This is a genomic window from Micromonospora sp. WMMD882 (genome assembly GCF_027497255.1).
GTDB lineage: Bacteria > Actinomycetota > Actinomycetes > Mycobacteriales > Micromonosporaceae > Micromonospora.
Window position 1 is genome coordinate 1,844,901 of the sequence record NZ_CP114903.1, and the last position, 112,856, is coordinate 1,957,756.

Genomic DNA, 112,856 nt, shown 5'->3' on the forward strand with positions numbered 1-112,856 from the left:
GCGGCGACCGCCCGCCGCCACCGGCGCAGCCGGGTCTCGGCGGTGGCGAGCAGCTCGTCGGTCCACGACCGGTCGCTGCGGTAGTGGCCGTCGAGCAGGGCCAGGCGTACCGCCATCGAGTCGACCCGGTCGGCCCGCAGCCGGGACACGAAGACCAGGTTCCCCCGGGACTTCGACATCTTCTCCCCGTCCAGGCCGATCATGCCGGCGTGCACGTAGTGCGAGGCGAACGGGGTCTCGCCGGTGAGGCGTTCGGCGTGCGCGGCGCTGCACTCGTGGTGCGGGAAGATCAGGTCGTTTCCGCCGCCCTGCACGTCGACCCGGGGGCCGAGCAGGTTCAGCGCGATCACCGCGCACTCGATGTGCCAGCCGGGGCGGCCCGCGCCCAGGTCGCCGCCCGGCCAGGACGGCTCGTCGGGCCGGGCCCCCCGCCACAGCAGCGGGTCGAGCGGGTCACGTTTGCCGGCCCGCTGCGGGTCACCGCCACGCTCCGGGAAGATCTCCAGCATCTCCGCGCGGGACAGGTTGGACTCGTACCCGAAGCGGGGCGCGGCGGAGACGTCGAAGTAGACGTCGCCGGTGCCGTCGTCCAGCCGGTACGCCGCGCCGTCCTTGAGCAGCTCCTGCACCCGTTCGGCGATGTCCGGGATGGACTCGATCGCGCCCACGTAGTGCGCCGGCGGGATGATCCGCAGCGCCTCCATGTCCTCCCGGAACAGGGCGGTCTCCCGCATCGCCAGGACCTTCCAGTCCTCGCCGTCGCGCTCGGCCCGTTCCAGCAGCGGATCGTCGATGTCGGTGACGTTCTGCACGTACTCGACCGACCGGCCGGTGTCCCGCCACATCCGCTGCACCAGGTCGAACGTGATCATGGTGGCGGCGTGCCCGAGGTGTGTCGCGTCGTACGGGGTGATCCCGCAGACGTACATGGTGGCGCTGCCCTCGGGCTCGCTGCGGCGCGCCGCCTGCCGCGCCGAGTCGAACAACGTCAGTGGCTCGCCCCGGCCGGGCAGCCGGGGCACCTCGTGGCCCGTCCATGACTCCATGCCCGCCAGCCTAACCAGCGGCGGTCGGGCGGCGTGGCGCGGTCGGCCCGCGCTCAGATGGGCGGCCAGGGCACCGCCGGCCAGTCCTGCGGCGGCGGCGGGAACCGGCCGTTGTCGCGCAGCGCCGCGACCCGGGCCGCCAGCCGACGGATCTCGGCGAGGGTCAGGTGTTCGGCCAGCTCCTCGCCGAGCGCGCCGTCGGCCTGCCCGGCGAGCAGGTCGAGCATCTGCACGGCGTCCGTCGGGAGCGGTCGACCCGACCAGCCCCACAGCACGGTACGGAGTTTGTCCTCCACGTGGAAGGTGACGCCGTGGTCCACGCCGTAGATCCGGTCGTCCGGGCCGACGAGAACGTGCCCGCCCTTACGGTCGGCGTTGTTGAGCACCGCGTCCAGCACCGCCAGCCGGGCCAGCCTCGGGTCGTCGGCGTGCGCCAGCGCGTACGCGGCGCCGTCGTCGTCGCGGGCGGCGGCCACCGGGAACCAGCGCGGCGGCAGCGCGTCCGCCGGCACGAAGCCGACCAGCGGCTCGGCGTCGGCCGGCTCGTCGATCCAGAGCTGGCAGGAGCCGGGGCCGAACGGACCGTCCCGCAGCACCGTCGGCGGGACCAGGTCCCAGCCGCTGGCCCGGGAGACGAGGTACGCGGCGACCTCACGACCGGCGAGCGTGCCGTCCGGGAAGTCCCACAGCGGTCGCTCGCCGCGGACCGGCTTGTAGACGCAGCGCACGGCGACGTCGTCCAGGGTGAGGGTGCCGCGCAGCGTGGTGTTGGAGGCCTCGACCAGCCGCCCCTCCAGGGTGAGCTCACCCTCGCGGAGCAGTCGCAGGGCGGCGCTCTCCTCGTCGCCCGGCCGCAGCCGCGACAAGGTCACCGGTGGTAGCCGTTGTGCCGGGGGCAGAGGTGACCGGCCGGGTCGAGCGGCTGCCCGCAGAGCGGGCAGGGCGGCCGGCCGGCGTTGACCACGCGTCGGGCCCGCTCGATGAACCGGCGGGTCTCCTGCGGGGTCAGCCGGACCCGGAGGCGGTCCAGGTCGTCGTCCGGCTCCTCCACGTCGTCGGCCTCGTCGTCGTCGGCGTCGTCGTCGTCCAGCTCGATCTCGGCTTCCGCCTCGCCGGCGGCGATCGCCTCGATCACCACGGTGGCGGTGTCCACGTCGAAGGCGAGGCCCAGGGTGCCGACGCGGAACTCCTCGTCGACGGGCGTGTCCAACGGGTCGTTGTCGGCGGCGCCGGCGGGCGGCAGCTCGGGCATCTCGACGCCGAACCGGCGTTGCGCCTCGGTGAGGAGCTCTTCCAGCTTTTCGGCGAGCAGGGAGACCTGGACCTTTTCCAGCGCGACGCTGACCACCCGGCCACCGCCGCGCGCCTGGAGGAAGAACGTCCGCTCCCCCGGCGGCCCCACGGTCCCAGCGACGAACCGCTCCGGCGGCTCGAAGGAGTGCACCTGGTGGGTCATACCCACGACCCTATCCGGCCGCCGGGACGGGCGCGCACCCCACCGACCCAGAATCGCCACCGCGCGTGCTGTCGTCGCCGGGACCGCACGCCGCCGGCGCCACGGCCGACGCCCGCCGCCCGGCGGGCGTCACCGGCCGGCGCCCGCGCCGCCGCCCACCGCGGCGTCCGAGTCGGCCGTACGGGTGGCCCGCCGTCGCCGCTTCCGTGGCGGGGGCGCCAGGCCGGTCAGGTCGCCGCCGGTGTCGTTGAGCCGGAGCAGGAACGGCCGGGTCGGCGTGTAGCGGATCGCGGTGACCGATGCCGGGTCCGCGACGATCCGCTGGAAGAGATCCAGGTGTACGCCGAGCGCGTCCGCCACGATGGCCTTGATCACGTCGCCGTGGCTGCACGCCACCCAGACCGCCTCGGGGCCGTGCTCGGCGGTCAGCCGGGCGTCCCAGGAGCGCACCGCCGCCACCGCCCGGGCCGCCATGCCGGCCATCGACTCGCCGTTCGGGAAGACGACCGCGCTCGGGTGCTGTTGCACGACCGGCCAGAGCGGGTCCTTGGCGAGCTTCTTCAGCGGCTGGCCCTCCCAGTCGCCGTAGCCGCACTCGATCAGCCCGTCCTCGACCACCGGGGTGGCGTCCGACAGGGCCAGCGTCAGGGTCTGCCGGCAGCGGATCAGCGGGCTGGTCACCACGGCGGCCAACGGCAGGACGCGTAGCCGCTCCCCCACCGCGCGGGCCTGGGTCTGACCGGTCTCGTCCAGTTCGACCGGTTGCCGACCGGCCAGCCCACCGTCGGCGTTCGCGGTCGTCCGGCCGTGTCGCAGAAGCAGAAGGGTCGCCACGCAGCCCACCCTAGGGCCACCGGCGGGCGGCGGGCGGCGCAGGTGTTCGACCCGGCGGGGCGACAGCACCGTCTTATGCGAGGTTTGTCGGTGTTGTACCGGCGGCCGGATCGGCCCGCGTCACCCGACGGCCGGTCCGGGGCCGGTGTCCGGTTCGGCGGACGGCCGGGCGGCCCCGGCCGGGGAATGGCGGCCGGCCGGGGCCGGTTACACCCCCCGTACGACCGCACGAGCAGCCCGATGACCTGCCCCGACGGCGGGTCCCCGGGAATGACCGCCCCCCGGCGGTCGTTGTACATGGTTCGGCCGGTGGAGCCACGGCTCCCGACCGATCACCCCCGAACTGATCCACCCCGTTTCCGCGAGAGCGCCGACGGCGCTCGCCGTGTCCCACCCCCGTGGGGCGCGACGATCCCCCTTTCTCGGATGGGAGTTCCCCCATGAACACGATGCTGCTGCGTAAGACGGTTCTCGGTGTCGCGGGTATGGCCCTCGCCGGTGGCGTGGTGGCCGGTCCGGTCGCCGCCATGGACGCCCCCGCGCAGGCCGCCCCGGTCACGACGACGGTGACGGCGCAGAAGCCGAGCCCCGACGTGCTGACCCCGCACGGCGTGCCGGGTGGGCAGTCGACGGTCCCGCTGAACGCCGAGCAGACCGCCAACGCCAAGGCCATCATCGAGGCCACCAAGAAGGCCGGCATGGACGAGCGGGCCGCCGTGGTCGCCATCGCCACCGCCCTGCAGGAGTCCAAGCTGGAGAACCTGGGTCACCTGGGTGACCGTAACGACCACGACTCGCAGGGCCTGTTCCAGCAGCGCCCGTCCAGCGGCTGGGGCACGGTCGAGCAGATCACCGACCCCGAGTACTCCACGATCGCCTTCCTGAAGGGCCTCAAGCAGGTCGACGGCTGGAAGGACATGCCGCTGACCCAGGCCGCGCAGAAGGTCCAGGTGTCGGCGTACCCCGACCACTACGCGCAGTGGGAGAAGCAGGCCGCCGACCTGGTCGCCGAGCACTGGAGCAAGTGACGCCACAGTGGGCCGGCGCCCCGTCCGGGGTGCCGGCCCACTGGCGTGCGCGCGATCAGGTGGCGGAGATGGCGCCCGTCATCAGCAGCGCCAGCACGAGGGTGCCGAGCGCGACCCGGTAGAGGACGAAGACGTAGAGGGTGTGGTGGGCGACGTAGCGGAGCAGCCAGGCGATGGCCGCGTACCCGACGGCGAAGGCGATCACCGTCGCCACCACCATCTGGGCCAGGCTCGGCACCGAGGTGCCCGGCGCGGCCGGCTCGAAGACGTCCCCGACGCTGAAGATGCCGGACATCACCACCGCCGGGATGGCCAACAGGAACGAGTACCGGGCCGCGGTCTCCCGGGTCAGGTTGAGCAGCAGGCCGGCGGTGAGCGTGCCGCCCGAGCGGGACACCCCGGGGATCAGCGCCATCGCCTGGGCGAAGCCCATCACGATGCCGTCGGACATCCGGAAGTTCTCCAGGGTACGGGTCTGCCGGCCCCAGTACTCGGCGAAGGCCAGCACGAACGCGAACACGATGAGCGTGGTGGCGACCAGCCAGAGGTTCCGGCCGGCGGTACGGATCTGGTCCTTGAACAGGAAGCCGAACAACCCGATCGGGATCGAGCCGACGATCACGTACCAGCCCATCCGGTAGTCGAGGCTGGACCGCACGGACCTGTCCCGGATGCCGACCAGCCAGGTACGGGTGATCCGCCAGATGTCCTTGGCGAAGTAGATCAGCACGGCCGCCTCGGTGCCGAGCTGGGTGACCGCGGTGAACGACGCGCCCGCGTCCTGGTCGAAGAAGATCGCCGAGGTGATCCGCAGGTGACCCGACGAGCTGACCGGAAGGAACTCGGTGAGGCCCTGGACGATGCCGAGGACGATCGCCTCGATCCAGCTCACTCGCCCACCCCGGCCAGGTCGAGGGCCTCGGCGCAGGTGCGCAGGGTCTGCACGCCGCTGTCCCGGTCGGCCACGAACAGGGTCACCGACAGGGTGGTGACGCCGGCGGCGGCGTACTCGCGCATCCGCTCGGCGATGCGCTCCTTCGGCCCGAGCAGCGAGGTGCGGTCGACGAACTCCAGCGGCACCGCGGCGGCGGCGTCCCGCTGCCGCTTGGCCAGGTAGAGGTCCTGCACCTCACGGGCCGCGTCGCCGTAGCCCATCCGGGTGGCGAGCTGGTTGTAGAAGTTCTGCTGCCGGCTGCCCATCCCGCCGACGTACAGGGCGGCGTACCAGCGGACCAGCTCGGCGCAGGCGGCGACGTCGTCGCCGACCACCACCGGCACCGACGGGACGACGTCGAACCCGGCCAGCTCCTTACCGGCCTTCGCCCGACCGGCGCGGACGGCGGCGAGCTGGTCCTCGGCGTACTCGGGGGCGTAGAAGACGGCCAGCCAGCCGTCGGCGATCTCGCCGGCCAGCTCCAGGTTCCTCGGGCCCACCGCGGCCAGGTAGATCGGGATGTCCTCGCGGGGCGGCCGGAAACCCAGCCGCAGCGCCTTGCCGGGGCCGTCGGGCAGCGGCAGCGTGTAGTGGTCGCCGTCGTAGGCGACCTCCTGGCGGGTCACCGCGAGCCGCACGATGTCGACGTACTCCCTGGTCCGGGCCAGGGGCTTGGCGAACCGGACGCCGTGCCACCCCTCGGAGACCTGCGGGCCGGAGACGCCGAGGCCGAGCCGGAACCGGCCGTCGGAGAGCGCGTCGATGGTCGCCGCGGTCATCGCGGTCGCCGCCGGGGTGCGGGCCGGGATCTGCATCACCGCGCTGCCCACGTCGATCCGCCCGGTCTGCCCGGCGATCCAGGCCAGCATGCTCGGCGAGTCGGAGCCGTACGCCTCCGCCGCCCACACCACCGAGTAGCCGAGCCGGTCGGCCTCCTGGGCCAGAGCCAGGTGGTCGGCGGGTGTGCTCCACGCCGTCTGGTATCCGAGGCTGAGCCCGAGTCGCACTGGTCCTCCCCATCCCGCACCCACGAGTCGCATCAGGTTACGCAATGCGGGTGGGCGGGCCGACCACCGCCTCACCGCAGGGTCGAAGATCACAACGGTACGGTCGGAGAGTTGACGAAGGCGAGGATATCGGTCGGGGCCTGGTTCGAAATAAGGTTCACCCATGCGACAGCGACCGCTCGGCCGAAGCGGGCTGGCGGTTTCCCGGCTCGCGCTCGGCACCATGACCTGGGGCCGGGACACCGACGCCGACGACGCGGCCGCCCAGTTGAAAAGCTACCTCGACGCGGGCGGCAACCTGGTCGACACGGCCGACGTCTACGGCGACGGTGACGCCGAGGCGGTGATCGGGTCGCTGCTGGGCGCCCTGGTGCCCCGCGACGACCTGCTCATCGCCACCAAGGCCGGGCTGCGGCCGGGCACGGAACGCCGCCGGGACGGCTCCCGCGGGCATCTGCTGCGCACCCTGGACGCCTCGCTGCGCCGGCTGGGCACCGACCACGTCGACCTGTGGCAGGTGCACGGGTACGACCCGGACACGCCGCTGGAGGAGACCCTCTCCGCGCTGGACCACGCGGTCACCAGCGGCCGGGTCCGGTACGTGGGGGTGTCGAACTTCTCCGGCTGGCAGACCGCCCGGGCCGCCGCCTGGCAGGCCGCCTATCCCGGCCGCGCGCCAGTGGTGGCCGCCCAGGTGGAGTACTCCCTGCTGGAGCGGGGGGTCGAGCGGGAGGTGCTGCCCGCCTGCGCGGCGCTCGGGCTGGGCGTGCTGCCGTGGTCGCCGCTCGGGCGGGGGGTGCTGACCGGCAAGTACCGGCACGGCCGGCCGGCGGACTCCCGGGCCACCTCGGCGCACTTCGGCCCGTTCGTCGCCACCTACCTGGAGCCGCGCTGCTCCAGCATCGTGGAGGCGGTGGCCACCGCCGCCGGTGGGCTCGGCGTGTCGCCCCTGGAGGTCGCGCTGGCCTGGATCCGGGACCGGCCGGGCGTGGTCGCGCCGATCCTGGGCGCCCGGACGGTGGGGCAGCTCCTCGGCGCGCTGCAGGTCGAGCGGATGACCCTCCCGGAGGAGATCACGGTCGCCCTGGACGACGTCTCCGCGGTGCCGGTCGGCTACCCGGAGCGGGACGGCTGACCCCGTCCGGGGCGAGGGGTGGCGGCGCGCGGCGCGGCTGGGCAGCATGGACCCCATGGACTACGAATACGCGCCGCTGCGGTTGCCGCCGAACGTCGACCGGTTGACCGCCGCGGCGCAACTGGCGATCCAGGCGGAGTACTCGGGTTGGGAGCTGGCCCGGGTGCGGCTCTACCGCGACGGCACCCGGCAGGTGGTGCTGCGGCGTCGCCGGGTCGCCCAGCCCCAGCCGGGGCTGTCCTACTGACCTCGTCCCCGGGCCGGGCGGGCCCGGCCCGGGGACGAGGCGACCGTCAGTGGGTGTGCCCGAGCTCGCCGTCCTCCGCGTCGACGAACGGGTGCTCGTCGAGGCGGCCGACCAGCCGGTCGTCGGCGGCCGGCTGGAACGGGCCCACCGGGTCGTCGTCGTCGAACGACTCCAGGTCGACCGGCGTGCCGACCTCGCTGACCATCACCACCCCGTCGAGCGGCTCCAGCTCCGGCACGTCCAGGGCGCTCAGCGAGCCGTCGCCGCTCTGCAGCAGCTCCAGCACCGCCTCGCCGACGCCCTCCACCGGGGCCGGCTCGTCCTCGGCGGGAGTGCCCTCGCGGCGGGCCGCCTCGGCGGCCCGGATCAGGGCGGCCACGCTGGGCACCCGGTAGTCGCGGCGCTGCCGTACGGAGATCACCTGCGGGTGCGGGTCGGTCGGCTCGGCGTCCTGACCGGCGGCGCCGAAGTGCGCGTCGGCCTCGTCCGGGTCGATCGCCTCCACGTCCCACGGGGTCACCTCGCCGAAGGCGTCGAGGAGCTGCTCGTCGTAGGCGAAGGAGGCGTTGTTCAGCTCGACGTACGCCTGCCAGACGTCGTCGTCGTCGACCCGGCCCTGGGCGACGCGTACGGCGGCCAGGTGCCGACGGGCCGCGTCGATCACCCGTTCGAGGGCAGCGTCCAGCTCACCGTGCTGGTCGGTCATGTGAGAAGTCCCTTTCGCACATCGGGGGAGGAAGCGGTGCCGGACCACGTCGCGGCGCGGCCGGTCAGCAACTGCGGAGGAAGCGGTCGAGAACCCGCACGCCGAACTGTAGCCCGTCCACCGGCACGCGCTCGTCGATGCCATGGAACAGCGCGGAGAAATTCAGGTCCGGTGGCAGCCGAAGCGGGGCGAACCCGAAGCAGCGGATGCCGAGCCGGGAGAACGCCTTGGCGTCGGTGCCGCCGGAGAGCATGTACGGCACCGGCCGGGCGCCCGGGTCCTCGGCCCGCAGCGCCGCCGACATCGCCGCCACCAGCGCCCCGTCGAAGGTGGTCTCCAGGGCGGGCTGGCGGTGGATGTACTCGATGTCGAACCCGGGCCCGACCAGCTCACGCAACTGCTGCTCCAGCAGCTCGGACTGGCCGGGCAGGCTGCGGCAGTCGATGGTGGCGCTGGCCCGGCCGGGGATGACGTTGTCCTTGTAGCCGGCGGCCAGCCGGGTCGGGTTGGCGGTGTTGCGGATGGTCGCGCCGATGATGTTGGCGATCGGGCCGAGCTTGGCGATCGCGGTCTCCGGGTCGTCCGGGTCGATCTCGATGCCGAGGACGTCGGAGATCTCGGCGAGGAACGACCGTACGGTGTCGGTGACCGTCACCGGGAAGCGGTGCCGGCCGATCCGGGCGACCGCCTCGGCGAGCGCGGTCACCGCGTTGTCGTCGTGCACCATCGAGCCGTGCCCGGGGCGGCCCCGGGCGTGCAGCCGCAGCCAGTCGATGCCCTTCTCGGCGGTCTCGATCAGGTAGAGCCGGGTGGCGTCGTCCACCGTGTAGGAGAAGCCGCCGACCTCGCCGATCGCCTCGGTGCAGCCCTCGAAGAGCTCCGGCCGCTCCTCGACGAGGTGGTGCGCGCCGTAGTCGCTGCCGGCCTCCTCGTCGGCGGTGTACGCCAGCACGATGTCGCGCGGCGGGCGGACGCCGGTGCGCTGCCAGTGCCGGACCACGGCGAGCGCCATCGCGTCGAAGTCCTTCATGTCGATCGCGCCCCGCCCCCAGAGGTACCCGTCGCGGACCTCGCCGGAGAACGGGTGCACCGACCACTCGTCGGGGTCGGCCGGGACCACGTCGAGGTGGCCGTGCACCAGCAGCGCGCCGCGCCCCGGGTCGGCGCCGGGGATCCGGGCCACCACGTTCGCCCGGCCGGGAAGGGACTCCACCAGGGTCGACTCGACGCCCACCTCGGCCAGCTTCTCCGCGACGTACTCGGCGGCGCGTCGTTCCCCGGCGCTGGTGTCGTTGTCACCGGTGTTGGTGGTGTCGATGCGCAACAGGTCACGGCAGAGCGCCACGACCTCGTCGGTGGGGTCGGGCACGGCGGAAGCGACGTCGGTCATGCGGTCTTCATACCAGCCGGGGATGTCCGCCACGAGTCCGCGACCGGTTTCGACGTACCGGCGGTCGGGTACCGCCGCTGCCGTGGCACCGCCACGCCGGACCGACGACCGGTCGCCGGCCCGCCCGCCGGTCGCGGCGGCGCCGGGGGCGTCCGGGGCGCGGGTCCGCGCCGTCCGCCCGCCGAGGAGGCACCCATGAGCGTCCCGTTGCCGCCGTTGCCGCCCGCCGCCGGTGACGAGGGGTACCGGCCGGGTGGTCGGAGCCTGGTCGACGTCGTCGACGAGGAACACCGCCGGATCGCCGCGGTCGCCGGTGAGCTGGCCGCCCTCGACCCGGACGAGCCCCGCTGGCGGGAGGTGGCCGACGTGTTCGCCGCCGCCGTGTCGCGGCACCTCTCCGCCGAGGAGCAGTACCTCTACCCGGCGCTGCGCCGGGCGCTGCCCGACGGGGACGCGCTGGCCGACCGGGAGATCGAGACCGACACGGCGCTGCTGCGCGCCCTCAAGGCCGTCGACCGGGCCGGCCCGGGGCAGGGCGCCGAGCTGCTGCGGGGATGGCAGCGGCACGTGACCGCCGTCGAGCCGGCGCTGGCCGGGCTGCGCGCGGTCGCCACCGAGGCGGAGCTGATCCGGTTGGGCAACCGGCTGGAGATCGCCGAGGAGGCCGCGCCGACCCGCCCCCATCCGGGCACGCCGGCCACTGCGCCGTGGAACCGGATCGTCGAGCCGGCCGTCGGGGTGGTCGACAAGGTCCGCGACGCGGTCACCGGACGCCGGACGCGCCTGGAGGACCTTGACCGGGATTGACGGGGCACGATCGGCTCATCTTTCTTTCATCGGAGAGCTTCGAAACACGAAGGGTCTTCCGGATACCTGCGACCAGTCCTACCGTCACGTCATGAACCTGGAGTTGCGACACCTCAGGGTGGTCTGCGCGATCGCGGAGACCGGCAGCGTGACGAAGGCGGCCTCGACGCTCGGACTGGCTCAACCGGCACTGACCGCGCAGCTCCAGCGCATCGAACGGGTCCTCGGTGGCGCGCTGTTCGACCGGGACCGGCGGGGGGCCCGGCCCACCGCGCTCGGTGAGCTGGTGCTGGCCCGGGCCCGGGTGCTGCTGCCGGCGATGAAGGGGCTGCAGGACGAGGCGGCCCGGCTGGCCAGCGCCGGGGACGCGCTCAGCCGGTACCGGTTCGGCGGGGTGAACAGCCCCATCCTGGGTCGGCTGGTCCACCGGATCGCCGCCGAGCAGCCCAACGCCCCGATCAGCACGTACGCCTCCTGGTCGGTGGACGAGCTGTCCCAGCTCGTGCTCAACGGCCGGCTCGACTACGTGCTGACCGGGGTGTGCGGGGACGCCGCCCCGTCGGCGGAGTTCGGGTTGAGCTGGCGGGAGGTGGCGGTCGACCCGGTCTTCGTGATGCTGCCGGAAACCCACCAGCAGGCCGGGCGGGACGAGGTGGCCCTGGTCGACCTGCGGTCCGAGCAGTGGGTGGCGGCCCCCGGCGACGGCTGCTTCGGCGACTGTTTCGCCGCGGCCTGCGCCCGCGCCGGCTTCACCCCCCGCAAGGTGTACGAGACGGACGTCCGGGGCTGCGTCGACCTGGTCGAGGCGGGCGTGGCGGTAGCGCTCTGCCAGGCCACCTTCCGCCCGGTGTCCGGCCTGGTCACCCGACGGCTGGCCGGGAACCCGCTGCGCTGGCGGCTGATGCTGGGCTGGCATCCGGAGTCACCGGCGGCCCACTTCGCCGAGGAGGTGCTGGCCTCGGCGACGACCGCGTACGCCGACTCGCTCGCCCCGCACCCGGCCTACCTGGAGTGGCTGGTGGACAACCCGGACTTCGGCGCGCGGACGAACACCTCGGTGTGGTGACCGGCCCGCCCAGGTGCGAAGTCCCGACGACCGGGTAGGTACCCGGATGACCGACGACGCGACCAGCCCGCCCGACGACGCGACCGACCCGCCCGACGACCGGGAGACCGCCCGGAGGACCGCCGCGGCGGCCACCGCCGCCAGCCGGGCGGTGGAGTCCTTCCTGCGCGGCCTGCCCGCCGTCCCGGACCCGGCGCACGTCGCCGAGTACGCGAACCTGCTCAGCCGGGAGGAGCGGGCGCACGCCGACCGGCGGGCGGCGGTGGACGCGCTGGGGTTGACCATCGGCAGCCTCGAACCGGAGTGAGGGCGGCCGGCGGCGGGTCGGCCGCGCGACGCCACCGCCGGGCTCAGCGTACGGTCAGCGGGTCGTGGCCCAGGTCGAGCAGCGCGTGCCGCCAGCCGTCGTCGGCGTTGCCGCCGGCCGGGCGGCGCGCGGTCAGCGCGTCGATCCGGTCGACGGCGTCCCGCATGGTGCGGACGTCGTCCCCGGTGAGGTCCACCTTGCGTTTGCGGAGCACGGCCAGGATCTGCCGGCCCGGCTCGGGCAGGTCCAGATCCGGGTCCGGCCCGAACGCGTCCTCCCCGGACCCGCGGGTCAGCAACCACTGCCGCAACTGCTCGGAGGGCATGTTGACCCGGGCGTGGAAGTCGTCCCACAGCAGCTCCACGTCCGCGTCGATCCTCGTCTCGCGTGCCATCACGTCTCCTCTCCGGGCCCGGACGGCCCGGGCCGTGGGGGTTCTCCGTCCCCGGCCAGCGCGCCCGGACCCTCCGGCGGGACCTGGACCCGGGCCGGGTTCGCCGTCGGCGGGGCCGCGATGGGCTCCGGCGTCTCGACGTCCTCGGCGCTCTCCTCGGGTTCGCTCACCGGCTCCTCCGCTCATCGGGGGTGGCTGGTCGTGGCCGGCTTGTGTCCACCCCGCTCGCCGGCCGACACGTGGACGTCCAGCGTGTCGTCGTGGGTGTCCACGGTGACCCGCTGGCCCGGGGAGATCTCGCCGGAGAGCAGCATCCGGGACAACCGGTTGTCCAGCTCGCGCTGGATCACCCGACGCAGCGGCCGGGCCCCGAACTCGGGCTGGTAGCCGTGCCGGGCGAGCCAGTCCACGCCCGCCTCGGTGACCTCCACGGTGACGTCCTGGGCGTGCAGCCGCCGGCGGGTCTCCTCCAGCAGCAGGCCGGTGATCTGACGCAACTGCTCCGCCTCCAGCCGGCGGAAGACGATGATCTCGTCGATCCGGTTGAGGAACTCGGGGCGGAAGTTCTCCTGGAGCCGGCGCATCAGCCGTTCCCGCAGGTCGTCGCGCTCCTGCTCGGTGCCCGGCTCGCCGGCGCCGAACCCGACCGCGCGCTGCGCCCCGGTGATCATCTCAGAGCCGATGTTGCTCGTCATGATCAGTACGGTGTTCCGGAAGTTCACTGTCCGGCCCTGGCTGTCGGTCAACCGCCCGTCGTCGAGCACCTGCAACAGGATGTTGAACACGTCCGGGTGGGCCTTCTCGATCTCGTCCAGCAGCACCACCGCGTACGGCCGGCGGCGCACCGCCTCGGTGAGCTGCCCGGCCTCCTCGTAGCCGACGTAGCCGGGGGGCGCGCCGACCAGCCGGCTGACCGTGTGCCGCTCGGAGAACTCGCTCATGTCCAGCCGGACCATCCGGTCGGCCTCGCCGAACAACGCCCCGGCGAGCGCCCGGGCCAGCTCGGTCTTGCCGACGCCGGTCGGGCCGAGGAAGAGGAAACTGCCCATCGGCCGGGCCGGGTCGGCCAGCCCGGCCCGCGAGCGGCGCACCGCCTCGGCGACCGCGCCGACCGCGTCGTCCTGGCCGACCACCCGCTCGTGCAGGTGCCCCTCCAGCCGGAGCAGCCGGTCCCGTTCCTCCTCGGTGAGCTGGCTGACCGGGATGCCGGTGGCCCGGGACACCACCTGCGCGATCTCCGGCGGTCCGACCTCCGGCACCTGTGGGGCGGCCGTCTCACCGGTGGCCATCTTGATCTGCTCGTCGAGCTCACGCAGCCGGTCCCGCAGGGCCGAGGCGCGTTCGTACAGCTCGTCGGCGACCGCCTGCTCCTTCTCCCGGCCCACCTCCTCGAGCTGGCGTTCCAGGTCCCGCACATCGGCCGCCGGGGTCCGGGTGCGCAGCCGCACCCGCGCGCCGGCCTGGTCGATCAGGTCGATGGCCTTGTCCGGCAGGAACCGGTCGGTGACGTACCGGTCGGCCAGCTCGGCCGCCGCCACCAGCGCCTCGTCGGTGAACCGCACCTGGTGGTGCGCCTCGTACCGGTCCCGCAGGCCCCGCAGGATCGCCACGGTGTCCTCGACGTCGGGCTCCGGCACCAGCACCGACTGGAACCGGCGGGCCAGCGCGGCGTCCTTCTCGATGCTGCGCCGGTACTCGTCGAGCGTGGTGGCCCCGATCACCCGCAGCTCGCCCCGGGCCAACGCGGGCTTGAGCATGTTGGACGCGTCCATGCCCCCTTCGCTGCCGGCGCCGCCGGCCCCGACCAGGGTGTGGATCTCGTCCAGGAAGATGATCAGCTCGTCGCGGTGCGCGCGGATCTCGTCGACCACCTTCTTGAGCCGTTCCTCGAAGTCGCCCCGGTAGCGGGTGCCGGCGACGAGCCCGGCCAGGTCGAGCTGGACCACCCGCTTGCCGAGCAGGGTCTGCGGCACGTCGCCGTCGCAGATCCGCTCGGCCAGCCCCTCGACGATCGCGGTCTTGCCGACGCCGGCCTCCCCGATCAGCACCGGATTGTTCTTGGTCCGCCGGGAGAGGATCTCCACGGCCTGTTCGATCTCGTCGCTCCGGCCGATCACCGGGTCGATCCGGTCGGCCTTGGCCAGGTCGGTGAGGTCCTGGCCGTACTGGTCCAGCGTCGGCGTGCCCCGGTCCGGTCGTGTGCTCATCGGTCCCCGTTCCGCCCCCGCTGCCTGCAGGGACTCCGGTTGGATCCGCCCGGCGGCCAGCATCCGCCCGGCCGGTGACTCGGGGTTCAGCGGCAGGGCCATCAGGATGTGCTCCGGGCCGATGTAGTTCGCCCCGATCGCCCGGGCGAGCTGGTGGGCGTCGAGCAGCGCCCGTTTGGCCGCCGGGGTGAGGGAGAGGTTCGGCGGCACCTCGCCGCCGGGCGCCCCGTCGCTGCCACCGAGCGCGTTGAGCAGGGTGTCCGGGCTGGCGCCGGCCCGGCTCACCAGCTCCCGCAGCGGTTGCCGCTGCAACGCCGCCCAGAGCAGGTGGTCGGTGTCCAGGTCGGTGCTGCGGCGCTGGGCCGCGCGACGGGCCGCGTCGGCCAGCATCTCCCGGGCGTCGGCGGTCATCAGGCGGGTGATGTCGACCCGGTGCGCCGGCCGTCCCCCGCCCTCCGGCCGGCCGAAGTAGCGGGCCAGGAACTCGTCCCACGGGTCGCCGCCGAAGTCAGCCGGTCCCCACATGGCATGCCCCCCGAACGGTCGGTGACGAGACCTGACACGCAGGGCTACCCGAGGGTCGCCCCGACAAACGCCGCCGGATGGCAGGGTGGGGGGATGGACACTCCACCGCTGCTGATCGTGGACGCGGCAAACGTCGTCGGCTCCCGCCCGGACGGCTGGTGGCGGGACCGGGTCGGCGCGACCACCCGCCTGCGCGACCGGCTGGTGCCGGTGGGTCCGGCCGGCGTGCCCCCGGAGCTGCCCGCCCCGGTCGAGGTGGTCCTGGTGGTCGAGGGCGTGGCCCGGGACGTCCCGGCCACCGAGGGCGTGCGGGTGGTCTCCGCGCCGGGCTCGGGTGACGACACGATCGTGGCGCTGGTGACCGAGGTGACCGACCGCCGGCGGGTGGTGGTGACCGCCGACCGCGGGCTGCGGGAGCGGGTCACCGCGCTCGGGGCGGAGGTGTACGGGCCGCGCTGGCTGCGCGGCGAGGGACAGCCGGACCGGTCCGGCCCCGGACAGCCGCGCCGCTCCGGCCCCGGGTAGCCGCGCCGGGCGGCCGGTCCCGGCGGGCGGGAGACGGACACCGGGGCGGTAACGCCGCACGGCGTGTTTTCTTTCCCGGACGGGAATAGGCTCTAATGGAGTCCTCCCCGCCCCCAGGAGGTTTCGCCGTGGCGAGCGTCGCCGAGCTCAAAGCCGCCATCGATGTCGCGCTCCAACAGATCGGTGAAGGGCAGACAGCCGTGCAGGCAGCCGGTGAGAAGCTGGCCGAGGCCCAGCAGACCCTGGCCGGCGCGCTGGAGGGCAGCGGCCACGAGACCGTCGAGGCGGCCCAGGCCTCGCTGACCCAGGCCAGCCAGGAGCTGGAGGAGTGTCTCGCCGCGACGCTTGTCGCGGTGGAGCAGGCGCAGCTCTACGTCTCCACGCTCTGACCCATGTCGATCATCGAGGATATCGGGGCGCAGGTCCGCGCCGCCTCCGACGAGTTGCCGCTGGCCCCGCTGGCCCAGGCGCTGGAGAAGTTCGCCCTGGCCACCGAGCGGCTGCGGTGGGTGCGCCAGGAGTCGTCGAACCCGATGGGGGTGCCGGAGCTGTCGGCGGCCGTCGAGCACGCCGAGTCCGCCGGGCACGCCCTGCGGGTGGCCCAGGAGCAGCTCGCCAGCTACCTGGCCGCCGTCGGACTGGGCGCGGACGGCGCGCCGGCCGGCCGTCCGCAGCCCCGGCAACCGGCGCACGACGCCCCCCGCGACGACGCGCCCCCGCCGGGCACGGTCCCGGCCGACGACCCCACCCCGGCCCCGGCGGTGCGCCGCTGGTGGGCGGTGCGGGTGGCGGAGCTGACCGGCGGCGCCGAGGGCGAGCCGAGCGGGCCGGACGAGCAGGTCACCGACGCGCGGGAGCTGCTGCGCCGGGTGGTCGGCGGGGTGAGGGCCGGCGACCGGTCCCGGGTGCACGCCGAGCTGCGGCGGGCCCACGCGGACGTGGGCCTGGGCCTGGCCACGGTCACTCCGCCGCTGCTGCGGGAGCTGGCCGGGGAGCTGCTCGGGCACCCGCCCAAGGCGCCGGACCTGCCGAAACTGCGCGACGCGCTGGACGGCCGGGTCCGTGACCTGCTGCCCGGTCTGCCGCCGCCGGTGCTGGAGACCGTGCTGACCCGGGTCTGTCGGATGCCCCCGCCGAAGCAGCGCGCCGAGGAGGAGCAGCCGCACCCGGCGGACCCGGCGGTCGCCGCCGGCGTGCTCACCGGCCTGCTGCTGGAACGACTCGGCCGGGACCTGCCCGAGGAACGTCCCGACGACGGCGCAGCCGACCGGGGCGGCGGGCCGGGGCCGGACGCGACGCGCCGATCCGGGGCCGCCGGGGCCGGCCACGATCCGGCGGGCCGACCGCGTCCGCCGGCCCCCCCGAGCGCCGGGCCGGGCCGGCATGGCTGACCGCCGGGCACAACTGGTGGGACGGGTCCGGGGTCTGCTCTCCGAGGCGTTGGGGTCGACCCGGGGCCGGCTGGCCGCCGCCCGCGCCGAGCTGGTCGCCGGCCAGGACCGCCTGGAGCGGGTGCGTCGGGCCGCGGCGACGGTGCCGCAGCGGGTCGGCGCGGAACGCGACCGCCGGCTCGCCGAGATCGACTCCCGGTACGGCGCGCAGATCGCCACGCTGGTCCAGCGGGCCGCGGCGGCGGCGGAACGGGAGGCGCCCGGGGCGGCGTCGGCGGAGTGGGCCGGCTGGACGCCGACGCCGGCCGCGCGCGCCGAGCCGCCCGGCGCGGTGCGGATCGGCACCGTCCGGATCCCCGGCGCGGAGCCGGTGCCGGCCCTGGTGCCGCTGCTGGACGTCGGCCACGTGCACCTCACCGGAGGCGACCGGGCCGGTTGCGACGCGGTGGTCGCCGCCCTGCTGCTGCGCAGCATCGGCCGGGCCGACCCGGGCGCGGTCCGGTTGATCGGGTACGACCCGGAGCACCTCGGCGGCGGCCTGGCCGGGTTCGCCCCGCTGGGCACCGCCGGCCTGCTCACCTTCGTCGGTCCGGGCGGGCTGGGCCGGCTGCTGGACGACCTGGTGGAGCAGATCCGCCGGATCAACGAGACGGTGCTGGCCGGCGAGCACTCGTCCCTGCGGGAGCTGGCCCTGGCCACCGGGCGGCGGCCCGAGCCGTGGCGGGTGGCCGTGCTGCTCGGCGGGGACGAGCTGACCCGGCACGAGCGCGGCCAGCTCGACCGGATCGTCCGCGCCGGGGCCGCCTGCGGGGTGCACCTGGTGGTGCGCGGCATCGCGCTGCCGGACGACCCGACCGTGCAGCGGGTGCTGGTCGCCCCCGGCGACGTCCGCGTCGGCGGGCCGGGCGGCCTGCCGGTACGCCTCGATCCGCCGCCCCCGCCGGTGCTGGTCACCGAGACGTGCCGGCGGGTCGCCGGAACGGTCGCGGCGGGTCCGGCCCCGACGCCGTTCACCGAGCTGCTCCCGCCGCCGGAGCAGATGTGGCGGGAGGACTCCTCGACCGCGCTGGTCGCGCCGATCGGCGAGGCGCCGAACGGCCGTCCGGTGCTGCTCACCCTGGGCGACTACCCGCCGCACGCGTTGATCGGCGGGCCGTCCGGCACCGGCAAGACCAACCTGATCTTCGCCTGGATCGGGGCGTTGGCCTCCCGCTACTCCCCCGCCGAGCTGGAGTTCTACCTGCTCGACTTCAAGGAGGGGGTGTCCTTCGCCCGGTTCGCCCAGGGCCGGCGGGATCCGAGCTGGCTGCCGCACATGCGGCTGGTCGGCATCAACGTCAACACCGACCGGGAGTTCGGCCTGGCCCTGCTGCGGTTCCTCGCCGAGGAGCTGCGCCGGCGGGCCGACGCGGCCAAGCAGCACGAGGTCACCAAGCTGGCCGAGCTGCGCGCGGTGGACCCGGACGGGCACTGGCCCCGGATCGTGGCGGTGGTCGACGAGTTCCAGATGCTGCTCGCCGGCCGGGACGTGGTCGCCCGGGAGGCCGCCGACCTGCTGGAGGACCTGGCCCGGCGGGGCCGTTCCCAGGGCATCCACCTGGTGCTCGCCTCGCAGGACGTACGCGGCATCGAGGCGCTGTGGGGTCGGCCGGCGCTGGTCGCCCAGTTCACCCTGCGGATCGCGTTGCCCAAGGCGTTGCGGATCCTGGCCGAACGCAACGACGCGGCCCAGTCCCTGCCCCGCCACCACGCGGTGGTCAACGCCGAGTCCGGGATGGCCGAGGGCAACCAGGTGGCCCGGATCCCGTCGGCCAGCGAGTGGGAGACCTGGAGCGAGCTGCAGCACCGGCTGTGGCGGATGCGCCCGCCGGACGCCGCCCCGGCCCGGCTGTTCGACGGCGACGCGATCCCCCGGCTCGCCGAGGCGCCCGACTTCCGGGCGCTGACCCCGGCCCGGCAGCCCGGCGGCCCGCGCGGCCCGGTCGCGCTGCTCGGCGAGATCATCGACGTGCAGGCCCGCTCGGCGGCGCTGCGGCTGCCCCGCGCGCCCGGCCGCAACCTGGCGGTGCTGGGCACCCGGGTCGACGAGGCGTGCGCGGTGCTGGACGCCGCCGGCCGCTCCCTGGCCCGCCAGCACGAGCCCGGCTCGGCGCGGTTCTCCATCGCCTGCCTCGACCCGGACGCCGACCACGCCGCCCGGGCCCTCTACGCCGACCTCGCCGACGACGCCGCCTGGTACGACGAGGAGACCGTGCCGGAGCTGATGGCCGAGACGGCCGACGCGCTGACCGCCCCGGGCACCCCGGCCACCCCGCACTACCTGCTGCTCTACGCCGTCGACGCGGCGGCCGGCCGGCTGGGCGCGCGGGTCGGGCGGCGTACCGGCCTGGAGCACCTGCGGCACGTCCTGCACGACGGGCCGGAACGCCGCACCCACGTGCTGGCCTGGTGGCGAGGGGTGGCCCGGATGCGCAACGACCTGGGCGGGCCGGCGTCCCGCACCGACCAGATCGGCGCGTGGGTGGCCCTCGACGTGCAGGGCGGTGAGCTGGGCTCGTCGCTCTACCCGGGCACCGGCGGGCCGGACTGGTACCCCCGCCCGTGGCGGGGGCTGTTCTTCGACCGGGCGGTGCACCGCACCGGCCAGACCATCATCCCGTACGGACTGCCCCGATGAACGAGCCGGTCACCACCGAGTCGTACGCCGCCTGCCTGCGCCGGCTGGCCGAGCTGACCGCCCAGGCGACCGCCCGGCGGGCCGAGGCGCAGGCGTGGCACGAACGCCAGTGCGCCGCCGCCGAGCGGGCCGTCCGGGAGGCCGACGAGCAGGTCCGGCGGGCCGAGGCGGAGGTGACCGAGGCGACCGAGCTGGTGGAGCGGGTGGACGCCGAGGCGACCCACCTGTGGCAGGTGCTGCGCGGTCGGGTCGGCGCGGGCGGTCGCCGGCTCGGCGACCCGCCGGGCGCGGCCCGGGACGCCTCGACCGACCCGATGGTCGCGTTGGAGCGGGTCCGGGAGCTGCTGGACCGCACCCGGCAGCCGGGGGACCTGCCCGGCTCGACGAACCCGCTGCTCGCCCTCTGCGGGGTGCTCGGCGCGACGGTCGCGTACCTGATGGGGCTGGCCGCGCGGGCCGCCGGCGCGCGGTACGGCGGTGACCTGGCCGTGGGGTTGCCGGTGATCGCCCTGGTGGTGTCCCTGCTCGGGCCGCTGATCGGGCTCTGGCCGGCGAAGCTGCTCGCCGACCGCAGGCACGCCCTGCTGGGTCCCCGGGCGATGACGATCGTGCTGGTCGCGGGGCTGCTCACCACCGTCTTCCTGCTGGTCACCTCGCCTGGCTGAGCCCCGTTCCGGTCGCGCCGCGACGGGTCCGGTCCGCGCCGCCGGTCAGCGGGCCGGCAGGCAGGCCCGCCCGGTGAACGCGGGGTCGGGTTGCCGGTCGCCCGCCCAGACCGGGTTGGCGGCGAGCGCCAACGGTGGCGCCTGCCAGGCGGCCCCGAGCCGCTGGATCAGCGCGTACTCGCGGCGGGTCCGCTGGATCGGCGTGCCGGCGAGGAAGGCGAGCAGGTCACGCTGCACCGACTCCTGCCCGAGCAGCGCGCCGTGCACGCCGACGATCTGGAAGACCGGGATGCGGCTGTAATCGCCGGGCGGGGCCTCGGTGGCCGCGACGATGGGCAGGAAGGCGATCACGCGTACCCCGGGCACCGGGCACATGAGCTGGTTGCGGTAGAAGGGCGCGTCGTCGAGCAGCGAGCGGACGAACGGCTCGTCCGGTCCCTCGTCCGGGCCGCCGAGGGCCGCGACCAGCCCGAAGATGACCCGCAGTTGCCAGCCGGTGACGACGCCCCAGCCCCGGTCGGCGTTCGGGGGCGGATACTAGGCCCGCCCGGCGTTCACCAGCGGGCTGAGCATGACCAGCGACTCCACCGCCGGGTGCGGACGCCGGGCCAGGTAGGCGCGGGCGACCATCGCGCCCTCGCTCTGCCCGACCAGCGCGACCGGGCGGCCGGTCCGCTGGTGCAGCCGGTCCACCTGCTCCTCGAGCAGCCGGACGCTCTCGGCGACCGAGATCGTGGTGGCCTGCGGGTCGTAGGGCAGGGGTTGCCCGCCCGGTCCGAGGCCCCGGTAGGAGAACTGCCGCACCCGCGGGTCGGCGGACCGCTCGCCGTCGTAGGCGGAGCCGTAGCCGGCGAGCAGCAGCACCGCCTGGTCGACCTGTGGTGGCAGCGGGCGGTCGAACACCGCCGTCTCGGTCCGCAGCGCGCCGCCGGGCACGGCGTTCACCAGCAGCGGAACCGCCGCCGGTACGGCGAGCGCCAGCAGCGCCGCCAGTGGGGTGACCGGCACCCGGGCCCACCTGACGTGGGACGCCAGCAGCGCGGCCCGCATCGTCTGCTTCCACAGCAGCCCGTTCACCAGCCCGGCGGCCGTCGCGACCGGCACCGTCCACCAGCCGGGCACGCTCCAGCACACCGCCCCGGCCACGGTCAGCGTCAGGAAGTTCAGCAACGACCAGCCGACCATCGACACCGGTGGCAGCCCCCGCCACCAGACCCGCACCACGGCGGCCCGTTGCAGGAACGGCGCCAGCAGGATCATCGGCAGCAGGGACGCCAGCAGCACCCACGACAGGGCGACCACCGCGGCGGCCACCGAGACGACCGCCCACGGCGTGACCACGAGCACGACCGTCAGGGCGAGGACCAGGTTGCGGCGTACCAGCCAACGCAGCGGTGGCCGGGGGGTCCGCGCCGGCCAGGCCAGCACCACCAGGACGGTGTGGAACACGCCCCGGCCCAGCACCACCAGGGCGAGCCAGAACAGGAAGTCCGGCCACGACTCGTGGTAGACGTAGAGCCACCGCAGGTCGTGGTAGGTGTCGTACGGCCAGACGGAGCCGCTCTGCGCAGCCAGCCCCTCGGCGGCCCGGAATCCCATGACGACCAGGACGACGCCCTCGATCATCGGCGGCAGGCTGGTCAGGACGAGCAGCCCGACCAGCCTGCGGTCCGGAGTCGGCACCACGTCCCCCATCCTGCGCCCTCCCTCGCAGGTTCCACGAGCGGCCGGCGGAATGTCGGCGATCGCGGTGGATTACCGCTGGCGGGACGGCGACGCAGGACGCCGGACGCGGTCAGGCGGGCACGACGACGGCTTCGCGCAGCAACCGGCGGGCGACGACGAGACGGTCGTCGTCGTCGAGGCCGGGCAGGTCACCGACCCGGGACACCGCGCCGGTGAGCAACGCCCGGACCGCCTCCCCGCACACCGCCGGCAGGTCGACCGTACGGTCGAACAGGCGCAGGATCACCCGGCCCGGACGGTCGTCGACGAGCTGCCAGCGCAGGCCGGGACGGGCGGTGAGGGCCATGTCGACGGTCAGCTCCCGCAGCGCGGCGGCCTGGGCGAGCGGCCGGATCGGCGCGGGCCGGGCCGCCGGCCAGAGCCGCCGGCGCAGCCGGTCGGCGACCGCCGCCGCGGGCACGGTCGACAGCCAGTCGCGCAGCGCCTCGACGGTCCCGGTCAGCTCGGGCCCGACATCGTCCGGCGCGGCCAGGTCCGCGCCGAACGGCACGCCGGCCCGCAGCCGCGGGTCCTCCGCGGCCAGCGCCAGCAGCTCCTCCACGATCGCGTACCGGGTCAGCGCCCGCACCCCGATGGTCAGGTGCAGGGAGCTGTCCTCCTGGGCCTGGGCGCTGTGCAGCCAGCCGCGGGGCAGGTACAGCGCGTCGCCGGGGCCCAGCACCACGTCGAGGGCGGCCGGGCCGTCGGCGGTGGCGGCGACCTCGTCGGCCCGGCCGCCCCACGCCTGGCGTTCCAGCGGGTCGGGCAGCACGGGCGGGTGGATCCGCCAGCGTTTACGGCCGTCCACCTGCAGCACGAAGACGTCGTGGGTGTCGTAGTGGGTGGCGAAGCCCTGGTTGCCGGGCGGGGTGAGGTAGGCGTTCACCTGCACCGGCTGCCCGATGGCCAGGGCGAGGTCACCGGCCAGGTCGACGAGCGGGGGCCAGTTGCGGTGCAGGCCCTGGAAGACCAGGGTCGCGCCGTCGGCGTACTGCTGCAGGATCCGCTCGTCGAGGACCTGGTCGCCGATCTCGGCGCCAGCGCCGCCCCCGCCGGTCCACCGGTCCGCCGGCACGAGCTGGCCGTCCCGGGCGACGCGCAGGAACGGGGTACGCAGCCCGCGCCGGCTGAGCAGCTCGTCGGCGTCGGCGGGGCTGAACAGGTCGGTGAAGCCGGCGGGGTTGGGCAGCTCGTCGGCACGGGAGAGCAGCGGGGCGCGTCCCCAGTGGGCGGCGGCAAACGTTTCCGGCCCGACGGCGACACAGCGGGCGAGGGCGGCGGGCGCGGCCGGGCCGGTGGCGGGCGGGCGCACGGAGGAGGAGACCGCCGGGCGGCTGTCGTGGCCGCCCGGCGGTCGGATGGTCGTCGTCATGGACTACCGGGCGCCACCGTCGGCGCCACCGTCCTGCTGACCCGGCGTCGCGCCACCGTCGGCCGGACCCTCCGCGCCACCGTCAGCGCCACCGTCCTGCTGACCCGGCGTCGCGCCACCGTCGGCCGGACCCTCCGCGCCACCGTCAGCGCCACCGTCCTGCTGACCCGGCGTCGCGCCGCCGTCGGCCGGACCCTCCAGGCCGCTGCCGCCGGTCGTGGTGATGTCGTCGTCGTTCAGTGCCATGGGTGCTCCCTCGGATGTGCCGCCCTCGGGTGTCGGGGGCCGCCGTGCCGCCGGTGGTACCCGCCACCCGATCTTCTCTAACCACACCGTAGTCGGCGTCCGCCGGGCCCGCGACGGATCGCGGCACGCCGCGCGTCAGGGCAGCATCCGGGCCAGGTCACCGGGCATCGTGGCCCGCACGTCGTCCCACTCGCCCTGGGTGACGTGCCGGCGCAGGGTGTCCAGGACGACCTGCACCACGCGTTCCGGACCGCCGTCGGTCTCGTACGGGAAGCCCCGCCGGACCTCGACGAGGAAGTCCTCCCGGCTGAGCTTGACCGGCACGTTCGACGGGTCCCAGCCCTCGAAGTAGACCCCCCGGACCAGCAGCGGCAACTGGGCGGAGAACTCCACGCTCTCCTGCACCGGCATCCGGTCGCGCAGCAGCCGCAGCACGGTGCGCAGCGCCGCGTAGGACTGGTTGCGGCGATCCTTGGACCAGCCGTACGCCTGCTCGATGTCCCGGAGGATCAGGTTCGTCTTGTCCAGCGAGGACTCGAACACCGAGTTCGGTTCGTCAGCCATCGGTCAACCCCCGTCCGTCGGTCTCCCACCGTCGTTGGTGTCGCGCGGGCGCTCAGGCGGCCCGCCGTTCCCGGGTCAGCTTGCAGGCGACGCAACTGGTGGCGGACGGGAAGATCTCCAGACGTTCCACCGGGATGGGCTCGGCGCAGCCCTCGCAGTTGCCGTAGGTGCCGTCCGCCAGCCTGGCCAGGGCGTGCTCGAACTGGGCCCGCCGGTCGAGAATGGTGCGCAGCAGGGACTGCGCGGTGTCCCGCTCGGCGGTCTTCGTGCCGCTGTCGGCCTGGTCGTCGCCGGCCGTGTCGCCCACCTCCACCAGCCGCAGCACCTGGCTGTCCAGCACCGCCCGCTCGTACTCCGCGGACAGCTCGTCGTAGCGTGCCTGCAGGGAGAGCCTGATCCGGTCGACGTCCTGCTGGGATCGGCCCGTACCGACCGTGTCGTGGACGAGCATCGCTGCCTGCCTTTCCTGTGGGATCGGTCGGGACCCCGGGTGGCCGGGCGGGGACGCCCGGCGACGGTCCGTCTGTGAGCCGGCCGATTACCCTTCCTCTCCGCCGGTCAAACCGGCGATTTCCGGCGTTCGGCGGGACGGGTGGCACCGGCCGGCACCCCGGGCGGTCAACCGCCGGGCGGGGTCTCCACCAGCGCCGGACGTCGGGGGTCGTCGGCCCGCACCACCACGTCGGCGAAGCTGTCCGGCGCGACCTCCTCGACGTACCGGCGCAACGCCGGCAGGGTCCACTGCCGGTCGGGTTCGGTACGACGGCGCAGGGCGGCCGCGGACAGCGCCAGGTGGACGGTCACGTCGAAGGGAAGCCCGCCGCCGAGCAGGAACGGACCACTGACCAGGACCACCCCGCCGGGTGGCAGGTGCAGGTAGTCGGCCCGGCTGGCCCGGTCGGCGCGCGGGTCCCACAGCGAGGGGAGCAGTCGGCCGTCACCTCGTGGACCGGCCGGGTCCAGCACCTCGCGGCGCAACCCCGGCTCGTCGAACCAGCCGAGGTAGTAGGAGTCCGGGTTGGTCCGGCCGTGTTCCAGGCGCACCGAGGCCGGCCGGAGGAAGTCGAGGGTACGCACGTGCAGCACCGGACGCCCGGCGGCACGAAGCGGGTCGACCAGCGCCTCGGCGAGCCGGTCCGGGGCGGCGGCGTCCGCGCCGTCCAGGGCGACCCGTAGTCGCCCCTCGGCCGGGGTGGTGACCAGGCGCTCGGTCAGCTCGGCGACGAGTCGGTCGGGGGCGATGGGACGGATCCGCATGCGGCCCATCGTGCCGGACCGCCGGGCGGTCAGCCCGTCCGGTCGACGGTGACCCGGGCGTCGTCGGCGAGCCGGTAGCCGACCCCGTACACCGTGGTGACCAGTGGGACGTCCACGCCGACCTTGCCGCGCAGCCGCCGGACGTGCACGTCCACCGTGCGCACCCCGGCGTGTTCGTACCCCCAGACGGCGTTGAGCAGTTGCAGCCGGGTGAACACCCGACGCGGGTGGGCGACCAGGTGCAGCAGCAGGTCGAACTCCAACCGGGTCAACGGCAGCGGGTCGCCGTCGCGCAGCACCGACCGGGAGGCGGCGAGGATGTGCAGGGCGGGCACGGTCGGCGCGACCTGCCGGGCCGGCGCGCGCCCGGCCGGGGCGGTTTCCGGCCGGCGTTCCGCCGGGGGCCCGGCGGTGACCACCCCTTCGCCGCGTTCGAGCAGCTCGCGGGCGGCGTCCAGCAGTCGCCGGGCCGCCGGGGTCAGCGCTTCCTCCGAGGCGAGCGGGATCGACAGGGTCACGGTGAGGACGGGTGCCGCTGTGCTGGCGGGACGACGCTGGCCGGCGGGGGGACGACCGGGAACCACGGGCTGGGACGTATGCCATCCGGCGCGCGACGAGGCGGGGCTGACCGACATGGTCCTCCTTGGCTGGTCCAGTGTCTCCCCACGGCCCGGGAACGCTCCTGCGGTCGATGCTTCCCGGTACCAGTACGAGAATCAAGGCCGGCCGTGTTGCTGGAATGTGACAATCGACGAACGCATCGGAGCCGGATGCTCGCTCTGCGTACGACGATGATTACAGCAGAACCGTCGGCAGTACCCACTGTGGGGGTGCGTGGCGACGCTCACATTCCCCTGCCGGCGCCCTCGGGAGAACCTCCGCCCCAGGTCGCGGGTTCAGTACTCCCGGTCGATGAGCACCGGCGCGTCGTCGGCGAGCCGGTAGCCGACGCCGTGCACGGTGGTGACCAACGGCACGGTCTCCCCGACCTTGGCCCGCAGCCGGCGAACGTGCACGTCGACGGTGCGCGTGACGGAGTGCTCGTGCCCCCAGACCCCGCTGAGCAACTGCCGTCGGGTGAACACCCGGCGTGGGTGCTCGGCGAGGAACAGCAACAGGTCGAACTCGATCCGGGTCAGGCCGACGGCCCGGGAGCCCCACCGCGCGTCCCGGGCCGCCAGCGACAGCGCCAGGGTCTGCGGGCCGGACGCGCGGGCGGGCCCGGGGGCCGGCGGTTGCGGGGGCGTGGGCGTGGGCGGCGCGAGGGTCTCGACGGACGCGGCACGGTCCAGCCCCCGCACCCGCAGCACCCCCTCGCCCGTCTCGGCCAGCTCGTTGAGGAGCTCGACCAGCCGGGCCAACCGGGGCGTCACCGCGCCGGGAGCGACGTCGACCGTGATGGTCAGGCCCGGGGCCGGCCGGGGTCGCGGCGGCGCGACGAGACGGGGCGTCGGGTGGGAACGCGCGGACGTGACGAAGACGGACATGGCGCCTCCCTGCTCGGGGTGCCGCGCGACGCGCCGGGTCGGCGGGTCAGAACGGCGTGGATCGGACGGCCACCGGCGCGGCGGATGGCGCCGGGGTCCGTAGGACGGTCGGGCCGAGCGCGGGTAGCCCGGCGGCGGACCAGGCGACGAAGCCACCGACGACGTCGGTGGCCCGGCGCAGGCCGAGATCCTGGAGGGCGACCGCGGCCAACGAGGAGGTGTAGCCCTCCTGGCAGAGGACCAGCACCTGGAGGTCGTAGCCGACCACCTCGGGCAGCCGGGCGGGACAGCGCGGGTCGAAGCGCCACTCCAGCACGTTGCGCTCGACGGTCAGCGCGCCCGGGACGGTGCCGTGGGCGGCCCGCTGGGCGGCCGGTCGGATGTCGACGAGCATCGCGCCCTGCCGGTGGGCCACGTGCGCCTGTTCGGGGTCGAGCCGGCGCAGCCGGGCCCGCGCAGCGGAGAGGATCTCGTCGATGCCCCGGGAGCCGGGCGGCGCGGCCGGGGGCGACAGACGGGTACGGCGGTCGGTGGATGGCATCGTGCTCCTCGGAGTGGATCGGGGCCTCACCAGGCGACGCCGGCTCGGGCGACCTCGGCGACCTGGAGCAGGCCGTCGGTGAGGCGGTAGCGGGTCATCCGACGCAGGGCGGGCCGGTAGACGTGCACGCTGACCGCCGGCTGGTCGCCATGGTTGGTCACCTGGTGCACGTGTCGTACGCCGAACCTACGCCCCGTTCCGGCACGGAGTTGGCGTGGGCGCAACCGCCCGTCGGAGACGATCTCCTCGGTCAGGGCGCCGGAGACGATCAGGAATGCGCCGGAGGAGCCGCCGTGGTCGTGCAGGTCGGTGCCCTGGCCCGGCAGCCAGGTGAGGAGCCAGGCCTCGTGGTCCGGGTGGGTCGCGAGCCGGGCGTACCACCGGTCGATCGGATCGAACCGGATCGGCAGCGGCGCCGCGGCGTGTCGACGGGCGACGGCGAGCAGGTCGGGTCCTGAGCGGTGGTCCATGGTGGTTCCTCGTGACGGTCGGGCTACGGAAGCTCACCCAGAATAGCCGCCAAAACCTAGCGGATTAGTAGGCTTTCCCGAAAGTTGGGACGACCGGACACGGAGGCCGACGACGGGCCACCACGCCGGGCGCTCAACGCCGGGTCGGCGGCTCCACCCGGTAGCCGGGCACCGACGGCCAACGCACCGTGACCAACACGGAATCCCGCTCCGCGTACCAGGAGTGGTCCACGCCGCGACCCCAGACCAGATAGTCGCCGGGGCGCCGCAGCAGCACCGTGCGATCCGGCAACTCCACCCGGAACGCCCCGCTGACCAACACCAGCAGGGCGGTACGTCGCTCGTCGGTCGCCCACCGGGCCCGGGCCTCCCCCGCCGCGTGCACGCCCCACTTCACCTCCACCTCGGCGCTGTGCCGCACGTCGCCGTCGGCCATGAAGTGACCCAGCAGCCAACCACCGTTGCCGGCCCCGTCGGGACCGGCGTTGCCCACGTACACGCTGTCGTCCATCCTGCTCCTCTCCGCACGGCCGCAGCAGGCTAACCGGGACGTCGGGACCCGCTGGCTACCCTGGTCGGGTGACCGACGCGCTCGACGACGAGACCCTGGCCTTCGCCCACCGGATGTTCGACCTCGCCCGGGGCGGCGCCAGCGCGGAGCTGGCCGCCCAGGTCGACGCCGGCCTGCCGGTGAACCTGACCAACAGCAAGGGCGACACCCTGCTCATCCTCGCCGCCTACCACGCCCACCCGGAGACGGTGGCCGCGCTGCTGGCCCGGGGCGCCGACCACGCCCGGGCCAACGACCGGGGGCAGACGGCGCTCGCCGCCGCGGTCTTCCGCAGTTGCGACGAGGCCGTCCGGGCGCTGCTCGACGCCGGGGCCGACCCGGACCACGGCAGCCCGTCGGCCGTCGAGACCGCCCGCTTCTTCGACCTCGGCCCGATGCTGACCCTGCTCGGCCGGGAGTGAACGCGACGCCGCGCCCGGCGGGTCGTCCCCCGCGGGCCGACCACCCGGCGGGCCGCCCGTCCGGTATACCGGACGGCATGGAGGATCCGCTGCCCGAACGGATGCGCGCCGCCGCCGGCGCCCTGCTGGTCGCGCTCGACGAGCCGGCCCGTGCCGCGGCGGCACGCCCGTTCGACGACGACGCCCGCCGCCGGCTGGAGTACCGGCCCCGACCCCGGGCCGGGGTCTGCCTGGCCGACCTGGACCGTGCCGGCCGCAAGGCGGCCCACCGGCTGCTCGCCACCGCGCTCAGCCCGCACGCGTACGCCCAGGCCGTGACGATCATGGCGCTGGAGGAGGTGCTGGACCGGGCCGAGGACTGGCGGCGCGGCCGGCACAGCGGCGACTACTGGGTGGCCGTCTTCGGTGACCCGGCGCACGACGACCGGTGGGCGTGGCGGCTGGAGGGGCACCACCTGTCGGTCACCATGACCGTGGTCGCCGACGAGGTCTCCCCCGCCCCGGTGTTCCTCGGCGCGAACCCGGCCACCGTCCGGTACGCCGGCCGACCGGTGACCCGGCCGCTGGCCGCCGAGGAGGACCTGGCCCGCGCCCTGCTGGACGCGATGGGCCCCGCCGCCCGCGCCGCCGCGGTCGTGGCCGAGCAGGCGCCCGAGGACATCATCAGCGCCACCCGGTCGACCGCGCCGGGGCGGATCGACCCGCTCGGCGTCCCCGCCGCCCGCCTCGGGCCGACCGGACGGGCCCTGCTCGACCAGGTGGTCGCGCTCTACCTCGACCGGCTGCCGCCCGACCTCGCCACCCACCAGGCCCGCCGGCTGGCCGACGGGGAGCTGCACTTCGCCTGGGCCGGGTCGGCCACCCCCGGACGCCGCCACTACTACCGGGTGCAGGGCGACGACCTGCTCATCGAGTACGACAACACCACCGCCGACGGCAACCACGCGCACACCGTGCTGCGCCGGCCGTCGGCCGACTTCGGCGCGGACCTGCTCGCCGCCCACCACGCCGAGGCGCACCCGCGCTGACCAGCCCGCCCGCCGCTCCACCCGTCCGGCCGCGGTCCCGACCGCCACCCGCCGCCGCTCCACCCGCCCGGCCACGGGCCCCGACCGCCACCCGCCGGCCGCCCGGTCCCCCGGACCTACGGCCGGTCCCCCGGGTCCACCGGCCGGTCGCCGGGTCAGCCCGGCCGGACCGCCTCGATCAGGAACCGCCGGGCCTGCGCCACGAACGGCCCCTCGGCGACGATCCGCTCGTGCAGGCGGCGCAACTGCGGCCGGTACCGGTCGACGGTGAAGCCGGGCACCGTCCAGACCACCTTGCGCAGGAACCACACCACCGCCGCGACGTCGTGGAAGACCGCCCGGAGGGTGGCCGTGCGCAGGTCCACCACGGTCAGCCCGGCGGCCTCGGCGGCGGCGGCGACCCGCTCCGGTCGACGGGCGTCGCCCACCGGGACCGGGCCCAGCATCGCCTCGATCAGCTCGTGCATCTGGCCGGCGCCGATCTGCTGGGAGAGGTACCGCCCACCGGGGCGCAGCACCCGGGCGACCTCCGGCCACCAGGTGTCCACCGGGTGCCGGCTCGTCACCAGGTCGAACGCAGCGGCCCGGAACGGCAGCGGCGGGCGGTCGGCGACAGCCACCACGGTCGCGCCGACCCGGCGCAGCGTCCGCCGGGCCAGCGGCACGTTCGGCGGCCACGCCTCCGTGGCGACCAGCAACCGGGGCGGCCGGGGAACCCCGGCGAGCACCTCACCGCCGCCGGTGTCGACGTCCAGCGCGGCGTCGGCCCGCGCCATCCGGTCGGCGAGCAGACCGGAGTAGCCCCAGGGCGGGCGTTCCTCGCTGGCCCGGCCGGTCAGCCAGGCGAAGTCCCACCCCTGGACGGGCACGGCCGCCGCCTCGGCCACCAGGTCGTCGAAGTCGCGATCGGACATCCGGCGAGTCTCACCCGGGCCCGCCCTGCCCGACAACGGCTTTCCCGACGGTCAGGCCCGCTGCCGGGAGATCTCCACGGTGGACCCGGCGACCGCGCCGAGCGCGTCCAGGGTGCCCGGCTCGACGTGCTCCCGGTCGAACCGCCGGACCAGGTGGGTGCCCAGGAACACCCCGAACGCGCCCACCGCCAGCGCGGTCAGCTCGGTGGCCAGCAGCGCCCCGGACGCCCCCCGTCCCGGCGCGTCGGCCCGCACCAGGCAGGTCACCACGAACAGCGCCGCCATCACCAGGTTGGCCAGGTTGAAACTGATCGCGGTGCGCCGGGTCGCCCCGGCCGGCACGTCCCAGAGATCCACCATGCCGGCCATGCCGGCCAGCGCGGCGGCGACCAGCGCCGCCACCGCCGTCCAGTAACCGACCTCGCCCAGGAACGTCGGCCCACCGGCCAGGTCGAACAGGTCGAACAGGGTCGCGCAGACGAAGAGTCCGAACGGGAAGGTCACCAGCATGGGTTGGATCGGATGACCGTGCACCCGCAGTCGACTCTGCATGTCCCCTCCCGGGGGGTCGGCTCAGCTCCTCACCCCCGGGCAGCTACCCGGAGGGCGGCACCGCAAACGGTCAGCCCTCCCGTGGCCGGGAGACCGTGACCACCAACCGCTCGGCGACCTCCCGCAACGGAATGGACAACGCCGAGGCGGCGCTGCGCAGCACCTGGAGCGCGTCCGGCGCCGGGCAACCCCGCTGGGTCATGATGACACCGATCGCCTGCCCGATCACACCCTCCTGAAGGAGAGACTCGTCGATCTCACCGGCCAGCGCGGCCTGCCGGGCCCGACCCCGCACCCCGGCCAGCAGCAGACCGGCGTGCTCGGCCAGCAGCATGGCGGTGAGCTGCCGCCGCGCGGTGAGCGCGTCCGGGGTGCCGGCGTACAGGTTGATCGCGCCGATCACGTGGTCGTCGATGTCCAGCGGGGTGGACAGCACGCCGTGCACGCCGAGCGCCCGGGCCCGGTCCGTCCAGGCCGGCCAGCGCTCCTCGGTCACCAGGTCGGTCGAGAGGATCATCTCGCGCCGGTGGATCGCGCTCATCGCCGGGAAGTCCGGGCCCTGCCCCAGGTCGTCCAACTCGGCCAGACGCGGGTCCGAGGCGGCCACCCCGGCCGGCTCACCGGCCCGCAGGACGGTGAAGCCGCACCAGGCGACCCCGGGCACGGTGTCCCGGGCGATGGTCACCAGTCTGGACAGTGCCTCGTCGAAATCGGTCACGTCGAGCAGCGCGGCAGTCAACTCCCGCAGCAGCGCGGCGGTCTCCAGCACGCCGAGCGTCTCCACCGCCGGCTCGTGCATCTCCAGGTTCACCGGATCACGGCCTCCGCCGCCGCCGCGCCGGGCGCGGCTCCCCCCACTGTCAGTACCGTCATCACGCTCTCCTGACTCCAAGGACCCGGCCTACTACCCCACAGAACCCTGGTCGAAACGGCACGAAGGGGCCCCCTCGCCGGACGACCGCCACGGCGAGGGGACCACCGGGCCGATCAGCGCGAACCGGACGTCAGCCGGCGACCCACCGAGGCGATGAGTCGGTCCAGCTCCGAACCGAACGGGTTGTCGTGCACCAGGTACGTCCAGGTGGCGCTCGGTCGGACCAGCTTCGCGGCGTCCGGCTCCCAGTCCTCGTCGAACTCGGTCTCGGTGAACGTGGCGATGGTCCGCGTCTCGATCTCCGGGATCAGCGCGGTGAACGCCGGCACCGCCGCCCGGTGGAACTCGTCGAGCGGGTCGAGTCGGCCCAGCGCCCGCAGGTGCACGCCCTCCCGGACCTCGGAGAGCTCGGCCAGGTGCTCCGCCCAGAGCCGGTCGGTGTGGAAGAGCGCGATCGACCGGCCGACCCGGACGAGCAGGTCCTCGTCCATCTCGCCGGCCTTCTCCGGCACCCGGTCCAGCAGCATCAACGCGGCCACGTCGGAGGTCAGCAACCGCTCCCGCCGCTCGGCGAGCGCCTTGCGCTGCTGCTCGATCACCACGCTGTACCGCCAGGTGTTGCGGTGGATCTCGTGGTTGACGCCCTCCGCGACCCGCTGGGCGTGCTCCACCGCGAAGTCCACCTGGTCATCGGTGACCAGACCGTCGGCGTTCATCCGGGGCGACGGCGGAACCGCGTCGGCGGCGTGCCGGACCACCAGGTCGTCCTCCAGGCTGACGAGGAACACCGAGCCGCCCGGGTCGCCCTGCCGGCCGGCCCGGCCCCGGAGCTGGTCGTCGACGCGGCGGCTGTCGTGCCGGCCGCTGCCGATGACGTACAGGCCGCCCAGCTCGGCGACCCGGTCCCGGTCGGCCTGGTCGCTGCCGCCGAGGCGGATGTCGACGCCCCGGCCGGCCATCTGGGTGGAGACGGTCACCGCGCCGTACGCGCCGGCCTCGGCGATGATCGCCGCCTCCTCGTCGTCGTTCTTGGCGTTGAGCACCACGCTCGGCACCCCGGCCGCGTTCAGCCCGGCGGCGAGCTGCTCGGACTCCTTGACGTCCAGGGTGCCGACCAGCACCGGCCGGCCCGCCTCGTGGCAACGCCTGATCTCGTCGATCAGCGCTTCGTCCTTCTCCGCCCGGGTGGCGTAGATGCGGTCCGGCTCGTCCTCGCGGACGCAGGGGGTGTTCGGCGGGATCACCGCCACCTCCAGCCCGAAGAACTCCCGGAGCTGGTCGCCGACGAGCACCGCGGTCGCGGTCATCCCGCAGAGCTTCGGGTAGAGCGCGATGTACGCCTGCACGGCGATCGTGCCGAGCACCTCCCCCTCGGCGGTGGCGTCCAGCCCCTCCTTCGCCTCCACGGCGGCCTGGAGCCCGTCCGGCCAGCGGCGCCGCTGGGCCACCCGGCCACGCATCTCGTCGATCAGCTCGACGGTGCCGTCCCGGACGATGTAGTCGACGTCCCGGTGCAGCAGGGTCTGGGCGTGCAGCGCCACGTTCACCGCGGAGAGCTGGGCGACGTTCTCCTCGGCGTACAGGTCGATCCCGCCGAGCTTGGCCTCGACGGCGGTCAGGCCGGCGCTGGTGAAGGCGACGCTGCGACCGTCCTCGGCCACCGTGTAGTGCTTGCCCCTGCGCAGGCCGCGCACCAGGGCGGCGGCGGCGTGCACCGGATCCTGCTCGCCGGGCACCGCCCCGGCGAGCACCATCGGCACCCGGGCCTCGTCGATCAGGATGGAGTCGGCCTCGTCGACGATGGCGGTGCGCAGCGGCGGCTGCACCCGGTCGTCGACGTCGGTGACGAGCTGGTCGCGCAGGTAGTCGAAACCGGCCTCGCTGACCGAGACGTAGGTGACGTCCCGGGCGTACGCGTCGCGCCGCTCCTGCGGGGTGGACGCCTCGTTGACCCAGCCGACGGTGAGACCGAGCAGGTGGTAGACCGGCTCCATCCACTGCGCGTCCCGGCGGGCCAGGTAGTCGTTGACGGTGAGCACGTGCACCGGGCCGTTGCCCAACCGCACGTGGCCGTACGCGGCGACGGTGGCGGTGAGCGTCTTGCCCTCACCGGTGGCCATCTCGGCGACCTTGCCGGAGAGCAGCGACATCGCGCCGAGGAGCTGCACGTCGTACGGCCGTTGGTCGAGGCCGCGGCGGGCCGCCTCGCGCCCGATGGCGCAGATCTCGACGTACCCCTCGGCCTTGCCGGCGGCCTCGGTCAGCTCGGCGTCGTCGAGCGCGGCGAGCTCCTCCCCGCGGGCCTCGATCTGCGGCAGCAGTTTCTCCAGCGGGGCCAGGTCCACCGTGCTGCCCGGCCGTTGGAGGAAGCGCCGGAACCTGCTCTTCAACCGTTGCGACACACCCATGAGCCGCAACGGTACGCGACCCGGGGCCGGCTGTGCGGCCCGGTCGGCGTCGCCGGCCCCGGAGTGTCGCCACTGTCGGCCGTCGTCCCTGGTCAGCGAGGCGCGGCCGGGCATCGGATCGACGCCGATCAGCCCGAGGGCTCAGCTCACCAGCAACTGGTGGGTGGCGAGCTCCCGGTACAGCGGGCTGGCGTCGGTCAGCTCGTCGTGGGTGCCCACGGCGACCACCCGGCCGCCGTCGACGACCACGATCTGGTCCGCGTCGACCACGGTCGAGAGCCGGTGGGCGACGATCAGCAGGGTGCGCCGCCGGGCCACCGCGTCGATGGCCCGGCGCAGGGCCGCCTCGTTGCGGGCGTCGAGGTTGCTGGTCGGCTCGTCGAGCAGCAGGACCGGCGGCCCGGCCAGCAGGGCCCGGGCGATGGCCAGCCGCTGCCGCTCCCCGCCGGAGAGCAGCACCCCGCCCTCGCCGACCGGCACGTCCAGCCCCTGCGGCGTACGGGTCGCCAACGCCCCGAGGTTGACCTCGTCGAGCACCGCCAGCAACCGCTCCTCGGTCGCGTCCGGAGTGGTGATGAGCAGGTTCTCCCGCAGGGTGCCGGCGAGCACCGGGGCCTCCTGCTCGACGTAGCCCAACCGGGCCCGCAGCGCGTCGCGGGGCAGGTCCCGCACGTCGACCCCGTCCAGCTTGAGGCTGCCCTCGTCCACCTCGTAGAACCGCTCGACCAGCGCCAACAGGGTGGACTTGCCCGCGCCGGACGGGCCGACCAGCGCGGTCCGGGTGCCGGCCGGCACGGTGAAGCTCACCTCGCGCAGCACCGGTCCGCCGCCGCGGTAGCCGAAGCCGACCCGGTCGAACTCGATCGACACCGGTCGCGTCACGTCCCGGTCCGGGCCGGACCCGGCCGGCGTCGACGACCGGGCGGAGGCGGGTCGCGGCACCGGTCCGGACGCCGCCGGACGGGCGGTCGCCGGTCCGGCGGCCCGGGTGTCGGCCGTCGCGGCGTCGGCGGCGCGGGCGTCGGTCGTCACGACGTCGGCGGCGCGGGAGTCGGCGGCGCCCTCGACCGGGACGGTGAACATCTCCTCGATCCGCTGCAGCGCGCCGAGGCCGGTCTGCAACTGCGTGAACGCGCTCAACGCCTGCCCCAACGGCATCACCAGGAAGAACAGGAACATGATGAACGCGACCAGGTCGCCGACGCTCAGCTCGCCGGCGGCCACCCGCGCGCCGCCGACGCCGAGCACCAGCAGGAACGCCCCCTGGATGGTGATGGTGCCGGCCGGGCCGACCACCGCCTGCACCCGGGCGACCCGCAGCCCGGCCGCGTACGCCTGCTCGGCGCTGGCCGCGACGGCGTCGGTCTCCCGCTGCTCGGCGCGGCTGGCCCGGATGGTCCGGGCGGCGGTGACGGCCCGTTCCACGGCGGAGGTCATCTCGCCGATCCGTTCCTGGGCGGCCCGGGACAGGTCACGCACCCGTCGGGCGACGGTGAGCGCGAAGCCGAGCCCGGCGGCGACCCCGACGAGGGTCACCCCGAACAGCAGCGGGTCGAGCACGATCATCGCGATGCCCGCGCCGACCACCATGACCACCCCGGTGACCAGCTCGAACAGCCCGGAGGTGACCACCGCCCGCAGCAGGGTGGTGTCCGCGCCCACCCGGGAGAGCAGGTCACCGGTGCGGCGCTGGTCGTACTCGGCGATCGGCAGCCGCAACAGGTGGCCGGCGAGCCGGCGACGGGTGCCGAGCACCAGCCCCTCGGCGGTGCGTTGCAGCAGGTAGTCACGGAGACCGGCGAGGACCGCGCCGAACACGAGCACGGCGACGAGCACGCCGACCAGGCCGCCCACCGGCCGGGACGCCGACACCGCGTCGAGCACCGAGCGGGTCAGCAGGGGCTGGGTGAGCGCCGTGCCGGCGCCGACCAACGACAACGCGCCCACCACGACGAGGGTGCCGCGGTGGGCGCGCAGGTACGGCAGGAGTGCGGAGAGCCCGACGCTCGGGGCGGATCCGGTGGTCACCGGATCACGGTAGCCGGCCCGCGCCGGGCGGGTGGAGGTCGTGTCGTGCGGACGTCGGTCAGCAGGTCAGCACGACCTGGAGCTCCTGCCGGCGACGCTCGGCCAGCCCGGTCAGCAGGGCCGGGGCCCCGTCGAACGGCACCACCGCCGTGACCAGGTGCTTCCGGATCAGGTCACCGCGGTCCCGGAGCAGCTCCACCGTCTCGGCGGAGAGCCGTTCCCGGTCCCAGGTCGGGGCGAGGCCGCGCGGCACCCGACCGATCTGGGCGCAGCGCAGCGACAGCCCGTTGTGGTGGAACTCCTCGCCGAACCGGACCTGGTCCGCCCCGTCCTGGTAGAAGGCGAGGTCGACGACGGCGCCCTGGGGGCGCAGCAGGCGCAGCGCTAGGCGCAGCGCCCACGCCTGCCCGCGGCACTGGAACACCACGTCCGCGCCACGGTCCCCGGCGGCGTGCGCCCACCGCGTCTTCAGCACGACCGCCGGGTCGTCGGCGTCCGGGTCGAGGGTCTCCAGGCCCAGCGTCTCCGCCACCTGCCGGCGCTGCGGGGTGGGGTCGAGCACCACCACCGACGCGGCGCCGTGCCGCTTCGCGAACAGGGCGGTGAGCAGGGCCACCACCCCGCCGCCGACCACCGCGACCCGCCGCCCGGCCACCCCGTCGGAGAGCGAGCGCGCCTGGGGGCCGTACAGGTCGGCGGCGGCGTGCAGCAGGCCGTTGGCGCAGATCGGGCCCATGTGGGCGACGTAGACGCCGAGCAGCGGATCCAGGTCGTCGGGCAGCGGCACGAACCGCTCCCGGAGCGGGTCGAGCACGCCCCCGGTGCGGTGGCCGTAGGTCAGCGCGCCGACCGTGCCCACCGGGATCGCCGGGGTGGCGCTCTCCACCACCCGACCCACCTGCATGTACCCCAACCGTCGCACCGGGTACGGGGTGCTCGCGGCGCCGGCCTGGAACAGCCCCAGGTCGGCGTTCCAGGTGACGTTGAGGTACGGGTTGGTGCCCTTGACGTAGCTCAGCTCCGTGCCGGCCGAGACTCCGCTGTACAGCGTCTCGACCCGGACGCCGCCGTCCGGCAGCGGATCGGCGTCCCGCTCGACCAGGTCGACCCGCCCCGGGCCGCTGACCACCACCACCCGGTCACGCACCGACGGTCACCCCCGCCCGGGCCGGCGCGGGCAGGGCCACCGACCGGCCGGTGCGCGCGCTCTCGGCGACCGCGCAGGCCAGCCGCTGGGTGCCGAGCGCCTCGGCGTACGGGACCCGCACGTCGTCGCCGACGCCGCGTACCGCGTCGACGAAGGCCCGGTCGACGGCGACCCGCGCGCCCTCCGGGTCGGCGTCGAACCGGCGTTCCCCGTCGGCGTCCCGCGCCACCAGGCCGTCCTCGGTCAACGACAGGACCAGCCCGTCGGCGACGATCTCCAGCCCGGCCCGGTGCTTCCAGCCGAGCACGCAGGCGGCGGTGAGCACGCCCACCGGCCCGTCGGCGAAGCGCAGGGCGGCGGTGGTGACCGAGTCGACGTCCGCCCCGTCGACCTGCGGCGGCGTGCCGTCGCCGTACGCGGTGACCTCGGTGACCTCGCCGACCAGCACCCGGATCAGGTCCAGCACGTGTGCCGCCTGCTCGACGACCGGGCCGCCGGAGCGGTCCCGCCGGGCCCACCAGGCCACCGGGGGGACCTTGTCCAGCCAGGCGCCGCTGACCAGGCGCGCCGGGCGGTCGGCGAGCAGCTCCCGGGCCTGCTCCACCACATGCAGGTAACGCCAGTGGTGGCCGACCGCGGTGAGCAGGCCCCGTTCGGCCACCCGGGCGGCGACGTCCTCGGCGGTGTCGAGGTCCACGGCGACCGGTTTCTCCACGAACATCGGCACGCCGGCGTCGATCACCGCCTGCTCCACCGGGCCGTGCGCGAACGGCGGCACGCAGACGTACACCGCGTCGCAGCCGGCGGCCAGCAGCTCCCCGACGTCGCCGAACACCCGACCGCCGTGCCGGTCGGCGAGCTCCGCCGCCGCGTCGCGGGCGACGTCGGTCACCCCGACCAGCTCGACGTCCTCGAAGCCTCCCAACACCCGGGCGTGGCGTCGGGCCACCCCGCCCGCGCCGACCAGTCCCACCCGACACGTGCCCATGCAGAGTCCCTCCGCCTGTGTTCTGCTTTGCCCCTGCGACTGCCCGGCGTCACCCCGGGGCAAACGTTCACCTGGGGGAAACGGGGCAGGCGGGGGCCGTGATCAAGATGTGGGGGACGGATCGGTTTAGGGCGGGGACACGGCCGGGAAAGCGGGGGCCGCGTCCCGCACGAACGACGGCGGACGCCGTTGCGACTTGGGGGGTATGACCAGTGCGGGATTCTGAGCCGATCGTCTCACCGGTGGTGGAGGCGTGGGCGACCTACCGAACATCCTCGGCGGACGAGTGGACCGCCCGGCAGCTCGTCCACGCGAAAGGGGACAACCAGGTCAGCGTGGTGCTGCCCGCACGTAACGAGGAGGCCACGGTCGGCGCGATCGTGGCCACCATCCGTGAGCACCTGGTGGACCGGGTGCCCCTGGTCGACGAGCTGATCGTGGTGGACTCCCGGTCCACGGACCGGACCGCCCAGGTGGCCCGGGCGGCCGGCGCGGAGGTGGTCGGCCAGGACGAGATGACCCGGGCGCTGCCCCGGCTCACCGGCAAGGGCGACGCGCTGTGGGCGGGGCTGGCCGCCGCCCGGGGCGACGTGGTGGCGTTCGTCGACGCCGACCTGCGCGAGTTCCGTCCGCACTTCGTCACCGGCCTGCTGGGACCGCTGCTGACCGACCCGTCCGTCGACTTCGTCAAGGGGTTCTACCACCGGCCGCTGGTCGGTCAGGCCAGCGTGGAGCCGGACGGCGGCGGCCGGGTCACCGAGCTGATGGCCCGTCCGCTGCTGAACCTGTTCTGGCCGGAGCTGGCCGGCTTCGTTCAGCCGCTCGCCGGCGAGTACGCGGGGCGGCGCGAGGTGCTGGCCCGGGTGCCGTTCGTCTCCGGGTACGGCGTCGAGACGGCCATGCTGATCGACCTGCTGGAGCTGGTCGGGCTGGACGCCCTGGCACAGGTGGACCTGGGCGAGCGCAAGCACCGCCACCAGGACACCGCCGCGCTGGGCCGGATGTCCGCGCAGATCATGCTCACCGCGTGGTCCCGGTTGCAGCGGCGCGGCTGGGCCAACCCGGACGTGCTGCCGGCCGCCCTGCTGACCCAGTTCCGGCGGGGCGGCTCGGACGCGTTGCCGAAGCTCGACCGGGAGATCGTCGTCAACGACGTCTCGGTCCAGGAGCGGCCGCCCCTGGCGGAGCTGCGTCATCTCGTTCCACGCCGTCGCCGGGTGCCGGCGGCGTGACCCCGTCCCGGACCGCCGAGCGAAGGAACACCCCATGAGCCTGACCGTCCTGATGAACGCCGGTCCGTGGTTGTCCGTGCCGCCGCCCGGCTACGGCGGCATCGAGAACGTCATCGCCACCCTGGTGCCGGAGCTGCGGCGGCTCGGGGTGCGGGTGGTGCTCGCCTCCGTCGGCACCAGCGCCCTGCCGGTGGACGAGCGGATCTCGGTCTTTCCCGACGGGCAGTTCGCCGCGCTGCAACGCCCCTACAACCAGGTGTGCGGGCTGGCCCAGGCGCACCTGGCCGGGGTGGTCCGGGAGCTGCGTTCCCGGGACGACGTCGACCTGGTCCACGACCACGTGGAGGCGGTCGGGCTGGCCACCCTCGCCGCGATGGAGCCGGACGCCCCGCCCGTGCTGCACACCCTGCACTGGGACCTGGCCAAGCACCCCGCCCTCTACGGTCATCTCGACGGCGGCGACCGGGTCCGCGTCAACGGGGTGTCGGCGTCCCAGCTCGCCCGCGCCCCGCGGGCGCTGCGGGACCACTCGGTCGGGCACGTGCACCTGTCCACCCCGCTCGCGGTGGACGCCGACCGCCGGCCGTCGCCGGTCAAGGGCGACCACGTGGTCGTGCTGGGCCGGATCAATCCGGGCAAGGGGCAGGACGTGGCCGCCCGGCTGGCCCAGCGGACCGGTTTCCGGCTGGTGCTGGCCGGCCCGGTCGGCCCGTACCACCGGCCGGAGGAGCTGGCCGCGGCCGGCGCCGAGGCCCGGCAGAACCCGGACGTGCGGTTCTTCCTGGACGAGGTCGCCCCGCACGTCGACGGCGACCGGGTGCGCTGGGTGGGCACGGTGGCCGGTCAGGAGCGTGACGACCTGGTCGCGTCCGCCCGGGCCATGCTGTTCCCGTTGCGGTGGGAGGAGCCGGGCGGCACGGCGGTGGTGGAGTCGCTGGCCCTGGGCACCCCGGTGGTGGCCACCGCCCGGGGCTGCCTGCCCGAGCTGGTCACGCACGGCCGCACCGGGCTGCTCACCGGGCACGAGGAGCAGCTCGGCGAGCTGGTCCACGCCGCCGGCCTGCTGGATCCGCAGGAGTGCCGGCGGGAGGCCGCGCTCCGGTTCACCCCGGCGGTGATGGCGCAGCGGTACGTCGCGCTCTACGAGCGGGTCCGGCAGCTCGCCCCGACCGGGCTCCAGCCGGCCTGACGCACGGTCACCGCAGCGCCCGCCGACCGCCGACCGGCCCGACGCCGCACGTGCCGGGTCACCCTCCCGCACGGTCCGGCGGCGACCATGACCGGCGTCATGGTCGCGGCCGGGGCGGTTTCGGTCGGCCGGCGGCGGGTACTGCGGCAGCCATCGGGACGAGAGATCATCGGACCGCCGCGAGCATCGGGTACCACGGAGCGAGGCGACATGTCGAGGCAGCTCACCTACCAGGTGCGTGAGGATCCGCCGGTGACGGTGGTCAGGTTCGCCGGCACCCTGGACCGGTCGACGATGACGACGGCGCAGCGGGCGCTGGACCGCTGCCTGGCCGCGCAGCCCGACGCGCTCGTCGTCGATCTGGCCCGGCTGGCCGTACGGGACCGGTCGGCCCTGTCGGTCTTCGGGGCCGCCGCCCGGCAGGCGGCGGACTGGCCGGCGGTGCCGATGGTGCTCTGCGCCCCGCCGCCGGAGGCGGCGAGCTGGCTGGCGGCGGACGCGCGCTGCCCGGTGGTGCCGGTCCGCCGGGACTACGCGGAGGCCACCCGGGAGGTCCGCGACGTGGCGACACCCCGGCTGCGGGTCCGGCTCCAGCCCGTCGCCGACGCCTGCCGGCGGGCCCGGGAGCTGACCCAGGACGCCTGCGGACGGTGGAACGTCCCGCAGCTCGTCGGCCCGACCTCGCTGGTGCTCAGCGAGCTGGTGGGCAACGTGGTCCGGCACGCCGGCACCCCGATGCAGGTCACGCTGACGTTGCGCCGCCCGTACCTGCACGTCGCGGTCGCCGACGGTAGTCGCGCGGCGGCCCGTCCGGCCAGCCCCGGCCCGGACGTACCGGGTGGCCGGGGTCTGCTGCTGGTGCGGGAGCTCACCCAGCGGTGGGGCACCGCGCCGGCCGGGGACGGCAAGGTGGTCTGGGCGTTGCTGCCGGCCGTATAGCGTTACGCCCATTTTTTCGTTTCTCGCCTGGTTTGATGGGTGGGGCGACGGGTAGGCACGCCCGTCCCGTTCCCGGTCGCGGCAAGGGTGAGAAGCGGCATGACGACATCGACCAGCACGGACCCGGAGCCGGCCCGGGACCGCGGACCGGCGATCCTCGCCCCGGCCCGCTTCGGCGGCTACCCCGGGCCGGTACGTCCGGCGCTGCCGGGCAGCCAACTGCTCCGCTTCCTGGCCACCACCGACCACAAGCAGATCGGGCTGCTCTACCTGCTGACCTCGTTCGGCTTCTTCCTCGTCGCCGGGGCGCAGGCGATGCTCATCCGGGGCGAGCTGGCCCGGCCGGGGATGCAGTTCCTCTCGCCCGAGCAGTACAACCAGCTCTTCACCTCGCACGGCACGATCATGCTGCTGCTGTTCGCCACCCCGGCCGCGTTCGGGTTCGGCAACTTCCTGGTGCCGATCCAGATCGGCGCCCCGGACGTGTCGTTCCCCCGGCTGAACGCCCTGGCGTACTGGCTCTTCCTGCTCGGTGGCCTCATGGTCGTCGGCGGGTTCCTCACCCCCGAGGGCACGGCCGACTTCGGCTGGACGGCGTACACGCCGCTGAGCCGGTTGCAGCACTCGCCGGGCGTGGGCGCGAACATGTGGATCATCGGACTGGTGCTCTCCGGGCTGGGCACCATCCTGGGCGCGGTCAACCTGATCGCCACCGTGCTCACCCTGCGCGCCCCGGGCATGACCATGTTCCGGATGCCGATCTTCACCTGGAACATGCTGCTCACCAGCGTCCTGGTGATCCTGGTCTTCCCGCTGCTGGCCGCCGCGCTGCTCGCGCTGGCCGCGGACCGGCTGCTCGCCGCGCACGTGTACGACGCGGCGACCGGCGGCCCGATGCTGTGGCAGCACCTCTTCTGGTTCTTCGGGCACCCCGAGGTGTACATCATCGCGCTGCCGTTCTTCGGCATCATCACCGAGATCATCCCGGTCTTCTCCCGGAAGCCGATCTTCGGCTACAAGGGGCTCGTCCTGGCGACCCTCGCCATCACCATCCTGTCGATGACCGTCTGGGCGCACCACATGTTCGGCACCGGTCAGGTGCTGCTGCCGTTCTTCAGCATCCTCAGCTACCTGATCGCGGTGCCCACCGGCGTGAAGTTCTTCAACTGGATCGGCACCATGTGGAAGGGGCAGCTCACCTTCGAGACGCCGATGCTGTTCGCCGTCGGCTTCCTCGTCACGTTCCTGCTCGGCGGGCTGACCGGGGTGCTGCTCGCCGCCCCGCCGGTGGACTTCCACGTCACCGACACCTACTTCGTGGTGGCCCACTTCCACTACGTGCTGTTCGGCACGGTGGTCTTCGCGCTCTTCGGCGGCTTCTACTTCTGGTGGCCGAAGATGACCGGACGGCTCATGGACGAGCGGCTGGGCAAGGCGCACTTCTGGACCATGTTCGTCGGGTTCCACGGCACGTTCCTCGTCCAGCACTGGCTGGGCAACGAGGGCATGCCCCGCCGGTACGCCGACTACCTGCCCACCGACGGCTTCACCACGCTGAACACCATCTCCACCGTCTCGTCGTTCCTGCTCGGCGCGTCCACTTTGTTCTTCGTCTGGAACGCCTGGAAGTCCTGGCGGTACGGGCCGATGGTCACCGTCGACGACCCCTGGGGGTTCGGCAACTCCCTGGAGTGGGCGACCAGTTGCCCGCCGCCGCTGCGCAACTTCGACCGGATGCCCCGGATCCGCTCCGAGCGGCCCGCGTTCGACGCCAAGTACGGCACCCTCGTCGCCGACCTCGGACGGGACCTGCCGCAGCGCACCACCCGCCCGCCGCAGAGCCTGGGCGAGGAGATGCGCCCCGAGGAGCACCGGCCGGAGTCGCCGAGCGCGCACGGCGCCGGCGGCGCCCGGGAAGCCGTCGCCTACCAGCCGGCGCCCCGCTCCGGGGCCCGACCGGTGGACGTCCCGGAGCCGGAGGACGTGCTGCGGCCCAGCTTCGAGGGCACCGACGAGGACGGCGCGGACCCGCTCGACTCGGAGCGGGAGCCGGACGGCGACGAACGGTGGCGACACCCGCCGGGTCAGTCGTCCTGACCGGACGTCAGCGCGGGCCGGACCGGCCGACCACTCCGCCACCGACCGTCGGCTCACCGACCTGGCCGCCCACCGCCACCCGGTCGGCGGTACGTTTCGCCGTCACCGGACGCCCGGCGTCGGCCTGCTCGCCGTTCTGCCAGGGCGGCGGGGCGTCGGCGAGCATGGCCTGCCGCAGCCAGGTCAACGCCCGGGACAGCAGCCGGGAGACGTGCATCTGCGAGATGCCGAACCGGGCGGCGATCTCCGCCTGGGTCTGGTTGCCGTAGAAGCGCATGGCCAGGATCCGTCGCTCCCGCCAGGGCAGCCGGTGCAGCAGGCCGCTGACCGTGACCCGGTCGTCGACCGACTCCAGGGCATTGTCCGACTCCCCCACCAGGTCGCCGAACTCGGCGGAGCTCTCCCCGCCCACCGGGGCGTTGAGCGACGCCGGGCTGTATCCGGCGGCGGACTCCAGGGCGGCGAGGATCTCCTCCTGCGGGGTCTCCAGCCGCTCGGCCAGCTCCGCCACCGTGGGGCTGCGGGACAACTCGCTGGTCAGCGCGGAGGTCGCCTGCCCCACCTCCAGGATGAGGTCCCGCAGCCGCCGGGGCACGTGCACCCCCCAGGTGCGGTCCCGGAAGTGCCGCTTGATCTCCCCCACGATGGTGATGGCCGCGTACGCGGTGAAGGACCCGCGCTCCGGGTCGTACCGGTCGACCGCGTTGACCAGCCCGAGGCGGGCGACCTGCTCCAGGTCCTCCAGCGGCTCCCCCCGGCCCCGGTACCGCCGGGCCAGCCGACCGGCGAACGGCAGGGCGAACCGGACCAGGTCGTCCCGGGCCTCCTGGCGTCGTTCCGCCGGAAGGCCCTCGATCCGCGCCGCGTAGGCCAGGGCCGCCGCGTCGAGGTCCTCCAGACCCCGGTCGGTCGGTGTCGGGGTGGTCGTGGTGGGCTGTCCGAACATTCGCGCCTCCCTCACCGAAGGTCCCCGCCCGACCGCGTCCGGGCGCGGCACGGCCGTGCCCGGATGCGGAAACAGGTCGGAAGACAGGAATGCCGACGAGCGGCAACAGCGACGCCACGCGGCATGATCAGGCCGTCGCAGCCAGCGGTGTTCCCGCTCTGTAGGTACTCAACCACGGAGAGGTCAGGTCGCGAGGATGTTTCGCCGGGCTGCCCCGCGCCGACCCGGTCGGACGGCGGGTCGGGCCGCGGCCGACGGGCGGATCAGGTGACCAGCAGCCCCTGCCCGGTACCGCTGGCCCGCAACGCGGCCAACGCGACGTCGACCGGCAGCGGCGGCGGCGCCGGCAGGTCGTACGCCTGGCCGCGCAGCACCTCGGTGGCCCGGCGGGTGGGCACCGAGGTCACCGGGTAGCCGCGCGCGGCGACCCGGTCCAGGGCCCGGCGGCGGCGACCGAACGCCGCCACGGCCAACCACTGCGGCAACCCGGCCCACGCCGGCGACGGCACGCCCGGCGGCTCCGGCAGCACGTCCACCGAACTGAACGGCTCGCTGCCGGCCAACCACCACTCGGCGGCCGAGACGCTGCGCCGGGTGGCGTTCTCACACCAGTACGGCACCAGTCCCGCCCGCACCACCTGCCACGGGTCGAGCAGCCGGCCGCACTCGACCACCAACCGGTCACCGGTCTTGCCGGCGGCGCGCAGCCAGCCCCGGTACAGGTCGGCGGTGGCCGCGCTGAGCACCTCGGGCCGCGGCACGAGCACCCGGCGCACCGGATGCCCCCGGCGAACGGCCCAATCCCGCAGGCTCACCTCGAAACCCGACTCCACGCCGTTCTCGGCCGGGGCCCGCGGAACGGACACCTGGGGCGGATCCCACCGCCCGCTGTCCCCACCGGCGCAACGGAGCACCTGGCGCAGGGCCGGCGCGTCCGGGTGGAAGTCCACCGGGTCCAGGCCGCTGGCCGGGCACCCCACCTGGAAGCTGTGCCCACCCCCGGCGTCCCCGACCGGCCAGGTGCGCGCGTCGCGGAGCAGCAGCACCGGCGCGCCGGGGTCGAGGCGGTCGGCCAGGAACCGGGCGTACGCCGCCGGCACACGCCGCCACCGCACCGCCAGCGACACCGTCGCGCCGGCCAGCGCGCCCCGGGTGGCCGGGCAGTGCACCTGCCGTACGTGCACGTCGTCGTTGCCGCGCAGCAGCCGACCGGCCAACGCCGCGCCGTGGTCCCGGGCGCGGTCGGGCCGGTCCACCGCGCCGTCGTTCCAGTGCGCGGTCACCTCGAAGCCGGCGGGCAGCCACGGCACGCCGAGCGCCACCGCCAGGTGGGCGGCAGACCCGTGCGCCGAGCCGAGCACCGCCCCCGGGAACCGCCCCGCCGCAGGGTACTGGTCGACCAGCCAACCGGCCACCCGCTCGGCGTCCACCGCGGCGGCCTGGTCGACGCTGAGCGCCACCCGGCCGGCGGCCCGGACGACGGCGGCCCGCCGCACCGGCTCGGGAGCGCCCGGGAACCGGCCCGCCGTCGAGGGGTGGGACAGGTCCGCGCAGTCGGCCCCGCGCAGGGCGCGGGCGGTCGCCGCCACCAGGACGCGGGCGACGCTGCCCACCGACACCACCCGGTCGCCGGCCGGTCCGGTCTCGGCCGGTGTCGGCCGTCCGCGCGTCCCGCGCCCCGGTCCGAGCCGTCCCCGTTCGCTCACCACGCGGGCCGGCTTCCCGTCCGGATCGGGTTCAAACGGGGCGTCCGCCACCGGGCGGGGGGAATCCGAGGCTGGTACCCCTTCGATGGTCGCCGCCCCTCGACGGTCGTCCACGCCCGGTCGTCACGCGGGCGGCGACGGTGGGTCCGGCGGGAGTTTCACGGCCGTCCGGGCGGGCACTTCCGGTGCCATGCCCGACGACGACAGCCGTGCCACGCCCGACGACGACAGCGACGACGGGACCGCCACCGAGACGGCAGCCACCATCACCGCCTACCCGGACGGGCCACTGCTGGTGCGGGGGGACTTCGCCCTGCTCACCCCGGACGGCCAGCGCATCGACGCGCGGCGGGGGACGGTGGCGCTGTGCCGGTGCGGACAGTCGGCGCTGAAGCCGTTCTGCGACGGCTCCCACCAGGCGACCGGCTTCCGCGCCGACTGACCGCCAACCGGTCGGCTACCCGGCCCCGGTCGACGCCGGCCGACCCCGGTTCACGCCGGCCGCGCCCGCGCGGGCCGGCACGGTAAGCGCGGGCCTGGCTCAGCCGGCCACCGGCAGCGGCGGGTCGGCGGCCACGGGCGGCGCGGGGCTCAGGCGGCCACCGGCAGCGGCGGGTCGGTGACCGTGGCCGGACGCAGCGAGCTACGGCCGGCGGCCCAGCTCGACAGCAGGTGCCCGGCGAAGAGCCGGTCCACCGCGAGACACGCCGCCGCGCCGAGCAGCACGTCGGCGGCCAGCTCCGGCTCCGCCCGGACCAGCCCGCCGCACAGGTCGTACGCGGCGATCTGCTCGTGCACCGCGTCGGCCTCCACGTGCTCGTCGTAGAAGCGGGTGGCGGCCTCGTCGAGGCCCAGCCGACGCAGCCCGTTGCCGTACCGGCGGTTCGGCAGCGAGGAGGTCATCTCGAAGGCAGCCAGGTGCCCCACCAACGCGCCACGCAACCGCCGGTGCAGACCGAACAGCGAGATCAGGTTGCCGGTCGCCAGGGTCACCGCGGGAACCGCGTCGACGTGGGCCCCGTAGCCGCTGTCCAGGTCGAGCCGGTCCATGGTGCGCCGGAACAGCTCGGCGTGCACCCACTCCGGCCGGCCGCCGCCGTACTCGTCCATCTGGATCTCCACCAGCGCGGCCTTGGCCGGCCCACCCAGCCGGGGGATCCCCCAGGTGTGCGGGTCGGCCTCCTTGAGGTGGTAGACCGAGCGGTGGGTGACGAACTCCCGGAACTGGGCCAGCGTGGCCCGCCGTTGCAGGGTCGCCGCCAGCGGCGGGCCGTGGTCGGCCCGGGTCAACGTGGTCAACGCCGCCGGCACCTCGGCGGCCGGCACAGCCGGCTGCGGGCCGACCAGTCGGCGCACGGCCGCCTCGAACGGTCGTTCGGCGCGCGCCCGCAGCGCCAGCACGGACGGCTCCCACTCCCACTCGTCGGCCACCCCGGCCCAACCCCGGTAGTGCAGCTCGTAGCAGAGCAGCAGGGTCAGTTGGAGGTCCTCGTCGGTGAGCGGGTCGGCCGGGTCGAGCTCCAGCCGCGCCGGCAGCTCGTGCGGCGGCTCCCGCCACGCGGTGATCAGGGCGGCGGAGACCGGGCCACGCGGCTGGGGCAACGGCGCGGGGCCGTGACGGCGCGCCGCGGGATCGGACATGGGACCTCCCAGATCGACTGCGCCAGTAGATGCCCCCGGCCCCGCCGGCTAAACGGCGCTGACCAGCGACCCGGCCCACAACCGGACGCCGTCAGGCGGGCTCCCGTCCCGGGGTGCCGGCGTCGACGTACCGCAGCACGGCCCCGACCCCGTCGGTCAGGTCGGGCGCCTCGTCGCGGCCGAGCACGGTCAGCGCGGCGCCGGTGCCGACCAGCGCGCGCAGCAGCGCCGCGTCGGCACGTACCCGTCGGGGCCGGTCGACGGCCGCGGTGGCCAACTGCTCCGGGTCGGCGGCGATGTCGGTGGGCTGCGGCCCGACCCACAGCTCGTCGGTCGAGGACGGGTCGTCCACGATGAGCATGGTGTCGACCTGGTTGCGGCGCAGCGCGGACACCACCGCCGCCAGGCCCGCCCCGACGTCCTCCTGCACGCCGAACCGGTCCAGGGTCTCGCGGATCCGCCGGTCCGCCACCTCGGCGACGGTCTGGACGGTGACGTCCTCCATCGCGGCCGGGTCCGCGCCGCCGGTGCGCGCGCCCGCGTCGGTACGGACCATCCGGTCCTGCCACTTGCGCGGCAGTTGGGCGGCGAGCACGCCGGTGGCGCGGACGTCCCCGGCCAGCACCACCACCTCCGCGCCGACCCGTTCGGCCAGTTCGGCGGTGGCCGCCGCCGCGTCCCCGGCGTTGCGGTGCCACGCCTCGGTGGCGGCGCGCTGGTACCGCGACTGGGACCACCCACCCGGCTTGACCCGGCGCAACTGGTAGCTCTCCCGACCCCGCACGTGGGCCCGCCGGGGCACCCCGCCGGCGCTCACCGCGACCACGTCGGCCCCGGAGCGGTCGGCCAGCACCCGCACCCAGGCGACCTCCTCGCCGCGTTGGGCGACCAGCGGCATGGTGTGCGGCAACGGCCCGTACGTGGCGAGGTCCTTCGCGGGCGGGGCGGACAGGTACTCGGCGAGCAGCACCCGCCCGTCGGCGGCGAAGGCGGCCAGCCCGTAGTCACCGGTCAGCGGATCGTGGCCACGGACCGTCCGGTCCAGGGCCGCGACGGTCTCCGGATCCGCTCCCTGGTCGGCGAGCTGGCCGGCCAGGGCCCGCCAGCGCAGGTCCAGCGCGGGACGGGCGTCCTGGGTGTCCCGGGAGGCGTCCAGGTAGACCGAACACCACGGCCCGGGGCGTTCGTAGAGCGGGCGCAGGAAGGACAGCTCCATGCTCGACCCCTTTCCGGCTCGGCACCGCGCTTACCCGCGCCGGTCGGGTTGTCACCTCTCCTGGCCACCGCCCCGCCGCCGCTGGCCACGGCCCCGCCGCGCCCGTGAAGACGTTCACTCACGTCGTTCAACTCACCCGACCGATACCATCGGTGCACAGAACAGGACTATCGGTGGTGACGAGATGGACAGCGACCTCCGCCGCCCGCGGATCCTCCGCCCCACCGGCAGGATCTTCACCGGGCGGGTGGTCCGATTCATGGACGGCTACACCCGCGAGATGAAGGTCGGGCAGCCGGTCCTAGTGGCGGTGGTGGCCGCGGCCGGCGTGGTGCAGTTGGTGACCCTGCTGGCGCGCACCCTGCTCAAGGTGGGCGGCGGCGCGGGCGCCCGGCGCACCTGGAAGGACCTCAAGAAGGGGCCCGAGTTCCTGGTCACCCCGGTCCGGCTGCGCGACACCGGCGGGCAGCTCTACGAGGTGGAGCTGCACGGCCACCTGGCGCAGAGCGCGGTGCACCCCGGCGACCACGTCCAGCTCACCCTGCGCGACCAGGGCGACCCGGACCTGCCACCCCGGATCGAACGGATCGTCAACATCACCACCACCCAGTGGCTGACCCCCCGGCCGCCGACGGTGTGGTCCCACCTCGGCCCGCCCCTGCTGCTCCAGGCGGCCGTGGGGGCGCTGCTGGTCGTGCTGCTGCTGGCCCTTGTGATCTTCGTGTGAGCGACGCCGGGCCGACCGGCGGCCACCCGCGCGGCGAGCGCCCGGCCGGGTCAGGCGACCTCGCGCGGGGCGGTCACCGGCTCCGTCGGACCGGACCGCCCCCGCCACGACCGCCGGGCGGCGTCGGCGTCGTCCTCCGGGTCGTCGAAGACCGGTCGCCACCGTCCCGACCGGGGCCCGGTCGGCGGCACGCCACGGTCCAGCAGCGGGTGGCGCAGCAGCACCAGCACCCCGTACCCGGCGAGCAGGGCCCCGTGGCTGAGCAGCCAGACCAGCTGCACCCGGCCGGCGACGACGTCCCCGAGACTGAGCAGGGTCAACACCGCCACGAAGACGGTCAGCACGGGAATCATGGCCGCCGGCCGGACCCTCCGGACGGCGATCAGGCCGAACGCCGTCCCGATCGCGAGGTTCCACGCGGCCGACTCGTGCCACAGGTGACCGGCGCTGGCGAACTGCCCGGCGTGCACGTGCGTCCCGCCGGCCAGCGCCCCGATCTGGGTCGCCCCGAGGAGGAACTGCCCGGCCCCGAGGACGCCCAGCAGCCCGTGCAGCACGCCGGACAGCCGGGCCCACCGGGGGCCCGGGAGCGCGGCGAGGACGTCGTCGGAGACCCCCCGGCTGGGCGGCGCCGGCAGGGCGCGCAGCAGCCGGCCGACCTCCGCCGCGTCGGCGTGCCACTGGCGGCAGGACGGGCACGACGCCAGGTGGTCGTCGAGCGCCGGGCCCACACCCGGCTCCTCCACCCCGTCGAGGCGGGCCGACAGGGCGTCCCGGCTGGAAACGCAGTTCACCCGCCCATGGTGGCGGACGGCACCCCGTGCCGGCCACCCCGACCCGCGTACGGCCACCCCCACCGACGCGGACATTCGGGCTAAGGTGTGCCGCATGTTCGCCGAGCGGGCCGACGACGAGACCGTTACCCGGCTCGCCTTGGCGGCCAAGACCGGGGACCGGCCCGCCGCCACCCGGTTCATCGAGGTCACCCACCGGGACGTGCACCGTTTCCTGGCGTTCCTGGTGCATCCCGGGGAGGCCGACGACCTGACCCAGGAGACCTACCTGCGGGCCATGCGCGCGCTGCCCCGCTTCGCAGCCCGTTCCACGGCCCGGACGTGGCTGCTGGCGATCGCCCGCCGGGTGGCCGCCGACCACCTCCGCACGGCGTCCCGCCGGCCACCGCAGACCCGGCTCGACGACTGGCAGGCGGCGGCCGAGGTCGCCGCGTTCCGGCAGGGCGGTCTCGGCCTCGACGAGCAGGTGGCGTTGCGCGACCTGCTGGACGGTCTGGCCCCGGCCCGCCGGGAGGCGTTCATCGCCACCCAACTGCTCGGGCTCTCCTACACCGAGGCGGCGCAGGTCTGCGACTGCCCGGTCGGCACGATCCGTTCCCGGGTGGCCCGGGCCCGCGAGGACCTCGTCGCCGGGATGCGCGACTCGACCCACGACGGGCGACGCGCCACCGGCTGACCAGCCGGTCCGCCGCGCCCACAGTCCGCAGTCCACCCCGTCGGACGCCGGCCGGTCCCGACGGTGACCGGCCGCCGTGTGGGGAGCCTCCGGCCGGACGCCCGGCGGTCCCCGGCCATGCCGGGGACCGCAGCGGGTATCCCGGCGTACGCCGCCTGCCGGCCCACGCCGGCCGTCGGCGCGGGACGCGAAAAGGGGACCTTTGGTCCTGTCACGTTTCGTCGGACGCGTGTGAGGTTATAGATCCCACGGGTGACAGGGTGGTGACCATGGGCGAGGACGTCGGCGTACGGATCTTCACACGGGAGGACCGGGCCCGGTACCGGGAGAAGGTGCGCCGGTGCCTGGACGTCTTCGCCGCCATGCTGCGGGAGTCCCGGTTCGACTTCGAACGACCGACGACCGGCCTGGAGATCGAGCTGAACCTGGTCGACGAGACCTCGATGCCGGCCATGCGCAACGCCGACGTGCTCGCCGCCGTCGCCGACCCGAGCTTCCAGACCGAGCTGGGCCAGTTCAACGTCGAGATCAACGTGGCGCCGCGACGCATCGCCGGCACCGGCACCGCCGAGTTCGAGGAGCACGTACGGGCCAGTCTGAACGCGGCGGAGGCGAAGGCCCGGACGATCGGCGCGCACATGGTGATGATCGGCATCCTGCCGACCCTGCGCCCCGAGCACCTGACCGCCGAGACGCTCTCGGCGAACCCGCGCTACCGGCTGCTCAACGAGCAGATCTTCGCCGCCCGGGGCGAGGACCTGAAGATCTCCATCACCGGGGTGGAGCGGCTGGTCACCACGGCCGACACGATCACCCCGGAGGCGGCCTGCACCAGCACCCAGTTCCACCTCCAGGTCAGTCCGGCCCAGTTCGCCGACTACTGGAACGCCGCCCAGGCCATCGCGGGGGTCCAGGTGGCCCTCGGCGCGAACTCGCCGCTGCTGTTCGGCCGGGAGCTGTGGCGGGAGACCCGGATCCCGCTGTTCGAGCAGGCCACCGACACCCGCGCGGAGGAGATCAAGGCCCAGGGGGTGCGTCCCCGGGTGTGGTTCGGGGAACGCTGGATCACCAGCGTCTTCGACCTGTTCGAGGAGAACGTGCGCTACTACCCGGCGCTGCTGCCGATCTGCGACCCGGAGGACCCGGTCGACACCCTGGCCGCCGGAGGCGTGCCGAAACTGGCCGAGCTGCGCCTGCACAACGGCACCATCTACCGCTGGAACCGCCCGGTCTACGACGTGCTGCGCGGCCGACCGCACCTGCGGGTGGAGAACCGGGTGCTGCCGGCCGGGCCGACCGTGCTGGACACCATCGCCAACGGCGCGTTCTACTTCGGCCTCGTCCGGGCCCTCGCCGAGGCGGACCGGCCGCTGTGGTCGCAGATGTCGTTCAGCGCCGCCGAGGAGAACTTCCAGAGCTGTGCCCGGTACGGCGTCGACGCCCGGGTCTTCTGGCCCGGTCTGGGCTACCTGCCGGTCACCGAGCTGGTGTTGCGGCGGTTGCTGCCGCTGGCCCACCACGGCCTCGATCAGTGGGGGCTGGACCCGACCGAACGGGACCGGCTGCTCGGCATCATCGAACAACGCTGCCTGACCGGCCGCAACGGGGCCACCTGGCAGGTCGCCACGCTGCACCGGTTCGAGTCCGAGGACCACCTGGACCGGCCGGAGGCGCTGCGCCGGATGGTCGGCCACTACGTCGAGCTGATGCACGACAACCGCCCGGTCCACGAGTGGCCGCTGCCCTGACGGCGACCGCCCCGGTCACCGCGCCCGGTCGGGGCGCGAGGAGGTCACCGCGCCCGGTCGGGGCGCCAGGCGGTCACCGCGCCCGGTCGGGGCGCGTCGGGTGGTCCTTCGCGGCGAGCAGGACCATCAGCGCCGCGCCGACCACGATGGCGATGTCGGCGACGTTGCCGACGAACCAGTCGAAGTAGGCGATGAAGTCGACCACGTGCCCCTGCCCGAACGAGGGCCTGCGGAACAGCCGGTCACCGAGGTGGGTGGTGGCCCCGCCGAGGAGCAGCCCGAGCGCCACCGCCCAGGCCCGCGAGCGGACCCGCCAGACGTACCAGAGGCCGCCAAGCACTCCGGCCGCCGCCACGATGGTGAAGATCCAGGTGGCGTCGCGGCCGATCGACAGCGCGGCGCCGGGGTTGTAGACCAGCTTGATGCCCAACGCGTCGCCGAGGACGGGGACGCGCTCCCCGCGAGTGAGGGTCCGCTCGGCCCACAGCTTGGTGAGCTGGTCGACGACGAGCACCACGGCGGCGAGGCCGAGCGCGAGCCAGGGGGCCCGGCGGCCCGCCCCGGGGCGGGGGGTGGCGGGGTCGGCAGCCGGTGCGCCGGCCGCCTCCCCGGTGCTGCGACGCGCGTTCATCTCGGGAATTGTGTCACGTCCGTCCCGGTCCGCCGGCCGGGGCGGCGCGGGACCGTCGGAGACTCGACTCCGTTTCGGTGATGTGGGGGTGTCCGCCCGGCGGGACCGCCCCACATCACCGAAACAGCGCCCGGCGAGCCCGCCCGGCGAGCGGGGTCAGACCGCGACGACGGCGGCGCTCTCCGGTGGGAGCTCCACGCCGTCACGCTGGACGGTGACGCCGGCGGCGGTGGCGAGCAGGACGTGCCGGACGACCGCCGGCAGGCTGATCCGCTGCGGCCGGTCGGCCAGGTTCGCCACCACCAGGCACTCCCCCCGCCGGACCATCAGGAACCGGTCGCCGTGGCGCACGTCGACCCGGTCCAGCCGGGGGTCGGACAGGTCGGCCCGGGACTTGCGCAACGCGATCAGCCGGCGGTGGAAGTCGAGCATCTCCCGGTGCTCCGGCTTGTCCAGCTCGGCCCAGTCCAGCCGGGACCGGACGAAGGTCTGCGGGTCCTGCGGGTCCGGCACGTCCCCGGGCGGCCAGCCGTGCGCGGCGAACTCCCGCCGCCGGCCGTCGGCGACGGCGACGGCCAGCTCCGGCTCGGGGTGGCTGGTGAAGAACTGCCACGGCGTGGTGGCCCCCCACTCCTCCCCCATGAACAGCATCGGGGTGAACGGGGCGGTGAACAGCAGCGTCGCGCCGACCCGCAGCAGCCTCGGCGACAACGTCGCGGAGATCCGGTCACCGGTGGCCCGGTTGCCGATCTGGTCGTGGTTCTGCAGGTACGCCACGAACCGGTGCCCGGGCACCCGCTGCCGGTCCACCGGCCGGCCGTGCGTACGGTCCCGGAAGCTCGACCACGTGCCGGCGTGGAAGAACGCCCCGGTGAACACGTCGGCCAGGCAGTCCAGCGAGCCGAAGTCGGAGTAGTAGCCCTGCCGTTCCCCGGTGAGCAGGGTGTGCAGGGCGTGGTGGGCGTCGTCGTTCCACTGGGCGTGCAGGCCGACGCCGCCCGCCTCCCGGGGCGTGATCAGCCGGGGGTCGTTCAGGTCGGACTCGGCGATCAGCGACAGCGGTCGGCCCAGGTGGGTGGAGAGCGTCTCCACCTCCACGACCAGCTCCTCCAGCAGCGGGATCGCCCGGTGGTCGGCGAACGCGTGCACCGCGTCCAGTCGCAACGCGTCGACGTGGTAGTCCCGCAGCCAGGTCAGCACGCTGTCCACGATGTAGCGGCGCACCTCGTCGGAGTGCGGGCCGTCCAGGTTGACCGCCCGCCCCCAGGAGTTGCTCTGCTCGGCCAGGTACGGCCCGAACATCGGCGCGTACGCGCCGGACGGGCCGAAGTGGTTGTAGACCACGTCCAGGACCACCCCCAGCCCGCGCTGGTGGGCGGCGTCGACAAGGCGCTTCAACCCGTCCGGGCCGCCGTACCCGTGGTGCGGGGCGTACCAGCACACCCCGTCGTAGCCCCAGTTGTGCTCGCCGTTGAACGCGTTGACCGGGAGCAGCTCGATCAGGTCCACCCCGAGGTCCACCAGGTGGTCGAGGCGCTCGATGACGGCGTCGAAGGTGCCCTCCGGGGTGAACGTGCCGACGTGCAGCTCGTACAGCACGCTGCCGGGCAGTTGCCGGCCGGTCCACGCCTGGTCGCCCCACTCGTACGCGGCATGGTCGTAGACCCGGCTCGGGCCGTGCACCCCGGCCGGCTGCCAGGGCGAGCGCGGATCCGGCAGGGCCCGCTCGTCGTCGTCGAGCAGGAAGGCGTAGTCGGCGCCGGGACCGGCGTCCGGCGCGGCGGTCCGCCACCAGCCGCCCGGACCGGCGGTCATCTCACGGTCGTCGGCGCCCTCGACGCGCAGCCGGACCCGGTTGGCCTGCGGCGCCCACACCGCGAACTCGCTCATACGGCCTCCCCGGCCACGACGCTCATACGGCCTCCCCGGCCTCGGTGGGCGCGGACGCCGGCTCGGCGGGAGCCAGCAGCGCGACGGGATAGGTGCCCAGCAGATCGCCCAACGACACCCGTCCGCCAGCGTAGACCCGCCCGGTGAACACCTCGGTCATCCGGTTGCCGGGAAGTGACAGCGTCGTGTCGCCCCAGCCGCCCCGGCGGGCCAGGCCCACCGGCAGCCGGGTCGCCACGGCCAGCGCGCCGCCGGTGTCGAAGCAGACCGCGTGCGCCGCCGCCGGGCCGCGCGCCGGCAGCGCCCGGTGGCCGGTGAACAGCTCCGGCCGGTCCCGGCGCAGCCGCAGCGTGCGGGAGACCACCAGCAGCTTGGCGGCGCCACCGGCGTCCACCGGGGGCCGCCAGCCGGCGTCGAGCCGGGCCAGCAGCTCCCGGCGCACGGCGAAGTCGACCGGGCGGCGGTTGTCCGGGTCGACGAGGGAGTTGTCCCACAGCTCGGTGCCCTGGTAGGTGTCGGGCACCCCGGGCATGGCGAGCTGGACGAGCTTCTGCCCGAGCGCGTTCGACCAGCCGGCCCAGGTGATCTCCTCGGCGAACGCGGTGATCGCGCCGCGCAGCCCGGGGTCGTCGTACATCCGGTCGACCAGGGCGTGCAGGGCGCGCTCGAAGACCGGGTCCGGGTCGCTCCAACTGGTCGACGCGGCGGCCTCCCGGGCAGCCTTCTCCACGTACGCGTGCAGCCGTTCCCGTTCGATCGGCCACGCGCCGACGACGGTCTGCCACAGCAGGTGGGCGAAGGCCGGGTCGGGCAGCGGCGCGTCCCGCATCCATGCGGTGACCTGCCCGGCCCACCGGTCCGGCAGCTCGGACAACACCGCCAGCCGGGCGCGGACGTCCTCGCCGCGTTTGGTGTCATGGGTGGAGAGCGTGGTCATCGACCGGGGCCAGCGGCGCAGCCGGTCGGCGGCGAACCGGTGGAACTCCTCCGGCGGGGCGCCGAAGTGCGCCGGGCTGCCGCCGACCTCGTTGAGGGCGACGAACCGGCTCCACCGGTAGTAGGCGGTGTCCTCCACCCCCTTGGCCATCACCGCCCCGGTGAGCTGCGGGAACCGTCGGCCGAGCTCGTCGTCCGGGTCGCGCAGTCGGGTGGTGACCGCGTCCAGCGCGACGGTCAGGTCCGGGCGGCGACGGCCCGCCTCGGCGCGGGCGGCGGCCAGGTGCCGGGCCCCCTCCGGCGGGTAGCCCCGGTAGACCGGGAAACAGGCGGCCAGCTCGGCCAGGGCGGCGCGGGCGGCATCGCGGTCCACCTCGGGGGCGAGCGCGGCGAGCCGGGTCAGCTCGGCGGCGAGCAACCGGGTGGCGGCGGCCAGCTTGGTAGCGTGGATCAGCTCCGGCCAGGAGGTGGCCGCGCCGGTCAGCCGGGTGTCCAGGGCGGTGAGGTCGCCTTCTGCGCGGCCGTCGACGAACAGGCCGCCGACCGGGGCGAGCGCGTCGTAGCCGGTGGTGCCGTCGACCGGCCAGTCCGGCAGCTCCTCGCCGTACTCGAGGATCTTCTCCACGATCAGCCAGGCGTCGGGCGCGGCGGCGCGCAGCCGAGCCAGGTAGCCGGCCGGGTCGCGCAGCCCGTCCGGGTGGTCGACCCGGATGCCGTCGACCTCGCCGGCCGCCGCCCACCGCAGGATCTCCGCGTGGGTGGCGTCGAACACCTCCGGGTCCTCCACCCGCAGCCCGGCCAGGTCGGAGACCGCGAAGAACCGCCGGTACGTCAGCTCGGCGTCGCCGCGCCGCCAGCTCACCAGCTCGTAGTGCTGCCGGTCGTGCACTTCGCGGGGGCTGCCGTCGCCGGTGCCGTCGGCGACCGGGAAGCGGTGCTCGTGGTAGCGCAGCTCCCCGTCGACCAGCTTGAGGTCGTCGAGGGCGTCCGGGGTGTCGGCGAGCACCGGCAGCAGCAGCCGGCCCCGGTCCCAGTCGATGTCGAACCAGCGCGCGTACGTCGAGGCGCGGCCGGCGCGCAGCACGTCCCACCAGGCCGGGTTGGCGGCCGGCTGGGCCACCCCGGCGTGGTTGGGGACGATGTCCACGACCAGGCCGAGCCCGGCGGCGCGCAGCGCGTCGACCAGTCGTCGCCGGCCGGCCTCCCCGCCGAGCGCCGGGTTGACCGCCCGGTGGTCGACGACGTCGTAGCCGTGCGCCGAGCCGGGGGCGGCGGTGAGCAGCGGCGCGCTGTAGAGGTGGGTGACGCCGAGGGCGGCGAGGTAGTCGGCCAGCTCGGCGGTGGCGGTCAGGTCGAAGCCGGGGCTGACCTGCACCCGGTACGTCGCGCCGACCCGCCGGCCGTTCGCCTGCGGGTCCGTGGGGGTGACCGACATCAGACCGCCCTTTCCAGGACCACCAGGGAGCGGTCCGGCACCTGGAGGGTGCCGCCCGCGCCGACCACCGTCGTGCCGTCCGGGTCCGGATCGGCGGTGCTGATCACGCAGTGCCACTTCTGCCCGAACTCGCCGCCGGGGAGGGTGAAGTCCAGTGGCGCGTCGTGGGCGTTGAAACAGAGCAGGAACGAGTTGTCGTGGTGGCGCTGGCCGTACTGGCCGCGTTCGGGGATCCCCTCGCCGTTGACGAAGAGGGTGACCGCCCGGCCGAAGTCGTTGCCCCAGTCGCCGCCGTTCATCTCCCGACCGTCCGGGGTGTACCAGGCCAGGTCGGGCAGGGGCTGCTCGGCGGTGCGTCCGCCCACCGGCAGGCCGGTGAAGAAGCGGCGGCGGCGGAACACCTGGTGCCGGGTACGGAACGCGGTGAGCGTCCGGACGAACTCCAGGAGCTGCTCGTCGACCTGTTCCCAGTCGATCCAGGCCAGCTCGCTGTCCTGGCAGTAGGCGTTGTTGTTGCCGTGCTGGGTGCGGCCCAGCTCGTCGCCGTGGCCGATCATCGGCACGCCCTGGGAGAGCATCAGGGTGGCCAGGAAGTTGCGGCGCTGCCGGGCCCGCAGCGCCAGCACGCCGGGGTCGTCGGTGGGGCCCTCGACGCCGCAGTTCCAGGACCGGTTGTGGCCCTCGCCGTCCCGGTTCTCCTCGCCGTTGGCCTCGTTGTGCTTGTCGTTGTACGACACCAGGTCATTGAGGGTGAACCCGTCGTGGCAGGTGACGAAGTTGATGCTGTGGAACGGTTTGCGGCCGTCGTCCTGGTAGAGGTCGGCGGAGCCGGAGATCCGGGAGGCGAACTCGGCCAGGGTGGCCGGCTCGCCGCGCCAGAAGTCGCGGACGGTGTCCCGGTACTTGCCGTTCCACTCGGTCCACACCGGCGGGAAGTTGCCCACCTGGTAGCCGCCGGGGCCGACGTCCCACGGCTCGGCGATCAGCTTGACCTGGCTGACCACCGGGTCCTGCTGGACCACCTCGAAGAAGGTGGAGAGCCGGTCCACCTCGTAGAACTCGCGGGCCAGGGTGGCGGCGAGGTCGAACCGGAACCCGTCGACGTGCATCTCGGTCACCCAGTACCGCAACGAGTCCATGATCAGTTGCAGCGAGTGCGGGCTGCGCACGTTGAGGCTGTTGCCGGTGCCGGTGTAGTCGACGTAGTACCGCCGGTCCTCCTCCGACAGCCGGTAGTAGCTGGGGTTGTCGACGCCCTTGAAGCTCAGCGTCGGGCCGAGGTGGTTGCCCTCGGCGGTGTGGTTGTAGACCACGTCGAGGATCACCTCGATGCCGGCGGCGTGCAGCGCCCGGACCATGCCCCGGAACTCCTGCACCTGCTGACCGAGATGGCCCATCGCCGAGTAGCCGTGGTGCGGGGCGAAGAAACCGATGGTGTTGTAGCCCCAGTAGTTGCGCAGCCCCAGGTCGGCCAGGCGGTGGTCGTGCACGAACTGGTGCACCGGCATCAGCTCGATAGCGGTCACGCCGAGCTTCGTCAGGTGCTCGATCATCGCCGGGGCGGCGATCGCCGCGTACGTGCCGCGCAGTTCCTCGGGGATGCCCGGGTGCCGCATGGTCAGCCCCCGCACGTGCGCCTCGTAGATCACCGAGTGGTGGTACGGGGTGCGCGGCGGCTTGTCGTTGCCCCAGTCGAAGTACGGGTTCACCACCACCGACTTCGGCAGGTACGGGGCCGAGTCCTCCTCGGAGATCCGGTCCGGCTCGCCCAGCACGTAGTCGTACACCGCCGGATGCCACCGCACGTCCCCGTCGACCGCCTTCGCGTACGGGTCGAGCAGCAGCTTGTGCGGGTTGCAGCGCAACCCGTTGCCCGGGTCGTACGGCCCGTGCACCCGGTAGCCGTACCGCTGGCCGGGCTCGATGCCCGGGATGTAGCCGTGCCAGACGTGCGCGTCGACCTCCCGCAGCCGTACCCGTCGCTCGGCGCCGGTGTCCCACTCGTCGAAGAGGCAGAGGTCCACCGCCTCGGCCACCTCCGAGAAGATCGCGAAGTTGGTGCCCATCCCGTCGTAGGTGGCCCCCAACGGATAGCGGTCACCCGGCCAGACCTGCATGTCGCTCCTTTGGGCGTGGTTCGTCGACGCCGGCACGGCCGGTCCGGCCGTGCGCGGCGCACGCCGGATATGCCCCGCCACCGCGCGGGCCAATCCACCCGTTCGGGCCGGCGTCGACCTCATCCTTTCCGCCGAACGCCCTGATCGCACCCGTTTGTGGCCGGCTAAACCTGCACGTGGCCCTGGTCACCTTCGGCCCGTCGGAGATGCGAGTTTCCCCGCCATGCCTTTTCCTTGGTGCGGGCGCGTGCCCGCGCGCCCGCACCGGCCGTATCGGCCACCCACCACCATGCCCGCACGCCGCCGTCGACGCCGGCGCGTGCCACCATGCCTGGACGGAGAGCCACTGTGACGATCCCGCGGGTCGGCGAGCAGTTCGCGAGCCCCTCGGACCGGGCCTGCCGGCCCACCCTCACCTCCCGCCCGCAGATCCCGCACCAGGTCGGGAACGCCGGACTCCCACCCCACGCCACCGCGGGCACGCCGCGCTCCCGCATCCTGATGCTCTCCTGGGAGTACCCGCCGGTGCTGGTCGGCGGCCTCGGCCGGCACGTGCACGCGCTCTCCGTCGCCCTGGTCGCCGCCGGCCACGAGGTCACCGTGGTCACCCGGCACAGCGAGGGCGCGCCCCTGGAGGAGTACGCCGACGGGGTACGTATCGTCCGCGCCGCCGAGGACCCGGTGGCCTTCCCGCTGGCCACCGAGTCGCTGCTGGCCTGGACGATGGCCTTCAACCACACGCTGACCCGGGCCGCGCTGCGCGCCGCCGAGTCCGGCGGGTACGACGTGATCCACGCCCACGACTGGCTGGTCGCGCACACCGCGATGACCCTGCGCGAGCACCTGGACGTGCCGTTGGTCAGCACCATCCACGCCACCGAGGCCGGTCGGCACCAGGGTTGGCTGCCGAAGGAGATGAACCGCACCATCCACGCCGTGGAGCACTGGCTCGGCAACGAGTCCGGCCGGGTGATCGTCTGCTCCGGGTACATGCGCGACGAGGTGACCGGGCTGTTCGGCGTGCCGGGCGGCCGGGTCGACGTGGTGCCCAACGGGGTGGAGCCGCACCGCTGGAAGGCCCCGGTGGCGGCGGTCGCCGCGGCCCGCCGACGGTTCGCCGGGGACGGCCCGCTGGTCACCTTCGCCGGGCGGCTGGTCTACGAGAAGGGCGTGCAGCACCTGCTGGCCGGGCTGCCCCGGCTGCGGGACCGGCACCCCGGGCTGCGCGCGGTGATCGTCGGCGACGGCCCGTACCGGGGTGAGCTGGAGACCGAGGTACGGCGGCTCGGGCTGGCCGGCACGGTCGAGCTGCCCGGTTTCCTGGGCGGCACCGACCTGCCCGCGGTGATGGCCGCCTCGGACTGCTTCGCGGTGCCCAGCATCTACGAGCCGTTCGGCATGGTCGCCCTGGAGGGGGCGGCGGCCGGCGCGCCCCTGGCGGTGGCCGCCACCGGCGGGCTCGCCGAGATCGTCGAGCCCGGCGTCACCGGGATGACCTTCCGCCCGCAGGACCCGGACGGCCTCAGCGAGGCGGTCGACGCGCTGCTGTCGGACACCGAGGGCGCCCGGCTGCTGGCCCGACGGGCCCGGGCCATGGTGCACGAGCGGTACGGCTGGGCGGCGATCGCCAGCCGCACCGCCTCGACGTACGCCGCGGCGATCGCCCAGGCCCCCGGTTTCGTCGCCGAGCGCGCCGAGCACCAGATGGCGCACGGCCGGACCCGACCCGCCCTGCCGGAGGGCAACCTCCTCGCCGCCGCCGGCCTGCGCTGAGCCCCCGCCGGTCCCCGCGCTGAGCCCCCGCCGCTCCTGCGCTGAGCCCCCGCCGCTCCTGCGCTGACCCCCGCCGGTCCTGCGCTGACCCCCGCCGGTCCTGCGTTGAGCACGTCGCCGGGCGGGGCTGACGGGCCGGCGCACGACGCGACGGGCCGCCGACCCCGACCGGGGTGGCGGCCCGTCGCGTGCGGGGTCGTCAGGAAAGGCTCAGCGCTCGTCCTGCGGGACGTAGGAGCGCTCGGCGGCGCCGGTGTAGAGCTGCCGGGGACGGCCGATCTTGGTCTCCGGGTCGCCGATCATCTCGCGCCACTGGGCGATCCAGCCGGGGAGCCGGCCCAGCGCGAACAGCACCGTGAACATCTTCGTCGGGAAGCCCATGGCCTTGTAGATCAGGCCGGTGTAGAAGTCCACGTTCGGGTAGAGCTTGCGGGAGACGAAGAAGTCGTCGGCGAGGGCGATCTCCTCCAACTGCATGGCCAGGTCGAGCAGCGGGTCCGGCGTCTCCATCCGGCCGAGCACGTCCTGCGCGGCCTGCTTCACGATCGCCGCCCGCGGGTCGTAGTTCTTGTAGACCCGGTGGCCGAAGCCCATCAGCTTGACGCCGTCGGCCTTGTCCTTGACCTTGCGGACGAAGGACTGCACGTCGCCGCCGTCGGCCTGGATGCGTTCGAGCATCTCCAGCACCGCCTGGTTGGCGCCGCCGTGCAGCGGGCCGAAGAGGGCGTTCACCCCGGCCGACACGGACGCGAAGAGGTTGGCGTTGCTGGAGCCCACCAGCCGGACGGTGGAGGTCGAGCAGTTCTGCTCGTGGTCGGCGTGCAGGATGAACAGCATGTCCAGCACGCGGGCCATCACCGGGTCGACGTCGTACGGCTCGGCCGGCACGCCGAACGTCATCCGCAGGAAGTTCTCCACGTAGCCCAGCGAGTTCTCCGGGTAGAGCATCGCCTGCCCGATGGACTTCTTGTACGCGTACGACGCGATGGTGGGGACCTTCGCCATCAGCCGGACCGTGGACATCTCCACGTGCTCGGCGTCGAACGGGTCGAGGCTGTCCTGGTAGAAGGTGGAGATCGCGCTGACCGCGGAGGAGAGCACCGCCATCGGGTGCGCGTCACGCGGGAACCCGTCGAAGAACCGCCGCATCTCCTCGTGCAGCAGCGAGTGCCGCTTGATCCGCTGGGTGAACTCGTCGAGCTGGGTGACGGTCGGCAGCTCACCGTAGATGAGCAGGTAGGAGACCTCCAGGAAGGAGGACTTCTCGGCCAACTGGTCGATGGGGTAGCCCCGGTACCGCAGGATGCCCGCGTCCCCGTCGATGTAGGTGATCGCCGAGGAGCAGGCCGCGGTGTTGACGAACCCGGGGTCGTAGGTGACCAGGCCGGTCTCCTTGAGCAACGAGCCGACCCGGATGCCGGCGGGGCCTTCGACCGCGGCCTGCACCGGCATCGAAAGCTGCCCACCGGGGTGATCGAGCTTGACTTCCGTCATGTGTCCCTCGCTTCGCCGGCAGAATCTACGTTGAAGGTGCCTTCGCTTTTACCGTAAACGCGATCCAGCTAACACCGCCCGCCGTGGTGGAGTGGTGAGGGATGCGTCACCCACTTTCCCACCAAAGCAGTCGGGAATAGGCTCTGCCAGGGACGAAACGGATCACCGAGGGCGATCGGATGGACCACCGTCGTAATCGGGGCGACGGGTCGAAGGTGGTCCGACATCGACGGACGCCACCCTGACCGGGGTGAACGGGCGGATCCGGGAAGAACCCGACGGTCAGTCGGTCGGCGTCAGGTGACGCAGGCCGCCGTCGGCGGCGACCCGGTACACGTCCAGCCGGTTCTCACCGCCGCGGAAGACCCGGTCGTCGCCGAGCAGCACCGCGAACCGCCGGCCGCCCTCGTCCGGCGGGACCACCCGGGTCACCGCGGCGATCCGACCGTTGACGGCGACCGCCAACAGCGTGCCGTCCGGCACCTGGTCGGGCACGGCGCCCCAGACCAGCGCCGGCAGTCGCCCGACGTCCGGGTCGACGGCCCGGAACGCGGACCGGTCGGCGATCCGCACCGTCCCGCCGCCCGGCCGGTCCCCGACCGGCGTGCCGACCAGTGGGTGGGGCGCGGGCAGCGGCGGCGGGGTCGGCGCCCCGCCGGCCAGGGTCACCGGCTCCCCCGGCCGGTCGTAGAAACGCTTGTCCGCCCGTTCGCGGGGGGCCTGCCGCGCGGAACGCCCGTCGACCGGGCGGGGCAGCCGGATCCGGGCCAGGTCGGCGACGGTGGGCAGCAGGTCCACGTGCTCCCAGTTCCGGTCGTCGACCCGCCCGGCGCGCTGGCCGGGCTCCTTGACGAAGGTCGGCACCCAGGCCACCTCGCCGGGGGCGCCCCGGATCGCGCCCATCCCCCGCCCCTGCGCGCCCTCGGTGAAGCTGACCCCGTGGTCGGCGGTCACCACCAGCAGCGCCCGGTCGTACAGGCCGGTGGCGCGCAGGGTACGCAGCGTCTCGCCGATCAGGCGGTCGGTGTAGCCGAGTTGGGCCAGGTGCCGCTGCCGGGCCAGGTCCACCCAGCCGACGCCGTCGTTCGGCAGGTCGTCGGGGGCGGCGTACCGGGCCCCGGAGGGCAGGAACTCCCACGGGGTGTGCGGCATCAGCAGGTGCAGGAAGTGCAGGGTGGGCCGTTCGGTCGGCCGCAGTCCGGCCAGGAAGCTGGTGAACCGGGCCGGCTGGTTGTCGTCCAGGGTGTCCCACCGGAACTTCGGGTCGGTCGGGGGCGGCTCGGCGGCGTCCAGCCCCGCCTCCGCCGCGGTCGGCTCCCGGTAGTCGGCCTCCGGGTCGGCCGTGGCGTCCACCGGGGCGGCGAGCTGGCCGAGCAGCCCGGCGGTTTTGCGCAGCAGCACCCCGAGGCCCTGTTCCGGGGCGACCGGCTGGTCGCAGCGGCTCGGCGGGCACAGCCGGCTGATGGTCTCCTGCACCCGCAGGTCGTACCGGCCGCCGAAGGCGGTGAAGAGGTTGTCCGGGTGCCGGGAGTAGTGCGGGGCGTCCGGTCCGGTCGGGTACCGACCGGTCAACATCGCCGGCAGCGCGTACGGCGTCCAACCGCTCACCCCGGTGGAGTTGCGGTACCAGGTCGAGCCGGCGGCCAACTCGGCGAAGTGCGGGAACCGGGCCGCGTCGACCCGCCCGTCCGGGGTGAGCAGGGAGACCAGCGGCAGCTCGTCGAGGACCAGCAGCACCACCGGCGGATGCCCACCGGGACCGGCCGCGGCCCCCGCCGCCCCGCCGTCGTCGCCGCGCGGCGACACCACCGCCGAGGCCGGCGAGACCAGCAGAAACAGGGCGACGAACAGCGCCGGCCCGGCGGCGGCGACCCGCAGCACCCGGCCCGGCCAGCGCCAGCGTCGGTGGGCCGCCGCGCCCGCCAGGCCCGCCGCGACGGCCACCACCACCAGCGGTACGCCCCGCAGCGGCGTCACCGCCCGGCCCACCTGCACGGCGAGCGCGGCCAGCAGCGCCGCGAGCAGGAGCCGGTGCGCCACCGTACGGGCCCGCCGGCCGCCCAGCCGGATCGCCGCGCCCAGCCCGGTGACCGCGACCGTCGGACCGAGGGCGACCAGCGCGAGCAGGGCGGCCACCTCGCCCGGGGTGGCCCGGTGGAACAGGAAGAAGTCGGGGCTGCGCCCGAGCACGTCCAGCAGCGGCTGGGTGACGGTCGCCCCGACCAGGGCGGTCACCTCCAGCGCCCGGCCCAGCTCGGCCCGCCACCACGCCGTCGTCCCGCCCGCCCCCGGGGAGGGCGCGGAAGCCTCCGGCGGGGTCCGGTCGGGCCGGCGACCGGCGGTGGTCGGCTCAGCCACCCACGACCCCGAGGTACAGGGTCCGGGTGCCGGTGGGCAGGTCGAGTCGCCGTTCGATCCGGCACCGCTGGGCGAGCAGCCGCGCGAACACCTCGGGCCGGTAGTCGGGGAACAGGCCGGCGGGTTTGTTCGCCAGCAGCCGGCCGGCCATCGGGTCCCGCGGGTGCACGAACTCCACCACGATCCGGCCGCCCGGCCGGACCAGCCCGACCAGGCAGTCGACCACCTCGGGCAACGGCACGTTCCGGCCGATCGCCAGGTGGTGCGCCAACGCGAGGGCGAGGACGACGTCCGCGCCGGCGCGGGCCGCGAACGGCGCGCGTTCGGCCCCCCGCCAGCCTCCCCCGGGCGACGGGTCCGCGAGATCCATCACCAGGGGCAGGATGCGCCGGTCCCGGTCGGCCCGCAGCCGCCGGTACAGCCGGTCCACCACGGCCGGGTCCTGCTCGACGGCGACCACCTGGTCGGCGTGCCGGGCCGCGAGCCGGGCGTACCGGCCGTCGTTGGCCCCGAGGTCGAGCACCAGCGCCGGACGTGGACCGCTGGTCAGCGCGTCCGCGACGAAATGTTCCTTGGCGGCCCGGTCTTCCGGGGAGTACCCGCAGGTGCGCTGGTAGTCCTCCCAGTGGCTGTCCGGCGGCGGCCGGTCCAGCCGGTCGACCAGCCGGGTCAGCCCGCGGACGGTGGCCAGGGCCAGGTCCCGCGAGTAGCCGGCGGCCCGGAGCTGCTCCCGGACGTCGGTGGTGGTGGCGGCGGCGTGCCGACGCTGCATCGCCCCGTGCAGGTGCAGGTGGGTCAGGACGCCGGGCCGCAGCCGACGCAGCCCCCGGAACAGCGGGCGGAGCTGCTCGGCCCCGATCCCGTCGACCCGGGCCCGCAGCCACGGCTGGAAGTCCACCCCGAGGTGGGCCTGGAGCAGCAGCGGATAGAGCAACGTCTGGCAGAACTGCCGGTAGCCGGCCCACGGCTCACCCTCCCGGGCCGGCGCGAACGACCCGACGTCGATGAAGACCGGCTCCACGCCGCGCCACTGGACGTTGTACGCCGACCCGTCCTTGAGGGTGAACCCGGCGGCCACCGCCTCGGCGAGCACCTCCAGGTGCAGCCGCGCGGCGTCGCGGAGCATGCCGAACGACCACTCGTACGGGTGCGAGACGAACGGGATGCGCTCGTGTCGCAGTACGGTGGCCCAGGGCAGGTCGGGCAGTGACCCGACCTGCTCGGTGCCGCAGACCTTGCCGGCGGCGAGCAGGGCCCGGAAGAACGCCGTGCCGGCCAGCGCCCGGTAGTCGCTGGCGGCCTGCTCGTTTAGGCCGCGCAACACGTCGCCGTCGCGGTGGAAGACCCGGTTGGCCGGGTCACGGAACGAACCCGGCTCGACCCGGACGCCGGAGATCGTCATCCCGGTCAACGCCGCTCGACGGGCTGGCCGGCGCCCTGCTCAGCACCCTGGCCGCCGGGCCGCTCAGCACCCTCGCCGCCGGGCTGGTCGGTGGGCTGTCGGCGGAACCGGTCGGCCAGTCGACGCCAGTAGAGCCTGGCGGCCACCGCCGCCCCGGCGGCTCCGCCGACCACCGCCTGCACGATCAGGCTGCCGGATCCCGCGTCCAGGTAGGCCAGGTGCATCACCGACCGCTCCCTTCCCTCGCTCCGCGAAAACGCCCATACCCCACCTTTTACGGCAGAGCCGGACTTGTCGGTTCACACCGTACGCCGACCGCCGAGTCCTCCGCGCGCACAACCGGCCAGCCGCCCCCGGTCGGCGTACCTCGGGCGCTCACGGCCGGACCGGGCCGGCCGGCAGCCGTACGGTGAACACCGTCCGGCCCGGTCGGCTGTCCACGGTCACCTGGCCGTGGTGGGCGTCCACCACGGCTGCCACGATGGCCAGGCCCAGGCCGGTGCTGCCGTGGGCCCGGGAACGGGAGCCGTCGCCCCGGGCGAACCGCTCGAACACCTCCGGCCGCAGCTCGGCCGGGATGCCGGGGCCGTCGTCGGCGACGGTCAGCACGACGGCGTCCGGGCCGGCACGCAGGGTGGTGGTGACGGTGCTGCCGGGCGGGGTGTGCACCCGCGCGTTGGTCAGCAGGTTCGCCACCACCTGGTGCAGCCGGGCCGCGTCGCCGGGCGCCTCCACCGCCTCGTCCGGCAGGTCGAGCTGCCAGCGGTGCCCGGACCCGGCCACGTGCGCGTCGCTGACCGCGTCCACGACCAGCGCGGACAGGTCCACCGGCTCGGCGACCAGCGGCCGACCCGAGTCCAGCCGGGCCAGCAGCAGCAGGTCGTCGACGAGACTGGTCATCCGGATGCTCTCCGACTCCACCCGGCGCAACGCGTGCGCCACGTCGGGCGGGGCCTGGGCCCGCCCCCGGCGGGCCACCTCCGCGTACCCCCGGATGGCCGCCAGCGGGGTGCGCAGCTCGTGGCTGGCGTCGGCGACGAACTGGCGTACCCGGGTCTCGCTGGCCTGGCGGGCGGCGAGCGCGGCGGCGACGTGCCCGAGCATCCGGTTCAACGCGCCGCCGACCTGGCCCACCTCGGTACGCGGGTCGGTGTCGGCGGCCGGCACCCGCACCGACAGGGCCACCTCGCCCCGGTCCAACGGCAGCTCGGTGACCCGGGCGGCGGTGGCCGCGACCCGGCGCAGCGGACGCAGCGTCGCCTGCACGATCAGCGCCCCGGCCGAGCCGGCGAGCAGCAGCCCGGCGGCGGCGATGCCGGCCTGCGCGACGACCATCCACCACACTGTCGCCCGCACGCCGGCCAGGGGCACGCCGACGGCCCGGACGGCGCCGTCCGGAAAGGGCCGTGCCACGAACCGGTACTCACCACGTCCGCCCAGCTCCACGGTGCGCGGGCGGCCGTCGGCGGGCAACCGCGCGACGGCCGCGACGTCGGCCGGGCCGACCTGCGCCTCCTCCCGCCCGGAGGTGAGCGTCCGGGCCGAGCTGACCCGACCGTCCTCGGCCAGCACCACGACCGTGCCGGTCGGGAACCCCGGCGGCACCCGCAGCCGGGGGTTCGGATCCGCGTCGGGAAACGGCCCGACCGGTCGCCCACCGCCCGGTCCCCCGTACGGCCACATCGGGGCGAGCTGGTCGTCGACCTGGGCGATCAGGAAGTGCCGCAGGGCCACCGTGGTCACCGCGCCGACACCCACGCTGACCAGGGCGAGCAGGATGACCACCGAGGCGACCAGCCGGGCCCGCAGCGACCAGCCGGCCAACCAGCCCGCCAACGCCCGGAGCCGGCCCTGCTCGTCCAGCCGGCCCTGACCGTCCAGCCGGCCCTGACCCTTCAGCCGGCTCTGTTCCTTCAACCGGCTCTGGTCGTCGAGCCGGCTCTGGTCCGCCCGCCGGCTCTGGTCACCCGGGGGGTCTGAGGACATACCCGGCCCCGCGCAGCGTGTGGATCATCGGCTCGCGTCCGGCGTCGATCTTCTTCCGCAGGTACGAGATGTACAGCTCGACCACGTTCGCCTGGCCGCCGAAGTCGTAGTGCCACACGTGGTCGAGGATCTGCGCCTTGCTGAGCACCCGACGGGGGTTGCGCATCAGGTACCGGAGCAGCTCGAACTCGGTCGCGGTGAGGGTGATCAGGTCGTCGCCCCGGCGTACCTCGTGGCTGTCCTCGTCCAGGCTGAGGTCACCGACGGTGAGCACGGGCGCCTCCCGGGCCGCCACCGCCAGCCCGGCGCGGCGCAGCAGCGCCCGGAGCCGGGCGATCACCTCCTCCAGGCTGAACGGCTTGGTCACGTAGTCGTCGCCGCCGACGGTCAGCCCGGCGACCCGGTCCGGCACGGCGTCCCGGGCGGTCAGGAAGAGCACCGGGACGTCCGGGGCGTGCTCACGCAGCCGGCGCAGCACCTGGAAGCCGTCCAGGTCGGGCAGCATGACGTCGAGCACCACCACGTCCGGTCGGGTCTGCCGGGCGCTGCTGAGCGCGGCCATGCCGTTGCCGGCGGTCGCCACCTGCCAGCCCTCGTAGCGCAGCGCCATGGCGAGCAGGTCGGCCAGGGTCGACTCGTCGTCGACCACCAGCACCCGGACCGGCCCGCCGTCCGGACGGCGCAACTCGACCCGCCCCGGCAACGCACGCCCGTCGGTCACCATGCCCCCATCCTGGCCCCCGCTCCTGTGCCCCGCCCCACCATTGCCTGTGCGCCCCCTGTGCGTGTCGCCCCACCCCGCCACCGTCGCCCCACCGCCCTCTCGCCCCACCGCCCGCCAAGATCCACACGGGATCCAGGAAACCGCGCCATCCCGCCGCCGCGTCACCGTCACATCACCGAAACGGTGAGCGCGCAGCCTGCCCCGCTCCTGTCGGCGTCCGTCCCGGCCGACGACTCGACCACCATCCGGGTGGATCAACCGGATGATCGGCCTGATCACCTCGATCAGCCGGGCGGTCCGGATGATCGTGGTGGCAAATGGGCCCTCCCGGGGGCCGTCCGCCACCACGATCAACTGATCATGCTCGTGGCGCGAACCTGGCCGTGGGCGAGGCGGATCCGGCGAGGCACGGCACGGACCCGACCCCGGGAGGCCGACTCCGGACGATGGACGGCATGGGACCGTCGAGGGACGGCGTACGCCCCGCCGGGGGCGAGGCGGATGGCGCCGCCGGACACGGCGCGGAGCCAGTCGTCGGCCGGCGAAACTGGGCGGACTTCCTGGTCGACCGACTGGGTGACAACCTGTCGCACAGCCGACACACAGCCGCGACCTGAGCCTCTCCCAGGCACGTCCCGCACGCTCTGGCGCATGGACACCGCCGATCGGGTACGCGAGACACGCTGGTCGCACCGGGGTCGCCCGGTGCGGGTGGTGGTGACCGGGGCGACCCGGCCGACGACCGCCCGTCGGGTGGTCGACGGCGCGCTGGCCGCCCTGGACCGGGTCACCGCGCCGGGCCGGGGCGAGTTGGCCCGGGTGCACCGGGCCGCCGGTCGGCCGGTCGCGGTCGGCCCGCTTCTGCGGGACCTGGTGACGGTGGCCCTGGACGCGGCCCGGGCCAGTGACGGCGACTGCGACCCGACGATCGGCGCGGCCCGGATCCGGCTGGCCGCCCGTGGTGGACCGCTGCCCGTTGACGGCCTCGACGTCGGAGTTCCGGTCGTGGCCGGCCAGTGGGGGTCGGTGTCGCTGGCCGGCGACTGGCGGTCGGTGTCACTGCGGGGCGACCGGTTGGCCGTGCCGCCGACGTTGCTGCTGGTGCTGGGCGGTACGGCGTCGGCGTACCTGGCGCAGCGATGTGCCGTACGGATCGCCGAATGTTCGGCCGGCGGGGTGCTGGTGGCGATCGGCTCCCGGGTGGCGACAGCCGGACCGGTCCCGTCCGGCGGTTGGCCGGTGTCGGTCGGCGCGGGGACGGTCCGGTTGACCGGCGGCGGGCTGGCGACCGCGTCCACCCGGGGCGCGGACGGCTCCGGGGTGGTCAACCCGCGCACCGGTGGGACGCCCGTCGCGCCGTGGGCGGCGTTGACCGTTGCGGCTCCGGACGCGGTGCGCGCCGCCACCCTCGCGATCAGCGCCCTGGTCCGGGGCGCGGACGGCCCTCGCTGGCTGACCGGCCAGGACTGCGCCTGGTGGATCACGCCCAGGCCACGTTGATCCTCCTGCGAGTCGCCGCCACCACGGCGACCATCGCTCGTTGGGCATGCTGTCGCGTGCCGTCGCGGTCGATCGGTACGGCGCGCCCACAGCCGACCTACGTCAACGGGGTACTGAAAAGTGACGGTTTCCGAACAGCGAGATGCCGGGCAGAGCACCAACCGGTTCTACGACTCGTACGTGTCCACCACCGAGGCCGGAAATAGCAATACAGAAGCCAATACTTTCACCTACCGCCGACAGATCCGGCCTTATCTGCCTGAGGGACCAGCCCAGCTCCGGATCCTGGACATCGGTTGCGGCCAGGGCCACCTGGTTCAGATCATGCTCACCGACGGGCTGGACGCGTACGGAGTGGACATCAGCCCGGAGCAGGTGGCCCTGGCGCGTAGCCGCGGCCTGGACCGGGTGGAGTTGGGCGACTTCCGTTCGTGGCTGGCCACGGAGCACGCCTGGGATGCCGTCATCGCGACCGACATCCTCGAGCACCTCGGCAAAGACGACGTGATGCGGACGTTCGACCAGGTGGCGCGGGCACTCAAGCCGGGCGGCGTCTTCGTCGCCCGAGTGCCGAACGCCGTCAGCCCGACCGGTGGGAACATCATGTACGGCGACATCACTCACCAGACCTGGTTCACCCAACGGAGCCTCGCCCAACTCGCGGCCGTGGCCGGCTTCGAATCGGTACGGTTCGCCGCGTGCACGCCTCCGGTGCACGGCTTCAGAAGTCTCCTACGTGCCGGCGTCTGGCGGGCTTTCAGTGCCGTCTGGAAAGCCTCGCTCGTCGCCGAGACGGGCCGCGTCCGGGGACACATCGTCACACAGAATCTGGTTTGCGTCGCGCAGGCCAGCAGGTCACCTGGGGAACGCCTCACCTGAGCCGGGCACGGCCGGATCTCGCGTGTACGGCTGCGGCCGGCACGTCGCTCAGCGGTGGCGGCGACTACCGTTTCGCTTCGCGTGCTGCGGTGGTCGAGAGAGGCGGACAGTGGTAGCGGTAGCTTCGGGGCATGCCGCGAGGAAGTGACAGCCCGCTGAGAGACAAGGTCGTACTGGTGACGGGGGCCGCCCGGGGCATCGGTGAGCACACCGCCCGGGTCGCCGCCGCCCGGGGCGCACGCGTCGCCCTGGTCGGGCTGGAGCCGGAGCGGCTCGCCGCACTGGCGGCCGAGCTGGGCGAAGGGCACGTCTGGTTTCCCGCCGACGTCACCGACCAGGCCGATCTGACCCGTGCCGTCGACGGCACGGTCGGCGCGCTGGGCGGGATCGACGCGGTGGTCGCCAACGCCGGGGTGGCGAACCGGGGCACCCTCGCCGTCGGGGATCTGGACGCGATGGTGCGCACCGTCGAGGTGAACCTGATCGGGGTGATGCGGACGGCGGCGGCCACCGTCGACGCGCTGATAGCCCGGCGCGGGTACCTGCTGATCGTCTCCTCGGCGGCGGCGTTCGCCGCGCCGCCGGGGATGGCGGCGTACTGCGCGTCGAAGGCCGGGGTGGAGAGTTTCGGCACGTCGATCCGGCTGGAACTGGCCCATCACGGGGTGGTGGTCGGCGTCGCGCATCCGTCGTGGATCGACACCGATCTGGTCCGCGACGCCCGCGCCGACCTGCCGGCCGTCGCCGAGCTGCTGGCCAGGCTGCCCTGGCCGATGCGGAAGACCACGTCCGTCCAGGAGTGCGCCACGGCGTTCGTCCGGGCCGTCGAGCGGCGGCAGCGCCGCGTGTACGTGCCGCGCGCGGTCGGGCTGCTCCAGGCCGGCCGGTCGGTGCTGGTCGGTCCACTGGCGGATCTGGTGATGGCGCGGCACGCCCGGCGGGCCGTGCCCGAGTTGGAGGCGCAGGTGCGGGCGCTGGGCCGCAGCTTCGGGACGAGCACCCCGCTGCCGGAGAAGACGGACCGGGGACGACCCGGCGACGCGGGCCACGGACGACGGCCCGGCGACCCGAACCCAGGGACGGCCCACCGGCACGGGTGACAGACGACCGGGCGGCACGGGGGGCGGGCAGCCCGACGGCGGGTCGAGCCGGTCGCGGGCGGCTCGTCCGGTTGACCGAGTGCTCAGCCAGCGGATCGTCAGCCGTCGGTTTGTGCTGTTCGACGGCCGGGTACCGGCTCGGGAGCACCCGCGACCGGAGCGCGGTGACGAGGCGAGGAGCGCACACGATGAGAACGCTGGACGGGCGATACCGGCTCGAACAGCGCGTCGGCATCGGTGGCATGTCGGAGGTCTGGCGCGCCCACGACGTGGTGCTGGACCGAACGGTCGCGGTGAAGTTGATCTCGCCGGGCCAGGACGACGGCCCGACCTCGGTCGACCGGATCCGGGCCGAGGCGCGTTCGGCCGCCCGGTTGGTGCATCCGAACGTGGCGAGCGTGCACGACTTCGGCACCGCCTCGACGGCCACCGGCCAGCAGGTGCCGTACATCGTGATGGAGCTCGCCGAGGGGGAGACCCTGGCCGCGCACGTCCGTTCCGGCCCGCTGGACTGGCGGATCGCCGTCCGGGTCTGCGCCGAGGTGAGCGCCGCGTTGTCCGCCGCGCACGCCCACGGCATCGTGCACCGGGACGTGAAGCCGGCGAACGTCGTGCTCACCCCCGCCGGGGTGAAGGTGCTGGATTTCGGCATCGCCACGGCCAACGGCACGACGGACCCACTGCCGGCGGGCATGGTGGTCGGCACCCCGGCCTATCTCGCCCCGGAGCAGTTGGCGCAGCGTCCGGCGACCACCGCCGCCGACATGTACGCCCTGGGTGTGCTGCTCTACTACTGTCTCACCGCCCGGCTGCCGTACCCGGCGGCAGCCGCCGGCCAACTGCTCGGCGTGCGCCGGCAGCCGCCGGCCCCGCTGCCCGCGATCGACGGTCTGCCGGGCGAGGTGGCCGACCTGTGCCGCCGTTGCCTGGCCGAGGAGCCGCTGGAGCGGCCCACCAGCCTGGTCGCCGCCCTGATGCTGGCCGAGGCGGTCGACGCGCGGGTGTACGTCCCGTTGGCCGTCGCGGCGCCCCGCCAGCGGCAGGCGGACGCCGCTCTGTCGCCGTGGACCGAGCGGGCCGCGTCCGAGCCGACGGAGGTGGCGATGATGGCCGACTCCGGCGGTGGACCGGAGCGCTGACCGGCCCGAGCGCCGACCCGGCCGGAGGCGCGACCAGAGGCGCGACCGGAGCCGAGCGTCGGCCGGGGGCGTGCCGCCCTCGGCGTTTCGGCGCGCGGGTGCCGGGTAGCCGGGCCGGGAACGACGGGAGGAACAGCGATGTCGGATCCGGATTCGTGGTTCCACGAAGCGATGGCGACCGCCGAGGGCGGCCACGTGCACACCGACGACGGCGGCCTGTCGACCGCCCTGGCGTCCCCGCTCGCGCCGCACTGCACCGGGCTCACCCCGGAACAGTTGCTCGCGGCGGCGTTCGCCTCCTGCCTGCACCACGCCGCGGTCGAGGCGGCCCGGGACATCACCGACGAGGCGCACACCGTGCAGGTCCGCGCGGAGGTACGGCTGGGTCGCGGCGACGACGGCCGCTACCAGGCCGACGTGCACGCCTCGATCTCGTCGGTCGGGTTGAGCCGGGAGCAGCTCGCCGGGCTGGTGGAGCACGCGGACCGGCTCTGGCCGTTCTCGACGACCGACCTGAGCCGGCACCGCCTGACCGTCACCGCGGCGGAGAACGGCCGACGCTGACGGCGGGACGGCCGAGGTGACCCCGGACCGAACGGCCGAGGCTCGGGCGGAGCCGCGACGACCGCCGGACCGTGCCGGAAATGCCGGTTCGGGACGGCTTCAGGGGAAAAGTCAAATAGTAGAACCGCACCCGCCATGCCGTACATATCTGACATGGGGGTGTCGATCGTCGGTAATTGTGGCTCATGACACTATTCGCGCCGATGGCAATGCCCGTCAGACTTTCTAACCTCGGCGGGTGCCTCCCGACCACTCCCCTGCGCCGAAGCTGCCCGACGCCCGGCCGAACGACCGTTCGGACGACATGCCATCGCCCGTACGGAAAGTGGGGCGGCATCGCGCCGAGGACCGCCGGCCGCCGCGCCGGTCCCGCCTGTCCCACCCCCCGGTACGGGTCGCGGTCGCCACCGGAGTGGCCTGCTGCCTCGGCGTCGGCCTCTTCGCCGGCGCCCGGGGCGGCCTCGGCGACGGGAAGCCGCCACCCGGCGCCCTGGCCGACCGGGCGGCCAGCGCCGCCGAGGCCGACCAGCGGGCGTCCCGGTCGTTCCAGCGCGGCGGGTCGGCCGCCGTGACGCCCGGCGGCACCGCCAGCCCACTCGCCACGCTCTCCCCCGCCCGCCCGACGGAGCCGGCCCGGCCGACGCCGGTCGCCGGGCTGAGCCAGGCACAGATGGACAACGCGAAGACGATCGTGGACGTCGGCGTCCGGCTCCGGATGCCGCGCCGGGCCCTGGTGGTCGCCGTCGCCACCGCGCTGCAGGAGAGCGATCTGCGCAACCTCGCCAGCGACCGGCTCCCCGAGTCGTCCCGTTACCCGCACCAGGGCAGCGGCGACGACCACGACTCCGTCGGGCTGTTCCAGCAGCGCCCGAGCAGCGGCTGGGGCAGCGTACGGGAGCTGATGCAGCCGGCGTACGCCTCCCGGGCGTTCTACCTGGCGCTGCGTGAGGTGTCCGGTTGGCAGCGGCTGAGCGTGACCGCCGCCGCCCAGTCGGTGCAGAAGTCCGCGTACCCGCACGCGTACGCCAAGCACGAGCACCGGGCCACGGCGATCGTCGACGCGCTCGGCTGAGCGTGACGCGGTCAGACGCGCTTGGGCAGGACCACGACCCGGCCGAAGAACTCGTCGATGCGGCGCACCACGTCGTTGAAGTCGTCCAGGTCGATCGGCTTCGTCACGTACGCGTTGGCCTGAAGGGTGTAGCTGCCGACGATGTCGGTGTCCGCGTTCGACGTGGTGAGCACGACGATCGGGATGGTCCGCAGGTCCTCGTCGCTCTTGACCTCGCCGAGCACCTGCCGTCCGTCCATCCGGGGCATGTTGAGGTCGAGCAGGATGACGTCCGGACGCTTGGCGTCGGTGTGCCGACCCTCCCGCCGGAGGAACTCCATCGCCTCCTGGCCGTCGTTGACCACGTCGATGACCTTGTCGACGTCCGAGTCCTCCAGCGCCTCCTCGATCATGAGGACGTCACCGGGATCGTCGTCCACCACCAGGATCCGTACCGGGCCCGACGTGGCTGCGCCCATGGTTACCTGCCTCTTCCTGATGTGTTACCGGGACCGCACGGTCGAGTGCCGGCGGGAAAATCTAACCGATCACCGACAGGGCTGCGCCGCCGGGTCGACTTCGGGGTCGTGGCGCAGCACCTCGGCCAGGCCGGTGAGCCGCAGCACCCGGTCGACCCGCCCGGACGCGCCGGTGAGACGCAACCAGCCGCCCACGGCGGCGGCGGCGTTGTCGCCCCGGACGAAGGCGGCGATGCCGGTCGAGTCGCAGAACGTCAGCTCGGTCAGGTCGACCAGCAGACGGGACCGTCCGGCGGTGACGAGCCGGTCGACCGCCGCGGTCAGCTCGGGCGCGGAGCTCAGATCCAGCTCGCCCGAGAGCCGCAGGCAGACCACACCGTCGTCCCGCTCCGCGTGCGTGACGGTGAACGTCAAGGTTTTCCTCTCGGCCCGCCCAGGAGGGAGGATATTTGCAGTAGAGCAAGTATAAGCAGGGCTCGACCGGAATCCGCCACCTGACCCGACTTCGACCGGTGGACGGTCGCCGCCCGGCCCGGCTTCGACTACCGGCGTACGGTCACCGCCGGTCGACCCGCGGCGAGGAACCTGCCGGCGCGGGGGAAGTCCCGCAGCGCCCGCGCGAAGTGCTCCAGCGTGTGCGCCACCGACGCGACCGGCACGCCCCGACTGGCCAGGATCGTCGCCAGCCACTCGACGAACTCGGTGAACAGCGCGGCGTCGTCGACGTAGACGGCGGCGGCGAGGAAGTCCAGGAGGTAGCCGAGATCGGCGACGGTCGAATCGAGCTGGGCGGGGGTGTAGTCGGCCACCCCGGGGAAGCGGCCCCGCAGGTCGACCAACGCCGAGTCGATCAGCTCGGCGCGCCGCCGGAGCAGGCCGGCGTACTCGTCGTCGGCCAGGTGCGCCAGATCGGCGGCCGGCACCCGGCGCAGCGTCCGCTCGTCGGCGACCAGCTCCGCCGCGGACGGCGCGTCGGGCGCCCAGGCCACGCCCAGTCGCCCGGCCCAGCGGCCGTCGAGGCCGAACCCCCGGCCACCGACCAGCACCGGCACGTCGGAACGCCGGCACGCCTCGATCATGCGGTGCGCGTGCGGCAGCCGCATCGGCAGCGCGCACGCCAGCGCGACCGCGTGCGCGTCGTGCCGTTGCAGGTACGAGACCAGGTGCGCGGCGGGCACGCTGGCCCCCAGGAAGGTAACCTGCCAGCCGCGCAACCGCAGCACCTCGGCCACCAGACGGGCCGGCAACGCGTGCCACTCCCCGTCCATGCAGGCCACCACGATCCGCCCGCGCGTCGGCCGCGGGTTGACGTACGCCGACACGGCGGCCACCACCCGGTCGCTGATGTGCGTGGCGGCGTGCTCCTGCGCCACGCTCCACTCGTTGCGCGCCCACAGCTCGCCCACCTCGGCCTGGGCCGGCGCGACCAGGTCGAGCAGGATCGGCTCGGCCGGCACGCCCCGGTCCAGCAGAGCGGTCACCACGTCGACCGCCGCGTACTCGTCGGCCTCCTCGAGGTGCGACAGGTACGTCGGGAAGACCTCGGTCAGGTCGGCGGTCGGCGCGACGTTGGTCACGATCGCGGCGTCCTCGGGTCCCGGTGGCCCGCGCCGGACGGCTGCGGAGCCGCGGTGGCGGGGGCCAGCTCGGGAACCGCGTGCAGGTGCCGGGGGCCCCGGGCGACCGCGCCGACCGCGCGCAGCGCCAGCACCGCGATGTCGTCGTGGTCGCCGTGCGCCAGCCAGTCGCCGGTCACCTGCTCGATCCGCTCGGCCAGGGCCGGCGCGGGCATCCGGTGGCAGCCGCCGATCGCGTGGACCAGCCGGTCCACCCCGAACAGCTCGTCGCCGCGCCGGCCGCCCCGGGCCTCGGTGACCCCGTCGCTGTAGAGCAGGCAGGTCTCGCCCGGGGCGAGCCGTACCGTCACCTCGCCGACGCGAGGATCCGGCACCACGCCGATCAGCATGCCGCTGAGCGCCACCGGCTCCACCTCGCCGGAGGCCCGCAGCACCAGCGGCGGCAGGTGGCCACCACCGGCCATGGTGAGCGAAAGGCTGCCGTCGCGCTGGGGCCGGACCACGCCGAGCACCATCGTCGCGAAGCGGCCCTGGCCGTTGGCCAGCGTGGTCTCCAGCAGCGCGTCGTTGAGCAGTCGCAACAGCCGGGCCGGTCGGTACTCGACCCGGTGCAGCGCCTGGAGGCACTGGCGGAGCTGACCGGTGAACACCGCCGCCTCGACGCCCTTGCCGGAGACGTCGCCGAGGTAGAACAGGGAGCCGCCGTCGGGCAGCGGGTGCGAGCCGTAGAAGTCGCCGCCGATGCGCAGCCCCGCCTGGGCCGGGCGGTAGGCGGTGCCCCACTGCAACCCGGCCACCTCGGTCGGCTCGACCGGCAGCAGACTGGCCTGGAGGGTGTCGGCGACCTCGGCCTGGTCGCGGTAGAGCCCGGCGGAGGTGAGCGCCGCGCCGGCCCGGGAGGCGAACGCGTGGAGCAGCCCCACGTCGGCCTCGTCGTACGGGCGGGTCGCCCGGCGGGCCACGAACAGCACCCCGGCGGGCGTGCCCCGACCGGGCAACGGCACGAGCCGGGCGCAGACGTCGGGCAGGGCCAACCCGGGCAGCCAGCCCGCCTCGGCGGCCTGGTCGACCAGCCAGTCCACCGCGTGCGGCTCGGTCCCGGCCAGCCCCTCCTCGATCGCGGGCGGCAGGTCGGGGACGCCGAGCACGCCGCTGTCGACCGAGGGCATGTCGTCGTCCACCCGGACCGCCCGCCACCAGCGGACCCGGCCGACGCGCGGGGCGACCACCAGCACGGCCACGTCGCCCAGCGTGGGCACCGCCAACCGGACGGTGGCCGTGGCCGCCCGGTCCGGGTGCAGCGGGTTGCCCAGCTTCTCGCCGGTGGCGGCCAGGAACGCCGAGCGGGCCCGCTCGGCGAGCAGGGCGTCCGCCCGGCTGACGCTCTCGGTGACGTCCTCGACGTACCAGCAGCACCGGCGCCGGGACAGCGGCACCCGGCGGACCCGCAGCCGGCGGCCGTGGTGACCGAGATCGACCGGGTCGGGCGACGTGCCGAGGCCGGCCACGCCGGAGGCGGCCAGCAGCTCGCCCAGGGTGACCTCGGGGAGCAGCCGCTCGGCGACGGGGCTCAGGTGCCGCACCACGCCGTCGGCGTCGCAGACGACGAAGCCCTCCCGGAAGTGCTCGACGACCTCGGACCAGTCGGGCCCGATCGGGGCGCGGTCCGGAGCCAGGGGCGGCAGGGGCTGCGCAGGGCGGGGCGGGGCGTCGGCGGACCACGCCGGAGGCCGGGTGGCATTCGGCGTGGAGATCCGTCCGTCGCCCGGGTCCCATTCCCTGACGTCGGCAGCAGTCACCAGCTAAGCCCCACTCCTTCTCGCACCCTCGGTCCGCGTGACGCGGCGTATGTGATCCAATCTCCTCGCCCCAGCCTACGCCGGTATGCCGGCGACGCCACCCGGGCCGATTCGGCGTACCGGGCGGAAGGGCCCCAGAGTTGTTACGATTCCGGGAAACTGCCCGATCGGCAGCCCTGCGGAGAGGCGTGATGGTGGTGCCCCAGCGGAGGAAGCCAGAATCGACACCCCTGACCTTGTCGATCGATGAATCCGACGCTCTGACACCCCTGGTCACCGTGCGGGGCGACCTCGACTTCACCACCGCCGCGCCGCTGCGCGCCGCGCTCGACCGGCTGCTCGCCACCCGACCGCCGGCCATCGTGCTGGACTTCGGGGGCCTGCTCTTCATCGACAGCACCGGCCTGGCGGTCATCGTGCACGCCTGGCGCGAGGGCCACCAGAGCGGCACCCTGATCCGGCTCCGCGACACCCCCCGTTTCCTGGACACCATCCTCGACATCACCGGGGTCAACGGCCTGCTCTCCCGCCCGCCGCGGGACGAACGCCACGACCGGCCCGCCGCCACCGCCTAGCCCGCGCGTTTCCGGCAGGGCGCCGGCTGGGAACATGGAGCACATGCCACGTCAGTTGTTGACCATCGAGGTGAACCGGGTCTCGGCCCGGCACGCCCGGCTGCGGCTGACGGGCGAGATCGACTTCGACACCGCGCCGGACCTCGTCCGGGCGGCCGGCCGGGCCCTGGCCGAGGGGTACGACGACCTCACGGTCGACCTCGCCGGCGTCACCCTCTGTGACTCCTCGGGGCTGAGCGCGTTCCTGGTCATCCACCGTAGCGGCGTCCGTTCCGTCCGACTCGTCGGCATCAACGACCGGGTCCAGCAGTTGCTGGCGCGCACCGGGCTGGCCGAGCTGCTGACCACCGCCCGCACCGTCGACCGTCCCGCCGACGACGAGGCCCGCGAGGTCGGCTGACACCCCGGCCGTTCGGCCCGCCCCGTCGGCCGCCCGGGATCACGACCGGCGGCGGTGCCGCGGGTACGGCGCCAACGGTCAGCCGGGCGGCCGGCCGGGTCCGGCTCACGGGGTGGCTAGCGGTTGCCGGGACGCCGCGCGCCGGGGCGCGGCGTCCGGCGACGGACCGGACGCCCCCGACGCCAGCTCCGAGTCGGGCGCCACGTCGTCCGGTTGCCCGGTCTCCGGGGCGTGGAAGAGGTACCGGACGAACTCCGTGCCGGCGGCCGTGTCGTCCGACCCGGGCCACTGCCCCACGCAGTCGACCCCGATCACCTCACGGCCGACGCCGTCGGCCTCCTCGACCAGCGCCCAGACGGTCACCGGGTAACAGCAGGTGTCGTCCGGCGCGAGTTGCCAGCGGGCGTACCAGCCCGGCCGGGCGGGCACGATCTCGACGATCCGCTTCATGACGACCTTCCCTTACGCATGCCTCGGAAGACGTGCCGGTCCGCTGCCGATCATGCGCCCCGGCAGGGTGAGCGCCCCTCACCCCGGCGGCATGAAGCCCCGACGCCGGCCCGCCACCGGTTTCGGCACGGTGCGGGCCGGGAAGCCGGCGGGCGCGAGCACCACGGAGCAGGGGAGGTCGACGGATGAGAAAGCAGATGGAGGGCGACAACCAGCGGCGGCGTGCCCTGGCCCGCCAGTCCCGCGAACGCGGTCGGCAGCCCAGCGGCGACGGGGCCACCCTCGGCGCGAGCAAGCAGCTCACCCACCTGGACCGGGGCAGACGGGCCGGACCGCCGCCCGCCGGGGTGCACAAGCCGGACAGCGCCCGGGGCGGACCCGCTCCCCCGCCGGCCGGCCGGCCCACCGTCCAGCGGCCCGGACCGCGTCCGGGCGGCACGCCCCCGGGGACCACCGGCAGCGGGTACCGGGAGCTGGTCGACGCCGTCGCCCGCCGGGCCGGGGTGGACTTCCGCGAAGCCAAGGTCGGCGCGGAGGCGACCGTGCTGGTCCTGGCCCGCGCGTTGGACGAGGCCGACCGGCAGCGGCTGCTGCGCGCCGTCCCGATGTCGCTGCACGACGTGACCCCGGTGGACGGGATCGCCCGCCGCCGGGACCTGCCCGGTTTCCTCGCCGAGGTCGCCCGGATCAGTGGCCGTACCCCGGAACAGGCCCGCTACCAGGCGGAGGCCACCCTCGCCGCGTTGGCCGGGTGGGACGGCGACCTGGTGGCGCGGTTGCGCGTACCGGAGGATCTGCGGGATCTGCTCGCGCCGCCGGGGGCCGGCGGCGGCGCGGGCTGACCCGACGACGCCGCCCGTCCGGGTCGGACGCCCGTCGCGGCCGGGCGGCGGTGGCGGTCGGGCGGCGGCGGCCGGGCGGCAGCGGTGGCGGCGGTCAGGGCGCGGCGGCGGTGGGCTACCGTGCCGGGCATGGACAGGACGGCCGACGGCCCGACGCTGGTGGTCGACCCGGCCCGCCGGACCGGGCGCACCCTGCTCGCGGCCGGCGTCGAGCAGTCCTACGTGGACGTCGCCGACCCGACCCACCTACGGTTCGAGTACGTCCGGCGGATGGCGGCGCTGCTCGACCTGGCCGCGCCGCCCGGCGCGCCGCTGCGGGCGCTGCACCTCGGCGGCGGCGCGCTGACCCTGCCCCGCTACCTGGCCGCCACCCGGCCCGGGTCGCCGCAGCACGTGGTGGAACGCGACGCCGCCCTGCTGGACCTGGTGACGCGGGAGCTGCCCCCACCGCCGGGGATCCGGCTGGAGGTGGCCGACGCGCGGGCGGCGCTGACCGGCCCGCCGGCCGGCGGGTACGACGTGGTGCTCGCCGACGTCTACTCCGGCGCGCGGATGCCGACGCACGTACGCAGCGTCGAGTTCGCCGCGGCGGTGGCCCGCGTCCTCGCCCCGGACGGGCTCTACCTGGTCAACCTGACCGACCTGCCACCGTTGGTCTTCTCCCGGGCGCAGACGGCCACCCTGGGCGTGGTCTTCGCCGACGTCTGCCTGGTCGCCGACCGGCGGATGCTCGGCGGCCGGCGGTACGGCAACCTGGTGCTGGCCGCCGCGCGCCGACCCGACCGGCTGCCGGTCCGCCCGCTCGCCGCCCGGGTGGCCCGGGATCCGCTGCCCGGCGTGGTGCTGCACGGCCCCACCCTGGTCGGCTTCACCGGCGGCGCCGCCCCCACCACCGACGCCGACCTGGGCGTCGGCTGAGGCCCCGGCGACGACCCCGCGCGTCCTCCCACCCTGCCGCGCCGCCACCTGGACGTTTCCTCCCCCGTGGCCGGGTGGGCGCGCCGGGCAGCCGCCCACGACGCCGGAAGGGCCCCTGATCACACCGTGGAGGAGTGCCGGGTCGGGATCTCCGGGGAGGCGCTCTCCAGCGGCACCGCGTTGGCGGGCACCAGGCCGAGCTGCACGGCCGGGCGGGGCAGCGCCGCGTCGAGCAGCCAGTCCGCGCTCACCCGGGCCCGGTTGCCGGGCATGGCGAGCAGGTGGTAGCCCCGGGTCACCACCTTGGCGGGCAGCCCGGCCAGCGAGACCTTCAACGGGTTCGCCGCCGCGTCCCGGCCGCCGAGGTCGACCACCCAACCCAGGTCGTGGTGCCGGTACGGCTTGCGCCGACCCTGCCCGTACGACGCGGCGATGTTGTGCGCCACCAGCTTGCCCTGGCGTTGGGCGTGCTGGGCGGTCATCGCGCAGATGCCTCCGGGTCGGGTCAGGTCGGGCACGGCGGCGGCGTCGCCGCAGGCGTACACCTCGGGGAACCCGGGGACGGTCAGGTACTCGTCGACGACCAGCCGGCCCTTCTCGGTGCGCAGCCCCAGCTCGGCCACGAACGGGTCGGGGCGTACCCCGACGCACCAGACCAGCGTGCAGGTGGGCACGTGGTCGCCGTCGGTGAGCGTCACCCCGTCGGCGGTGGCCTCGGCGACCGAGGTGCCCATCCGGACGTCGACGCCCCGCCGGTCGAGCACCCGTTGGGCCGTCTCGGACATCCGCCGGTCCAGCTCGGGCAGCACCCGGGGGGCGACGTCGAGCAGCAGCCACCGGGGTCGGACGGTCAGCCGGGGGCGCTGGGCGGCCAGCTCGTCGGTGAACAACTGGCCGTGCGCGGCCACCTCGGTGCCGGTGTAGCCGGCGCCCACCACGACGAACGTCGACCGGGCCTGCTGCTCGGCCGGGTCGGTGGCCTGTTCGGCCCGTTCGATCTGCCGGATCACGTGGTCGTGCAGGTAGAGCGCCTCGGGCAGGCCACGGAAGCCGTGGGCGTACTCGGTGACGCCGGGGATGGGCAGCAGCTTGTTGACGCTGCCCACGGCGAGGACCAGCCGGTCGTACGCCAGCCGGCCGCGGTCCCCCTCCGCCTGGGTGAAGCCGACCCAGCGGTTCTGCAGGTCCACCCGGTCGGCTTCGCCGATCACCACCCGTACGCCGTCGAGGGTGCCGGTGAGCGGCACGGAGACCCGTTTCGGCTCCACCACCCCGGCCGCCACCTCGGGCAGCAGCGGCAGGTAGAGGAAGTAGTCGGTCGAGTTCAGCAGCACGATCTCGGCCCGGCCACGGGCCAGTCGGGCCAGGTTCTTCGCCGCGTGGTACCCGGCGAAACCGGCGCCCACGATCAGCACACGAGGTGTGGTCATGCCCGCTGCCCTTCCCGCTACCTGGACGGGCAAACGTGGCCGGTCAGACACCGAGGCGTGCGGCCGGACGGAAGGCGCGCCGGCCGGGGCGTCACCGGATGGTCGTCCAGCGGTCATCGGCACGTCGCGCGCCGGTCAACCGTACCGGCCATCGTCGCCCCCAGGTGCGGCCCGGGGTCGACGCCGCTCGGCGCCTCCGTCGCCGAGGAGCGACCCGCGCGACGGCTTTGAGCTGCGAGAAGCTTGAACCGGAACGCCTGGCGGGGCATCCTCGACGCAGGACCGAACAGCGTCCGCCCCTCACCGCCCCGGCCAACGACCGCCTCGGCGTCAGAAGGAGCGCGACCGTGCAGGCACCCGACGTCAGCGTCGTCGTCCCGGTCTACAACACCATGCCGTACCTGCGGGCCTGTCTGGCGTCGCTGCTCGGCCAGAGCATCGGCCACCGGCGGATGGAGATCGTCGCGGTCGACGACGGCTCCACCGACGGCGGCGGCCGACTGCTGGACCAGCTCGCCGCCCGGCACCCGGACACGCTGCGGGTGGTCCACCAGGCCAACTCGGGCGGACCGGCGACGCCCTGCAACCGTGGCCTGGACCTGGCGACCGGCCGGTACGTGTTCTTCGTCGGCTCCGACGACCTGCTCGGCGCGCAGGCCCTGGAGCGGCTGGTCGACGCGGCCGACCGGTGGGGCTCGGACGTGGTGCTCGGCCGGGCGGTGGGCGTCAACAGCCGGCACATGTTCCAGGAGATCTTCGCCGAGACCCGCGCCGACGTGGACCTGTTCGACTCCGCGCTGCCCTGGGCGCTGGCGAACATCAAACTGTTCCGGCGGGAGCTGGTCGAACGGCACCGGCTGCGCTTCCACGAGGACATGCCGGTCCTCAGCGACCAGCCGTTCACCCTGGAGGCGTGTTACCGGGCCCGCCGGATATCGGTGCTCGCCGACTACGACTACTACCACGCGGTCCGCCGGCTGGACGCCCGCAACATCACCTACCGAAGCCGGGTCGAGCAGCGGCTGCGCTGCGTGGAGCTGCTGGTGGACCGGGTCGCCGAGCTGATCCCCGCCGGCAAGCAGCGGGAGGCGGTGCTGCGCCGGCACTTCGGCCTGGAGGTGGCCCACCTGGTCGCCGACGACTTCCTCCGGCTGGACCGGCCCGTTCAGGAGGAGGTGTACGCGGTGGTGCGGCGACTGGTCGAGCGGCACCTCACCGAGGACCTGCGCGACCAGCTCGGCATCGAGACCCGGTTGCGGCTGGCCGCCGTCGGCGCGGGGCTGGACGATCTGCTGGCGGTGATCGGCCAGGACGCCGAACGGGGGGTGCCGCCGACCGTGCTGGCCGGGGACCGCTGGTACGCCGGTTACCCGGTGTCCGGCCGACCGGCCTGGACCGACGTCACCGGGGACCGCGCCGACTGGCTGGCCCGCCTCGACGCGGTCACCGTCACCTGGCAGGGCGCCCGCAGTCTGACGATCACCGCCCGCAGCCCGCACCCGACGCTGGGCCGGACCGTCGGTGGTCCGGTGCGCCTGCGCGCCGGCGAGGTCGAGGGCGCCACCCTGGACATCACCACCGACGAACGGGGCAGCCTGGTACGGGTCCGGTTCCGGGTGGACGACCTGCTCGCCGCCAGCGCCGCCTCGGGGCAGCGGCATCCGCTGCGGACCGTGGTGGACGGGCCGGTCGGGTCGGGCACGGCCCCGCTGCGCGCCCCGGCGCTGCCCGCGGCCCGCCCCCGGATCCGGCGGCACGGCGCCCGCCTCTACGGGGTGACCACCGGGCGGGACGCCCGGACCGGGCAGCTCGTGGTGGCGGTGGCGCCGGTCACCGCCGCCCGGCTGGCCGCCCGGCTGCGCCGCCGGGGCCGGTAGACCGGTGGGCACGGCACGAGCGGTAGGGTCGACCCCGGACGGCTGGTAGACCCGGGAGGCGGCCACGGCCAGGGAGACAGGGCGCGCACTGGTCGCGTCCAACCGGAAGGCCCGGCACGACTACACGATCCTCAAGACGTACGAGGCGGGCATCGTGCTGGTCGGCACCGAGGTCAAGTCGCTGCGGGCCGGGCGGGTGTCGCTGGTCGACGCGTTCGCCCAGGAACGCGACGGCGAGATCATGCTCCACGGGCTGCACATCGCCGAGTACGGCTTCAGCACCTGGACCAACCACGCGCCCCGGCGCACCCGCAAACTGCTGCTGCGCCGGGTGGAGATCGCCCGCATCCTGGAGAAGCTGCGCGACGGCGGGATCACGCTGGTGCCGCTGTCGATGTACTTCGACAACGGCTGGGCCAAGGTCGAGCTGGCGCTGGCCCGCGGCCGCAAGTCGTACGACAAGCGACAGGCGCTCGCCGAACGCGACGCCGACCGCGAGATCGCCCGGGAGCTGGGCCGGCGTCTCAAGGGCCGGCGGCAGGGTCACGGCCGAGGGCGGTGACCCCGTACCCGGATCCGCCGCCCGCCCGCGGGCCGCGGTCGTGGTGGGGCCGGCTGGCGGCGCTGGACCGGATCGCGGTCGGGCTGGCCCTGACCGGGGCGGTCTGCGTGCTGACCGGACTGCTCCCCCGGGCCGAGGCCGAGGCCACCCTGGGCCGGATCGTCCCGCTGCTGCTCTTCCTGGGCACCATCGTGGCGCTGGCCGAGCTGGCCGCGCTGGCCGGGGTCTTCGACGTCCTCGCCGCCCGGGCCGCCCGCGCCGCCCGGGGCAGTTACCCGACGCTGTTCCTGCTCTGCGTGCTGTTCGCCACGGTCACCACGGTCACGTTTAACCTGGACACCACGGCGGTGCTGCTCACCCCGGTCCTGATCGCCCTGGCCCGGACGGTGGCGGTGAGCCCGCTGCCGCTGGCGGTGACCACGGTCTGGCTGGCGAACACGGCGAGCCTGCTGCTTCCCGTGTCGAACCTGACCACCATCCTGGCGATCGACCGGATCGGGCTGGACCCGCTGCCGTACGTCGCACGGATGGCCGGACCGCAGCTCGTCGCGGTCGTCGTCACCGGCGCGGCGCTCTGGTGGTGGTACTGGCGGCCGGCCCGGCCGGCGGACGGCCGGTTCGCGGTGCCCACGCCACGCCGGCCGCCGGACCTGGTCCGCTACCGGATCGCGCTCAGCGGCTGCCTGCTCTTCGTGGTGGGCGTCCTCGCCGGGGCGCCGGTCGGGCTGGCCTCCGGCGTGGCCGCCGGGGTGCTGGTGGTCGGGTTCGCCGTCCGGGACCGGGCCGCGTTACGCCCGGGGTTGGTGCCGTGGCGGCTGCTGGTCTTCGTCACCGGGCTCTTCCTGGTGGTGCGCACCGCCGGCTGGTGGGGGCTGGACGCGTTGACCGGGACGTTGGTCGGCGCCGACCCGGGCACGGAGGGCGTGCTGCGGGCGGCCACGGTCGGTCTGGTCTCCGCGAACACGGTCAACAACCTGCCGGCGTACCTGGTCGCGGAGGCGGTGATCCCCGCCGGTCACCACGACCAGCTCCTCGCCCTGCTGATCGGCGTCAACGTCGGTCCGTTGGTCACCCCGTGGGCGTCCCTGGCCACCCTGATCTGGTACGAGCGGTGCCGCTCCGCCGGGGTACGCGTCCCGTGGGGGCGGTTGGCGGTGACGGGGGCGGCGCTGGCGGTCACCGGCGTGGCCGCCACCGTCGGCACGCTCCTGCTCCTCGGTTGACCTCCGCCGACCGCCCGCCCCGACCGCCGCTGCGAGCTGCCGACCTCGACCGCCGACGCTGCGGCTGGTGAGCGCGACCCACGCACACCCTCCCGTTCCCTTTGCTCTGCGCCCAGACGCGCGCCGGCCGCCCGGCGTGCCGTGGCGCGCCGGCGGGTGCAGAGCAAAGGGAGCAGGGCGGCGGCCCTTGGTCAACGCGGAGACGACGGAGGGTGACCGAGTGGGGGGTGGAAACGCTCCGTACCGTCGGAACCCGCCCCCGCCCGACGTCGTCAGGTCCGGTCGGTGACCACTTCGCGTTCGCCCGGCCCGGTCCGGCGGGTGGCCCGCAGGCTGGTCAGGGTCACCACCAGCAGCACCCCGATGATCACGCCGAGCGAGACGAGCGTCGGGATCTCCGGCACGCCCGTCCAGATGCCGTGCGCCCAGTGCAGGCCGAGCTTCACGCCGATGAAGGCCAGGATGAACGCCAGGCCGTAGCTGAGGTGCACGAGCCGGCTGAGCGCGGCGTGCAGCACGAAGTAGAGGGCGCGCAGGCCCAGCAGCGCGAACGCGTTGGTGGCGAAGACGAGGTACGGGTCCTCGGTGATGCCGTAGACGGCGGGCACCGAGTCGACGGCGAAGACCACGTCGGTGGCGAGTACGGCGACCACGACCAGCGCCAGCGGGGTGAGGGTCCGCCGGCCGTGCTCCCGGATGACCATGCGGGTGCCGTGGTACTCGTTGGTGACCGGCATGATCTTCCGCAGCAGCCGCACCGAGCGCATCTTCGAGATGTCCACCTCCTGCTCGTGGCCGGAGAGCGCGTCGCGGAGCAGCTTGACCGCGGTGAGGATCAGGATGATCGCGAACAGCAGGAAGGCGAAGTCGAGGGTCTGCAGGGCCGCCGCGCCGAGGGCGATGAAAACCGCCCGCAGCACCAACGCCCCGGTGATGCCGAACAGCAGCACCCGCTGGGCCAGCACCGTCGGCACCGCGAACGCGGCCAGCAGCAGCATGAAGACGAAGAGGTTGTCCACCGAGAGGGACTTCTCGACCAGGTAACCGGTGAGGTACTCGACGCCCTGCTGAGAGCCGAACCGGGCCCAGACCCAGGCGCCGAAGGCGAGCGGGAGGGCGACGTAGAACGCCGACCAGCCGAGCGCCTCCTTCATCGACACCTCGTGCGGGCGACGGGTGACCAGGAAGTCGAGCACCAGCAGGGCGAGCACGCCGGCGATGGTGACCGCCCACAGGGTGGGCGAGCCGACCGAGGACAGACCGGCAGCGGAAAGGTACGACATATCGCTCATGGAGCCTCCTCGAACACCCAACCATGTTCGAGGTCTCCTTCACCCACCGTTCGTGGGCAACCACCCGAGGTCCGCCCCTGGCGGCCGTACTGACCGGAATGGTTCGTGGGAAGTACTCCCCTCGCTGAGGCAAGGTTAGGCCAGCCTGCGGGAACCCGCCACATCGGGGCCGGAGAAGATCCACGGGCCCGTCCCCGCTGGTCAGTCCACGTGCCCCTCCTGCTCGTGGTCGGGGGCGAATCCGCCGTCGGCGCCCCCGTCGAGGTGCACGTGCTGATGCCCGAGCCCGGCGTCGATGTTGAGCTGGTCGAGCTGCGCGGCGGCCATCGACCAGGTGACGGTGACCGTCTTGTGCTGCCGCTCCACCAGGGCGTACAGGACGCCGCGCCGGTCGGCGGGGAGGGCGCTGGCCGCCGCGTAGGTGTCGACGGCGACCGCGGCGCCGTCGACAGCCGTCCGGAAGCCGCCGCGTGCGACGTTGGTGCCGGTGCTGCCGGAAGGGTTGTCCGCGTGCCGCTGCTGCGCCTCGGCGACAGTGCGCTGCCAGGCGGAGACCCGCTCGGCCGGCGCCGGCTGCCCGGCCTCCAGCGCCGCGTCCAGCTCGGCCAGGAGCGGACCGAGCTGCCCACCGGTGGTCCGGGCCTGCTCGGTCAGGGTACGGATCTGCTCGCCGTCCCGCCGGGTCTCCTCCGCCCGCAGCTCCGCCACCGCCCGCTCGGTGGCGTCCGGCCGGCCGACCGCCCAGCCGACGAGGCCCCCGAGCAGCGCCGCCACCAGCACCAGCACCGCGGTGAGCAGCACCGCCCGGCGGTTGCCCGGCTGCGGCCGGGGCTGGGCGAACGAGGGCCTACCGGTACGGCGTGACATCGAACGTTTCCTTTCGCCGGACGACTGCGGTGAGGGTACGACTTCGATGCGGAGAAGGCCACAGATCCGCTCGGACGACCCGAACTTTCCTCCGGTCCCGGAAAAGCGTCGGGTGTCCTATGGTGTGCCGGGTGAGGGCAGAGGGAGCCGGCTGATGGCAGAGGGAGACGCGCCCTCCGGCGCCCGCCCGGGCGTCGGCCCGCTGGCCGGGGTGCGGGTGGTGGAGCTGGCCGGCATCGGGCCCGGCCCGTTCGCCGCGATGATGCTCGCCGACCTGGGCGCGGACGTCGTCCGGGTGGACCGCGCCGCCGACGTGCGCCCGGAGGCGTTCGGCGCGCCCCACCCGGACCTGCTCAACCGGGGCCGCCGGTCGATCGCGGTGGACCTGAAGAGCGCCGACGGGCGGGACGTGGCGCGCACGCTGGTCGGCAGCGCCGACGTCCTCGTCGAGGGCTTCCGGCCGGGGGTGACCGAACGGTTGGGCGTCGGTCCCGCCGAGTGCCTCGCGGCGAACCCCCGGCTGGTCTACGGCCGGATGACCGGGTGGGGGCAGGACGGGCCGAACGCCCCGTACGCCGGACACGACATCGACTACCTGGCGCTGACCGGCGCGCTGCACGGCATCGGGCGGGCCGGGGCGGGCCCGGTGCCGCCGCTCAACCTGCTCGGTGACTTCGGCGGCGGTGGGATGCTGCTGGCCCTGGGCATCGTCTCCGCGTTGTACGCCGTCCGGGGCGGCGCGCGGGGGCAGGTGGTCGACGCGGCGGTCGTGGACGGCGTGGCCGTGTTGAGCACGCAGATCCACGCGCTGCGGCGGATGGGGATGTGGCAGGACCCGCGCGGGGTGAACCTGCTCGACGGCGGCGCGCCCTTCTACGACACGTACGCGTGCGCCGACGGACGGTACGTGGCGGTCGGCGCGCTCGAGGAGCGGTTCTACGCCGAGCTGGTCCGGCGTACCGGATTCCCGCTCCCCCCGGACGAGGCGTTGGACCGTGACGACCCGGCGAACTGGCCGGCGTTGCGGCGGGCCTGGGCCCGGCTGTTCCGCACCCGGACCAGGGACGAGTGGACGGCCCTGGTCGGCGACTCGGACGCCTGCCTGGCCCCGGTGCTGGACTGGGCGGAGGCGCCCACGCATCCGCACCTGGCCGCCCGGGAGGTCTTCGTGAGCCACGCGGGCGCGACCCAGCCGGCGCCGGCGCCCCGGTTCTCCGGCACCCCGACGGCGCTGCGTCGCCCGCCGCCGCACCCCGGCGAGCACACCGACGAGGTCCTCGCGGAGCTCGGCTACCCGCCCGAGCGGATCCGCGCCCTGCGGGCGAGCGCCGCCACCGCCTGACCCCGGCCCACCGCGTGCCCCCGGGCCACCCCCCTGATCCCGGCCCACGCGTGCCCCCGGGTCACCGCCTCAGGCCCGGCGGAGGGTGACGCCGGGCGCCATCGCCGGCTCCACCAGGTCCCGGTAGTCGCGGGGGAACTGGCTGGCGAGCTCGTCGAACTCGCCGCCGGTGACCGCCTCGCGCAGGGTGGTGAACACCGCGCGGATGCCGTCGCGGGCCCCGACCAGGTCCAGGTCGGCGCGGCGGCCGACCCGGGCCACGAACTCGGCCGCGCCGAAGCGTTCGGCGTACTCGGTGCTCGGGGTCTTGCGCAGCAGCGACTGCAACGGCTTCGGTAGTTGGGCGGCGAGATCCAGCGCCTCTCCGCCGGTCAACCGCTCGGACAGCGTCTCCAGGGTGGCGTGGCTCAACGTGACGGCCCGGGTGGCGGACGCCCCGGTGCGCCGGGCCACCTGGTCGACGAAGGTGTCGTAGTTCATCCCGGCGTTTCCCTTCGGCTGCGGACGGACCCGGCGGGTACCCGGCGACGATCCGGGAAAACCCGTCCAGGCCGCGGCCGGCCCCCGCGGCGGTGGCGTGGTCACCGCTCCGGCTCGGGTGGCGTGGTCACCGCTCCAGCTCGGCGTACCAGCCCTCCAGGTCCACCCGGGCGAGCGCGCCGACCAGCCAGGCCAGCCGCTCGGACTCACCGCTGCCGACGAGTCCGGCCAGGTCGCCGGCGGAGCCTCCCAGTCCGAGCCGCCGGGCGGCGGTGAGCGCCCGCCGGTCGGCGACCGGCCCGACCTCCTGCCACAGCGCCTGGACCTCCCGGAGGAACAGTTCCACCACGGCGCGGTCCACGCCGGGCAACCCGGCCATCAACTCCCGCTCCCGGGTCGGGTCGTGGTGGGCGACGGCCCGTAGCCGGCGCAGGTCACCCCGGTAGTCGCGCAGCACGGCCACGGCCAGCTCGCCGAGCCGGTCGGCGAGGACGTCCGGTTCCCGCCGGAACCCGGCCGCGCGCAGTACCCCGGCCCGCCGCCCGGGCTCGGACCGGGACAGCCGGGCCGCGCTGTCCCACCCGGCGTCGGCCAGCGCGCCGGTGGCGGCCAGGGCCCGCCGGAAGTCACCCGGCCGGGCCAGCAGCACCGCCATGACCAGCACCTGGAACAGGCTGCTCGGGTTGTTGGTCACCCGGAAGCCGTACGCCTCGGCGAAGCCCCGGCCGCTCCCGGCCAGCCGGCGGGCCAGTCGCTTCCGGTCCCCGGTCCGCGAGGTCACCGTCGTCGCCATGCCCGCGACTACCCGCGCCGTCGCCGGTCACTCCTACCCGCCCGCGCGGCCCAGCCGGGCGCTCCGGCCGGGGCGCTCAGCTCAGCCGGCTGCTCCGGCCGGGGCGCGCGGCTCAGCCGAACACCTGGCCGTGCCGGTCGCGGGCCTTGAGCCGGACGGTGGGCAGCGCCGGCGCCGGCAGCGGCGGATCCGGGTCGTCGGCCACCACCCCGAAGCGCCGGCCGGCGGCCCAGTCCTCGGTGGCGGCCACGAGCTCCTCGTGCGAGCGTCCGACGAAGTTCCACCACATCACCAGCGGCTCCTCGAACGGCGCGCCGCCGAGCAGCAGCAGTCGGGCGCCCGCCCCCTGCCCGACGGTCAGGCTCGTCCGCCCCGGGGCGACGTAGAGCAGCGCGCCGGGCGTCAGGTGGACGCCGTCCACCTCGGCGGCGCCGGACATGACCAGCACGCCGTACTCGAAGTCGCGGCGCAGCGGCAGCCGGACCGGCCCGGCGCTCTCCGGCTCGAGCTGCGCGCCGAGCAGCGGGGTGTGCGCGACCGCCGGGGAACGGACGCCGGACAGCTCACCGACGAGGAGGGTGACGGTCAGGTCGCGCTCACGCCAGCGGGGCAGCTCGGCGTGGTGCCGGAAGTCGGCGGGACCGGAACGGGCCGGGTCGGGCAGGGCGACCCAGAGCTGTACGCCGTGCATCACCGGCGGGCGGGTCGCCGGGGACTTCTCCGAGTGGGCGATCCCGTGCCCGGAGGTCATCACGTTGAGCTGGCCGGGACGGATGTGCTGGACGTTGCCGAGGCTGTCGCGGTGCAGGATCTCGCCGTCGAGCAGCCAGGTGACCGTCTGGAGGCCGGTGTGCGGGTGGGGTGGCACCTGCATGCCGGGCCGCGTCCGGTCACCGACGTCGTCGGGGCCGAAGTGGTCGACGAAACACCACGCCCCGACCATCCGCCGCGTGCGTTGCGGCAGCAGCCGGCGCACGGTGGTGTAGCGGCCGAGCGGCACGTCGTGGCCGGGCAGCAGCACGGTGGCCGGTTCGGCGGGCACGACGCCCGGGGGTCGGGTCTCCGCCGGCATCGCACGCTCCATCCGCCGACCCTACCCGCCGGGTCAGGAGCGGTGCAGATCGTCGAGGATGCGGGCGAGGATGTCGGGCGTCCGCTCCGGCGGCTCGGCCTCGACGCAGAGCCGTTCCATCGCGGCGGCGTAGTGGTCCACGTCGTCCCGCTTGTCCAGGTAGATCGCGCTGGTCAACTGCTCGATGTAGACGATGTCGGGGAGGTCCTGGTCACCGAAGCGCAGGATGCTGAACGCCCCGCCGGCCGCGGCGTGCCCGCCGGCGTCGAACGGGACGACCTGGAGGCGGACGTTCGGCACCTTGGTCGCCTCGATGAGCGCGCTCACCTGACCGCGCATGACCTCCTGCCCGCCGATGGGGCGGCGCAGCGCGGCCTCGTCCACCACCGCCCACAGCAGTGGGGCCTCCGGCCGGCGCAGGACCTGCTGGCGTTCCATCCGCAGGCCGACCCGGCGGTCGATCTCCGCCGCGCCGGCCGCGCCGTGGCCGAGCATGACCACCGCCCGGGCGTAGTCACGGGTCTGCAACAGGCCGGGGACGAACTGGACCTCGTAGCTGCGGATCAGCGCCGCGGCGGCCTCCAGGCCGAGGTACGACTGGAACCAGGCCGGCAGCACGTCGCCGTAGCGGTGCCACCAGCCGGGGTTGTTCGCGTCGCGGGCGAGCTTCAGCAGGGCCTCCCGCTCGATCGGCTCGGTGACCCCGTAGAGGGTGAGCAGGTCGGCGACGTCACGCTCCTTGAAGCCGACCCGACCCAGCTCCATCCGGCTGATCTTCGACTCGGAGGCGCGGATCTCCCACCCGGCGCCCTCGCGGGTCACCCCGCTGCTCTCCCTCAGCCGTCGCAACTGGGCGCCGAGCAGCATGCGTAGCACCGTCGGCCCGGTCGCCGGACCCCCCTCGGCTGGAACCGTCGTCACGTGGCGCCCTCCGCTTGCCTGCGCTCCCCAGCCGGGCACCCCCGCCCGGCTGACGTGTAAGCATGCCATGAACCCAGAGTCAGGCGTAGTCAGCCGGACGGGCCCGCGGGCGGCGCTGGCGGACGGCCTCAGTCGATCAGGTGGTCGAAGTCCCCGTCCCGGGCGCCGAGCAGGAACGCGGTGATCTCGTCGACCGTGTAGATCAGCGCCGGCCCGTCGGGGTGGCGCGAGTTGCGCATGGCGACACCGGCGCCGTTGGGCAACTCGGCCAGCTCGACGCAGTTGCCGCTGGGATTGCTCCGACGGCTCTTCTGCCAGTTCAGCGGAGGCAGGTCGGTGCTGGAAACGCCGTTCGGTGGCTGCTGCATGAGGAGACTTTCGTTCGGAGCCACCCGCTACCGTACGGAGCGGAGCGGCGACGACGGGTGCGAGAAAAACCAACCAATCGGCAGATGCACGTGCATCTGCTATTGCATCTGCATTGGACAGCGAGCATGATAACGCAAGTGGACGGTACCCATCCGTTCACTTTGAGTGACCCAAACCTGGGTGCGACCAGGGGAAACAGGGTCCGGCGCAGGGGTGCCGGGCCGCTATGTGGCGCACCCGCGGACGCGATGACGGGGGGACGTCGGTGCCGGATCCGTTCACCATCGTGTCCGGCATCTGCGCCGCCGGAGCCGTCGCCGCCGGTTTCCAGTTCCGCCAGCGCGCGGCCCGCGCCGAGGCCCGGATCGAGCTGCTCCAGGCGGAGTTGACCGCCGAGCGGCACGCCGCCAGCCACGATCCGCTGACCGGGCTGCCCAACCGGCGCGCCTTCTACCGCCTCGCCGCGACCCTGCTGACCGACGCCACCGGCCAGCCGCTGATCGCCGTCGTCCTCGACCTCGACGACTTCAAGCAGGTCAACGACCGATACGGGCACGCCGCCGGCGACCAGGTCCTGATCAGCGTCGCCGAACGGTTCGCCGCGTTCGCCGGTGACAACCTGGTCGCCCGGCTGGGCGGCGACGAGTTCGCCGGGCTGCTCGCCAGCCCCACCGTGGACCACCGCTGGATGGAGCACGCCGCCCGGCGGCTCAGCGACGCGCTCGCCGTCCCCATCCAGCACGGCGCGGTGAGCCTGCGGGTGACCGCCTCGGTCGGGCTGGCTCCGGTACGCGGTCCGGCGCAGCTCTCCGACGCGTTGTGTCGCGCCGACGCGGCGATGTACCGGGCCAAGAGCCTGGGCGCCGCCCGGCCGACGCGGCAGCTCCTCGACACCGGGCTCCACGGAGACCCGTTGACCGTCCACCACTGACGGCCGTCCCGATTGAGGTGTCCCCCATTCCCCCCTTGGGGGACGCCCGGACGGTTCCGGGGCTTCCGACTCCCGGCGGTTCACCCCCCCCCACCGCCGGGGTCGGGAGCCCCGCCTCAGTCGACTTCCCGCGCCACGGGACGGCCTGCCGGCCCCGGCGGGCGGGGCGGGTCGGCTGACGGGCGGCCGGCGGGACGAGAGCGGGTCAGGCCGGGGCGGCCACCTTGCGGGCCGCCTCCGGGTCCAGCGCGCTGCCGGCGGGGACCAGGCTGACCAGGCCGGCGGGGAGCCGCACCGGACGGACTCCGGCGTAGCCGAGCATGCCCAGCACCTCGGTCGCGGACACCACGTGCCGCCGGCCGAGGTCGGTGACCACCGAGACCGCTCCGCCCGTCGCCCCGGGCGCGGCGACCGACTCGACGACCGCGCCGCGCCCCGGCTCGACCACCACGTGGTCGGCGACGACGCCGTCGCCGGTCTCGCCGGTTCGGGGCGTGGCGGTCAGGTCCGGCACGGTCGCGCCGACCCGTACCTGCCGGATCCCGCCGTCGTCACCCACCTGGCCGCAGATCGCCCCGGCGTCGGGGCGGACCAGCCGGGGTGGGCTGGCCGGTGGCGCGCTGTCCCCGGTCGGGACGAGGTCGGGCAGCTTCGGCAGCCGGGCGAACCGGCCCAGCGTCAGCGGCCGTGGGTCGCCCTGACCGGTCCGGGCCAGCAACAGGGCGGCCTGCAGGGCGGTGATGCCGGCCAGCCCCGCCCGGTCGACGACCACGTGCTGACTCTCGCCGCCGGAGTTGGTGACCAGGTAGACGTCCCCGATGTCGGCGTCGGGGACCTCGTCGGAGGGTTTCCCCGTTCCGGGCAGGTCCAGCGGGGCCAGGTCCGGCCCGGCCGGCAGACTGTCGAGCAGCGCCGGGGCCACCGGCACCGCCCGTTGCCGGGTGGCCGCCAACGCGGCGAGCACCCGGTTGACCTCACGTAGCCGGTAGCGGCGTTGGTGCCAGACGAGATGCAGATCGCCGCCGGGGTGCCGCAGCAGCACGGCGTCGTCGCCGAGCGCCCGGCCGTCCCGGGCGTCCGTCCCGACCAGCAGCGCCGAGCGGGGCGCCCCGGCGTCCGGGCCGGGGATCGAGCAGACCGTCCACGGCGTGGTGGCGAGCCGCCCGGCCGCCGGCAGTGAGTCCGGCGCGTCGGGAATGCCCAGCGGCAGCCCACGCGGCACGCCGTCGATCGACTTGCGGGACACCAGCACGGTCTTCGCCTGGTCGGCGCCGATGATCAGCAACGCGGACGCGTAGTTCGACACCGGGTGCAGTTTCCCGTCCCGGTAGACGAACCGGGCCCCGGACTCCTTCTCGACGACGACGGCACGTTCGTCCCGCCATTTCGAGCCGCCGCCGGCGAAGAGGCCGTACAGCGCGGCCCCGCCGAGCACGATCGCCGCGACCAGCACGCTGGCCAGGGCCGCGCCGGCCAGCCGGCGGAACGGGGAGACCGCCGGGTCCGTCTCCCGCATGACCAGGGCGGCGACGGCCCGTTGGAGGGTGAACTGGTACGAGTGGAGCTGATCCTGCCGCGACGGCATGCCATCCCTTCCCCGTGGTCGGTCGGGCCATAGGATAAGCGCCGTGCCCGGTTTCCGAACGGCCGTACCGTTCGCACGCTCCGCCGCCTAGCCCGACGCGCGCCGGTTCGGGCCGGGTGTCCGGTCAGCGGCGCCCGGCGCGGCGGAATGGATACCCACCCGACGGCGTTGTACATGGGCCACGGCGCGAGCACCAACGCGCCTCACCCCGACCCCGCGCCCCCGGAATGCCTCCCGGCCAACAGCCGTTACACCCCGACGCGCCACCGAGCCACCCCCGGCCCGACAACCGCGCGCACCCCCACCACAGGCCCCCACCCCCCGGGTCGACCCGCGCCACCCCCAAACCCCCAACGGAAGAGGGAGTCACCATGACCACCATCATCCGTAACACCGCCCTGACCATCGCCGGCGCCGCCATCACCGCCGGCGCCATCGCCGCCCCCACCACCGCCCTCGCCAACCCCACCACCATCACCACCGACCGCAAACCCAACAGCGAACGCCACCTCACCATCCGCTACGAAGCCCAACCCAACTTCTACTACTGCGGCCCCTCCGCCGCCCGCAACGCCCTCACCGCCCTCGACAAGAACCCCAGCGTCGACGAAGCCGCCAAGAAGATGGGCACCACCGAAGCCGGCACCAACTCCGCCGCCGACATCACCAACTACCTCAACACCGAAACCAACGGCAAATACCGCACCATCGAAATCCCCACCCCCACCGCCGACACCACCCAGACCCACAAGATGCGCGCCGACATCATCAACGCCATCGACGACGGCCGCGCCATCGTCACCAACATCGCCGGCACCGCCACCGACACCGACGGCGCCACCCACTCCTTCGAAGGCGGCCACTACATCAGCGTCGTCGCCTACCGCGACAACGGCGACACCGTCAAGATCGCCGACTCCGCCAACCCCGACCACGCCTCCTACTGGATCACCACCGAAGCCCTCGCCGACTGGACCGCCACCCGCGGCTACTCCGCCTGACACCCACACCACCGGTGGGCCGACCCCCGACAACAGGGGGCCGGCCCACCGGCATGCCCACCCACCGGTCACCGGAGCACGCCCGGGCCCGGCGGATGCGCCCGGTCGGCGACCCGGCAGGCCCGGAACGGGTGGCATAGCGTCCCGGGGACGGGGAAGTCAGCGCGGACCCATGCCGTCCGCGCAGCACCCGGGAGGCCACCATGCGGACCCTGCTCGTCGTCGTCGGAATCGTCGCCGCCGCCCTGATCCTGCTCGGGCTGCTCCTGGAAGCCGCCCGGTGGCTGCTCATCATCGGCGCGGTGGCCCTGCTCGCGGTGTTCGTGCTCGCCCTGGTGAAGGGTCGCCGGGTGACCTCCCGCCACTGACCGTCAGCCACCGGCCGGTCGGCGTGCCGTGCTCAGGCCACCGACCCCTGGTCGGATCGCCGCGCGTACGCCCGGCGGGCCTCCCGCAGATCGTCGCGGTGCGCCGCGGCCCAGGCGCAGCAGGTGTCCATCAGCCGCGACAGCTCGTGCCCCAACGGGGTGAGCGCGTACTCCACGCGGGGCGGATTCTCCGGATGGGCGGTGCGGGTGACGAGCCCGTCGCGTTCCATCGCGCGCAGCGACTCGGTGAGCACCTTCGGCGTGATGCCCGCCAACGGGGCCTGTAGCTCCGAGAAGCGACGACGACCGGTCGCCAGACAGACCATGATCCTGCCGGTCCACTTGTCGCCGATCCTCACCAGCGACGGAGCGCCGGGGCAATCCGCGAACATGGCGGGGTCGAGTGGCTCGCTCACCCCGGTCAGGGTACCGACTATCGTTGCGGTAACCAGGGTGCCCCCGGCTAGCGTCCCGGCCATCCGTCGGGAGTCGTTTCCCGACCTGGCCGATCGGAGCACAGGGTGAGCAGGATCGTCGTCTTCGGCGCGGGTGGCAGGGCCGGTCGTCGGGCGGTGGCGGAGGCCACGTCGCGCGGTCACCGGGTCACCGCCGTCGTGCGGGACACCGCCAGGCACGCCGACCTGGCCGGCGGGCTGGTGACGGTCGTGGCGGGCGACGTCACCGATTCGGCCGGCGTCGCCGCCGTCGCCGCCGGCCACGACGCGGCCGTCCAGGCGGCCTACCAGCCGGACCTGCCGGCCGCCGAGTTCTTCCCCCGGGCCGCCCGCGCGCTTGTCGACGGGCTGACCCGGACCGGGGTGGGCCGGCTGGTGGTCGTCGGGATCGGCGCCAACCTCGAGGTCGCGCCGGGCGTGCCGGTCCACGACACCCCGGCCTTCCCGCCGCAGGGGCGGGACTTCTCCCTGGGTCACGTCGCCGAGTTCGAGGTCCTGCGGGACGCCGACGGCGCGGTCGACTGGGTGGTCCTCGCCCCGCCGCCGGTGGTCCTCGACCACGAGGCCGAGCGCACCGGGCGGTACCGGACCGGCGGCCGGCGGGTGTTGCCGTCGACCGACGGCGACCCGGCGTTCTCGTACGCCGATCTCGCGGTCGCCCTGATCGACGAGATCGAGCGCCCCCGGCACCACCGTCGCCTGGTCGCGGTCGGCTGACGTCGCCCCTCGCCGGCCACCGGGCCGTCACGCCGCGTCCGACCCGCCGCCCGAGGGACCGGGACGTCCGGTCGTCAGCCCACCAGTGACGGCTCGGCGGTCGCCGGCGTCGGGCGGTCGTCCACCGGCAGACGCTCGGGGGCGGGCCGGTTCGGCAGGGACAGCCGGATCACCTTCCACCAGGCGGAGGCCACCTGCCGGGGCAGCGGGCCCGTGGTGTACGACAGGCCGTACCGCTGGAAGATCTTCCGCACCTCGGGGGCGATCTCCTGGTAGCGGTTGCTCGGCAGGTCGGGGAAGAGGTGGTGCTCGATCTGGTGGGAGAGGTTCCCGGCCATCAGGTGCAGCAGTCGGCCGCCGCTGATGTTGGCGGAGCCGAGCATCTGCCGCAGGTACCACTCGCCCCTGGTCTCGCCCTCGATGGAGGTCTTCTCGAAGGTCTCCACGCCGTTCGGGAAGTGCCCGCACATGATCACCGAGTGGCTCCACACGTTGCGCAGCAGGTTGGCGGTGAAGGTGGCCGCGAGGGTGCTGAGGAAGGAGGGGCCGGACAGCAGCGGGTGCACGACGTAGTCCTTGAGCACCTGTCGGCGGATCTTGCGCCCGACGGCCCGCAGCCGGGTCCGGAAGACCCGGTCCCGGGTGGTCTTCTCCTGGAGGTGCCGGCCCAGTTCCATGTCGTACGCGGCGATGCCGTACTCGAAGAAGCAGGCGTTGAGGAGGTTCCACAGCGGCTGGCCGAGGTGCATCGGCCGCCAGGGCTGGTCCTCGTCGACCCGCATGATGCCGTAGCCGAGGTCGTTGTCCCGGCCGACCACGTTCGTGTACTTGTGGTGCAGCTCGTTGTGGGACTGCTTCCACTGCTCCGCCGGGGAGACGTGGTCCCACTCCCAGGTCGTCGAGTGGATCTTCGGGTCACGCATCCAGTCCCACTGGCCGTGCAGGACGTTGTGCCCGATCTCCATGTTCTCCAGGATCTTCGCCACCGTCAGCCCGGCGGTGCCCACCAGCCAGGCCGGCGGAAAGAGCGAGAAGAGGAGCACGACCCGGCTGCCCAGCTCCAGTTTGCGCTGGGCGCCGATGACCCGGCGGATGTACGCGGCGTCCCGCTCCCCCCGGCCGGCGATCACCCGGTCACGGATCGCGTCGAGCTCGGCGGCGAGCGCCTCGATGTCGGCCGCGCTCAGGTGCGCGATCGGGTTGTGTGGCTTCTTCTGGATAACGGTCACGGTCCGACTCCCGTCACAGGTCGATGTCGCAGGGGCCGGCCGCCGCCGACACGCAGGTCTGGATGAGCACGCCGTCACCGGGCAGCGCGGTGGTCAGCTCGCCGGTGCGCAGGTCGCGTACCGCCCCCTGGCGCAGCGGCAGGACGCAGCCGAAGCAGATGCCCATGCGGCAGCCGGACGGCATCAGCAGACCAGCCTCCTCCCCCTCGTCGAGCAACGCGCGGCCACCGTCGGCCCGCACGGTCACTCCGGCCCTGGTGAAGGTGACCTCGCCGCCCTCGCCGGGGGCGATCACGGTGGGCCGGAACCGCTCGGTGTGCAGCCGGTCGGCGACCCCGCCGGCGGCCCAGTGCGCTTCGAGGGCGTCGAGCAGGCCGACCGGCCCGCAGGCCCAGGTCTGCCGGTCGAGGTGGTCGGGCACCAGGGCGCCGAGGGACGCCGGGTCGAGCAGCCCGTCGGTGTCGGTGTGCCGCTCGACCAACCGGATCGTCCCCCGGGCGGCCAGCCCCCGCAACTCGGGCCCGAAGATCACGTCGTCCGGCCCGGGGGCGGAGTGCGCCACCACGACGTCGGCCCCGGCGAGGACGCCGGAGCGCAGCATCCCGACGACCGGGGTGATGCCGCTGCCGGCGGTGACGAACAGGACCCGCTCCGGCACGGCAGGCGGGAGGACGAAGTCGCCCTGCGCCTGGTCGAGCTGGACGATCGTGCCGGGCCGGACCCGGCGGACCAGGTGGTTGCTCACCCTCCCGTCCGGGATCGCCTTGACGGTGACGGTGAGCAACCGGCTGCCGGGCCGGGCCGGGGAGGTCAACGAGTAGGCCCGCCACTGCCGGACGCCGTCGACGTCCACGCCGAGGCGGACGTACTGCCCGGGGGCGTGGCCACGCCAGTCCCGGCCGGGCCGGATCACCAGGGTCGCCGCGTCGCGGGTCTCCGGACGTACGGCGAGGATCCGGCCGCGCAGGTCGGCCCCGGCGCGCAGGGGCGCCACCAGGTCGAGGTAGTCGTCCGGCAGGAGGGGGGTGGTGACCGCGCCGGCGAGCCGCAGGAGCCGGTCCCGGAGTGGCACCCGGGGGGACGGGTACGGGACGGTGGTGGTCATGTCACCATGGTGACCGGCTGCCAGGAATAAAATCTTGGCTGGTCGAGGTAAAACGACCACCTCTTCTTGTGCGGAGCGAACAAATCATGGTGGAGAGTTCCCGCGCCAGCCGGGAAGCCGCCCGGCTGGCCCTGGACGAGCGGATCGCCCAGGCGTTGCAGGCCCGCCTGCCGATGCTCGCCGAGCGGACGGTCACCGCGATCACCGCCGAGGTGCCCAGCTACTCCGGCACGCTGACCGGCCAGATGCGCGACAAGATCTCCACCGCCGTGCAGATCGCCCTGGGCACCTTCCTCAACCTGTTGGCACAGGCCCCGGGCAGCGACCCGAGCATCCCGCTGACCCCCGCGCTGGAGGCCGCGTACACGCTCGGCAGCGGGGAGGCGCGCTCCGGGCGCAGCATGGACGCGCTGCTGGCGGCGTACCGGATCGGGGCACGGGTGGCGTGGCGGGAGATGTCCACCATCACCGTACGCGGCGGGCTCTCCGCCGCGACCGTGGCGGAGTTCGCCGAGCTGCTGTTCGCGTACATCGACGAGCTGTCGGCGGCGAGCGTGGCCGGGCACGCCGACGAGCTGGCCAGCGCGGGCCGGGCCCGGCGGCGCAACCTGGAACGGCTCGCCCAGCACCTGCTCGCCGGCGAACCCGAGGAGGTGCTGCTGGGCAGCGCCGAGCGGGCGGGCTGGCCGCCGCCGCAGACGCTGACCGCCGTCCTGCTGCCCCGGGCCAACCTACGCGCCCCGCTCGCGCTGCTCAGCCCGCACACCCTGGAGTCCGGCGAGGACCTGCCCGGGGCGGCGCCGGACGACGAGACCGCCGTGCTGCTCGTACCGGACATGCACGGCGCCCGCCGACGGCAGCTCACCCGGGTGCTGCACGGCCGGCGCGCGGTGCTCGGGCCGGCCCGGCCCTGGCCCCGGGTGGCCGCCTCGTTCCGGCGGGCCACCCGGGCGCTGGCCCTCGGCGTCGACCCACCGGCGGACGGCGCCCCGCTGGACACCGAGGACCACCTGGCCGAGCTGGTCCTCACCGCCGACCCGGAGGGGCTGGCCGACCTGCGCGCCCGGGCGTTGGCGCCGCTGGCGGCGCTGCCGCCGGCCAACGCGGCGCGGCTGGCCGACACCCTACGGTCGTGGCTGCTGCGCCACGGCCGCCGCGAGGACGTCGCCGCCGACCTGTTCGTCCACCCGCAGACGGTCCGCTACCGGCTGGGCCGGCTCCGCGAGCTGTACGGCGACCGGCTCACCGACCCGGGGGGCGTGTTGGAGCTGACCCTCGCCCTCGCCTTCTGGGACAGCGGCAGGGAGGGGCCCCTTCCCGACGCCCCGTGACGAGGGGGCGACCCGGCTAACCCGAGGCGGGCAGGGTGAACCACACCGTGGCGCCGCCCCCGGACACGGCGGCCGGGCCGCCGTCGGGCGCAACGGCCGCGTTGTCGTCAGGCGCGGCGACCGGGCCGCCGTCGGGCGCGGCGACCGGAGCGCCCTCGGGCGCGGCGGTCAGGCCGACCTCGCCGCCGTGGGCGGCGACGATGCCGGCCACGATCGCCAGCCCCAGGCCGCTGCCGCCGCCCCGCCCCGGCTCACCCTGGGTGAACCGGTCGAAGGCCCGCGCCGCCAGGGCGGCGGGGAAGCCGGGCCCCGCGTCGGTCACCCGGACCCGGACCCGGTCGGCGACGACGGTCACCTCGACGGTGACCGCCGCCCCGGGCGGCGTGTGGGCGCGGACGTTGGCCAGCAGGTTGGTCAACACCTGACGCAACGCGTGCTCGTCCCCGGTGACCGGGGCGGGGGTCGGGGCGCGCAGCGTGGCCGGTCGTCCCGGCTGCACGGCGAGCAGGTCCGCCAGGCAGTCGCGGGCCAGCACCGCCAGGTCGACCCGGTCCCGCCGCAGGCGCGGCTCGGCGTCCAGCCGGGCCAGGTAGAACAGGTCGTCGAGGATGCGGCCCATCCGGACGGCCTCGTCCTCGCTGCGGGCCAGCACCTCGGCCCGCCGTTCCGGCTCGATCATGTCGTGCCGCAGGATCTGCAGGTAACCCCGGATCGAGGTCAGCGGGGTCCGCAGCTCGTGGGAGGCGTCCGCGGCGAAGTCCCGCAGCCGTTGTTCGGAGCGGGTCCGGGCCGCGATGGCCGCCTGCAGGCGGGCCAGCATGCCGTGCACCGCGAGGGTCAACCGGTCCGCCTCGGTGCGCGGAACACCGGCGCGGACGCCGTGCAGCGACACCTGCCGGCCCAGCTCCCCGTCGGCGATCGCGGCGGCGGTCGCGGTGATCCGGTCCAGTGGTCGCAGCCCCCGGACCACCAGCAGCCGGGCGAGGACGGCGAGCAGTGACAGCGCCGCCGCCCCGGCGGCCAGCTCCACCAGGACGAGCCGTCGCACGGTCTGCCGTACCGGGGTCAACGGCAGCGCGATCAGGACGACGGCCGCGTCGGCCCGTACGGTGACCGCCCGCCACTGCCCGCCCACGTCCACCGGGACGGACACCCCGTCCGTGGTCGGCGCGGTCACCTGGTCGACCAGCGGGACGGCCGGCGGGGGCGCGGCGGAGATCCGGGTGAGCGTGCCGTCCGGATGCCGGATCTCCACCAGGTAGTCGGAGGGCGCGACGGCCGCCCGGACGGCCCCGCCCGGTTGGCCGGTGAGCAGGCCGGCCCGGGAGGTGACCACCGCGGCGGCCGAGCGGAGCTGGTCGTCGGTGCGGTGCACCAGATAGGCGCGCAACGCGAACGTGCTGACCAGCCCGGCGGACAGCAACGCGAGCGCGGTGAGGCCGACCAGCCCGAGCAGCAGGCCACGACGCAGCGGCAGGCGGTTCATCCGGGCGCCCGCAGGGCATAGCCGAAGCCCCGGCGGGTCTCGATCAGCGGAGGTCCCCACGGGTCGAGCTTGCGACGCAGGTACCCGATGTACGTGTCGACGACGTTGGAGCCGCCGTCGAAGTCGTACCGCCACACCGCGTCGAGGATCTGCGCCCGGGAGAGCACCCGGCCCGGGTTGAGCATCAGGTGCCGCAGCAGCTTGTACTCCGTCGGGGACAGCGACAGCAGGTGGCCGCCACGGCGGGCCTCGCAGGTCTCCTCGTCCAACTCCAGGTCGGCGTAGCGCAGCACGCCGGGCGCGGCGCCGGGAGCCGAGCCGATACGCCGCAGCACCGCGCGGACCCGGGCGAGCAGCTCCTCCACCGAGAAAGGCTTGGTGACGTAGTCGTCCCCGCCGTAGGTCAGCCCGGCGATCCGGTCCCGGGGGGCGTCGCGGGCGGTGAGGAAGACGATGCCGACCTCGTGCCCGGCGGCCCGCAGCGTCCGGCACACCTCGAACCCGTCGGAGTCGGGCAGCAGCACGTCGAGCACCACCAGGTGGGGCCGGCACTCGTCGGCGCGACGCAGCGCCTCGGCGGCGGTGCCGGCGGTGACCACCTCGAAACCGTGGAACCGCAGCACGGTGGCGAGCATGTCGACGATGTTGGGCTGGTCGTCGACGACCAGCACCCGGACGGCGGCGTTCATCTCGCCCCGATCAGACCACGGACGGCTGGGAGTTCGATGAGAGTTCGGTGGGGTGACCGTCGGCGCGCCGGCCGACGCGGGCGGGACGGGCCCGCCCGCCGGTCAGGGCCCGCCCGGCCACCGGTCAGGGCCCGGCCACTCCGGCCGGGGTCGGGGCCGGCTCCACCGGCCGCCGGTGGCTACGGCGGCCCGGGTGCCACCAGTTCGCCCGGCCGAGCAGCGCCATGGTGGCCGGCACCAGCAGGGCCCGGACCACCGTGGCGTCCACGGCCACCGCGACCGCCATGCCGAGGCCGAACATCTTGATCACCGGATCGGTGTGCAGCACGAAGCTGGCGAACACCGTCACCATGATCAGGGCGGCCGAGGTGATCACCCGTCCGGTGCCGGCCAGGCCCAGCCGGACGGCGGCCCGGTTGTCCCCGGTGGCCCGCCACGCCTCCTGCACCGCGGTCAGCAGGAACACCTCGTAGTCCATGGACAGCCCGAACAGCAGCGCGAACAGCATCACCGGCAGGTAGCTCTCCACCGGCACCGGACCGGACAGGCCGGTGAGCTGCACGCCCCAGCCCCAGGCGAACACGGCGGTGAGCACGCCGTACGCGGCGCCGATCGAGACGAGGTTCATCACGGCCGCCTTCACCGCGACGACCGGCGCCCGGAACGCCACGTACAGCAGGACGGTGGACAGCCCGACCACCACGCCGATCACCCACGGCATCCGCTCCCGGACCCGGTCGGCCAGGTCCACGCGGGTGGCGGTGGCCCCGCCGACGTGCACCTCCGCGCCGGCCACGGACACCTGGCGCAGCGCCCGCACCAGCTCGGCGGTGGCCGGGTCGCTCGGGGCCGTACCCGGTTGGACGCTCGTGGTGGCGACCCGCCCGCCGTCGGCGAGGCGCAGCGGACCGACGGCGGCCACGCCGGGCGTGGCACGCGCCTGCCCGGCCAGTTGCTCCAGGCGCGGGTCGGTGTCGCCGGTGGCCGGGGGCTCGAGGGCCGCGACGACCGTGAGCGGACCGTTCACGCCGGGTCCGAACCCCTCGGCGAGCAGGTCGAAGCTGGTCCGGGTGGCGCTGCCCGGCGGGTTGTCGCCGGCGTCGAGCTGGCCGAGCGTGAGGGTGGCGGCCGGGGCGGCGAGCGCCGCGAGCAGCGCGGTGGCCAGCAGCGCCCAACGCCACGGCCGGCGGGTGACCCGGTCGGCCTGCCGGGCCCAGCCCGTCTCCCGGCCGACCGACCAGCCCGGCACGGTCCCGCCCCCACCGCCGACGCCCGGGAGCGGGCCGGCGTCGACGGTCGGGAGCCGGCCGGCGTCGACGGTCGGGAGCCGGCCGGCGTCGGTGAGAGCGGTCGGCGGCGCGTCGGCGGCGGGGTCCGACGCGGGTGGCGCGGAGACGGTCCGACGGCGTACGCGCAGCCGGTCGACGCGCGGGCCGAGGACGGCCAGCAGCGCCGGCAGCAGCGTGACCGCGCCGAGCACGGCGACGACCACCACCAGGCCGGCGGTCCAGCCGAGCGTGCCGAGGATGGGCACCCCGGCCACGGCGAGCCCACCGAGGGCGATGACCACCGTGCCGCCGGCGAACACGACCGCCGCGCCCGCGCTGGTCATACTCTCGACCAGGGCCACCGGTCCGGGCGTGCCGCCGGCACGCAGCGCCCGGTAGCGGGTGATCAGGAAGAGCGCGTAGTCGATACCCACGCCGAGACCGATCATGGTGGCCAGGTTGCCGGCCACCGACGGCACGGCCACCAGGTGACCGGCCAGGCCGACCGCGCTGAGCGCGCAGAGCAGCGTGAACAACGCGGTGACCAGCGGCACCGCCGCCGCCACCAGGCCACCGAAGGCGAGCACCAGGACCACGGCGGCGACCGCCAGCCCGAGCAGCTCGGAGGTGTGCGAGCCGCCCCGCTCGGCCGCCACCGCCAGCACGCCGCCGGGCACCGTCTCGATGCCGGCCGCCCGCGCCGGCCGCGCCGCGTCCGTCACCGCGACGCTGAGCGCCCTGTCCACGTCGCGCGGCGGGACGTCGAGCCGGACGCTGAGGTAGCCGGTCCGGCCGTCCGCGCTGAGACTGCCGGCGCGGGCGTCCACCCCGTCGACCCGGGTAACCTGCGGCACGGCGGCGATCGCGGTGGCGCTGCGCTCCAACGCCGCCCGACGGGCCGGCTCGTCCAGCCGGCCGGTGTCGACGTGCACCACCACCTGGCCGGTGCTGCCGGTCGCGCTGCCGTCGGACTCGGCGAGGTCGCGGGCGACCTGGGCGTCGCTGCCGGGCAGCGCGACGTCGTTGTCGACAGGTCGACCGAGGACAGCGACCGAGCCGACCAGCGCCACGGCCAGGAGCAGCCAGACGGTCAGCACCCAGCACGGCCGCCGCGCGCACCACCGGCCCACCTGGCACAGCGCCCGGTGCACCGGGCTGTCGGGTCGGGTGTGCATCAGGCTCCTCCGCACGTGCCGCCGCGCCGACCGGTGTCGGTCGCGGCCATGGTCAGGTCGTGCCCGGACAGGCTCAACCGCAGGCCGTCGTCGACGACGTCGACGCCTCGCCAGGTCAGGCCCTCGGGCAGGTCGGGCAGTGGCCGGGAGAGGTCACGGCCGCCGGTGATCCGGTCGACGATCCCCGGGCCGGCGCTGCGGCGCACGCCCAGCACCTCGATCTCGGTGGGGGTGACGGTCAGCCGGCGGTCGGCGACCGTGGGGCGGGCGAGCACGGTCACCGGCAGGCGCTGCCCGGCCACGGCCGCGTCGGTGTCGATGCCGAGCAGCCCGTTCACCGCCCGGTAGCGCACCTGACGGCCGGCCACCTCGGTGGGCAGCGCGTCGAACCCGACCTGCACCTCCAGGGTCAGCCCGCCGATCCGGGCCGGCTGGTCGTCGGGCAGTCGCACCTCGGACAGGGTGGCCGCCACCCGGGCGGCCCGCAGGTCACCCCGCTGGACGTCCCGAGCCTCGGCGCTGAGCCGGTCCACCCGGCCGGCCAGCACGTCGGGCAGCACAGGGAAGCCGTGCACCCGGACCCGGGGCGGCTCGTCCAGGCCCGCCACGCAGGCCAGCCGCCCGGCCAGGCGACCGGCCGCCGTCCGGGCGACCCACCGGTCGGTGACCACCGCCGCGGTCAGCGCCGTCACCGTGAGCAGCGCCGCCAGGGCGGTCAGCCGCCGCCGGTTCCGTGACCATCGCACCCGGCGATCAGATCAGCGCCGGCTGGAGGTACGAACCGAGCCGGATGAGAAAACGATGGGAGTCCGGTCCGGGGCGGCGTGGAACCGCGCCTGCCGGATCGGTCGCCGGTCGCGTCGTCACGGGCGCGGACCTGTGACGACGCGACCGGCCCCGGTCAGCTCACCCGACCGGGCGGCAGGGCCGCCGCCCGGCGGTCACCGCGGCTCATGGTCCGCAGGTCAACGCGATGCGGTCGGGCGTCGCGCCGCTCGTCACGAGCATCCCGAAGGTGGTCGAGCCGGACGGCTCCAATGTCCCGTTGTACGGGGCGTTGCGCACCGCGACGACGTCGGCCCCGGGTTCCGCCACCGCGCCCCAGAGCGACTGGATCCGCTCGTCCCCGGGCCACCGCCAGGAGACCCGCCACCCGTCGAGGGTCCCGGCCGCGACGTTGCGGACGGTGATGGTGGCGACGAAGCCACCGTTCCAACTGGATCCGATCACGGCCGACGCCTCGCATGTCGACGTCGGCAGGGTGCGCGCCGGGCCGCCGACGTACGGGTCCCGCCGCTCGGCGGCTGCGAACCGGAACCAGTACGTGGTGTCGGCGCTCAGTCCGTCGACGGTCATCTTCCCGGACCGCTCCGGCCCGGACTGCGCCTCGGCCACCGGATCGCGCCACTGTTCGGCGTCCGCGCGGCTGGCGAAGAGGGTGACCGTGATGGGCGGGTGGTAACCGCAGGGCGGGGTAAGCAGCATCGAGTAGGAGATGGTCAGGCTCGTGTCGGTGGCCGACGTCACCAAACCGGTGATCGGCAACGCCGGTGGGCAGGCCACCGTGGGCGTGGGCGTGGGCGTCGTGGCGGGGAACGGGGCCGGGGACGTCCCGACGCCGCTTCCGGCCACCACCCAGCCGCTCAGGGACAACGTCGCGGCGGTCAACGCCACGGCGATCTGGCGCAGCATCCGGATCTCCTTTGCTTCCGGCTCCCGACCACGACCGGCCCGACCGGTCGGACGAGCCTCGACGGGCTGGCGGGTGGGAACCCCTGACTGGACTTTCCTGGAAGCGCCGGACCCCCGACGGGTACGGGTTCCGGCGGGGCGGGCGGCGGGCATGGCCTGCCGCGCCCGACGGGGCGACTCGTGGCGGAGGCTGCCCGACGCCGGGCAGGAGTCCACCCGACACGCTCCGCACGAGTGGGGTCACCACCGGCCAGCGCCGGCTCCGGTCGCGCTCGCGGCACAGTCTCGCATTCGATCGACATCGATGCAATGGCGAGCGGGCGCGCGACCGTGACCGGCCCCGGCCGCAGGGTCACGCCAGCCTGACCGCAAGGTCGTCGCCGTTCCACGCTACGGGAGGAAAGACGTGGGAGCGCTTCCACAGTACGGGACGCGGATAGCTCACCACCGCCCCGAACTGGACATTGACTTCGATGAAAGATTGGAGTCCACATGTCATCTGGACGTAACAGAGCCATGGCCGCCATGGCCGCGACAGTCGTGGCGGCCGGGCTGCTCGTCCCCTCCGCCGCCCCGGCGACCGCGATGGTCGACCCGACCGCCCGGCCGGCAGCCGTCGGATCGACCCCACGGGCGGCGGCCGTGCCGCTGGAGCAGTTGACCGTCAGCACCACCCAGGTCGCCTCCGGCCTGCGGCGTCCCACCGCGATGCACGCCCCGGACGACGGCAGCGGCCGGTTGCTGATCGCCGAGAAGGCCGGCACCGTCCGGGTCTACCGCGAAAGCTCCGGCCTCGCGGCCACCCCGCTGCTGGACCTCACCGCCCGGGTCTCCACCAGCGGCAACGAGCGTGGCCTGCTGGGCATCGTCACCGCCCCGAACTTCACCACCTCCCGCGCCCTCTACGTCGCCTACACGGCGCTGCCCGACGGCGCGGTCACGCTCTCCCGGTTCGTGCTGGACAGCGCCGGGCAGGACCCGGTGCCGGCGGCCCGCGAGCAGGTGCTGCTCAGCCAGCCGCACGCCGAGTTCGGCAACCACAACGGCGGCCAGCTCGCCTTCGGGCCGGACGGCCACCTCTACTGGAGCATCGGCGACGGCGGCGGGGCCGACGACCAGCTCAACACCGGGCAGAACCTCGGCACCCTGCTCGGCAAGATCCTCCGACTGGACGTCTCTCGGGCCTGCGACGGCAGGCCGTACTGCGTTCCGGCGGACAACCCGTTCGTCGGCGCCGCCGGCGCGCGGCCGGAGATCTGGGCGTACGGGCTGCGCAACCCGTGGCGCTTCTCGTTCGACCCGGCCGACGGCTCGCTCTGGATCGCCGACGTGGGCCAGGGCGCCTACGAGGAGGTCAACCACCTGACGCCGGGGCAGCGCGGGGCCAACCTGGGCTGGTCCTGCCGGGAGGGTCCGGTGGTGTTCAACGCCGCGCGCTGCGTGGCCGACGCCCGGTACGTCGACCCGGTGTACCACTACCAGACCTCCGTGGACGGTTGCGCGATCATCGGCGGCCACGTCTACCGGGGCGCCCGGTACGCCGACGTCGCGGCCGGCACGTACCTGGCGACCGACTACTGCTCGGGCACCGCGTTCGCGATCCGCGCCAACGCCGACGGCAGCCACGTCTCCCGCAAGCTCGACGAGCTGACCATCCAGCCGACCACCCTGGGGCTGGACGCCAACGGTGAGATCTACCTGGCCAACGACCTGCCCGGCCAGTTGCACCGGGTGTCGTTCGCCAGC

At 74.5% G+C, this 112,856-nt stretch carries 106 protein-coding genes and 3 pseudogenes (2 of these 109 cut by a window edge); 42 read left to right on the forward strand and 67 right to left on the reverse strand.

Annotated features, from left to right (window positions below; genetic code table 11):
* The 4 genes from mshC to O7606_RS07055 form a co-directional block, all read right to left on the reverse strand.
* On the reverse strand, positions 1-1,046 hold the 5' portion of the coding sequence (gene mshC, locus O7606_RS07040; RefSeq protein ID WP_281598258.1) for a cysteine--1-D-myo-inosityl 2-amino-2-deoxy-alpha-D-glucopyranoside ligase. 193 nt of this gene lie to the left of the window's left edge; 1,046 of the gene's 1,239 nt are visible here — the first part of the coding sequence; its start codon is at positions 1,044-1,046; its stop codon lies beyond the left edge, outside the window.
* Positions 1,047-1,099: 53 nt separating this feature from the next.
* Complete coding sequence (locus O7606_RS07045; RefSeq protein ID WP_281598259.1) at positions 1,100-1,918, reverse strand: SCO1664 family protein; 819 nt, start codon at positions 1,916-1,918, stop codon at positions 1,100-1,102.
* Positions 1,915-2,502: a DUF3090 domain-containing protein gene (locus O7606_RS07050; protein WP_281598260.1), complete on the reverse strand. Its 588-nt coding sequence runs from the start codon at positions 2,500-2,502 to the stop codon at positions 1,915-1,917. The genes O7606_RS07045 and O7606_RS07050 overlap by 4 nt, the downstream gene beginning before the upstream one ends.
* Before the next feature lie 129 nt (positions 2,503-2,631).
* A complete protein-coding gene (locus O7606_RS07055; protein ID WP_281599531.1) occupies positions 2,632-3,345 on the reverse strand; it encodes an MSMEG_4193 family putative phosphomutase in 714 nt (237 codons plus the stop codon).
* 431 nt (positions 3,346-3,776) lie between these two features.
* On the opposite strand from O7606_RS07055, the gene O7606_RS07060 reads away from it, so the two are divergent.
* Complete coding sequence (locus tag O7606_RS07060) at positions 3,777-4,364, forward strand: hypothetical protein (protein WP_281598261.1); 588 nt, start codon at positions 3,777-3,779, stop codon at positions 4,362-4,364.
* Positions 4,365-4,419: 55 nt separating this feature from the next.
* Here O7606_RS07060 and O7606_RS07065 read toward each other — a convergent pair whose 3' ends face one another.
* Positions 4,420-5,256 (reverse strand): undecaprenyl-diphosphate phosphatase, encoded by an 837-nt coding sequence (locus tag O7606_RS07065; protein ID WP_281598262.1) that lies wholly within the window; start codon positions 5,254-5,256, stop codon positions 4,420-4,422.
* Positions 5,253-6,305, reverse strand: a complete 1,053-nt coding sequence (locus O7606_RS07070) for an LLM class F420-dependent oxidoreductase (protein WP_281598263.1) — start codon at positions 6,303-6,305, stop codon at positions 5,253-5,255. Before O7606_RS07070 ends, O7606_RS07065 begins: the two co-directional genes overlap by 4 nt.
* A 163-nt stretch (positions 6,306-6,468) precedes the next feature.
* Here O7606_RS07070 and O7606_RS07075 point away from each other — a divergent pair, with 163 nt between their 5' ends.
* Entirely contained in the window at positions 6,469-7,440 is a 972-nt protein-coding gene (locus O7606_RS07075) for an aldo/keto reductase (protein WP_281598264.1), read from the forward strand.
* Positions 7,441-7,495: 55 nt separating this feature from the next.
* Positions 7,496-7,687, forward strand: a complete 192-nt coding sequence (locus O7606_RS07080; protein WP_281598265.1) for a DUF5703 family protein — start codon at positions 7,496-7,498, stop codon at positions 7,685-7,687.
* A 46-nt stretch (positions 7,688-7,733) separates the two neighbouring features.
* Here O7606_RS07080 and O7606_RS07085 read toward each other — a convergent pair whose 3' ends face one another.
* Together O7606_RS07085 and O7606_RS07090 are read right to left on the reverse strand one after the other, a co-directional pair.
* Positions 7,734-8,393 (reverse strand): hypothetical protein, encoded by a 660-nt coding sequence (locus O7606_RS07085; protein WP_281598266.1) that lies wholly within the window; start codon positions 8,391-8,393, stop codon positions 7,734-7,736.
* A 64-nt stretch (positions 8,394-8,457) separates the two neighbouring features.
* On the reverse strand, positions 8,458-9,783 hold the full coding sequence (locus O7606_RS07090) for a M20/M25/M40 family metallo-hydrolase (protein WP_281598267.1): 1,326 nt from the start codon (positions 9,781-9,783) through the stop codon (positions 8,458-8,460).
* A 195-nt stretch (positions 9,784-9,978) separates the two neighbouring features.
* Between O7606_RS07090 and O7606_RS07095 the strand changes: the two genes are divergently transcribed.
* From O7606_RS07095 to O7606_RS07105, 3 genes are all read left to right on the forward strand, one after another.
* Positions 9,979-10,590, forward strand: coding sequence for a hemerythrin domain-containing protein (locus O7606_RS07095; RefSeq protein WP_281598268.1), 612 nt, complete (start codon positions 9,979-9,981; stop codon positions 10,588-10,590).
* A gap of 91 nt (positions 10,591-10,681) precedes the next feature.
* The gene (locus O7606_RS07100; protein WP_281598269.1) at positions 10,682-11,656 is read left to right on the forward strand and encodes a LysR family transcriptional regulator; all 975 of its coding nucleotides are present in this window, start codon (positions 10,682-10,684) and stop codon (positions 11,654-11,656) included.
* A 46-nt stretch (positions 11,657-11,702) separates the two neighbouring features.
* Positions 11,703-11,963, forward strand: a complete 261-nt coding sequence (locus O7606_RS07105) for a hypothetical protein (protein WP_281598270.1) — start codon at positions 11,703-11,705, stop codon at positions 11,961-11,963.
* 43 nt (positions 11,964-12,006) lie between these two features.
* Here O7606_RS07105 and O7606_RS07110 read toward each other — a convergent pair whose 3' ends face one another.
* The 3 genes from O7606_RS07110 to O7606_RS07120 are packed head-to-tail and all read right to left on the reverse strand — an operon-like array spanning position 12,007 to position 15,089.
* The gene (locus O7606_RS07110; RefSeq protein ID WP_281598271.1) at positions 12,007-12,357 is read right to left on the reverse strand and encodes a DUF3140 domain-containing protein; all 351 of its coding nucleotides are present in this window, start codon (positions 12,355-12,357) and stop codon (positions 12,007-12,009) included.
* Positions 12,357-12,527 carry a hypothetical protein gene (locus O7606_RS07115; RefSeq protein WP_281598272.1) on the reverse strand — a complete coding sequence of 57 codons (171 nt, stop codon included), beginning with the start codon at positions 12,525-12,527 and terminating at the stop codon, positions 12,357-12,359. Before O7606_RS07115 ends, O7606_RS07110 begins: the two co-directional genes overlap by 1 nt.
* Before the next feature lie 12 nt (positions 12,528-12,539).
* Positions 12,540-15,089: an ATP-dependent Clp protease ATP-binding subunit gene (locus O7606_RS07120; protein ID WP_281598273.1), complete on the reverse strand. Its 2,550-nt coding sequence runs from the start codon at positions 15,087-15,089 to the stop codon at positions 12,540-12,542.
* 93 nt (positions 15,090-15,182) lie between these two features.
* Between O7606_RS07120 and O7606_RS07125 the strand changes: the two genes are divergently transcribed.
* From O7606_RS07125 to O7606_RS07145, 5 genes are all read left to right on the forward strand, one after another.
* Positions 15,183-15,614 carry a hypothetical protein gene (locus tag O7606_RS07125; RefSeq protein WP_281598274.1) on the forward strand — a complete coding sequence of 144 codons (432 nt, stop codon included), beginning with the start codon at positions 15,183-15,185 and terminating at the stop codon, positions 15,612-15,614.
* 128 nt (positions 15,615-15,742) lie between these two features.
* On the forward strand, positions 15,743-16,003 hold the full coding sequence (locus O7606_RS07130; RefSeq protein ID WP_091462511.1) for a hypothetical protein: 261 nt from the start codon (positions 15,743-15,745) through the stop codon (positions 16,001-16,003).
* Between the two features lie 3 nt (positions 16,004-16,006).
* Positions 16,007-17,005: a hypothetical protein gene (locus O7606_RS07135; protein WP_281598275.1), complete on the forward strand. Its 999-nt coding sequence runs from the start codon at positions 16,007-16,009 to the stop codon at positions 17,003-17,005.
* Complete coding sequence (locus tag O7606_RS07140) at positions 16,998-19,682, forward strand: FtsK/SpoIIIE domain-containing protein (RefSeq protein ID WP_281598276.1); 2,685 nt, start codon at positions 16,998-17,000, stop codon at positions 19,680-19,682. Before O7606_RS07135 ends, O7606_RS07140 begins: the two co-directional genes overlap by 8 nt.
* Positions 19,679-20,347 carry a hypothetical protein gene (locus O7606_RS07145; protein ID WP_281598277.1) on the forward strand — a complete coding sequence of 223 codons (669 nt, stop codon included), beginning with the start codon at positions 19,679-19,681 and terminating at the stop codon, positions 20,345-20,347. The genes O7606_RS07140 and O7606_RS07145 overlap by 4 nt, the downstream gene beginning before the upstream one ends.
* Positions 20,348-20,392: 45 nt before the next feature.
* On the opposite strand, the gene O7606_RS07150 is transcribed toward O7606_RS07145, so the two are convergent.
* The 12 genes and pseudogenes from O7606_RS07150 to O7606_RS07205 form a co-directional block, all read right to left on the reverse strand.
* Positions 20,393-20,713: a hypothetical protein gene (locus O7606_RS07150; protein ID WP_281598278.1), complete on the reverse strand. Its 321-nt coding sequence runs from the start codon at positions 20,711-20,713 to the stop codon at positions 20,393-20,395.
* 171 nt (positions 20,714-20,884) lie between these two features.
* A complete protein-coding gene (locus tag O7606_RS07155; protein WP_281598279.1) occupies positions 20,885-22,042 on the reverse strand; it encodes a hypothetical protein in 1,158 nt (385 codons plus the stop codon).
* Between the two features lie 100 nt (positions 22,043-22,142).
* Positions 22,143-23,444, reverse strand: a complete 1,302-nt coding sequence (locus O7606_RS07160) for a cupin domain-containing protein (protein ID WP_281598280.1) — start codon at positions 23,442-23,444, stop codon at positions 22,143-22,145.
* A 15-nt stretch (positions 23,445-23,459) separates the two neighbouring features.
* Positions 23,460-23,690, reverse strand: a pseudogene (locus tag O7606_RS07165) (hypothetical protein); the annotation flags it as partial.
* A gap of 135 nt (positions 23,691-23,825) precedes the next feature.
* Positions 23,826-24,254, reverse strand: coding sequence for a DUF2267 domain-containing protein (locus O7606_RS07170; protein ID WP_281598282.1), 429 nt, complete (start codon positions 24,252-24,254; stop codon positions 23,826-23,828).
* Positions 24,255-24,306: 52 nt separating this feature from the next.
* A complete protein-coding gene (locus O7606_RS07175) occupies positions 24,307-24,705 on the reverse strand; it encodes a TraR/DksA C4-type zinc finger protein (RefSeq protein ID WP_281598283.1) in 399 nt (132 codons plus the stop codon).
* Positions 24,706-24,872: 167 nt separating this feature from the next.
* Entirely contained in the window at positions 24,873-25,511 is a 639-nt protein-coding gene (locus O7606_RS07180; protein WP_281598284.1) for a uridine kinase, read from the reverse strand.
* 29 nt (positions 25,512-25,540) lie between these two features.
* A complete protein-coding gene (locus O7606_RS07185) occupies positions 25,541-26,146 on the reverse strand; it encodes a winged helix-turn-helix domain-containing protein (RefSeq protein ID WP_281598285.1) in 606 nt (201 codons plus the stop codon).
* 261 nt (positions 26,147-26,407) lie between these two features.
* The gene (locus O7606_RS07190) at positions 26,408-26,998 is read right to left on the reverse strand and encodes a winged helix-turn-helix domain-containing protein (protein WP_281598286.1); all 591 of its coding nucleotides are present in this window, start codon (positions 26,996-26,998) and stop codon (positions 26,408-26,410) included.
* A 46-nt stretch (positions 26,999-27,044) separates the two neighbouring features.
* Positions 27,045-27,539 (reverse strand): rhodanese-like domain-containing protein, encoded by a 495-nt coding sequence (locus O7606_RS07195; RefSeq protein ID WP_281598287.1) that lies wholly within the window; start codon positions 27,537-27,539, stop codon positions 27,045-27,047.
* A gap of 26 nt (positions 27,540-27,565) precedes the next feature.
* Positions 27,566-28,009 (reverse strand): cysteine dioxygenase family protein, encoded by a 444-nt coding sequence (locus O7606_RS07200; protein WP_281598288.1) that lies wholly within the window; start codon positions 28,007-28,009, stop codon positions 27,566-27,568.
* 133 nt (positions 28,010-28,142) lie between these two features.
* Positions 28,143-28,520 carry a signal peptidase I gene (locus O7606_RS07205; RefSeq protein ID WP_281598289.1) on the reverse strand — a complete coding sequence of 126 codons (378 nt, stop codon included), beginning with the start codon at positions 28,518-28,520 and terminating at the stop codon, positions 28,143-28,145.
* Between the two features lie 68 nt (positions 28,521-28,588).
* Here O7606_RS07205 and O7606_RS07210 point away from each other — a divergent pair, with 68 nt between their 5' ends.
* Positions 28,589-28,981 (forward strand): ankyrin repeat domain-containing protein, encoded by a 393-nt coding sequence (locus O7606_RS07210; RefSeq protein WP_281598290.1) that lies wholly within the window; start codon positions 28,589-28,591, stop codon positions 28,979-28,981.
* A gap of 77 nt (positions 28,982-29,058) precedes the next feature.
* On the forward strand, positions 29,059-30,009 hold the full coding sequence (locus tag O7606_RS07215; RefSeq protein ID WP_281598291.1) for a DUF3500 domain-containing protein: 951 nt from the start codon (positions 29,059-29,061) through the stop codon (positions 30,007-30,009).
* 155 nt (positions 30,010-30,164) lie between these two features.
* On the opposite strand, the gene O7606_RS07220 is transcribed toward O7606_RS07215, so the two are convergent.
* From O7606_RS07220 to O7606_RS07250, 7 genes are all read right to left on the reverse strand, one after another.
* A complete protein-coding gene (locus O7606_RS07220; protein WP_281598292.1) occupies positions 30,165-30,923 on the reverse strand; it encodes a methyltransferase domain-containing protein in 759 nt (252 codons plus the stop codon).
* Between the two features lie 51 nt (positions 30,924-30,974).
* Complete coding sequence (locus tag O7606_RS07225; RefSeq protein ID WP_281598293.1) at positions 30,975-31,475, reverse strand: DUF2231 domain-containing protein; 501 nt, start codon at positions 31,473-31,475, stop codon at positions 30,975-30,977.
* 70 nt (positions 31,476-31,545) lie between these two features.
* Positions 31,546-32,286: a GAF and ANTAR domain-containing protein gene (locus O7606_RS07230; protein WP_281598294.1), complete on the reverse strand. Its 741-nt coding sequence runs from the start codon at positions 32,284-32,286 to the stop codon at positions 31,546-31,548.
* Between the two features lie 176 nt (positions 32,287-32,462).
* On the reverse strand, positions 32,463-34,757 hold the full coding sequence (secA2, locus tag O7606_RS07235; RefSeq protein ID WP_281598295.1) for an accessory Sec system translocase SecA2: 2,295 nt from the start codon (positions 34,755-34,757) through the stop codon (positions 32,463-32,465).
* A 141-nt stretch (positions 34,758-34,898) separates the two neighbouring features.
* Positions 34,899-36,785 carry an ABC transporter ATP-binding protein gene (locus O7606_RS07240; protein WP_281598296.1) on the reverse strand — a complete coding sequence of 629 codons (1,887 nt, stop codon included), beginning with the start codon at positions 36,783-36,785 and terminating at the stop codon, positions 34,899-34,901.
* A 58-nt stretch (positions 36,786-36,843) separates the two neighbouring features.
* Positions 36,844-37,932: a zinc-binding dehydrogenase gene (locus tag O7606_RS07245; protein ID WP_281598297.1), complete on the reverse strand. Its 1,089-nt coding sequence runs from the start codon at positions 37,930-37,932 to the stop codon at positions 36,844-36,846.
* Positions 37,925-38,920, reverse strand: a complete 996-nt coding sequence (locus O7606_RS07250; RefSeq protein ID WP_281598298.1) for a Gfo/Idh/MocA family oxidoreductase — start codon at positions 38,918-38,920, stop codon at positions 37,925-37,927. The genes O7606_RS07245 and O7606_RS07250 overlap by 8 nt, the downstream gene beginning before the upstream one ends.
* Before the next feature lie 245 nt (positions 38,921-39,165).
* On the opposite strand from O7606_RS07250, the gene O7606_RS07255 reads away from it, so the two are divergent.
* The 4 genes from O7606_RS07255 to ctaD all read left to right on the forward strand — a co-directional run bounded on the left by O7606_RS07255 (position 39,166) and on the right by ctaD (position 44,377).
* Positions 39,166-40,152 carry a glucosyl-3-phosphoglycerate synthase gene (locus O7606_RS07255; protein ID WP_281599532.1) on the forward strand — a complete coding sequence of 329 codons (987 nt, stop codon included), beginning with the start codon at positions 39,166-39,168 and terminating at the stop codon, positions 40,150-40,152.
* Between the two features lie 34 nt (positions 40,153-40,186).
* Positions 40,187-41,341, forward strand: coding sequence for a glycosyltransferase (locus tag O7606_RS07260; RefSeq protein WP_281598299.1), 1,155 nt, complete (start codon positions 40,187-40,189; stop codon positions 41,339-41,341).
* 210 nt (positions 41,342-41,551) lie between these two features.
* Positions 41,552-42,280 (forward strand): ATP-binding protein, encoded by a 729-nt coding sequence (locus O7606_RS07265; RefSeq protein WP_281598300.1) that lies wholly within the window; start codon positions 41,552-41,554, stop codon positions 42,278-42,280.
* 99 nt (positions 42,281-42,379) lie between these two features.
* Positions 42,380-44,377: a cytochrome c oxidase subunit I gene (ctaD, locus tag O7606_RS07270; protein ID WP_281598301.1), complete on the forward strand. Its 1,998-nt coding sequence runs from the start codon at positions 42,380-42,382 to the stop codon at positions 44,375-44,377.
* Positions 44,378-44,384: 7 nt separating this feature from the next.
* Here the strand turns inward: ctaD and O7606_RS07275 are convergent, their stop codons facing one another.
* Both O7606_RS07275 and O7606_RS07280 read right to left on the reverse strand, forming a co-directional pair.
* Complete coding sequence (locus O7606_RS07275) at positions 44,385-45,323, reverse strand: SigB/SigF/SigG family RNA polymerase sigma factor (RefSeq protein ID WP_281598302.1); 939 nt, start codon at positions 45,321-45,323, stop codon at positions 44,385-44,387.
* A gap of 263 nt (positions 45,324-45,586) precedes the next feature.
* Positions 45,587-46,945, reverse strand: a complete 1,359-nt coding sequence (locus tag O7606_RS07280; protein ID WP_281599534.1) for a hypothetical protein — start codon at positions 46,943-46,945, stop codon at positions 45,587-45,589.
* A 274-nt stretch (positions 46,946-47,219) separates the two neighbouring features.
* Between O7606_RS07280 and O7606_RS07285 the strand changes: the two genes are divergently transcribed.
* Positions 47,220-47,471, forward strand: a complete 252-nt coding sequence (locus O7606_RS07285) for a CDGSH iron-sulfur domain-containing protein (protein ID WP_281598303.1) — start codon at positions 47,220-47,222, stop codon at positions 47,469-47,471.
* A gap of 149 nt (positions 47,472-47,620) precedes the next feature.
* Here O7606_RS07285 and O7606_RS07290 read toward each other — a convergent pair whose 3' ends face one another.
* Positions 47,621-48,670: an iron-containing redox enzyme family protein gene (locus O7606_RS07290; protein WP_281598304.1), complete on the reverse strand. Its 1,050-nt coding sequence runs from the start codon at positions 48,668-48,670 to the stop codon at positions 47,621-47,623.
* Between the two features lie 91 nt (positions 48,671-48,761).
* Positions 48,762-49,886 carry a Vms1/Ankzf1 family peptidyl-tRNA hydrolase gene (locus O7606_RS07295; protein ID WP_281598305.1) on the reverse strand — a complete coding sequence of 375 codons (1,125 nt, stop codon included), beginning with the start codon at positions 49,884-49,886 and terminating at the stop codon, positions 48,762-48,764.
* A gap of 184 nt (positions 49,887-50,070) precedes the next feature.
* On the opposite strand from O7606_RS07295, the gene O7606_RS07300 reads away from it, so the two are divergent.
* Positions 50,071-50,613, forward strand: a complete 543-nt coding sequence (locus tag O7606_RS07300; protein ID WP_281598306.1) for a hypothetical protein — start codon at positions 50,071-50,073, stop codon at positions 50,611-50,613.
* A gap of 50 nt (positions 50,614-50,663) precedes the next feature.
* Here the strand turns inward: O7606_RS07300 and O7606_RS07305 are convergent, their stop codons facing one another.
* Positions 50,664-51,407, reverse strand: coding sequence for a hypothetical protein (locus tag O7606_RS07305; RefSeq protein WP_281598307.1), 744 nt, complete (start codon positions 51,405-51,407; stop codon positions 50,664-50,666).
* A gap of 94 nt (positions 51,408-51,501) precedes the next feature.
* Here O7606_RS07305 and O7606_RS07310 point away from each other — a divergent pair, with 94 nt between their 5' ends.
* Entirely contained in the window at positions 51,502-52,083 is a 582-nt protein-coding gene (locus O7606_RS07310) for a sigma-70 family RNA polymerase sigma factor (RefSeq protein WP_281598308.1), read from the forward strand.
* Between the two features lie 269 nt (positions 52,084-52,352).
* The gene (locus O7606_RS07315) at positions 52,353-53,831 is read left to right on the forward strand and encodes a glutamate-cysteine ligase family protein (protein WP_281598309.1); all 1,479 of its coding nucleotides are present in this window, start codon (positions 52,353-52,355) and stop codon (positions 53,829-53,831) included.
* Between the two features lie 73 nt (positions 53,832-53,904).
* Here O7606_RS07315 and O7606_RS07320 read toward each other — a convergent pair whose 3' ends face one another.
* From O7606_RS07320 to glgX, 4 genes are all read right to left on the reverse strand, one after another.
* The gene (locus tag O7606_RS07320) at positions 53,905-54,462 is read right to left on the reverse strand and encodes a signal peptidase II (protein ID WP_281598310.1); all 558 of its coding nucleotides are present in this window, start codon (positions 54,460-54,462) and stop codon (positions 53,905-53,907) included.
* A gap of 156 nt (positions 54,463-54,618) precedes the next feature.
* A complete protein-coding gene (gene treZ / locus O7606_RS07325; protein ID WP_281598311.1) occupies positions 54,619-56,352 on the reverse strand; it encodes a malto-oligosyltrehalose trehalohydrolase in 1,734 nt (577 codons plus the stop codon).
* A gap of 22 nt (positions 56,353-56,374) precedes the next feature.
* Positions 56,375-58,723, reverse strand: a complete 2,349-nt coding sequence (treY, locus tag O7606_RS07330) for a malto-oligosyltrehalose synthase (RefSeq protein ID WP_281598312.1) — start codon at positions 58,721-58,723, stop codon at positions 56,375-56,377.
* Positions 58,723-60,840, reverse strand: a complete 2,118-nt coding sequence (gene glgX / locus O7606_RS07335) for a glycogen debranching protein GlgX (protein ID WP_281598313.1) — start codon at positions 60,838-60,840, stop codon at positions 58,723-58,725. The genes treY and glgX overlap by 1 nt, the downstream gene beginning before the upstream one ends.
* A 348-nt stretch (positions 60,841-61,188) precedes the next feature.
* On the opposite strand from glgX, the gene O7606_RS07340 reads away from it, so the two are divergent.
* Positions 61,189-62,613 carry a glycosyltransferase family 4 protein gene (locus O7606_RS07340; protein WP_281598314.1) on the forward strand — a complete coding sequence of 475 codons (1,425 nt, stop codon included), beginning with the start codon at positions 61,189-61,191 and terminating at the stop codon, positions 62,611-62,613.
* Positions 62,614-62,823: 210 nt separating this feature from the next.
* On the opposite strand, the gene O7606_RS07345 is transcribed toward O7606_RS07340, so the two are convergent.
* The 6 genes from O7606_RS07345 to O7606_RS07370 all read right to left on the reverse strand — a co-directional run bounded on the left by O7606_RS07345 (position 62,824) and on the right by O7606_RS07370 (position 70,577).
* Entirely contained in the window at positions 62,824-64,107 is a 1,284-nt protein-coding gene (locus O7606_RS07345) for a citrate synthase (RefSeq protein WP_281598315.1), read from the reverse strand.
* A gap of 282 nt (positions 64,108-64,389) precedes the next feature.
* Positions 64,390-66,465: a sulfatase-like hydrolase/transferase gene (locus O7606_RS07350; RefSeq protein WP_281598316.1), complete on the reverse strand. Its 2,076-nt coding sequence runs from the start codon at positions 66,463-66,465 to the stop codon at positions 64,390-64,392.
* Positions 66,458-67,867 carry a class I SAM-dependent methyltransferase gene (locus O7606_RS07355; protein WP_281598317.1) on the reverse strand — a complete coding sequence of 470 codons (1,410 nt, stop codon included), beginning with the start codon at positions 67,865-67,867 and terminating at the stop codon, positions 66,458-66,460. Before O7606_RS07355 ends, O7606_RS07350 begins: the two co-directional genes overlap by 8 nt.
* 5 nt (positions 67,868-67,872) lie before the next feature.
* The gene (locus tag O7606_RS07360; protein ID WP_281599917.1) at positions 67,873-68,094 is read right to left on the reverse strand and encodes a hypothetical protein; all 222 of its coding nucleotides are present in this window, start codon (positions 68,092-68,094) and stop codon (positions 67,873-67,875) included.
* Positions 68,095-68,242: 148 nt separating this feature from the next.
* The gene (locus O7606_RS07365) at positions 68,243-69,691 is read right to left on the reverse strand and encodes a HAMP domain-containing sensor histidine kinase (protein ID WP_281599535.1); all 1,449 of its coding nucleotides are present in this window, start codon (positions 69,689-69,691) and stop codon (positions 68,243-68,245) included.
* A gap of 139 nt (positions 69,692-69,830) precedes the next feature.
* Positions 69,831-70,577, reverse strand: coding sequence for a response regulator transcription factor (locus tag O7606_RS07370; RefSeq protein ID WP_281598318.1), 747 nt, complete (start codon positions 70,575-70,577; stop codon positions 69,831-69,833).
* Positions 70,578-71,228: 651 nt separating this feature from the next.
* Here O7606_RS07370 and O7606_RS07375 point away from each other — a divergent pair.
* From O7606_RS07375 to O7606_RS07400, 6 genes are all read left to right on the forward strand, one after another.
* Positions 71,229-72,077 (forward strand): FAD:protein FMN transferase, encoded by an 849-nt coding sequence (locus O7606_RS07375; protein WP_281598319.1) that lies wholly within the window; start codon positions 71,229-71,231, stop codon positions 72,075-72,077.
* Positions 72,078-72,197: 120 nt separating this feature from the next.
* Positions 72,198-72,956, forward strand: a complete 759-nt coding sequence (locus O7606_RS07380) for a class I SAM-dependent methyltransferase (protein ID WP_281598320.1) — start codon at positions 72,198-72,200, stop codon at positions 72,954-72,956.
* 131 nt (positions 72,957-73,087) lie between these two features.
* Positions 73,088-74,056 (forward strand): SDR family oxidoreductase, encoded by a 969-nt coding sequence (locus O7606_RS07385; RefSeq protein WP_281598321.1) that lies wholly within the window; start codon positions 73,088-73,090, stop codon positions 74,054-74,056.
* Positions 74,057-74,244: 188 nt separating this feature from the next.
* Positions 74,245-75,195: a serine/threonine-protein kinase gene (locus tag O7606_RS07390; RefSeq protein WP_281598322.1), complete on the forward strand. Its 951-nt coding sequence runs from the start codon at positions 74,245-74,247 to the stop codon at positions 75,193-75,195.
* A 138-nt stretch (positions 75,196-75,333) separates the two neighbouring features.
* Entirely contained in the window at positions 75,334-75,759 is a 426-nt protein-coding gene (locus tag O7606_RS07395; protein WP_281598323.1) for an OsmC family protein, read from the forward strand.
* Between the two features lie 304 nt (positions 75,760-76,063).
* Entirely contained in the window at positions 76,064-76,831 is a 768-nt protein-coding gene (locus O7606_RS07400) for a hypothetical protein (RefSeq protein ID WP_348651156.1), read from the forward strand.
* Positions 76,832-76,842: 11 nt separating this feature from the next.
* On the opposite strand, the gene O7606_RS07405 is transcribed toward O7606_RS07400, so the two are convergent.
* The 4 genes from O7606_RS07405 to O7606_RS07420 all read right to left on the reverse strand — a co-directional run bounded on the left by O7606_RS07405 (position 76,843) and on the right by O7606_RS07420 (position 80,665).
* Complete coding sequence (locus O7606_RS07405; protein WP_281598325.1) at positions 76,843-77,289, reverse strand: response regulator; 447 nt, start codon at positions 77,287-77,289, stop codon at positions 76,843-76,845.
* A 69-nt stretch (positions 77,290-77,358) separates the two neighbouring features.
* Positions 77,359-77,703 carry an STAS domain-containing protein gene (locus O7606_RS07410; RefSeq protein ID WP_281598326.1) on the reverse strand — a complete coding sequence of 115 codons (345 nt, stop codon included), beginning with the start codon at positions 77,701-77,703 and terminating at the stop codon, positions 77,359-77,361.
* A gap of 128 nt (positions 77,704-77,831) precedes the next feature.
* Positions 77,832-78,866 carry a cobalamin-dependent protein gene (locus O7606_RS07415; RefSeq protein WP_281598327.1) on the reverse strand — a complete coding sequence of 345 codons (1,035 nt, stop codon included), beginning with the start codon at positions 78,864-78,866 and terminating at the stop codon, positions 77,832-77,834.
* Positions 78,863-80,665, reverse strand: coding sequence for a SpoIIE family protein phosphatase (locus tag O7606_RS07420; protein WP_281598328.1), 1,803 nt, complete (start codon positions 80,663-80,665; stop codon positions 78,863-78,865). The genes O7606_RS07415 and O7606_RS07420 overlap by 4 nt, the downstream gene beginning before the upstream one ends.
* Before the next feature lie 236 nt (positions 80,666-80,901).
* Between O7606_RS07420 and O7606_RS07425 the strand changes: the two genes are divergently transcribed.
* The gene (locus tag O7606_RS07425; protein WP_281598329.1) at positions 80,902-81,240 is read left to right on the forward strand and encodes an STAS domain-containing protein; all 339 of its coding nucleotides are present in this window, start codon (positions 80,902-80,904) and stop codon (positions 81,238-81,240) included.
* Between the two features lie 43 nt (positions 81,241-81,283).
* Positions 81,284-81,640: an STAS domain-containing protein gene (locus O7606_RS07430; RefSeq protein ID WP_281598330.1), complete on the forward strand. Its 357-nt coding sequence runs from the start codon at positions 81,284-81,286 to the stop codon at positions 81,638-81,640.
* 105 nt (positions 81,641-81,745) lie between these two features.
* On the opposite strand, the gene O7606_RS07435 is transcribed toward O7606_RS07430, so the two are convergent.
* Positions 81,746-82,090, reverse strand: coding sequence for a hypothetical protein (locus O7606_RS07435; protein ID WP_281598331.1), 345 nt, complete (start codon positions 82,088-82,090; stop codon positions 81,746-81,748).
* A 185-nt stretch (positions 82,091-82,275) separates the two neighbouring features.
* Here O7606_RS07435 and O7606_RS07440 point away from each other — a divergent pair.
* Positions 82,276-82,923, forward strand: a pseudogene (locus O7606_RS07440) (DUF2267 domain-containing protein); the annotation flags it as partial.
* 138 nt (positions 82,924-83,061) lie between these two features.
* Positions 83,062-83,850, forward strand: coding sequence for a fused MFS/spermidine synthase (locus O7606_RS07445; protein WP_281598332.1), 789 nt, complete (start codon positions 83,062-83,064; stop codon positions 83,848-83,850).
* Positions 83,851-83,969: 119 nt separating this feature from the next.
* On the opposite strand, the gene O7606_RS07450 is transcribed toward O7606_RS07445, so the two are convergent.
* Positions 83,970-85,280: an NAD(P)/FAD-dependent oxidoreductase gene (locus O7606_RS07450; RefSeq protein WP_281598333.1), complete on the reverse strand. Its 1,311-nt coding sequence runs from the start codon at positions 85,278-85,280 to the stop codon at positions 83,970-83,972.
* Positions 85,281-85,627: 347 nt separating this feature from the next.
* Between O7606_RS07450 and O7606_RS07455 the strand changes: the two genes are divergently transcribed.
* The 3 genes and pseudogenes from O7606_RS07455 to O7606_RS07465 all read left to right on the forward strand — a co-directional run bounded on the left by O7606_RS07455 (position 85,628) and on the right by O7606_RS07465 (position 88,942).
* Positions 85,628-87,157: a glycosyltransferase gene (locus O7606_RS07455; protein ID WP_281598334.1), complete on the forward strand. Its 1,530-nt coding sequence runs from the start codon at positions 85,628-85,630 to the stop codon at positions 87,155-87,157.
* Positions 87,158-87,224: 67 nt separating this feature from the next.
* Positions 87,225-87,719: pseudogene (gene smpB, locus O7606_RS07460) on the forward strand (SsrA-binding protein SmpB); the annotation flags it as partial.
* Complete coding sequence (locus O7606_RS07465; protein ID WP_281598335.1) at positions 87,716-88,942, forward strand: SLC13 family permease; 1,227 nt, start codon at positions 87,716-87,718, stop codon at positions 88,940-88,942. The pseudogene smpB and the gene O7606_RS07465, both read left to right, overlap by 4 nt.
* Positions 88,943-89,214: 272 nt before the next feature.
* On the opposite strand, the gene O7606_RS07470 is transcribed toward O7606_RS07465, so the two are convergent.
* Both O7606_RS07470 and O7606_RS07475 read right to left on the reverse strand, forming a co-directional pair.
* A complete protein-coding gene (locus O7606_RS07470; RefSeq protein ID WP_281598336.1) occupies positions 89,215-90,234 on the reverse strand; it encodes a TerC family protein in 1,020 nt (339 codons plus the stop codon).
* Between the two features lie 201 nt (positions 90,235-90,435).
* Positions 90,436-91,101 carry a hypothetical protein gene (locus tag O7606_RS07475; RefSeq protein ID WP_281598337.1) on the reverse strand — a complete coding sequence of 222 codons (666 nt, stop codon included), beginning with the start codon at positions 91,099-91,101 and terminating at the stop codon, positions 90,436-90,438.
* Positions 91,102-91,255: 154 nt separating this feature from the next.
* On the opposite strand from O7606_RS07475, the gene O7606_RS07480 reads away from it, so the two are divergent.
* The gene (locus O7606_RS07480; protein WP_281598338.1) at positions 91,256-92,443 is read left to right on the forward strand and encodes a CaiB/BaiF CoA-transferase family protein; all 1,188 of its coding nucleotides are present in this window, start codon (positions 91,256-91,258) and stop codon (positions 92,441-92,443) included.
* A 69-nt stretch (positions 92,444-92,512) separates the two neighbouring features.
* On the opposite strand, the gene O7606_RS07485 is transcribed toward O7606_RS07480, so the two are convergent.
* The 5 genes from O7606_RS07485 to O7606_RS07505 form a co-directional block, all read right to left on the reverse strand.
* Positions 92,513-92,923, reverse strand: coding sequence for a DUF2267 domain-containing protein (locus O7606_RS07485; RefSeq protein ID WP_281598339.1), 411 nt, complete (start codon positions 92,921-92,923; stop codon positions 92,513-92,515).
* A 127-nt stretch (positions 92,924-93,050) separates the two neighbouring features.
* On the reverse strand, positions 93,051-93,716 hold the full coding sequence (locus O7606_RS07490; protein WP_281598340.1) for a hypothetical protein: 666 nt from the start codon (positions 93,714-93,716) through the stop codon (positions 93,051-93,053).
* A gap of 112 nt (positions 93,717-93,828) precedes the next feature.
* Complete coding sequence (locus O7606_RS07495; protein ID WP_281598341.1) at positions 93,829-94,800, reverse strand: pirin family protein; 972 nt, start codon at positions 94,798-94,800, stop codon at positions 93,829-93,831.
* 21 nt (positions 94,801-94,821) lie between these two features.
* Complete coding sequence (locus O7606_RS07500; RefSeq protein WP_281598342.1) at positions 94,822-95,709, reverse strand: helix-turn-helix transcriptional regulator; 888 nt, start codon at positions 95,707-95,709, stop codon at positions 94,822-94,824.
* Positions 95,710-95,837: 128 nt separating this feature from the next.
* Positions 95,838-96,077 carry a DUF397 domain-containing protein gene (locus tag O7606_RS07505; RefSeq protein ID WP_281598343.1) on the reverse strand — a complete coding sequence of 80 codons (240 nt, stop codon included), beginning with the start codon at positions 96,075-96,077 and terminating at the stop codon, positions 95,838-95,840.
* 266 nt (positions 96,078-96,343) lie between these two features.
* Between O7606_RS07505 and O7606_RS07510 the strand changes: the two genes are divergently transcribed.
* Positions 96,344-97,009 (forward strand): GGDEF domain-containing protein, encoded by a 666-nt coding sequence (locus O7606_RS07510; RefSeq protein WP_281598344.1) that lies wholly within the window; start codon positions 96,344-96,346, stop codon positions 97,007-97,009.
* A gap of 205 nt (positions 97,010-97,214) precedes the next feature.
* Here O7606_RS07510 and eccB read toward each other — a convergent pair whose 3' ends face one another.
* Positions 97,215-98,594 carry a type VII secretion protein EccB gene (gene eccB, locus O7606_RS07515; protein WP_281598345.1) on the reverse strand — a complete coding sequence of 460 codons (1,380 nt, stop codon included), beginning with the start codon at positions 98,592-98,594 and terminating at the stop codon, positions 97,215-97,217.
* Between the two features lie 371 nt (positions 98,595-98,965).
* On the opposite strand from eccB, the gene O7606_RS07520 reads away from it, so the two are divergent.
* Together O7606_RS07520 and O7606_RS07525 are read left to right on the forward strand one after the other, a co-directional pair.
* A complete protein-coding gene (locus tag O7606_RS07520) occupies positions 98,966-99,595 on the forward strand; it encodes a C39 family peptidase (RefSeq protein ID WP_281598346.1) in 630 nt (209 codons plus the stop codon).
* Between the two features lie 203 nt (positions 99,596-99,798).
* A complete protein-coding gene (locus O7606_RS07525) occupies positions 99,799-99,963 on the forward strand; it encodes a hypothetical protein (RefSeq protein WP_281598347.1) in 165 nt (54 codons plus the stop codon).
* A 32-nt stretch (positions 99,964-99,995) separates the two neighbouring features.
* Here the strand turns inward: O7606_RS07525 and O7606_RS07530 are convergent, their stop codons facing one another.
* The gene (locus O7606_RS07530) at positions 99,996-100,379 is read right to left on the reverse strand and encodes a helix-turn-helix domain-containing protein (RefSeq protein ID WP_281598348.1); all 384 of its coding nucleotides are present in this window, start codon (positions 100,377-100,379) and stop codon (positions 99,996-99,998) included.
* Between the two features lie 105 nt (positions 100,380-100,484).
* Between O7606_RS07530 and O7606_RS07535 the strand changes: the two genes are divergently transcribed.
* The gene (locus O7606_RS07535) at positions 100,485-101,135 is read left to right on the forward strand and encodes an NAD(P)H-binding protein (protein ID WP_281598349.1); all 651 of its coding nucleotides are present in this window, start codon (positions 100,485-100,487) and stop codon (positions 101,133-101,135) included.
* A gap of 74 nt (positions 101,136-101,209) precedes the next feature.
* On the opposite strand, the gene O7606_RS07540 is transcribed toward O7606_RS07535, so the two are convergent.
* Together O7606_RS07540 and O7606_RS07545 are read right to left on the reverse strand one after the other, a co-directional pair.
* On the reverse strand, positions 101,210-102,364 hold the full coding sequence (locus O7606_RS07540) for an acyl-CoA desaturase (protein ID WP_281598350.1): 1,155 nt from the start codon (positions 102,362-102,364) through the stop codon (positions 101,210-101,212).
* Positions 102,365-102,377: 13 nt separating this feature from the next.
* Positions 102,378-103,469 carry a ferredoxin reductase gene (locus tag O7606_RS07545; RefSeq protein WP_281598351.1) on the reverse strand — a complete coding sequence of 364 codons (1,092 nt, stop codon included), beginning with the start codon at positions 103,467-103,469 and terminating at the stop codon, positions 102,378-102,380.
* An 86-nt stretch (positions 103,470-103,555) separates the two neighbouring features.
* Here O7606_RS07545 and O7606_RS07550 point away from each other — a divergent pair, with 86 nt between their 5' ends.
* A complete protein-coding gene (locus O7606_RS07550; protein ID WP_281598352.1) occupies positions 103,556-104,800 on the forward strand; it encodes a helix-turn-helix domain-containing protein in 1,245 nt (414 codons plus the stop codon).
* A gap of 16 nt (positions 104,801-104,816) precedes the next feature.
* Here the strand turns inward: O7606_RS07550 and O7606_RS07555 are convergent, their stop codons facing one another.
* The 5 genes from O7606_RS07555 to O7606_RS07575 all read right to left on the reverse strand — a co-directional run bounded on the left by O7606_RS07555 (position 104,817) and on the right by O7606_RS07575 (position 111,110).
* Positions 104,817-106,286 (reverse strand): HAMP domain-containing sensor histidine kinase, encoded by a 1,470-nt coding sequence (locus O7606_RS07555; protein WP_281598353.1) that lies wholly within the window; start codon positions 106,284-106,286, stop codon positions 104,817-104,819.
* Positions 106,283-106,975 carry a response regulator transcription factor gene (locus tag O7606_RS07560; protein WP_281598354.1) on the reverse strand — a complete coding sequence of 231 codons (693 nt, stop codon included), beginning with the start codon at positions 106,973-106,975 and terminating at the stop codon, positions 106,283-106,285. Before O7606_RS07560 ends, O7606_RS07555 begins: the two co-directional genes overlap by 4 nt.
* A 124-nt stretch (positions 106,976-107,099) precedes the next feature.
* On the reverse strand, positions 107,100-109,418 hold the full coding sequence (locus O7606_RS07565) for an MMPL family transporter (RefSeq protein ID WP_281598355.1): 2,319 nt from the start codon (positions 109,416-109,418) through the stop codon (positions 107,100-107,102).
* Complete coding sequence (locus tag O7606_RS07570) at positions 109,418-110,164, reverse strand: DUF2993 domain-containing protein (protein ID WP_281598356.1); 747 nt, start codon at positions 110,162-110,164, stop codon at positions 109,418-109,420. The genes O7606_RS07565 and O7606_RS07570 overlap by 1 nt, the downstream gene beginning before the upstream one ends.
* A 205-nt stretch (positions 110,165-110,369) precedes the next feature.
* A complete protein-coding gene (locus tag O7606_RS07575; RefSeq protein ID WP_281598357.1) occupies positions 110,370-111,110 on the reverse strand; it encodes a cellulose binding domain-containing protein in 741 nt (246 codons plus the stop codon).
* A 525-nt stretch (positions 111,111-111,635) separates the two neighbouring features.
* Here O7606_RS07575 and O7606_RS07580 point away from each other — a divergent pair.
* On the forward strand, positions 111,636-112,856 hold the 5' portion of the coding sequence (locus O7606_RS07580) for a PQQ-dependent sugar dehydrogenase (protein WP_281598358.1). 330 nt of this gene lie beyond the right edge of the window; only the first 1,221 of its 1,551 coding nucleotides appear in the window; the start codon lies at positions 111,636-111,638; the stop codon falls past the right edge of the window.

Excerpts from the sequence above, each read along its gene's own strand:
- O7606_RS07050 (WP_281598260.1), bottom strand. The coding sequence starts at position 2,502 with ATGACCCACCAGGTGCACTCCTTCGAGCCGCCGGAGCGGTTCGTCGCT.
- O7606_RS07060 (WP_281598261.1), top strand. The coding sequence starts at position 3,777 with ATGAACACGATGCTGCTGCGTAAGACGGTTCTCGGTGTCGCGGGTATG.
- O7606_RS07075 (WP_281598264.1), top strand. The coding sequence starts at position 6,469 with ATGCGACAGCGACCGCTCGGCCGAAGCGGGCTGGCGGTTTCCCGGCTC.
- O7606_RS07080 (WP_281598265.1), top strand. The coding sequence starts at position 7,496 with ATGGACTACGAATACGCGCCGCTGCGGTTGCCGCCGAACGTCGACCGG.
- O7606_RS07085 (WP_281598266.1), bottom strand. The coding sequence starts at position 8,393 with ATGACCGACCAGCACGGTGAGCTGGACGCTGCCCTCGAACGGGTGATC.
- O7606_RS07090 (WP_281598267.1), bottom strand. The coding sequence starts at position 9,783 with ATGACCGACGTCGCTTCCGCCGTGCCCGACCCCACCGACGAGGTCGTG.
- O7606_RS07095 (WP_281598268.1), top strand. The coding sequence starts at position 9,979 with ATGAGCGTCCCGTTGCCGCCGTTGCCGCCCGCCGCCGGTGACGAGGGG.
- O7606_RS07100 (WP_281598269.1), top strand. The coding sequence starts at position 10,682 with ATGAACCTGGAGTTGCGACACCTCAGGGTGGTCTGCGCGATCGCGGAG.
- O7606_RS07105 (WP_281598270.1), top strand. The coding sequence starts at position 11,703 with ATGACCGACGACGCGACCAGCCCGCCCGACGACGCGACCGACCCGCCC.
- O7606_RS07110 (WP_281598271.1), bottom strand. The coding sequence starts at position 12,357 with ATGGCACGCGAGACGAGGATCGACGCGGACGTGGAGCTGCTGTGGGAC.
- O7606_RS07120 (WP_281598273.1), bottom strand. The coding sequence starts at position 15,089 with ATGTGGGGACCGGCTGACTTCGGCGGCGACCCGTGGGACGAGTTCCTG.
- O7606_RS07125 (WP_281598274.1), top strand. The coding sequence starts at position 15,183 with ATGGACACTCCACCGCTGCTGATCGTGGACGCGGCAAACGTCGTCGGC.
- O7606_RS07135 (WP_281598275.1), top strand. The coding sequence starts at position 16,007 with ATGTCGATCATCGAGGATATCGGGGCGCAGGTCCGCGCCGCCTCCGAC.
- O7606_RS07140 (WP_281598276.1), top strand. The coding sequence starts at position 16,998 with ATGGCTGACCGCCGGGCACAACTGGTGGGACGGGTCCGGGGTCTGCTC.
- O7606_RS07145 (WP_281598277.1), top strand. The coding sequence starts at position 19,679 with ATGAACGAGCCGGTCACCACCGAGTCGTACGCCGCCTGCCTGCGCCGG.
- O7606_RS07155 (WP_281598279.1), bottom strand. The coding sequence starts at position 22,042 with ATGGGGGACGTGGTGCCGACTCCGGACCGCAGGCTGGTCGGGCTGCTC.
- O7606_RS07160 (WP_281598280.1), bottom strand. The coding sequence starts at position 23,444 with ATGACGACGACCATCCGACCGCCGGGCGGCCACGACAGCCGCCCGGCG.
- O7606_RS07170 (WP_281598282.1), bottom strand. The coding sequence starts at position 24,254 with ATGGCTGACGAACCGAACTCGGTGTTCGAGTCCTCGCTGGACAAGACG.
- O7606_RS07175 (WP_281598283.1), bottom strand. The coding sequence starts at position 24,705 with ATGCTCGTCCACGACACGGTCGGTACGGGCCGATCCCAGCAGGACGTC.
- O7606_RS07180 (WP_281598284.1), bottom strand. The coding sequence starts at position 25,511 with ATGCGGATCCGTCCCATCGCCCCCGACCGACTCGTCGCCGAGCTGACC.
- O7606_RS07185 (WP_281598285.1), bottom strand. The coding sequence starts at position 26,146 with ATGTCGGTCAGCCCCGCCTCGTCGCGCGCCGGATGGCATACGTCCCAG.
- O7606_RS07190 (WP_281598286.1), bottom strand. The coding sequence starts at position 26,998 with ATGTCCGTCTTCGTCACGTCCGCGCGTTCCCACCCGACGCCCCGTCTC.
- O7606_RS07195 (WP_281598287.1), bottom strand. The coding sequence starts at position 27,539 with ATGCCATCCACCGACCGCCGTACCCGTCTGTCGCCCCCGGCCGCGCCG.
- O7606_RS07200 (WP_281598288.1), bottom strand. The coding sequence starts at position 28,009 with ATGGACCACCGCTCAGGACCCGACCTGCTCGCCGTCGCCCGTCGACAC.
- O7606_RS07205 (WP_281598289.1), bottom strand. The coding sequence starts at position 28,520 with ATGGACGACAGCGTGTACGTGGGCAACGCCGGTCCCGACGGGGCCGGC.
- O7606_RS07215 (WP_281598291.1), top strand. The coding sequence starts at position 29,059 with ATGGAGGATCCGCTGCCCGAACGGATGCGCGCCGCCGCCGGCGCCCTG.
- O7606_RS07220 (WP_281598292.1), bottom strand. The coding sequence starts at position 30,923 with ATGTCCGATCGCGACTTCGACGACCTGGTGGCCGAGGCGGCGGCCGTG.
- O7606_RS07225 (WP_281598293.1), bottom strand. The coding sequence starts at position 31,475 with ATGCAGAGTCGACTGCGGGTGCACGGTCATCCGATCCAACCCATGCTG.
- secA2 (WP_281598295.1), bottom strand. The coding sequence starts at position 34,757 with ATGGGTGTGTCGCAACGGTTGAAGAGCAGGTTCCGGCGCTTCCTCCAA.
- O7606_RS07250 (WP_281598298.1), bottom strand. The coding sequence starts at position 38,920 with ATGGGCACGTGTCGGGTGGGACTGGTCGGCGCGGGCGGGGTGGCCCGA.
- O7606_RS07260 (WP_281598299.1), top strand. The coding sequence starts at position 40,187 with ATGAGCCTGACCGTCCTGATGAACGCCGGTCCGTGGTTGTCCGTGCCG.
- O7606_RS07265 (WP_281598300.1), top strand. The coding sequence starts at position 41,552 with ATGTCGAGGCAGCTCACCTACCAGGTGCGTGAGGATCCGCCGGTGACG.
- ctaD (WP_281598301.1), top strand. The coding sequence starts at position 42,380 with ATGACGACATCGACCAGCACGGACCCGGAGCCGGCCCGGGACCGCGGA.
- O7606_RS07275 (WP_281598302.1), bottom strand. The coding sequence starts at position 45,323 with ATGTTCGGACAGCCCACCACGACCACCCCGACACCGACCGACCGGGGT.
- O7606_RS07285 (WP_281598303.1), top strand. The coding sequence starts at position 47,220 with ATGCCCGACGACGACAGCCGTGCCACGCCCGACGACGACAGCGACGAC.
- O7606_RS07290 (WP_281598304.1), bottom strand. The coding sequence starts at position 48,670 with ATGTCCGATCCCGCGGCGCGCCGTCACGGCCCCGCGCCGTTGCCCCAG.
- O7606_RS07295 (WP_281598305.1), bottom strand. The coding sequence starts at position 49,886 with ATGGAGCTGTCCTTCCTGCGCCCGCTCTACGAACGCCCCGGGCCGTGG.
- O7606_RS07300 (WP_281598306.1), top strand. The coding sequence starts at position 50,071 with ATGGACAGCGACCTCCGCCGCCCGCGGATCCTCCGCCCCACCGGCAGG.
- O7606_RS07310 (WP_281598308.1), top strand. The coding sequence starts at position 51,502 with ATGTTCGCCGAGCGGGCCGACGACGAGACCGTTACCCGGCTCGCCTTG.
- O7606_RS07315 (WP_281598309.1), top strand. The coding sequence starts at position 52,353 with ATGGGCGAGGACGTCGGCGTACGGATCTTCACACGGGAGGACCGGGCC.
- O7606_RS07320 (WP_281598310.1), bottom strand. The coding sequence starts at position 54,462 with ATGAACGCGCGTCGCAGCACCGGGGAGGCGGCCGGCGCACCGGCTGCC.
- treZ (WP_281598311.1), bottom strand. The coding sequence starts at position 56,352 with ATGAGCGAGTTCGCGGTGTGGGCGCCGCAGGCCAACCGGGTCCGGCTG.
- treY (WP_281598312.1), bottom strand. The coding sequence starts at position 58,723 with ATGTCGGTCACCCCCACGGACCCGCAGGCGAACGGCCGGCGGGTCGGC.
- glgX (WP_281598313.1), bottom strand. The coding sequence starts at position 60,840 with ATGCAGGTCTGGCCGGGTGACCGCTATCCGTTGGGGGCCACCTACGAC.
- O7606_RS07345 (WP_281598315.1), bottom strand. The coding sequence starts at position 64,107 with ATGACGGAAGTCAAGCTCGATCACCCCGGTGGGCAGCTTTCGATGCCG.
- O7606_RS07355 (WP_281598317.1), bottom strand. The coding sequence starts at position 67,867 with ATGACGATCTCCGGCGTCCGGGTCGAGCCGGGTTCGTTCCGTGACCCG.
- O7606_RS07370 (WP_281598318.1), bottom strand. The coding sequence starts at position 70,577 with ATGGTGACCGACGGGCGTGCGTTGCCGGGGCGGGTCGAGTTGCGCCGT.
- O7606_RS07375 (WP_281598319.1), top strand. The coding sequence starts at position 71,229 with ATGGACACCGCCGATCGGGTACGCGAGACACGCTGGTCGCACCGGGGT.
- O7606_RS07385 (WP_281598321.1), top strand. The coding sequence starts at position 73,088 with ATGCCGCGAGGAAGTGACAGCCCGCTGAGAGACAAGGTCGTACTGGTG.
- O7606_RS07390 (WP_281598322.1), top strand. The coding sequence starts at position 74,245 with ATGAGAACGCTGGACGGGCGATACCGGCTCGAACAGCGCGTCGGCATC.
- O7606_RS07395 (WP_281598323.1), top strand. The coding sequence starts at position 75,334 with ATGTCGGATCCGGATTCGTGGTTCCACGAAGCGATGGCGACCGCCGAG.
- O7606_RS07400 (WP_348651156.1), top strand. The coding sequence starts at position 76,064 with ATGCCATCGCCCGTACGGAAAGTGGGGCGGCATCGCGCCGAGGACCGC.
- O7606_RS07405 (WP_281598325.1), bottom strand. The coding sequence starts at position 77,289 with ATGGGCGCAGCCACGTCGGGCCCGGTACGGATCCTGGTGGTGGACGAC.
- O7606_RS07430 (WP_281598330.1), top strand. The coding sequence starts at position 81,284 with ATGCCACGTCAGTTGTTGACCATCGAGGTGAACCGGGTCTCGGCCCGG.
- O7606_RS07435 (WP_281598331.1), bottom strand. The coding sequence starts at position 82,090 with ATGAAGCGGATCGTCGAGATCGTGCCCGCCCGGCCGGGCTGGTACGCC.
- O7606_RS07445 (WP_281598332.1), top strand. The coding sequence starts at position 83,062 with ATGGACAGGACGGCCGACGGCCCGACGCTGGTGGTCGACCCGGCCCGC.
- O7606_RS07450 (WP_281598333.1), bottom strand. The coding sequence starts at position 85,280 with ATGACCACACCTCGTGTGCTGATCGTGGGCGCCGGTTTCGCCGGGTAC.
- O7606_RS07470 (WP_281598336.1), bottom strand. The coding sequence starts at position 90,234 with ATGAGCGATATGTCGTACCTTTCCGCTGCCGGTCTGTCCTCGGTCGGC.
- O7606_RS07475 (WP_281598337.1), bottom strand. The coding sequence starts at position 91,101 with ATGTCACGCCGTACCGGTAGGCCCTCGTTCGCCCAGCCCCGGCCGCAG.
- O7606_RS07480 (WP_281598338.1), top strand. The coding sequence starts at position 91,256 with ATGGCAGAGGGAGACGCGCCCTCCGGCGCCCGCCCGGGCGTCGGCCCG.
- O7606_RS07485 (WP_281598339.1), bottom strand. The coding sequence starts at position 92,923 with ATGAACTACGACACCTTCGTCGACCAGGTGGCCCGGCGCACCGGGGCG.
- O7606_RS07490 (WP_281598340.1), bottom strand. The coding sequence starts at position 93,716 with ATGGCGACGACGGTGACCTCGCGGACCGGGGACCGGAAGCGACTGGCC.
- O7606_RS07495 (WP_281598341.1), bottom strand. The coding sequence starts at position 94,800 with ATGGAGCGTGCGATGCCGGCGGAGACCCGACCCCCGGGCGTCGTGCCC.
- O7606_RS07505 (WP_281598343.1), bottom strand. The coding sequence starts at position 96,077 with ATGCAGCAGCCACCGAACGGCGTTTCCAGCACCGACCTGCCTCCGCTG.
- eccB (WP_281598345.1), bottom strand. The coding sequence starts at position 98,594 with ATGCCGTCGCGGCAGGATCAGCTCCACTCGTACCAGTTCACCCTCCAA.
- O7606_RS07520 (WP_281598346.1), top strand. The coding sequence starts at position 98,966 with ATGACCACCATCATCCGTAACACCGCCCTGACCATCGCCGGCGCCGCC.
- O7606_RS07525 (WP_281598347.1), top strand. The coding sequence starts at position 99,799 with ATGCGGACCCTGCTCGTCGTCGTCGGAATCGTCGCCGCCGCCCTGATC.
- O7606_RS07545 (WP_281598351.1), bottom strand. The coding sequence starts at position 103,469 with ATGACCACCACCGTCCCGTACCCGTCCCCCCGGGTGCCACTCCGGGAC.
- O7606_RS07550 (WP_281598352.1), top strand. The coding sequence starts at position 103,556 with ATGGTGGAGAGTTCCCGCGCCAGCCGGGAAGCCGCCCGGCTGGCCCTG.
- O7606_RS07555 (WP_281598353.1), bottom strand. The coding sequence starts at position 106,286 with ATGAACCGCCTGCCGCTGCGTCGTGGCCTGCTGCTCGGGCTGGTCGGC.
- O7606_RS07560 (WP_281598354.1), bottom strand. The coding sequence starts at position 106,975 with ATGAACGCCGCCGTCCGGGTGCTGGTCGTCGACGACCAGCCCAACATC.
- O7606_RS07565 (WP_281598355.1), bottom strand. The coding sequence starts at position 109,418 with ATGCACACCCGACCCGACAGCCCGGTGCACCGGGCGCTGTGCCAGGTG.
- O7606_RS07575 (WP_281598357.1), bottom strand. The coding sequence starts at position 111,110 with ATGCTGCGCCAGATCGCCGTGGCGTTGACCGCCGCGACGTTGTCCCTG.